Below are 85,659 nucleotides of genomic sequence, written 5' to 3' on the forward strand. Positions count from 1 at the left end.
CCGCGCCTGCACCAGCGCCGGGAACAGCTCCGCATCCTCTTCGGCGAAGCGCACTTCGCTGCTGCGCTGATCGGTGCGGATCAGGCCGCGCCGCTCGTGCAGCAGGTCGGTGTACTGCACCACGGTCTGCAGTTGCGGCCAATAGGCAGCGTGATCGAAGGTGGCCAAGTGCACATTGGTGACCTTGGCCTTGAGCGCCGGGGTCAGCGGGATCGCGTATCGACCGATGCAGCGCTCGGTGTCGGGCTTCATGGCCAGCGCCCAGTCCTTGCTGGAGTGGCAGTTGATGACCCGCCCCTTGAGCGGCGCCGACACTTCATCCCAAGGGCTGGAGGTGCAGATAGCGCCGCCCATCAACAGCAGGTTGTCCAGGGGCAGCTCGCGCGCGGTCTGCGGGTTGGCCAGTAGGCTCTTGACCAGAATCCGCGCGCCCAGGGAGTGGCCAATCAAGTTGATGCGCCGCACCTGCAGTGACTCACCGTGCAGGTAAGCGGCGAGTTCCGGCAGCAGGCTCCTGGCCACTTCGTCTACACGGGCCTCGACGCTTTTGTAGTGATCGAGGAAATACGCAATCGCCTTGCCCACCCCCACCGTCGCCGCGCCCAGGCTGCCGCCGCCGAGCATCGCGCCGATCACATCCTTGAAGGGCGCGAACAGGTTCTCCAGGAAGTGCCCCGCCGGCCAGAACAGCATCAGGTTGGTCGAGCCTTCGATACCCGCCAGCTGTGCCTTGAAGCTACCGAGTTGTTGGCGGTTGAAGAACGCCGAGTAACCGTGCACATAGAGATTGAGCACATCCCCCTGAGGCTCGCCACACAACAGGAACGTGGGCTTGCGGGTGCGGTGCATTTCATCCCACTGGTGCTGCATGGGCCGGTGACTCCTGGTAACGATGGACGGCGATAGTAACAAAGGACAACGCGCAACGCCGTACCGCTGGGTAAATGCGCCTGGCGAACTGTCGCGTCCTTCAGAACATCGACGTCGCCTTCGACTTGGCCAGGTAGCGCGCCGGTGAATCCCCCAGGTTGCGGCGAAACACCGAGGTGAAGGCGCTGGAACTGCTGAAGCCCAATGCGAACGCCACGTCGGTGATCGAGGCCCCCTGGCTGAGTCGCGCGGTGGCCTCCAACAGGCAGACCTGCTGGCGCCACGCCACAAACGTCATGCCGGTGCACTCACGGAAGTTACGCGTAAAGGTGCGCCGGCTCATACTCGACCAATCCGCCATCTCGCCGATGGAGATTTTCTGCGTGGGCGCGTCCATAAAGCGCTGACAGGCCCGCGCCAAACGCGACTCGCACGGCAGCGGCGCACTGAGCGGCAGCTCGGGCATGGCGCCGATTTCATCGATCAGCAGGGTCAGCACGCAGCGCTCGCGCTCACTGGGCGAAGCGGATGGCTCGATGGCCAGCGCGGCCTCCAGCAGGTGCCGCAGCAATGGCGATACGCCGAACACCTGGCAACGCTTGTGCAACCCCGCACGCCGCGCCGCGTCCTCGTTGAGGTAGGTATTGAGCATCACCACATCACCGCGCATCTGCATCTCGTGCGCCACCCCGCCCGGTACCCAGATCGCGCGTTGTGGCGGCACCACCCAATTGCCCAGGTCGGTGAACATTGTCAGCGCGCCGGTGGCGGCGTAGGCGAATTGCCCACGGCGGTGGGTGTGCCGGGCAAACACGGTGCCCGACGCGTACTCGCGCAGCGTCACCACCGCGTCAGCGCTGTTGGGTTGATAGGGCAAAAAGGCAGGGATCGGCGACATGGCCCGATTTTGTCAAAGTACGACCTGACATAGCAAGCGGGCCATCAGCGCGACCACTAGAATCGCTGCGCCCCCAGCGTGCTTTATGTCGATGGGGTATTCGCGACATCAAGGAAGGCTCCCATGCTGAAAAAACATGTATTACTCGCCGTGCTCGTCACCCTGGTGTGGGGCGTGAATTTCCCCATCACCAAACTGGGCCTGCGCGCAATCGACCCGTTCGTACTGACGGGCATCCGCTTCGCCCTCGCCGCCTTGCCGCTGGTGTTCTTCATCAAGCGCCCGGCCGTGAAATTGCGCTATGTAGCCGCCTACGGCTTTATCTTCGGATTGGGCATGTGGGGCGTGATCAACTACGGAATCCAGGTGGGCGTGAGCCCGGGCATCGCCTCATTGATCATCCAACTCAGCGTGTTTTTCACCATGGGCTGGGGCTTTGTGCTGTTCAAGGAAAAGATCCGTGGCGCGCAGAAGCTCGGTGCGCTGCTGGCCCTGATCGGCCTGGCAGGGATCATCTCCACCCAGGACGGCAACCATGCGGTGCTGGGGGTCATGCTGATCGTACTCAGCGCGGTGGCCTGGAGCGTGGGCAACGTGATCATCAAGAAATCCGCGGTCAAGGAGATCTTCGCCTTCATGGTGTGGGCCAGCCTGATCCCACCGATTCCGCTGTTTCTTACCGCTTGGCTGATGCACGGCAGCGCCGCGTTCGCAGGCCTGTACACAAGCCTCGATTGGACGGCGAGCCTGTCCATCCTGTTCCAGGTGTACCTGGCCACGCACTTTGCCTACTGGGGCTGGAACTCGCTGCTCAAGCTGTACCCGGTGTCGACCGTGGCGCCGCTGTCGCTGTTGATTCCGGTGTTCGGCATCAGCAGTTCGATGCTGATTATCGGCGAGCGTATTTCCACGCCGAACCTGATTTCGATCGGGATCATCATCGCCGGGCTGGCCGTGGGGCTGTATCGCAAGCCGGACGAAAGAACGCCCCTCAAAAACACAATTATCGAGGTGTAAAAAGCGCTCTAATACGCTCCTGTTGATTGCTTTATAGATCCTGGAGTTCGCAATGCCCCATGAAGGCAACCTGTTACAAGCAGCCGTGGTGTTCCTGCTCGCCGCCGTGCTGACCGTGCCCCTGGCCAAGCGCCTGCAGTTGGGCGCGGTGCTCGGCTATCTGTTCGCCGGTGTGATTATCGGCCCGTCGGTGTTGGGCCTGATCGGCAACCCGCAAAGCGTCGCGCAGTTTTCGGAGCTGGGCGTGGTGCTGTTGCTGTTTATCATCGGCCTGGAGCTGTCGCCCAAGCGTCTATGGGTGATGCGCAAGGCGGTGTTTGGTGTCGGCCTGGCGCAGGTGCTGCTTACCGGCCTGGTGATGGGCGTCGTGGCGTTGTGGCTATTTGGCCAACCCTGGAACAGCGCAATCGTGCTGGGCCTGGGGCTGGCGCTGTCGTCTACTGCGTTTGGCCTGCAAAGCCTGGCCGAACGCAAGGAGCTTAACCAGCCCCACGGGCGGCTGGCGTTTGCCATCCTGTTGTTCCAGGACATCGCCGCGATCCCGCTGATCGCCCTGGTGCCGCTGCTGGCCGGCAGCGATCACCCGACTACCGAGGCGCAAGGCCTGCAACACGTGCTGCAGATCCTCGGCAGCATCGCCGTGGTGATCATTGGCGGGCGCTACCTGTTGCGGCCGGTGTTTCGCATCGTCGCCAAGACCGGCCTGCGCGAAGTCTCCACCGCCACCGCGTTGCTGGTGGTGATTGGCACGGCCTGGTTGATGGAGTTGGTGGGTGTGTCCATGGCCCTCGGCGCTTTCCTCGCCGGCCTACTGCTGGCGGACTCGGAGTACCGCCACGAACTGGAATCGCAGATCGAACCCTTCAAGGGCCTGCTGCTGGGGTTGTTCTTCATCAGCGTGGGCATGGGCGCCAACCTCAGCCTGTTGGTCAGCTCGCCGTTGATCGTGATCGGCCTGACCTTGCTGTTGATCGGTTTGAAGCTGCCGCTGCTGTACGCCGTCGGCCGCAGGGTCGGGGACCTCAATCGCGAAAGCGCGCTGCGCCTCGGTGTAGTGCTGGCGGCTGGCGGTGAGTTCGCGTTTGTGGTGTTCAAAATCGGCCGCGATCAGGGCCTGTTCGAGCCGCACCTCTACGACATCCTGGTGCTGACCATCACCCTGTCCATGGCCGTGACGCCGCTGCTGCTGTTGGTGTGCCCCAAGCTGTTCAAGCCCAAGGTCAAACCGGTGGAAGTGCCCGAGGAATACCGCGCTATCGAAAGCGATGCGCCGCGCGTGGTGATTGCCGGCATGGGCCGTATGGGCCAGATCGTGGCGCGTATCCTGCGCGCGCAGAACATCTCGTTTATCGCCCTCGATACCTCGGTGGAAACCATCGAGCTGACCCGCAGTTTCGGCGGCATGCCGGTGTTCTACGGGGACCCGCAGCGCCCCGAAATCCTGCATGCCGCCAAGGTCGACCAGGCGGAGTTCTTCGTCATCGCCATGGACGACCCGGAGATCAACATCAAGACTGCCGAGTTGGTGCGCAGCCTCTACCCGCACATGAAGATCATCGCCCGCGCCCGTAACCGTCAGCATGTGCACCGCCTGGTGGACCTCGACGCATCGCCGGTTCGCGAAACGTTCTACTCCAGCCTGGAGATGAGCCGCCGCACCCTGGTGGGCCTCGGGTTGAGCCAGGCCCAGGCCGACGCGCGTATCACCCGCTTCAAAAATCACGACTTGCAGCTACTCGCCGCGCAACACGCGGTCTACGACGACGCCGCCAAGGTGATGCAAACCGCTCAGGAAGCCCGTGCGGAACTGGCACGGCTGTTCGAGATGGATCGACTCGAGGAAGAGTCCGACAAAGCGTGAGGCCATGGATGAACGATATTGCGATTTTTCTGACAGAATACGCCGCAATTTCGTTCATCCCTGGAGTGTTTCATGGCCACGTTCACCAAGACCGCTGCCCTGCTGGCCCTTGCGCTTACCGCCGGCAGCGTGTTCGCAGCCAGTAAGCCGGCCACGCAAACTATCTCCGCCCTGGGTGGCAAGTTCTCTTTCAGCCTGCCCAAGGCCTACGTCGCCGACACCCTGCCGGCCGGCAAGGCCGAAGACGGCACCACCGACACCCAAGGCACGATGTACGCCAACCAGACCACCAAAAGCGTGGTGATCGTCGCCCAAACCCTGCGCAACGACGGCGTCGTGATCAAGGATAACGACCCGCAGTTTCTCGACGGCGCCGTGGCCGGTTTCATCAAGGACCAGAGCGCCGCCCTGCCCGACTTCAAGAAACTCAACGAGAAAAAACTCACCTTCAAGGGGCTGGGCCTGCGCCAGGTGGACAGCACCGCCACCCAAGGCGGCGGCAAGACGTTGAACTCCACCTTCCTTGGCGGCTCCGGTAACCATTTGCTGGTGATCCAGGCGATTTCGCGGGCAGACGATGCCAAAGGCCACGCCGCGTTGGTGAAGCAGATTACCGGCGGCAAGTAACTCGACCTCCCGAGCAACACACATCAAATGTGGGAGGGGGCTTGCTCCCGATGAGGGTGTGTCAGTTACAGATCTATCAACTGACAAACTGCCATCGGGAGCAAGCCCCCTCCCACCTTTTTGAACCGTGTTTATTTGAGGCTTTTTTCCAGCCAGGCGCTCAGGTCCTGCACCTCTGCCTCGCTGATGGTATGCGGCATGCCCGGATAGCCATGAAACTCCGGTTTGAGCCCCAACCCCGTCAGCACCTCATTCGCGCGAGTCGCCGAGGTGTAAGGCAGCGCCTGGTCCAAGGTGCCATGGCCGATGAAGATCGCCAGTTGCCGCAATGACTGATCCGGCTTCAACTCAGCCTTGAGCACCGGCAACACGCTGCCACTCAACGCCGCAATCCCACGCACCAGCGTAGGCTCACGCAGACCCACCTCGTAGGACATGATCGCGCCCTGGCTGAAGCCCACCAGAAACACCCGATCCGGCTGGGTGTGGTACTTGGCGGTGGCTTGGCCCACAAAGTCTTCGATTAGCCTGGCGCTGCGTTGCAGGTCGGCTGTCTCGCCGTCGTACTCGCCGTCGCCGGGCGTCTTGGTAAACCAACGATAGCCATGGGGCTCCACCGGCATTGGTGCGCGGGCCGACAGGTAGGTCCAGGTCGATGGCAGCGAATCCTTGATGCCGAACAGGTCCTCCTCGTTGCTGCCGAACCCATGCAGGAAGATCACCAGCGGTTGGTTGCGCGCATCGCCCTGGGTCTGTTCCAGGTAGGCCAGCGGCAAGTCGGTGTGCAGCGGGGCATCGGCCTGCGCCGCGCCGGCCACCAGCGTCAGCGCCAGGGCAAACAGTTTGAGCATGGGACGTTACCTCAGGGTTTGCGCAGCAAATAAGTGTCCATGATCCAGCCATTTTCCAGGCGCGCCGCCTTGCGCACCTGTTGGATTTGCTCAGCCACTTCACTGACTTTACCGCTGATGAGGATCTCGTCCGGTGTGCCCAGGTAGGCGCCCCAGTAAATATCCAGGTCTTGATCGGCCAGGCTACGGTAGGAATCTTCGGCGTCGAGCATCACCACCAGGGTATCGGCATCACTCGCCTGCCCCGCCGCCAAACGGCGCCCGGTGGTGATTTCCACGGACTTTCCGATGCGGTTCAACGCCACCTTGTGCTGGGCGGCCAGGGCCTGCACGCTGGTGATACCGGGGATCACCTCGAACTCGAAAGTACAGCGGCCACTGGCCAGGATCGCCTGCAGGATACGGATCGTGCTGTCGTACAGCGCCGGGTCGCCCCAGGCCAGGAACGCGCCCACTTCGCCGTCGGCCATTTCCTCGGTGATCATGCGCTCGAACGTCTGCTGCTTGTCGCGGTTGAGGTCCCGCACCGCCGTGGTGTAGTCAATATCGCCGCGTACGCGCTCGGGGCATTCGGCCTCGACGAAACGGTAGCCCGGCTCGGTGATGTAGGTTTCGCAGATCTCGCGGCGCAGGTCGATCAGCTTGTCTTTGCTCTGGCCCTTGTCCATCAGGAAAAACACGTCGGTGCGGTTCAGCGCCTTCACGGCCTGCATCGTGATGTAGTCAGGGTTGCCGGCGCCAATGCCGATGATCAGGATGCGTTTCATGGGTTGCTCTCATTGCGGGGCGTGAATTTTGCCATGTTCAGGCGCTCAGGCGTGAGTTTCCAGGCGCAGGCGCCATACGCTGTTGAAGCGCAGCTCGGTGACGGACAGCGGCTCGACGTCGATCCGGTAGAACATCGAGAGCGGAAACTGCATCACGTGGAGCATTGCGGCGCGGATGACAAACGGGTGAGTGATGGCCACGACATGGCCAGGTTGGCTTTCGAGGGCATGCAGCCACTGCCCAACCCGCGCGCAGACCTGGTCCACCGACTCGCCGCCATGGGGCGCGCTGGCGCTGTCGGTCAACCCGGCCTTCAATTCGTCGGGGTCCACCTGGCCGACGTGCTGGCCTTTCCAACGGCCAAAATCGGCATCACGCAGAGCGTCGACGACCACCGCATCACGGCCGAACAAGCCTGCCGTCTGCCGCGCTCGCGCCTCGGGCCCACAGAGCAGTCGCCGACGCTTTGCGTAGCGCCCGGCCAGGGACAACGCCGCGTGCTGCCAATCCATCGCCACCGATTCGTCATCGGCAAACCGGCCATGTTTCTGCAGCGGTGTCACGGCGTGGCAAATCAAGCTCAAACGGGTGGTCTGCATGGCAATTTCGCTCGAATTCAAAGCGCCGTCAGGGAAGACCGGCAGCACTGTCCGGGCATGTTACAACGAACACGCCCGTGGCAGTCGGCCCGCAACGCGTGCGGGCCGGATTCGAGCGTGAGCGGCGCTCACCGCCATCGGCGGCCAGCCCCCCCCATGCAGAGTTTGCAGTGCGCGTTAAGCCGCGTGGCGTTCCTTCTTCAAACTCTCCATGTCGATCACAAACCGGTACTTCACATCGCCCTTGAGCATCCGCTCATAGGCCTCGTTGATGCTCTGGATGTCGATCATTTCCACGTCCGAGACAATCCCGTGCTTGGCGCAGAAATCGAGCATGTCCTGGGTTTCCTGGATGCCGCCGATCAGCGAACCGGCCAGGCTGCGGCGCTTGAAGATCAGGCCGAATACCGCCGGCGACGGGTGCGGGCTGTCAGGGGCGCCGACCAGCGTCATGGTGCCGTCGCGCTTGAGCAGGTTGAGGAACACGTCCAGGTCATGCGGCGCTGCGACCGTGTTGAGGATGAAGTCCAGGCTGTTGGCGACCTTGGCCATTTCCTCCGGGTTCTTCGACACCACCACCTGGTCAGCGCCCAGGCGCAGGCCGTCTTCGCGCTTGTTCGGCGAGGTGGTGAACAGCGTGACATGCGCGCCCATGGCGTGGGCGATCTTCACCGCCATATGCCCTAGACCACCCAGGCCGACCACGCCGACCTTCTTGCCGGGGCCGACTTTCCAGTGGTGCAGCGGCGAATAGGTGGTGATGCCAGCGCACAGCAACGGCGCCACGGCAGCCAGGTTGGAAGCGTCGTGGGAGATGCGCAGCACGAACTTTTCCTTGACCACGATGCTGTCCGAGTAGCCGCCAAAGGTGTTTTCGCCGCCAAATACCGGGCCGTTGTAGGTGCCGGTAAACCCGTTCTCGCAGTATTGCTCCTCGCCCTCGGCGCAGGAGGCGCAGTGCTGGCAGCTGTCGACCATGCAACCGACACCGGCCAGGTCGCCGACCTTGAAGTTCTTGACGTTGCCACCCACTGCCGTCACGCGGCCGACGATTTCGTGGCCAGGCACCGAGGGGTAAAGCGTGTTATTCCACTCGTTGCGCGCAGTGTGCAGGTCGGAGTGGCAGACGCCGCAATATAGGATGTCAATCTGTACGTCGTCGGCCCCTGGCGCACGGCGCTCGAAGGTAAAGGGCTTGAGCGTGTCCTTGGCGTTCTGGGCGGCGTAGCTGTAAGTCTTGGCCATTTCGTTCACCTGTGTGATCTGACGGTAGAGGTCAGTGGACCAGCATAGACGCTGAACCGTTCAACCGAGCACACCCGTACAAGCCCTTCGTCCGGTTTGCCGCGATAGTCAGCTAGAGTCTTTTTGCCCCCTCACCCAGGAGTTTTCCATGAGCACTTTTGTTGCCAAAGACGGTACCCAGATCTACTTCAAGGATTGGGGCAGCGGCAAGCCCGTGCTGTTCAGCCACGGCTGGCCGCTGGATGCCGATATGTGGGAATACCAGATGGAATACCTGAGCAGCCGTGGCTACCGCACTATCGCGTTCGACCGCCGTGGTTTTGGCCGCTCGGACCAGCCATGGACCGGCAATGACTACAACACCTTTGCCGACGACATCGCGCAGCTGATCGAGCACCTGGACCTCAAGGACGTAACCCTGGTGGGCTTCTCCATGGGCGGCGGCGACGTGGCCCGCTACATCGCCCGCCATGGCAGCGCCCGCGTTGCCGGCCTGGTGTTGCTGGGTGCGGTCACGCCGCTGTTCGGCCAGAAAGCCGATTACCCACAAGGCGTGCCGACCCCGGTGTTCGACGGCATCAAGGAAGGCCTGCTCAAGGACCGTGCGCAGTTCATCTCGGACTTCAACACCCCGTTCTTCGGCATCAACAAGGGCCAGACCGTCTCCCAAGGCGTGTTGACCCAGACCCTGCAGATCGCGCTGCTCGCCTCGCTCAAGTCGACCGTGGATTGCGTCACTGCGTTCTCCGAAACCGACTTCCGCCCGGACATGGCCAAGATCGACGTACCGACCCTGGTGATCCACGGTGATGGCGACCAGATCGTACCGTTCGAGACCACCGGCAAAGTCGCCGCTGAAATGATCAAGGGCGCCGAACTCAAGGTCTACAAGGATGCGCCCCACGGTTTTGCGGCCACCCACACCCAGCAGTTGAACGAAGACCTGCTGGCGTTCCTGAGCCGCTGAACCCACTGCAACCCTCTCTCCTTGTTTGGCCGGGCTTGCCCGGCCTTTTTTTGCTCAGGACAAACGCCGGCTCAGCACCAGGCGACCCGGCCCGGCGATCAGCACACTGGTGAAGATGATCAACAGCAGCCAGCCGAACTGCCCTTCCAACACGCTCCACTGCGGGTGCACCACCAGCATCGCGATCAACAGCACCGCGAGGATCGGCAGGCACGCCAGGCGCACCAGCACCCCGGTAATAATCAGCAGCGGGCACAGCACTTCGGCAAAAATCGCCAGCAGCAGCGTCACGTGGGGCCCCAGGTGAAACGGGTCCTCGATCAGTGCGAGCTGTTCGCTGTAGTTGAGCAGCTTGGGCAAGCCATGCACCCAGAGCAGAAACAGCGCCCCGCTGACCCGCAGAAACAACAGCCCCAGATCCGGTTTTTGTAGTTCGTTCATAAGCGACCTGCACAGGTGGAAACCGCCGGCGTGTGCACGGCGGTAATGAGGGAAAGGCTTAATCGATCAGCGGCACGTGCGCCGCGCGTTTGTAGGGGCCGTACTCCACCGGCACCCACTGGAAGTGCTTGCCCTCGGCGGTGATATGCCCGATGCCGGGGAACGGCAAGTGCGCCGCCGTCACCCAGATCTTGCTGGCCGCGGCGGCGCTGAATACCGCTTCGCGGCTCTTGATCGCCTGTTGGCCATTGACGTCAAAGCCGATGGACACCTCTGGGTGCAAGAACTGCACGGCAAGGTTGTGCACCAGGTCCCCCATGAACAGGATGCTCTGGCCCTGGGAGTTGAAACGGTAGGTGGTGCTGCCCGGCGTATGCCCTGGCGCCTGCGCTGTTTCGACGCCGTCGACCGGCAGCTTGCCCGGCTCGAACGTCTTGAAGCGCCCGGCGGCGATGTAGGGCGCCGTCGAGTCCTGAGCGATCTTGAAAAAGCCTTTGGCGGCCTCCGGGGCCTTGGCCAGTGCCTGGGGGTCCAGCCAGTAATCGGCCTCGGCCTTGGCGGCGTAGACCGTGGCATTCGCGAAGAGCGCCTGATGCTGGCCATCCACCAGGCCGCACACATGGTCCAGGTGCAGGTGCGTCAGCAGGATGGTGTCGACCTGGGACGGCTCGTAGCCGGCGGCCTTCATATTGGTCGAGAGCTGGCCAGCGGTGGCGCCGATGCACTGGCCGGCGCCGGTGTCCACCAGGATCAGTTGCTTGCCGGTGTTGACCAGAAACGCGTTGAAGGCGGTCTGCACGCCCGGGGTTTCAATCGAACGCCGCGCCAGCAAGGCGCGGATCTGGCTTTGGGTCATGCCCTTGAGCAGCTTGGGCGACAGGTCGTTATAGCCGTCGAACAGCGCGGTGACTTCATAGTCGCCAACCGCCAGGCGGAAGTAGCCCGGCGCCTGGGTACCGAGTTGCGCAGGCGCGGCGGCCAACGAATGCCCGGCGGCCAATGCTATCGCCAGCCCCAGCGTACACAGCCATTTTCTTGTCATAACGTCACCCCTGAACATGCGTAAAGAGGTGGAGTGTGTACCCGCCGCGCCGCAGGAAATTGCAAGCCTGTGCTGACTACTCCCCGGTGCCGGCAAACCCGGCGACGATTTCGTCGATCACCACGCGCACCCGTGCGGTATGGCGCAGGTCGGCGTGGGTCACCAGCCACACGTCGTAGGGCAACGGCCGGGTACGCTCCGGCCATAGGCGCACCAGCCCATCGCGCTCGCCGGTGTACACCGGGATCTCGCCGATGCCGATGCCGGCGGCAATCGAGCGGCGCACCAGCAGACTCGAACTCAAGCTCGCCACAATCCGCCCGCGCCCCAGCGGTTCACTGACCAGGGTCATGTCCTTCTGCGCTTCCAGATAGGGCTGGTAGACCACCAGGTCGTGGCCTTCGAACAGGCTGCCGGGTTGCGGTAGGCCATGGCGGTCGATATACGCCTGGGCGGCGAACAACCCCACCGGCCAGCGGGCAATGCGCCGGGCGATCAGGTCGGGGTTGTCCGGGCGGGTGTTGCGCACGGCGATGTCGGTTTCGCGCTTGGCCAGGCTGAGGAACTGGGTGGACGCGTCCAGTTGTACACGTACATCGGGGTGTTGCGCGTGCAGGCGGGCAATCGCCGGGATCATGAAGTCGATGGCCAGGGAGTCGGTGGTGCTGACCCGTACGATGCCGGTCAGGCGCTCGTCGAGGCCCTGGATGCGGCGTTGCAGGTCGAGGGCCGAGCGCTCCATTTTCTCCACCGAGACCAACGCGGCTTCACCCACCGCCGTCAGTGCATAGCCCTCGGAGGTACGCAGGAACAAGGTTGCGCCGAGGGATTTTTCCAGGGCATTGACGCGTCGGCCGACGGTGGCCTGGTCAACCCCCAACACTCGCGCCGCGCCCCGTAGGGTGGACTCGCGGCACACCGCGAGAAACACCCGTGCGTCATCCCAATTCATCCTGCCTCCTTGTGATGCATTTTTGCATCAGCATGCCGTGTAATCGCTGCATTATTGCACCACAAAAGCTGGCTATGCTGGGCGCCAGAGAAAAATACCCTGGACCGCCATCATGCTCGACACCCACACCCATACCCCACCCCGCGCCGCGATCTGGCTGCCGATTTTCGCCGGCCTTTGCGCCAGCCTGGTCAGTATCGGCCTGGCGCGCTTTGCCTACACGCCGCTGATCCCGAGCCTGATCCAGGCCCACTGGTTTTCCGCCAGCAACGTGGTGTACCTCGGCGCCGCCAACCTGGTGGGCTACCTGATCGGCGCGCTGATCGGTCGGCCCTTCGCCCAGCGCACCTCAAACCAGACCGCCCTGCGCTTCATGATGGTGGCGGTAACCCTGGCGTTTTTCGCCTGTGGTTTCCCGCTGTCGGTGACATGGTTCCTCGGCTGGCGCCTGCTGTCGGGCATCGCCGGTGGCGCGATCATGGTGCTGGTGGCCGCGACCGTACTGCCCCACGTGCCGGTTGAACGCCGGGGCCTGGCCAGCGGCGCGATCTTCCTCGGCATCGGCCTGGGCATCGCCGCGTCGGGCACGCTGGTTCCGCCCTTGTTGAGCCTTGGCCTGCAGCAGACCTGGTTCGGCCTGGGCCTGTTGGCGGTCATCCTCACTGCCGCCAGCTGGTTCGCCTGGCCCACCAGCGCTGTGCATGAGGCTGCGGCGCCCTCGGGCCCTGCGGCGCCGACACCGCCTGGCGTGTACCTGTTGTTTGCCCAATACGCCTTTATGGCAGCGGGCCTGGTGCCAGCCATGGTGTTCCTGGTGGACTATGTGGCGCGTGGCCTGGGTGACGGCGCGCATGTCGGCGCGATGATCTGGGTGATGTATGGCCTGGGGGCGATTGTCGGCCCGGTCACTTATGGATTTCTGGCCGACAAGCTTGGCGCACGCTGGAGCATTCGCCTGGTGCTGGTGGTGCAAGCGATTGCCGTCGCTATGCTGCCGGTTGCCGGCTCGTTTACCGCACTCGCCGTATTGGCCGTGATCCTCGGTTCGTTCCCGCCGGGCATCGTGCCGCTGGCACTGGCGCGGGTGCATGAGTTGCTGCCCAACCATCACCAGCAACAGCTGGCGTGGAGCCGCGCCACGGTGTCCTTCGCTACGTTCCAGGCGCTGTCGGGCTTTGCCTACTCGGCCCTGTTCAACAGCAGCGGCGGCCAGCATGCGCTGTTGTTCGTGATCGCGGCGCTGGCAATTGTCATCGCGCTGTTGCTGGAGCTGAGTATGATCCTGCTGAACCGCCGCCCGCTCGCCACGGTCCCAACCCATACGCTCATCGCTGCAGGTAACTTCAAATGACGCTTCCCAAGGAAATGACCCTGATCGAAATCACCACCCCAGGGGGTCCGCAAGTGCTGCAACCACGCCGCGCCGACGTGCCGTTGGCCGGGCCGGGCGAGATCCTGATTCGCGTGCACGCCGCCGGGGTCAACCGTCCCGACGCCTTGCAACGCGCCGGCAAGTACCCCATGAAACCGGGCATGAGCCCGTATCCGGGGCTGGAAGTGGCCGGTGAAGTGGTGGCCCTGGGCGAGGGTGTGTCGCACTTCGCTCTGGGCGACAAGGTCTGCGCCCTGACCAATGGCGGCGGCTACGCGCAGTTCTGCAGCGTGCCGGCCGGCCAGGCCTTGCCGATACCCGAGGGCATGGGGTGGATTCAAGCCGCCGCCGTGCCGGAAACCTTCTTCACCGTGTGGGCCAACCTGTTCGGCCTGGGTGACGCGCACACTGGCCAGCGCGTGTTGATCCACGGCGGCACCAGTGGCATCGGCACGACCGCATTGATGCTGTGCCGCGAGTTCGGCATCCAGGCATTCGCCACCGCCGGCAGCGCCGACAAATGCGCCGCCATCGCTGAGCTGGGCGCCGAGCCGATCAATTACCGCGAGCAGGACTTTGCCGACGTCATCGCCCAACAGACTGATGGCCAGGGTGTGGATGTGATCCTCGACATCATGGGTGGCTCGTACCTCAACAACAACCTCAAGGCGCTGGCCATGGACGGCCACCTGGTGATGCTGGGTTTCCTCGGCGGCGCCAAGGCCAATGACGTCGACCTGCTGACCATCCTCGGCAAACGCGCGGTGATCACCGGCTCGCTGCTGCGCGCGCGTACACAGGATGAAAAGGCCGCGATTGCCGAACAGCTACGCGAGTATATCTGGCCGGTGCTGGCCGCTGGGCGTTGCCTGCCGATCATCGACAAAGTGTACGAATACACCGACGCCGCCCAGGCGCATGCACGCATGGAAGGCGGGGATCATATCGGCAAGATTGTATTGCGCGTGGAGTAACCAGGCACCGCGCGCCCGCTTGTGTGACAAGCGGGCGCCTGTGGCGAACAGGCTTCTATGACAAGCAGGCTTCTGTGGCAAACAGGCTTCTATGATAAGCAAGCTTCTGTGACAAGCCCGCTCGCCACACAAGCCCGCTCGCCACAAGAACCCCGCTCGGCTTAAAACAGGCGGTCAGGCTTCAGTGATTATTCGCTATACACGGGATAGTCGGTGTACCCCTCCTCACCCACGCCATACATCCCCTGTACCCGCAGAGGGTTCAGCGGCCAGCGTAGATGATTCGCCCACTGAACGTGTTACGCATCGCGCGACGGAAGGTGTCCGGCCCTTGATCGCTTCTCGGCAAGATTGAATCGCGAGTGGAATAACCGGCCATGGCAAGCCCGCTTGTTATGGCAAGCCCGCTCGCCACAGAAGCCCGCTCGCCACAAGAACCCCGCGTGGCTTAAAACAGGCGGTCAGGCTTCAGTGATTATTCGCTATACACGGGATAGTCGGTGTACCCCTCCTCACCCCCGCCATACATCCCTTCTACCCGCAGCGGGTTCAGCGGCCAGCCGTTGAAGATCCGCTGTGGCAGGTCCGGGTTGGCAATGAACGGTCGCCCGAACGCAATCAGGTCCGCCAGCCCGGCGTCCACCCACTTGGCGCCGCGCTCGGCGGTGTAGCGGCCCGCGTAGATGATTCGCCCACTGAACGTGTCACGCACCGCGCGGCGGAAGGTTTCGGGCAGGTCGGGCGCGTTGTCCCAGTCGGCTTCGGCGATGGACACATAGGCGATGCCCGATTCCTCCAGCACCTTGATCGCCTCGATGTAGGTGTGGTGCGGGTCGTCTTCCACCAGGCCGATGTACACGCGGTCCTGATCGGTGCCACTGAACAATGGCGAAAACCGCACGCCCACCCGCTCCGGGCCCACCACTTTGCAGACGGCTTCGACAACCTCGCGTAGAAAACGCAGGCGATTGTGCAGCGAGCCACCGTACTCATCCTCACGCTGGTTGGCGTGGGCCGAGATGAATTGATTGACCAGGTAACCATTGGCTGAGTGGATTTCCACCCCGTCAAACCCGGCATCCAGTGCATTGCGCGCGGCCTGGGCGTACAGCCCGACCAACTCTTCGATCTCCAGCACACTCAGGGCGCGAGGCACCGGCGGTTGCACCAACTCGCCAGCACCCGGGCCGGTGGAGATAAACGCCTTGGCCTGCTCGGCCGCTATGGCCGACGGCGCCACCGGTGCGGCGCCCTCAGGCTGCAAGGCGTTATGAGACACACGCCCCACGTGCCACAACTGGGCAAAGATTACCCCGCCTTCGGCGTGCACGGCGTCGGTGACTGTGCGCCAGCCGTCGATCTGCGCCGGGCTGTAGATGCCCGGGGTCCAGGCATACCCCTGGCCACGGGGCTCGATCTGCGTGCCTTCGCTGACCATGAAGCCGGCACTTGCGCGCTGGCGGTAATACTCGGCCATCAAGTCGGTGGCGATATCACCCGGCTGGGCGCTGCGTTGACGGGTCAAGGGCGGCAGCACAATGCGGTTGTTCAGCGTGTGGTGACCCAGTTTTACCGGGGTACTCAATACACGGTCAGTCATGCGGGAAACTCCAAATTCAGGACGAGCAAAAGCATTGGCGACTCATGCGAGTCGCCAACGGGTAACGCGGTTGATCAGGTTAAGCGGTGAGTTTCAACAAGGCCTTGGCGACATCACTGGAGCTGCCAGGGTTCTGCCCGGTGACCAGCAGCCCATCGACAATCACAAACGATTGCCAGTCGGCGCCCTTCTCGTACGTGCCGCCCAATGTCTTGAATTCATCTTCAATCAGGAACGGCACCACCTCGGTCAACTCCACTGCGGCCTCTTCGGAGTTGGAGAAGCCGGTCACGCGGCGGCCCTTGATCAACGGGTCACCGTTGACCGCCTTGACATGGCGCAAGGCGCCCGGTGCATGGCAGACAAAGCCGATCGGCTTGCCGGCTCGCTCGAAGGCCTCGATCAGCGCGATGGACGTTGGCGATTCCGCCAGGTCCCACAGCGGGCCGTGGCCACCTGGATAGAACACGGTGTCGAAATCATCGGCGTTGACCGTGTCCAGCTTCACCGTGCTGGCCAGGGCCTGCTGCGCGGCAGGGTCGGCGGCAAAACGGTGGGTCTGTTCGGTCTGGAAGTCCGGCAGGTCGCTGACCGGGTCCAGCGGCGGCTGGCCGCCCGCCGGGGAGGCCAGCACCACGTCGGCGCCGGCGTCCTTGAAGGCGTAATAGGGTGCAGCAAATTCTTCGAGCCAGAAGCCGGTCTTGCGGCCGGTGTCGCCAAGCTGGTCGTGAGAGGTGAGTACCATTAATACTTTCATTTTCCAGTGCCTCGATCGGTGTGATTGTCAGGGTGTTCAGGGCAACCCAACAGCTGTCGGGTCAGTAGCAACGCCTCGTCGAAAGGCGCGGCTGTTCGGGTGATCTTGCTCATGACGCTGGTCCCCAGCCACAACGCGTACAGCTGATGGGCGAGGTCGTGCGGGCGGTGTTGCAACCACAACGAGCCCTCTTCAACACCGCGCTGCAGGGCCACGCCGAGCAGTTCGATGGTGCGCGAGGTGCCGCGCTGCAGCGCCAGGCGCATGGGTTCTGAAAGGTCAGACACCTCCGCACCGAGTTTGACGGCAAGGCATTTGCCCGCGTCGGTGCAGCCGGTCTGGTTGTCGATCCAGCCGTCCCAATAGCGCAGCAACTTGGCGCAGTGCGACAGACCAGGCTGGTTGAACAGCTGCTCCATGCCCTGCACATAGTTGTCGAAGTAGGTGTCGAGCAACACGACACCGAACGCATCCTTGGAGCTGAAGTAGTGATAGAACGAACCCTTGGGCACATCGGCGGCTTGAAGGATTTCGTTCAGGCCCACCGCAGAAAACCCTTTGGCGCCGACCAGAGGTCGCGCACTGTCAAGAATGGTCTGTCGTGCACTTTTGGTTTCACTGCTCATGCTTCACTCCGTCCGATTAGACCAGTCGTCTAGTTCGTTGGGTGAATGTTAGGAGCCAGGCCGGGCGCGCACAATGTCATATCCGCAAGGATTCCGGACACGGCGCAAAGTCAGTTGCCGTTTTCCCGGCAGCCGTCGACAATCCCCCCTCCTACGCCTCTGGAGAAATGCGATGCACAGCGTTGCGCTGATGGTTTACCCGAACTTCCAATCCCTGAGCCTCAGCCTGGGTTCGGTATTCGAGTGCGCCAACCTGCTGCGCGGTGAGCCGGCCTACGCGTTTCACCTGGTGTCGGAGAGTGGCGGCGCGGTGATGACCTCACAGGGCTTTTCGGTCAACACCACGCCGATCCGCGCCGAGGGCTATGACACCTTGATTGTCAGCGGCTACCTGGAATTTCGCCTGCCCGAGGCCAACCTGCTGGAAATGGTCAAGGCCGCGTCCACCCAATCACGTCGGATTGCCTCGCTGTGCATGGGCATTTTCGTGCTCGCCGAGGCCGGCCTGCTGGACGGCAAGCGCGCCACTACCCACTGGATTCACGCGCCGGCGTTCCATAAACGCTACCCGCATATCCGCCTGGAAGAAGACAAACTGTTTGTGGTGGATGGCCAGGTCTGGACGGGCGCCGGCATGAGTGCCGGGGTCGACCTGGCGCTGGCCATGGTCGAGAACGACCTGGGCAGCGACCTCGCCCGGCGCATTGCGCGCAAGCTGGTGATTGCGCAACGCCGTGGCAGCGAGCAATCGCAGCTGTCTGCCCTGCTGGAGCTGGACCCCAAGTCCGACCGCGTGCAATTGGCCCTGGCCTACGCCCGCGAGAACCTGACCCACGACCTGTCCGTGGACGCCCTGGCGGATGTCGCCCGGCTCAGCCCACGCCAGTTCAGCCGCGTGTTCCGCGAAGAAACCGGGCAAACCCCGGCCAAGGCCATCGAAGCATTGAGGGTGGAAGCCGCGCGGGCCATGATGGAAACCAGCCGCCACCCGGTGGAAGTGGTGGCCCGCGAGACCGGCTTCGGTGATCGCGAGCGCTTGCGCCAGGCATTTCTACGCGCGTTCGGGCAACCGCCCCAGGCGATGCAGCAGGCGTTTAATGCAGCGCCGCACGCGTGATCAGGTAACTCACCAACTGCGGCTCATCCGCCAGCTCGATCGCCTGCACCGGGCGCGGCAGGTAGTCCAGCACCGTGCGCCAGAACGCTTGGGAGACTTCGTCCTGGTCATAGAAACGCACCAGCCAATCGGCCTCGCCACTGCACAACACCTGGGTGGCGATGGCGCGGCCGATGCCTTTGCGGCGATAGCGCTTGAGGATAAACAGGTCGGCCAGCTCCAGGGCGTTGATGCCCGGTAACTCGCTGCTTTCGATCAGCAGGAAGCCGGCGATATAACCCTCTACCAGCAACAGGTTGGCGCTCCATTGCGGGTCTTGCCAGTAGCGGGCCAGGTGCTCGTCGTGGATGTAGAAACGGCCGTCCGCCTCGACATCTTCCTGTTCCCAGTCCGAGGACTCGTAAGCGTAGTACTGGTAGAGATTGCGGATCAGCTCGGCGTCTTGGGGGCCGGTCTGGATCAATTCGACGGTGGTTTCGGACATGGGGCTCTCGGTGAAATAACGCAGGGCGCCATTGTTCACAAAAGTGCCGGCCAAGCCAATGGAGGCGCGAACCTTTCTGTTGGCTGAAACGATTGACCCCACACCACGTGGCGGATCAGTGCTGACACGCCTGCCACACGTCGCGAATCAACGCCTGCATCGTTAACGCTTCGGCCCAGCGATCACTGATCTCGCGGCCATCGGCGCCGGTGATGGCATAGGGTGGCGGGCCCAGTTCGCACGTGAACGACAGGCTTTGCGTGGCGTCGGCGCGGCGCATCCAGTCCTCGATCCCGTAACGCCACCAGCCCATAAACCGCGCCAGCCAGGCCTGGTGCTGGGGAAATTGCAGGCTGACCTGCACCTGCTCGCTGGTGGCTACACGGCCATGAAAACCCCAGCTGTGGCGCAGGATCGTACGGATCTGTTCATCGTCCTGCGCAGCGCCAGGTTCAGGCAGCTCGCGCCCGACCACGTAGTGGGACAAGTCGGCGAGCAGTTTCAGATCGGGCAGCTGCGCCAGCAGATCGAGGGTGAACAACAGGTCGCTGGTGAGGCGATAGCGGTGGGTTTCCAGCAGGATCGGGAAGTCCACCTGCTCGGCCAGACGTTGCCAGCCTTCGACCAGCCTGACCGCCTCGGCCAGGGTGCGCGGGCGCACGTCGGCTTGCAGGGTCAGGTGGTGGCAGCCATGGCGGCTGATCACATCCAGCGCCGCCGCCAGATCGTCCACCGTCTGCGGGAACAACTGGCCCTCGATCTGCAGGCCACGGGCATGGGCGGCGGCGTGCAGGCGCGGCACATCCGCAGGTTTCCAGTAATGGTCGGTAACGCCGTCGAAGCCGGCGGCAGCGATGCGCTCAAGGTGCGCTTCAAGAGAGCCGGGTTCGGTTTGCATGGCCCATAGGGATTGGAACACCAGGAATTGGCGCATATCAGCCTCGCAGCAGGTGTTTGAGGGACAGGCTGGCGTCGGCCAGGCTGTCGACGGGGAGCACGGTCGCGGCACTGATCAGCCGTTCGCACAGCTTGATGTCCTTGGCCACGCTGTTGCCCGGCGCCCAGCCACAGGCGCCTTGCAGGCGGTGGTCGGCGTCAAGGTAAAACAACAGCAGGCCAGCGCCCGGCAATGGCCGGCTGACGGTCAGCGCAGTGATCACGCCGACGGTCTGCAAGCCCCAGTCGTATTGGTCGGACCAGAAGCCCGGCAGCGCGTCGAAGGGCAGCTCGCGCCCCAGCATATTCAGGGCCGCGTGACGACCCTGGGCTTCGGCGTTGCGCCAGGTTTCCTGGCGTTGATACACGCCGCCCAAGCGAAACTCACACACGTCCCCCGCCGCAAAGATGTCCGCCGCACTGGTACGCAGCTGCGCGTCAACACGAATGCCTTGCCCGGTGTCCAGCCCCGCCGCCACCGCCAGTTCGAGGTTGGGTTGCATGCCGATGCCGACCACCACCAGGTCGCAGGGCAAACGCTCGCCATCCATCAATTGCACGGCATCGGCGTGGATGCATTCCAGTGCCGCGTTCAAGCGCACGTCCACCCCTTGCTCGCGGTGCAGGGCCAGCAGCGCGTCACTGATGACCGCAGGCAATACCCGGCCCGCCAGGCGTGGCCCGGCTTCCAGCAGGGTCACTGCACAACCGAGGCTGCGCGCGGTGGCTGCCACTTCCAGGCCGATAAACCCGCCACCGACCACCACCAGGCGTGCGCCGGGGCGCAACGCGGCTTTGAGCGCCAGCGCCTCATCGTGAGTGCGCAGGTACAGCACGTTCGGCTGCGCCTGGGGCAAGCGCCGCGCCCTGCCCCCGGTGGCCAGCAGCAAACCGGCGTAGACCAGCCATTGCCCGTCGGCCAATTGCAGCCGATGCTGCGGCGGGTCCAGTTGGCTGACCGGGTTGCCGGCGATGTGTTCGATGCCCAGCTCGGCCAGTCGCGCGCTGTCGCACAGGCTGCAACCGGCCAGGTCCATGCTGCCTTGCAACAGGCCCTTGGACAGGGGCGGCCGCTCGTAGGGCAAGTGCGGCTCGTCGCCGATCAGGATCAGCCGCCCGGTATAGCCTTCTTCGCGCAGGGTCAGCGCGGCACGGCCACCGGCATGGCCGGCACCGACGATGATCAGCGCGTCGTTCTTCAAGGCGGTGCTCATCATCAGGCCGTGACGGCGAGCAAAACCCGCCCCGCTTCGACCCGCACCGGGTAGGTTTTGAGGTTGACGCACACCGGCGCGCCCAGGGCCTTGCCGGAGCGGTAATCAAAGCGCCCGTTGTGCTTGGGGCACTCGATGACGTGGTCCATCACCAGGCCGTCGGCGAGGTGGATTTTTTCATGGGTGCACAGGCCGGCGGTGGCGAAAAATTCATTCTCGGCCGAGCGATACACCGCGTAGGTGTGCGCCCCGTGGTCGAAGCGCAGCACATCTTCTTCGTCTATTTCGCCCACGGCGCAGACGTCGATCCATTGATCGTTCATGGCATATATCTCCAATAATCCTGTGGCGCGCCGGCTCGTATGGCGAGCGGGCCTGTGTGGCAAGCGGGCTTGTGTGGCGAGCGGGCTTGCCCGCGTTGGGCTGCGCAGCAGCCCCAAACCAGCAATCGAGGTCTATCTGAAAGAACGCGGCGGCCCTACTGGGGCTGCTCCGCACCCCAACGCGGGCAAGCCCGCTCGCCACTTTTTGCGTCGTCATCACTCGCCAGGGGGCGCTGCACGAAATACGTCGGGTCGCTGCGCTGCTTCCAGATGGTCGGCAGGATTTCCCTGTATGCCTCGAAAATATTGGCGTACGGCGGCGGGCAGTCGCCGCGGATTTCTTCGTGCAGTTGCGCCAGGGCGTGATACGGCACCATCGGGTACATGTGGTGTTCGAGGTGGTAGTTCATGTCCATGTAGATAAAGCGCAGCACCCGGTTCATGTAGATGGTGCGGCAGTTGCTGCGGTGGTCGAGTACGTCCTCAGCCAGGCCTACGTGCTGGGTAAGGCCGAACACATAGCCGAGCCATGCGCCATAAATACTCGGCAGGCCCACCAGCATCAGCGGCAACCAGCTGTGCAGGTACAACACCGTGCCGATAATCACGGCGTAGATGCCGACCCAGATCCGTGCGGCACGGAACACCTTGGGCCATTCGGATTCAGGGATGAAGTCTGCTTCCTGGGCACTCATCTTGCCGATCGCATGGCGTGCCACGCCGCTGAAGGTCTTCCAGGCCAGGGGCAAGTTGAACAGGCTCAGAAACATCATCAAAAAGCTTGGCGGGCGCGGTTCGACGATCTCCGGGTCACGGCCGACGACGATGGTGTCGGTGTGATGGCGGGCATGGCTCCAGCGCCACACATGGGGTTCGAAGATGCACATGAAGCTGGCCACCTGGTACAGCGCGTCGTTCATCCAGCGGGTCTTGAACGCGGTGCCGTGGCCGGTTTCGTGCCAGCGTGGGTTCGACGCAGTGCCGTAGAGCACGCCATAGGCGACGAAGAACGGCACGCAGGCCCATGAGCCCCAGAACCAGTAGCCGCCAAAGCCGGTGACCAGCAGCGCCAGCACCCAGATGGCCGTGTCGAGCAAGGCTGGGCCGTCGCGGCGCTGCATCAGTTCTTTCATGCGTTTACGCGAAATCGGCGATTGGTACCAACTGGCTGAGACCAGGCCTTTTTCGGCAGCGCGGGCGGCTTCGGGGCCGGTGAGGCTGTAGTCGCGCCGGGCGGTGTGAGCGGTGTGTTCAGGCATTTTTATTGTTCTCCGCAAGCGTGAGGTTTCAGATGCTTTGCGAAACCAACGATAGGGCGCGCCTAAATCCACCTCAAGGCCTTGAATCCATTCCCTATCAAGCTATCATCCAGGCCCAGCGGAGCTTGATAGTTTTCTATCAAGACGCTCAAGGGGCCTGTCATGAACAATAATAAACGCCCGACCATCGCCACCGTTGCCGCCCATGCGGGCCTCAGCGTGGCCACCGTCGACCGGGTTTTGAACGCCCGCGCACCGGTCAACCCGGACACCGCCGAGCAGGTGTTCCAGGCCGCCGAAGCCGTGGGCTATTTTGCCGCGCGGCTGATTGGCCAGCGTATTCGCGAGCGCCGCCCGACTTACCGGTTCGGCATCCTGCTGCTGGGCACCGCCCAGGCGTTCTATGCCAACCTGGCGCAATCGATCAGCGCGGCGGCGCAGCACCACGCCACGGCCAACCTGAGCTGCCAGTTCGACTACATCATCGACCGCACCCCCGGCGCTATCGTCGCGCAGATCGAGCAACTCGCCGTGCAGTGCGACGCCCTCGCCGTGGTCAGCTTCGCGCACCCGTTGATCAACGCCACCCTCGCGCAAATCCGCGAAGCCGGTGTGCCGGTGGTCGCCCTGCTCTCGGACATCCACGAGCAGGCCGCCGAACCCTACGTGGGCCAGGACAATCACGTGGTCGGGCGCACCATGGGCTGGTTGCTGGCGCGCACCGGTGGCGCGCGCAAAGGCAGCGTCGGGATTCTGCTCGGCGGCCACCGCTTCCTCGGCCACCAGGCACGGGTCGAAGGCCTGCACAGCTACCTCGCCGAACATGCGCCGGGGCTCAAACCCCTGGAGCCGCTGATCAACCTCGACAACTGCGACATCACCGAGGAAGCCACCCTCGACCTGCTCACCCGCCACACCGACCTGCGCGGCCTGTGCGTGGTCGGTGGCGGCGGTGACGGCATCATCAGCGCCCTGGCGCAGCTGCCCAAGCGCCCGGCGCTGTGCTGCATCCTGCAGGAGTCCACCGAGCTGTCGCGCCAGGCGCTGAGCCAGGGCTTGATCGATGTGGTGATGGACTCGCAGCCACGCCAGACGGCCACCGCGCTGGTGGAGCTGCTGGTGCAACTGCAGAGTGCCGAGGAGTTTGATCCCGTGCGGCATCGGGTGTTTATACCGCCGCAGATTGTGACGTCGGAGAACCTCAGTGGCTGACACCTGGATCGCGCCAGGCTTAAACGCGGTTAGACCTGTGGGAGTGGGCTTGCTCCCGATGGCAGCGTGTCAGCCACTGGTGTTTTGACTGACACACAGTCACCGGGAGCAAGCCCCCTCCCACCTGTTGACCGAGTTCACTTGAGCGCCTAAGCGCCACGAAAATCTGCGGCATTCAGGCCAAACCGACCCATCTTGTTGTACAGCCCGCCCCGCGACACGTTCAGTTGCCGGGCGGCGAGGCGGATGTTGCCGCCGGTGCTTTTTAGTGCCGCGACGATGGCGTGCATTTCGTGGCTGCTCAGGTCTTGCACGGGCTGTGGCTCGTAGGAACGCAGCGGGGTGCGCAGCTTGGTTTCCAGTGGCAGGTCGGCGGCCTGGATCAGTTCGCCCATGGCCAGGTTGGTCGCCCGTTCGATGCTGTTTTCCAGCTCGCGCACATTGCCCGGCCACGCGTAGGCCGCCAGCAATTCCAGCGCGTCCGGGGTGAAACCCTGCACCGGTTTGCGCAGCGAACGCGCGCAGCGCTTCAGGAAGTGCCGCGCCAGCAGCGGGATGTCTTCGCGGCGCATGCGCAGTGGCGGCACGGTCAGGTTCAAAACGTTGAGCCGGTAGTAAAGGTCTTCGCGAAATGCGCCTTCGGCCACCGCCTGGCTGAGGTTGCGGTGGGTGGCTGCGATGATGCGCACGTCCACCGGGCGTGAGTTTTTCGCGCCAACCCGGGTGATTTCGCCTTCCTGCAATACGCGCAGCAAACTGACTTGAGCGTCGAAGGACATGTCGCCGATTTCATCGAGAAAGATCGTGCCGCCATCGGCCAGTTCGAACTTGCCTGCCGAGCCGCCACGGGCCGAGCCGGTAAAGGCGCCCTCGACATGCCCGAACAGCTCGCTTTGCACCAGGTCCCGTGGGATCGCGCCGCAGTTGACCGCCACAAACGGGCCGTTGGAGCGGTCGCTGGCGTTATGGATAGCCTGGGCGAACAGCTCTTTGCCGGTGCCGCTTTCGCCGAGGATAAGAGTGGTGGATTCACTGCGACTGGCGATGCGCCCCAAGTGCAGCGCGTCCTGAATCGCCCGCGATGAACCTTGAATCGTCTCGAAGGTGTAGCGCGCCTGGGTGCTGATAATGCGCCGGGTGATCTCCCTTATCCGGCGGTTCTCCCGCAGCGACACAATCACCCCGCCCTGCTCCAGCGGGCACACCGATACCAGGCAGGCGAGCTGGCTGCGGTCATGCAGGTGGAAGGTGCAATCGAGGTCACGCACAGGCTCCCCCAGCACGTCGCTCAACTCACTGCGGCCCAAGTGCTGGAAGGGACGGCCGAGCAGTTCCAGCCCCACCCCGAACAGCTGCCGGGCGTAGCGGTTGAGCGCTTTGATGCAGCCGCGCTCGTCCAGCACCACCAGGCCTTCGTTGAGCACTTCGAGCACGGTTTGCTGTTCTTCCAGCAGCGCTTGCAGGGCCATCTGCCGCGACACTGCGTCGGCAGCCGCCTGCACCGTGCCGAGGGTATGGAAGTGAAACCAGCCGGGCTCAGCGGTGAGGGTCAGCATGGCCAACGTATCGCCCTGGGCATTTTTGATCGGCGCGGCGGCGCAGTGCATGCGGCGCTGGCGCAGGCCCTGGGCAAAGTTCTCTTCGGCCAGCACATACACCAAGCGGTCTTCGGCCAGCGCCAGGCCGGTGCAGTTGGTGCCCTGCACCGACTCAAGCAGGCGGCTGCCGATGGGGGTGATGTCCAGCCCGCAAAAATACAGGGTGGTGCCGTCGGCATCGGTGAGGTTGATGTGCCCACGCGGGTTGTAGGCGAGCAAGCCATGCATGACCTGCGCCGCAGCGGCGATCACCATGCGATGGCTGGCGAGGGTCGCCTCCAGGCGTTCAGGGCCGACTAAACGGTATTGGCTGTCGTTGGGATCGATCGCCGCATCGACACTGCGCCGCCACGACTCCCAGATCACCTGGCGTACCGCGGCCGGGCGCTCGACCTGCCCGGCCAGGCAAGCGCGCCAGGCCTGCTCCAACGCCGCCACAGGGCCCTCGTTGAGCGATGCCGGGCCAAGGGCCGTTAAGTAGTCGAGGTCTTGTACGCTGAACGCCAGGCTCATCATGCTTTCCATGTTCATGTTTTTGACATGTCATTATAGGCATGTCATCCAAATGAACATGTTTTGTTTATTTATTTTTATAAGTCGTTACTTATCAGTCAGTTAGGAATTGGCACAGCCCTTGCTCTGCTGCTCTTGCCCGTCAGGACTGTCCTGGGGCCAACAATAAGAAGGGGACATTGCATGAGCACACAGAACATCCGCCTGGGTTTGATCGGTGCTGGCCGCATGGGCAGCTTCCACGGCCTGACCGCCGCCCGGCATATTCCCGGTGCCTGCCTGGCCGCCATCGCCGACCCTACGCCCGGCCAAGCCGCGCGCCTGGCGGCGGAACTGGGGGTAGACAAGGTCTACACCGACCCACAGCAATTGCTCGATGACCCGGACATCGACGGCGTACTCATCGCCGCTCCCGCCCGCAGCCACGCCGAACTGGTGATCAGCGCCGCCCGCGCCGGCAAGGGGGTGTTCTGCGAAAAGCCCATGGCGATCACCCTCGATGAAGCCGACCGCGCGATAGCCGCCGCTGCCAACGCCCGGGTGCCGCTGCAAGTCGGCTTCAACCGGCGCTTCGCCAAGAGCTTCCGTACCGCCCACCTCGACGTGGTGGCCGGGCGTATCGGCACCCCGCAACTGCTGCGCTCGCTGACCCGCGACCCGGCCCTGAACAACCCGGCCAACTCACCGCAATGGGTGATCTTCCTGGAAACCCTGATCCACGACTTCGACACGTTGCGCTACCTCAACCCCGGCGCCGAGGCGGTACAGGTTTACGTGATGGCCGACGCGCTGATCGCGCCGGAATACAAGAGCAAAGGCTTTCTCGACACCGCCGTGGTGACGATCCGCTTCGACAACGGCGCGATTGCCACCGCCGAAGCCAACTTCCAGGCCGTGTATGGCTACGACGTGCGCGGCGAAGTGTTCGGCAGCGCCGGCATGCTGAGCATGGGCAGCCTCAATGATTCGGACCTGGTGCGCTACCTGGCCGAGGGTATCCAGGCCGACACCCAGCGCCTGGACACCGACCTGCTGCGCGACGCCTACATCGCTGAACTCAACCACTTTGCCGACTGCCTGCGCACCGGCGCCAAGCCCCTGGCCAGCGGCGAAGATGCCCGTGCGGCCCTGGCGATTGCCCGCGCGTGCATCACCTCGTTCGAAACCGGCAAGGCGGTGGCCGTATGAGCCCGTTCAAACTGGCGATCAGCGCCGAGATGGTGTTTCTCGAGCTGCCGTTTATCGAGCGCGTCAAACGCATTCACGCCCTGGGCTTCAGCGCCGAAATCTGGAATTGGACAGACAAGGACATCAGCGCCCTGGCCGCCACCGGTGCCGACTTCACCTCGATGACCGGCTACATCAGCGGCACCCTCACCGACCCCGACGGCATCCGCCAATTGCTCGACAGCGCCCGCGAGTCCCTGGGCGTTGCCGAGCACTTGAACTGCCCGAGCCTCAACCTGCACGGCACCGGCCTCGGCGAAGGCGGCCTGCCGGTGCAACCGGTCGGCCAGAGCACCGGGCGCATGTGGCTGAGCGCGTGCAAGACCCTGGAAAAAATTGCGCGCCTGGGGGAAGACGCCGGCCGCGTCTTCCTGCTGGAAAACCTCAATACCGAGGTCGACCACCCAGGCGTTCCGTTCGCCCGCGCCGACGACACCCTGGCGTTGATCGAAGCCGTGGGCAGCGCGCATTTGAAGATGAACCTGGACCTGTACCACGCGCAGATCGGCGAAGGCAATTTGATCGAATTGATCCAGCGCGCCGGCAGCGCCATTGGCGAGATCCAGGTGGCCGACGTGCCTGGGCGCAAGGAACCCGGCACCGGCGAAATCCACTACCCGGCCATTGCCAGGGCCTTGCACGCCATGGGCTACAACGGCGTGGTCGGCCTCGAAGGCTGGGCCAGCGGCGACAGCGAATTGGCCCTGGAGCGTTTTCGCCAAGCCTTCACCCTATAACAATAAAGGGAAACACCCTCATGCATCGCCACTCATTGATAGTCGCTGCTTTTTTACTGCTGTTCAGCCAATGGACCTTCGCTGCGTATCGCATCGGCGTGAGCATCGCGCGGGTCGACGATAACTTCATGACCTACGTGCGCACCGGCCTCGACGCCGCCGCCAAGCAACACGACGTGCAGATCCAGTTCGAAGACGCCCAGGGTGACGTGGTGCGCCAGCTCAACCAGGTCGAAGGGTTTCTCAACCAGAAGGTCGACGCGGTGATCGTATTGCCGGTGGACACCTCCGCCACCGCCAACATGACCCGCGCGGCCGTCGCCAGCAAAATCCCGCTGGTGTACGTCAACCGTCACCCGGACGAGCGCACCCTGCCCAAGGGCGTGGTCACTGTGGCGTCCAACGACATCGAGGCCGGGCAATTGCAGATGCGCTACCTCGCGGAAAAACTCGGCGGCAAAGGCAACGTGGCGATCATCATGGGCGACCTTGCGCAGAACGCCACCCATGACCGTACCGAGGGCGCCAAGCAGGTGCTCAAGGATTTTCCGGGGATCAAGATCGTCGAGCAGCAAAGTGCTGAATGGCAGCGCAGCAAGGGCATGGACCTGACCAGCAACTGGCTGCTGGCGGGCACCCAGTTTGATGCCATCGTGGCCAACAACGACGAAATGGCGATTGGCGCAGCCATGGCGCTGCAGCAATCGGGCAAGGCCAAGGGTGAGGTGGCGATTGTCGGCATCGACGGCTTGCCGGATGGCCTGGCGGCGATCAAGCGGGGGTTGCTCACCGCGTCAGTGTTTCAAGACCCCAAGGCCCAGGCTGCGCAGGCAGTGCAGGCGGCGGTCAAGATGATCAAGGGCGAGCCAATCGAATCGGAAGTGTGGGTGCCGTTTGAGTTGATCAAGCCGGAGCAAGTGGCAAGCTTCGAGCAACGCTATAAATAGAGTGGACGCGGATAAATGTGGGAGGGGGCTTGCTCCCGATGGCTGTGTGTCAGCCAATAGTGTTTTGACTGATACACCGCCATCGGGAGCAAGCCCCCTCCCACACTGTGACCGAGGTCAGTCCAAATCGGTGGAGCTGTGCCGCTCTGCCAGCTGCTCTTCAGCAGCGCCGGACACCCGGTTCACCCGCCGCCCCCGCTGCACCGCCGGCCGCGCTTCAATCGCCTCAGCCCAACGCAGCACATGCTTGTACTCGTGCACCGACAGAAACTGCGCCGAGTCACCGTACAAGCGACCTTTGACCAAGCCCCCGTACCAAGGCCAGATCGCGATATCGGCAATGGTGTATTCATCCCCGGCAATGTACTCGCTCACCGCCAGACGCTGATCCAGCACATCCAACTGGCGCTTGGTTTCCATGGCAAACCGGTTGATCGGGTACTCCATCTTGCTCGGTGCATAGGCGTAGAAGTGCCCGAAGCCACCGCCCAGGTAGGGCGCGCTGCCCATCTGCCAGAACAGCCACGACAGGCACTCGGCGCGGGCCGCAGGCTCTGTGGGGAAGAAGGCGCCGAACTTCTCGGCCAGGTACTGCAGGATCGCACCTGATTCGAAGATACGAATCGGCGTGGCGCCGCTGTGGTCCATCAACGCCGGAATTTTCGAGTTCGGGTTGACCGCGACGAAGCCGCTGCCGAACTGGTCGCCGTCGCCGATCTTGATCAGCCACGCATCGTATTCCGCACCGGTGTGCCCCAGGGCCAGCAGTTCTTCCAGCAGGATCGTGACCTTTTGCCCATTGGGCGTGGCCAGGGAATACAGCTGCAGCGGGTGCTTGCCCACCGGCAATGGCTTGTCGTGGGTCGCGCCGGCGATGGGCCGGTTGATGCTGGCGAAGGTGCCGCCACTTTCGGTGTCCCAGGTCCAGACTTTTGGGGGTACGTAGTCGGTCATGCTTACTGCTCCATAGGCGCTTGCGATCAACGAAGCGCTCCAGACTAAACCAAAGGTGTCTGCCGTGGCACCTGCACCCGCCATGCGATCAAGCAGGCGGCCAACAGCATCAACACCCCGCCGGCGACAAATACACCGCTGATCCCGCTGAGGCTGAACATCGCTCCGCCCCCCGCCGCACCCGCCGCAATCGCCGACTGCACCGAGGCTACCACCATGCCACCGGCGCTCTCGGCCTGATCCGGCACGGCACGGGCCACCCAGTTCGACCACGCCACGGGCACGCCGCCGAATGCCATGCCCCACAGCGCAAGCAGCGCCGCCTGCCCCGGCAGCGACGCCGGCAGCAGCACCAGGGCCAGCGCCGCAATGCCCACCACCACCGGCATCAACACCAGCGTTGCACGCGGGTGGCGCACCAGCAGCCCACCGGCCAGCAGCGTGCCGGCAAAATTCGCCGCGCCGAACCCCAGCAGCATCAGCGCCAGCCCTTGAGTGCCGATGCCTGTGGTGCTTTCCAGAAACGGTCGAATATAGGTAAACAGTGCGAAGTGCGCGGTGTGTACCAGCACACAGCCGAACATGCCCATGGCGATGCCCGGGCGCAACAGCACGTCCAGCACGGTGCGCAAGCGTGTGCTTGCGAGCGCAGGCAGGCGCGGCAGCGTGAGCAGTTGAAAGGCCAAGGTCACCACGCCCACGGCGGCGGCCGCAAAAAATGCGCTGCGCCAGCCGTACACGCCGCCAAGGTAGCTGCCCAGCGGCACCGCGACGACGGTCCCCACGGCAATCCCGCTGAAAATGATCGACAACGCCCGTGGCAGCAGCGCGGGCGGCACCAGGCGCATCGCCACGGCCGCCGCCATGCTCCAGAAACCGCCGAGGGCGATGCCCAACAGGATGCGCATCAACAGCAACACGGTCAGGCTGGCCGAGAACGCCACCAGCAGGTTGGAAGCAATCATCAGCGTGGAAAACCCCAGCAGCACCACGCGCCGATCAATCCCCCGCGTCAAGCCCGGCACCAGCAACCCGGCGAATAGCGCAACCACCGCCGTGACCGTCACCGCCTGCCCGGCCAACGCCTGCGAGACGCCAAGGTCCAGCGCCATCGGCGTCAACAGGCTGGCCGGCAGGTATTCGGCAGTCAACAGCCCGAACACCCCCATAGCCAGGGAGAACACCGCCATCCAGGCCGGGGTTGTGGGCGCCACCCTGGCGTCGGCAGGGGCTGCATAATCATTCATCACAAAACATCCTCAGGAAATGAGCGAGCCGCTAGTCTAGGTTCGCCCCTTGGGATGATCTATGATGCAAACCCTTGAGTTTTTGATCGAAACCCCGAACATGAGTGCATCTGACGCGTTTACCGTCTCCTCCGACCTCATCAATGAATTGCTGCAGGGCATGCGTCTGCGCGGTGTGCAGTACCGCCGCATCGAGGCCGGGCCGGTGTTTGGCGTCAGTTTTGAGGCCAGGCCCGGCCACGCCTACTTTCACTTCCTGGCTGCCGGTTGCGCCACGCTGCGACTCGACGACGGCAGCCTCTATGAGCTGTCGGCCGGCAATGCGGTGTTCATCTCCCACGGCGGCGCCCACGGATTGCTGTCGAGCCCGGACGTGACGCAACGCGATATCTGTAGCTTCGAGGCGACCACCCTGGGTGACGCGGTATGTGCAGTAAAAGCCAGCACCGAGGGCTCACCTGGCACCCTGCTCTTCAGCGCTTGCATGGAGTTTGAACTGGGCAGCATCCAGGGGCTCGGCCGCCTGATGCCGGCGATGATGCTGATTGACGCGCGGGGCCAGCGTTACCCAGGGTTGATGCCGATCCTGGCGACCATGGAGCGCGAAGTCAGCAGCGCGCGTATCGGCTACGCCGGTATCCTCGCGCGCCTGGCGGATGTGGTGGCGGCGATGATTGTGCGCGGCTGGGTCGAATGCGCCTGCGGCAATGCATCGGGGCTGGTGGCCGCGTTGCGCGACCCACGCCTGGCTGGCGCCCTCCTCGCCTTGCACCAGCAACCGGGGCGTGACTGGAGCGTGGCCGAGCTGGCGGCGCAAGGGCATACCTCACGCTCGGTGTTCGCCGACCGCTTCCAGGCCACCCTCGGCGTGCCGCCACTGCGTTACGCCACCGAACTGCGGATGCGCCTGGCCAGCCAGTGGCTGACCCTGGAGCGCTTGCCGATCGAAGAAGTCGCGCAACGCCTCGGCTACACCTCACAAGCCGCGTTCAGTCGCGCCTTCAAGCGCATCACCGGGCAACCGCCAGGGGCGAGCCGTGCCAGGAGCCCGGCATGAGCAAGCCTGGCGTTCAGCCTGGAGCAGTGGGTGGACGCGTATCGGCAATTGCGCTGGGCGACTGAGTGCCCTTAATCTCTTGGGCCCAACACCCTGAGAGCGATGGAGGCTTCATGAAACTGATCGGCATGCTGGACTCGCCCTACGTGCGCCGCGTGGCCATTTCCCTGGAGCTGTACGGGGTGGAATTTGTGCATGAACCGCTGTCGGTGTTCAGCACGTTCAACGAGTTTGCGCAGATCAACCCCGTGGTCAAGGCCCCTACCCTGGTGCTGGACGATGGCACGGTGCTGATGGATTCCAGCCTGATTCTGGATTACCTCGAAGCCCTGGCCCCAGTCGATAAAAAGCTGCTGGCGCAACACCCCACGGCCCGTGCCCGCGACCTGCATGTGCTGGGGCTGGCCTTGGCAGCCTGTGAGAAAAGTGTGCAAATCGTCTATGAGCACAACCTGCGGCCAGCCGAGAAACTGCACGCTCCGTGGCTCGAGCGCGTGACCGGCCAATTGCTGGCGGCCTATTCGCTGCTGGACAAGCAACTGCCTGACAGTGAGGCGCTGACCCAGGCGTCGATCACCGCAGCGGTGGCCTGGTCGTTCAGCCAGTTCACCGTGGCGTCGGTGGTGAAGGCCGATGCATTCCCCAACCTGAAACGGCATGCCGAGCGGCTGGAGCAGCATCCTGCCTTCCAGCGTTACCCAATCGAATAAGCAACACTTATGCAATGTGGGAGCGGGCTTGCTCGCGAAAGCGGCGTGTCAGTCGCCTCATTCGGGTCTGGCACACCGCATTCGCGAGCAAGCCCGCTCCCACATTCGGGCTGTGTAGTTTAGATAACTGCGTCCGACTCAGACCCAACCACCATCCACAATAAAGTTCTGCGCCGAGCACATCGCCGACGCGTCCGAGGCCAAAAACAGCGCCATATTGGCGATATGTTCCGGCAGCACGCTGCCCGGCAGGCACTGGCTGCGGGCGATCAGTTCCCTGGCCGCGTCATCCACCCACATCGCCAATTGTTTCTCGGTCATGACCCAGCCGGGGACCAGGGTGTTGACGCGGATGTGGCTTGGCCCCAGCTCGCGCGCCAGGCCACGAGTCATGCCATGGGCGGCGGCCTTGCTGGCGGCGTACACCGAATAGCCGCCCGAGGCCATCATCCAGCCGACCGAGCCGAGGTTGATGATCGACCCGCCACCGGCGCGTTTCATCATTGGCGCCACCGCCTTGGTGGCGAGGAAGGCGTGCTTGAGGTTGACCGAAATCAGCCTGTCGAACAGCTCCGAGTCAACCTCTTCCAGCGTATGGCGCACGTCGTTGGCGGCGTTGTTGACCAGCACCGTGATCGGCCCAAGCGAGTGCTCGAAGCGGCCGATCGCCGCGCGATAGGCGATCTCGTCCGTGATGTCGCAGTAGCCAAACTCGACGGTGTGCCCCTGGGAACTCAACACCGCCGCCAGGCGTTCGCCCTGGCTTTGGGCACGGTCAACAAAGCCGACCTTGGCCCCCTGTGCCGCGAAGGCCCGCACCATGAATTCGCCAATCCCCGAAGCGCCCCCGGAGATCAGCACGGTCTTGCCCTTGAGGTCGGGGTAAATGGCAGGTTGAGTACTCATATAACAGTCGCCTCGCTTAAATAGTCTTATTTTATTTTGCAAATACGCGGTAAAAGGCTATAAATCTGCTGTCTTATCGACAAAATATCGCACATTAGTAGAACTATTTCACTCAAAACAACAAAAGGAAGTTCGATCATGAAGCACCCTCGTTACCTGCTCTCGGGCCTTGCCTTGTCCATGCTGATCGCCAGTGGCGGCGCCCAGGCCGCAGGGCTTACCAGCGAGCACAAACCCTTCGGTAAAACCAACGACGGCACGGCCGTCGAACAGTACATCCTGCGCAACAGCCACGGCATGCAAGCCACGGTGATCACCTACGGCGGCGTGTTGCAGTCGCTGAAAGTGCCGGATAAAAACGGCAAGGTCGAAGACGTGGTGCTCGGCTTCGACACCGTGCAGGGCTACCAGGCCGGGACCGCATTTTTCGGCGCAACCATCGGGCGCTTCGGCAATCGCCTGGCGGGCGGTGCCTTTGAGCTCGACGGCAAACGCTTCCAGGTGCCGCTCAACGATGGCCCCAACTCACTGCATGGCGGCGCCCAGGGCTTCGACAAGCACGTGTGGAAAGCCGCGCAGGTCAAGGGCAAGGACTCGGTGGGCGTGACCCTCACCTACCTGTCCAAGGACGGCGAAATGGGCTTCCCCGGTAACCTCAAAACCCAAGTCACCTACAGCCTCAACGACCGCAACGAACTGCACATCGACTACACGGCCACCACCGACAAACCCACGGTGCTCAACCTCACCAACCACAGCTACTTCAACCTGGCCGGTGCGGGTAATGGCGACATCCTCAAGCAGGTCGCCACCCTGCACGCCAGCCACTACACGCCGGTGAATGCCACCTTGATCCCTACCGGCGAACTGGCCCCGGTCAAAGACACGCCAATGGACTTCCTGAAACCCACGCCCATCGGCCAGCACATCAAGGACGATCACCCGCAGCTCAAATTCGCCGAGCCGAAACAGGGTGGGTTTGATTTCAACTGGGCACTGGACACCAAAGGCGACATCAAGCAACTCGCCGCCGAGGTACACGACCCGGCATCAGGTCGCCGCTTGCAGCTCTACACCACGGAGCCGGGCGTGCAGTTCTATACCAGCAACTTCCTCGATGGAACGGTCAAGGGCAAGGGTGGCAAGACTTATCAGCACTGGAGCGGGTTTACCCTCGAAACCCAGCATTTCCCCGATGCGCCCAACCAGCCTGAGTTCGCCTCGACCCGCTTGAACCCTGGGCAGACCTATACCCAGAACACTATCTTCAAGTTCACCGCCGATTAAAACTGTGGGAGGGGGCTTGCCCCCGATGAGGGTGGGTCAGTCACACATCTGTCAGCTGACACACCCTCATCGGGGGCAAGCCCCCTCCCACATTTGCATCTTCACAAGGCGACAGTTCAGCGTTGTTTCATGCGGTCGATCACCACGGCCAGCAACAGGATCGAACCACGGATCACATACTGGTAAAAGGTGTCGATGTTCTTCAGGTTCATCGCATTTTCAATGATCGCCAAAATCAGCACCCCAGCGATCACATGGCGGATCATCCCCACCCCGCCGCTCAGCGACACACCGCCCAGCACGCACGCCGAAATCACCGTCAGCTCGAAGCCCTGGCCGATCATCGGCTGGCCCGAGGTCATGCGCGAGGCCAGGATCACCCCGGCCAGCGCGCCGATCACGCCGTGCACGGCGAAGATCAGGATCTTGGTGCGATCCACATTCACCCCCGCCAGCAACGCCGCTTCCGGGTTGCCGCCGATGGCCATGGTGTTGCGCCCGTAGGTGGTGTAGTTGAGCAGCCAGCCAAAAAAGATGAAGCACACAATGGTGATCAGGATCGGCACCGGCACGCCCAGCAACTGGCCGTTGCCGAACACGAAGAACTGCTCCTGGGACACGCCCACCGCCTTGCCATTCGCAAAGATGTAGGCCAGGCCGCGCACGATCTGCATGGTCGCCAAGGTCGTGATCAGCGCATTGACCCGCAGCTTGGCGATCACGATGCCGTTGATCAGCCCCACGATCAGCCCCATCAGCAGTGCCGCGCCGATGCCCAGCATCACGCTGTCGGTGTCGCGCATGACAATCGCAGCCACCACGCCGGCACAGGCGATCACCGACCCCACCGACAAGTCGAAATGCCCGGACGCCAGGCAGAACAGCATGGTGCACGCGGCGATGCCCACGGTGGAAATGGCCAGGCCGAGCCCGCGCATATTCAGCGGCGAAAGGAAGTTGTCGATCAGCAAGGCGCACAGCAGAAAGATGCTGATTGCCGCCAGCAACATTGCCCAGTTATCCAGGAGTGCCCGCACATCGAGGGGTTTGCGTGCCGTCGGCAACGCGTTGTTTTGGGTGGTCATGGTCGTCTCTCAGTTCGCCGGGCCGCGCGGCAAGGCCAGCTGCAGCAGGTTGGATTCAGTCGCGTGTTCGCGGGTTTGTTCGCCGCGCAAGGCGCCTTCGCAGAGCACCAGAATGCGGTCGGAAACCCCCATCACTTCCATCAGGTCGCTGGACACCACGATCACCGCAATGCCTTGGGACGCGAGGTTATGGATGATCTGGTAGATCTCGGCCTTGGCGCCGATATCGATGCCACGGGTCGGTTCGTCCAGTAGCAGCACCTTCATCGGCATCGACAGCCAACGGCCCAAAATCGCCTTCTGCTGGTTGCCGCCCGACAGGTACATGATTTTCTGTTCGGCATTCGGCGTTTTGACTTTCATCGCCTTGATCTGCTGGTCGGCGTTGCCCTTTTCCCAGCCATCACGCAGCAGCCAGCCAAACCCGGAATGCGCGCCACGTGCACTGATGTTGATGTTCTCGGCCACGCTGGACAGCGGGATGATGCCTTCTTTCTTGCGGTCTTCCGGGCACAGCAACACGCCGGCGGCGATAGCATCGCGGGGTGAATGCAGCTGCAGTTGTTGCCCACACAGCTCAAGGCTTCCAGCGGTGCTGCGGTTCAAACCACTGAGCAAACGAAACAGCTCAGTACGCCCGGCACCGACCAGGCCGAACAGCCCGAGAATCTCACCTTTACGCACGTGAAAACTGACCGGCTCGCGCAGCCCGGGGCCGAGCAAACCGTCGACCTTGAGGGCCACCTCGCCGTGCTCACGCGGGCGGTAGTCGTAGATGTCCTGGATATCGCGACCGACCATGCAGGTCACCAGTTGGTCGTGGGTCAGCGCGCGCATGTCGTCGAAGGTGCGCACGTAGCGGCCATCCTTGAACACGGTGACCGCGTCGCAGATGCGGAACACCTCTTCCATGCGGTGCGACACGTACAGCACCACTTTGCCTTCATCGCGCAGGCGCGTGATGATCGCCATCAGCCGGTCGATTTCGCGCGCCGACAGGCTGCTGGTCGGCTCATCGAAGGCAATCACATGGGCGCCACGCGACAGCGCCTTGGCGATTTCCACCAGTTGGCGCTGGCCGAGGGACAGGCGCCCGAGTTTTTCGTCCGGGTCGATTTCATCCGCCAGGCCTTTGAGGCAAGCCAGGGCCTGCTTGCGCAGCAGCCCCCGGTTGACCACGCCGAAGCGCGATGGCAGATGCCCGAGAAACAGGTTCTCGGCCACCGTCATCTCCGGCACCAAGTGCAACTCCTGGTGGATCACCGCGACACCGCTGGCGATGCTGTCGGCGGCGCATTTGAAGGCCATGGTCTGCGCGCCGATCTGCACGTTGCCACTGGACGGAATGTAGGCACCGCCAAGTATTTTCAGCAGCGTCGACTTGCCCGCGCCGTTCTCACCCATCAGGGCGTGCACCTGCCCGGGATGGGCGCTGAAGCTGATGCCGTCCAGCGCCTTGACCCCGGGGAACGTCTTGCCGATGCCGTCAAAACGCAGGGCGGCGGCGGTCATTGCCACAGACCGATTTTGGTCAGTTCTTCCTTGAAGTTGTCACGGGTGATCAGGGTCACTTCATCCATCGCGGTGTACTTAGGTGGTTCAGTGCCTTTGGTCACCCAATCGAACATCATCTTGGCGGTGTTGTAGCCCTCGATGTGCGGGCTAGGCAGCATCGAACCGAAGAAGCCGCTGTTGGGTTTCTTGAGTTCGCCGATAGCGTCGGTGCCATTGATGCCAATGCCGATCACGTTGGCGGCTTTGAAGCCGGCGCTTTCGGTGGCGCGTACGCCGCCCAGCACGGTGTTGTCGTTCATGCCGCCGATGATCAGGTTTTTCGCGCCGCCGGGCAGCTTGACCAGGGCCGAGTTGGTGGCGTCCATGCTGCCCGGTACATCAAGCGTCTTGGCTGCGGTGAACAGGATGTGATCCTTGGGGAAACCCGCTTCTTCCAGGGATTTGACCGAGCCGTCGGTGCGCTTCTTGCCGGTGTCGAGTTCGTTGAAGGTGTTGATCACCGCATAGGTGTCCTTCCAGTCCCAGCCGCGTTTTTTCGCCTCGGCGGCCATCGCCGCGCCCTGCTTCTGGCCCACTTCAAACGCGGCCATACCCAGGTACGGCACGTCTTCCATGAAATTGCCCTTGGCGTCGACAAAGCGATCATCCACGGCAATCACTTTCAAACCATTGGCCTTGGCCTTGGCGACGATGGCCGGGCCGAGGGACACGTCCGGCGGGCAGATCACAAAGCCCTTGGCGCCGTTGGCCGCCAGGCTGTCGATGGCCGAGAGGGTTTTCTCGCCATCCGGCACGGCGATCTTGATCACGGTAAAGCCATGGTCCTTGCCGGCTTTTTCGGCAAAGGCCCACTCGGTCTGGAACCACGGCTCTTCGGCCTGCTTGACCAGAAAACCGATCTTCACTTCTTCAGCGGCCAGCAACAGCCCGCTCAGGCTCATGGCCGAGACCGCCACAGCGGCGCAGGCCAGGGAACGGATACCACGACGACGATTCATACGGTGACTCCTTGTTGTTGTTTTTGGGGTTTATCCGGCGAAACGATTGCAGGGTTTTCCAGGTACATCGACTTCAATGGCCAATACCGCGCCGTCCAAAGGGTGATCCAAGGGGCTGGCAGCACTGGTGATATATAACGTGGTGAGGTTGGGGCCACCGAATACGCAACTGGTGGGGCGGCTGACGGGCAGTTCGATGATGCGGTCGACCTCGCCGTCCGGTGTCAGGCGCAGCAGGCAACTGCCGTCCCAGCGGGCGTTCCAGATGTAGCCTTGGCTGTCCATGGCCGAGCCATCCGGCCCGCCACGTGCGTGCGGGCCGAACCACACCCGCGCCGGTTCAAGCTGGCCGTCGGCCTGGATCGAATGCAGGTACAGCGTGCCGTCCAGGCTGTCGCCGAAATGCACGTGGCGGCCGTCGTCACTCCACAACAACGTGTTGGGAATGCCCAGGCCACTGAGCAATGGCGTGACCCGCGCATCGGCATCCACGCGGAACAAGCCGCCGGAGCGCCGTGTGATCGGCAGGTCCTCGCCGTGCTCGCCGATATTGTTCTGCATGGTGCCCAGCCACAGGCGGCCCTGGGCATCGCAGCGCGCTTCATTGCCACGGTTGCCCGGTTGCGGGTCGGCCACGCACAGCAGGGTCAACGCCTCGGTGGCAAGATCAAGACGATAGACCCCGCTGCTCAGCGTCACTAGCGCATCGCCGCTTTCACACGGGATGAATGCCGAGACATGCTCGGGCAGTTGCCAGACCTGCAACTGCCCGCCCATCAGGCGCAATGCCTGTTTGCCGGCGATATTCACCCAGTACAGCGCTTGGGTGGGCGCGTCCCAGAACGGACCTTCGCCCAATTGCGCCCGGTGCGGGGTAACGGCGATACACGACATGAAGCCTCCTGGATTTTTATTTTTCTCAGGTGCGCGTTACAGCGAGTCGCGGGATGGCGTGCCATCCACCAGCCGCTGGATACGCAACGGGTTGGCGTTTTTCAACGCGTCGGGCAGCAGGCTATCAGGGTAATTCTGGAAGCACACGGGGCGCAGGAAACGATCGATGGCCAAGGTGCCGACCGAGGTGCCACGGGCATCCGACGTGGCCGGGTATGGGCCGCCGTGCACCATCGAGTCGCAGACTTCCACGCCGGTCGGGTAGCCGTTGAGCAGGATGCGCCCGACCTTCTGTTCCAGCAGCGGCGTGAGTTCGGCGAACTGTTGGAAGTCATCGGGTTCGCCAATGATCGTCGCGGTCAATTGGCCGTGCAGGCCGTGCAGCGCCGCGCTGAGTTGGGCCTGGTCAGCCACTTCGACAAACACCGTGGTGGGGCCGAAGACTTCTTCCTGCAGCACTTCATCGCCGTCGATCAACAGACTCACATCGGCCTTGAACAACTGTGGCTGTGCCTGCTTGCCCGCCTGCGCGCTGCCGGCCAAATGTTGAATGCCGGGGTGCGCCAGCAGTTTTTCCAGGCCCTTGCCGTAGCTGCTCAAGGTGCCAGCGTTCAGCATGGTTTGTGCCGGTTGATCGCCGATCAGTCGTGCCACCTGCTGGGTAAATGCACTGAATTCAGGCGAGGCGATGCCAATCACCAAACCGGGGTTGGTGCAGAACTGGCCACAGCCTTGCACCACCGAGGCGGTGAGGTCGCGGGCGACGGTGTCTGCCCTCGCCTGCAACGCCTGGGGCAACACGATCACCGGGTTGATGCTCGACATTTCGGCAAATACCGGGATCGGCTGCGGGCGCGATGCCGCCATATCGCACAGAGCGCGGCCGCCCTTGAGCGAGCCGGTAAAACCGACTGCCTGGATGGCCGGGTGCTTGACCAGCGCCTCACCGACGCCGCCCCCAAAAATCATATTGAACACGCCGGCCGGCATCTCGGTGGCTTCGGCCGCACGGATGATCGCATTGGCGACCTGTTCCGCCGTGGCCATGTGGCCGCTGTGCGCCTTGAACACTACCGGGCAACCCGCCGCCAGCGCGGCCGCGGTGTCGCCGCCCGCGGTGGAAAACGCCAGGGGGAAATTGCTCGCGCCGAACACCGCGACCGGGCCCAGGCCGATGCGGTATTGGCGCAGGTCCGGACGTGGCAGCGGTTGGCGATCGGGCAGCGCCTTGTCGATGCGCGCGCCGTAGAAATCGCCGCGACGCAGCACGCTCGCGAAAAGGCGCATCTGGCCGCTGGTACGCCCACGCTCGCCCTTGATGCGCGCGGCCGGCAATGCGGTTTCGCGGCAGACCAACTCAATGAAGTTATCGCTCAGGGCATCCAGTTCGTCTGCGATCGCGTCCAGAAACTGCGCGCGACGCGCGGCGCTCAAGGCGCGGTAGGCAGGGTAGGCCTGCGCGGCTGCCTTGGCGGCGGCGTCGACTTCCTGCGCAGTGGCCTGGTAGAAATCCTGGGGCAAGGCTTCGCCGGTAGTGGCGTCGACGCTGTGCAGCTTGACGTCGCCGTTGGCGCTGCGCTGGCCGCCGATGTAGTTGTGGCCGAGGAACTGGCTCATGGTGATCTCCTTTAAAGGGTGATGACATTGCCGGGGTCGAATGCCGCATCGCTGCTGCCGACCTGGTTGACCAGCGGCGCACCGAACTCAGTCTGGCTGATCTCGAACACATCCCCCGGTTGGGTCTGTATACCGTCGGCAAATGACAATGTGGCAGTGCCGAAGAAATGAATATGCACATCGCCCGGCGTGAGGAATTGGCGGTATTTGAAGTGGTGGTACTCGAGGTTTTCCAGGCTGTGGCACATATTGGCCTCGCCACTGAGGAATTCGTTCCGCCAGATTTCCTCGCCGTTACGCAGGATACGGCTGGAGCCCGCCAGATGCTCGGGCAATGGGCCTACGCGCAACTCGGGGCCATAGCTGCAGCTGCGCAGTTTCGAGTGGGCCAGGTACAGGTAGTTCTTGCGCTCCATGATGTGGTCGGAGAACTCGTTGCCCAGCGCAAAACCGAGGCGATACGGCCGGCTGTCCGGGCCAATGACGTAGAGGCCACCGATCTCCGGCTCTTCACCGGCATCCTCGGCAAACGGCGGTACCGGGAAGGCTTCGCCCGGGCGCACGACGATGCTGCCGTCGCCCTTGTAGAACCACTCCGGTTGCACACCGGCCTGGCCGGCGGCGGGTTTACCGCCCTCCACGCCCCATTTGAAGATGCGCATGGTGTCGGTCAGGGCGGTGTCGTCGCCGGCCTGGTGCATCTTGTCGCGCGCCGAGGCGCTGCCCAGATGGGTCAGGCCGGTGCCGCTGATCAGCATATGGGCCGGGTCCGGGTGGTCCAGCGGCGGCAGAATCTTCAAGTCGGCCAGCAACGCGGCGTAGTCGTGGCTGGCGCCCAGGCCCAGGTGATTGACCTGTTGCGCCAGGCCGACGCCCGCTTCGATGGCGGCCAGCGCCACTTCGCGCACACTGCGGGCGGTGTTGACTTCGCGCAGGCTGGCGCCTTCGACCACGCCGACCCGGCGCTCGCCGTTGCTTGACTCGAACTGAACTAAACGCATGACACTTCTCCCAGATTAAGTACGTGTGGCGCCACGGGCGCTGGCGGCGAATTGGTCAGCCGGCAGCACGTGCTTGCGCTCGAGCAGGCGATACACCACGAAGGTCAGCACCAGCCCGAACACCATCACCCCGGACAGGAAATACAAACCCGAGGCCAAATTGCCGGTGTATTCCTTGAGTGCACCAATCACGAACGGGCCGATATAGCCGCCGAGGTTGCCCACGGAGTTGATCAAGGCGATGCCCGCCGCCGCACTGGCGCCGGCAAAAAAGCGCCCCGGCAGGGTCCAGAACACGGCGGTGCAGGAAAACATCGCGAATGCCGCCAGGCACAGCGCCGCCATCTGCAACACCGGCACACTCAGCCAGGCGCTGAAAAACAGGCCGATGGCACCCAGCACGTAGAGCACGGCCAGGTGACCGTAGCGGTCGTTCAAACGGTCGGAACTGCGCGGGATGATCAGCAAGCCGATGATGCCGAAGATGTACGGCACGGCGGAGATGAAGCCGGTGACCAGGTCGGTGCCGCCGAACTGCTTGATCAGCGTCGGCAGCCACAGGCCCAGGCCGTAGATGCTCAGGGTTACCGGCAGGTAGAACAGCGCCAGCAGCAGCACGCGCTTGTCTTTGAGGGCATGCAACGGGTTGCCGTGGCGGGTCTGGCCGTAGGCTTGCAGGTCCTTGGCCAGCTCGCCGGCGAGCCAGGCTTTTTCGTCCTCGCTCATCCATTTGACGTGCTTGGGGCCGTCCGGCAAGTAGCGCAGCACCGGCCAGGTCAGCAGGATCGCCGGGGTACCGATCACGATAAACAGCCACTGCCAGCCGTGCAGGCCGAAAATTCCGTCCATGCCCAGCAGGCCGCCGGACACCGGGCCGGTGATCATCATGGCAATCGGCTGGGAGAGGATAAACAGCCCGAGGATCTTGCCGCGATGGCGCACCGGGAACCACTGGGTGATGTAGTACAGCACGCCCGGGAAGAACCCCGCCTCCGCCGCGCCGAGCAAAAAGCGCATCACGTAGAAGCTGTGCGGCCCCTGCACGAACGCCATGCCGATGGTGATGGTGCCCCAGGTGATCATGATCCGCGCAAACCAGCGCCGCGCGCCAAAGCGGTCGAGCATCAGGTTGCTGGGGATCTCGAACAGGAAGTAGCCAATAAAGAACAACCCTGCACCCAGGCCGTAGGCGGCATCACCGATGCCGACGTCGGCGCCCATGTGCAACTTGGCAAAGCCCACGGCGGAGCGGTCCACGTAGGCAATGAGGTACAGCAGGATCAGGAAGGGAATCAGTTTCAGCGTGATGCGCCGAATCAGGCGCAGTTCCTCGCTCATGGGGTCGATCTCCGGATTGTTGTTCTTATATGAAGCTCGGGGGACGCCTCTCGCAGAAAACCGCCAGGGTCATACCTCAGTTAAGCCAGACTATATAGTAGGACTATTTGCAAAACAACACTTCCAAACCGAACATTTTGCGCTTATGTTTAGCTTCAGAGAGAACATATAGTCATACAATAAGAGAATCGATCATGTCTGATAAAAAGCCCGGCCTACGCTCCGCCCAGTGGTTTGGTACTGCCGACAAAAACGGCTTCATGTACCGCAGCTGGATGAAGAATCAGGGCATTGCCGACCATCAGTTCCATGGCAAACCGATCATCGGTATCTGCAATACCTGGTCGGAGCTGACCCCGTGCAACGCGCATTTCCGCCAGATCGCCGAGCACGTCAAACGCGGCGTGATCGAGGCCGGTGGCTTCCCGGTAGAATTCCCGGTGTTCTCCAATGGCGAATCCAACCTGCGCCCTACCGCCATGCTCACCCGCAACCTGGCGAGCATGGACGTGGAGGAGGCCATTCGCGGCAACCCCATCGACGGCGTGGTGCTGCTGACCGGCTGCGACAAGACCACCCCGGCCCTGCTGATGGGCGCCGCCAGTTGCGACGTGCCGGCCATCGTGGTCACGGGCGGGCCGATGCTCAACGGCAAGCACAAGGGCCAGGACATCGGCTCGGGCACTGTGGTGTGGCAGCTCAGCGAGCAGGTCAAGGCTGGCACGATTACCCTGGATGACTTCCTGGCGGCCGAGGGCGGCATGTCGCGGTCGGCGGGCACCTGCAACACCATGGGCACCGCGTCGACCATGGCCTGCATGGCTGAGGCACTCGGTACCTCTCTGCCCCACAACGCCGCGATCCCGGCGGTGGATGCGCGGCGTTATGTGCTGGCGCACATGTCCGGCATGCGCGCGGTAGAGATGGTGCGCGAAGACCTCAAGCTGTCGAAGATCCTGACCAAGGAGGCGTTTGAAAACGCGATCCGCGTGAACGCCGCCATCGGCGGTTCGACCAACGCGGTGATCCACCTCAAGGCCATCGCCGGGCGCATCGGCGTCGAACTCGACCTGGATGACTGGACCCGCATGGGCCGTGGCATGCCGACCATCGTCGACCTGCAGCCCTCGGGGCGTTTCCTGATGGAAGAGTTCTACTACGCCGGCGGGCTGCCCGCGGTGCTGCGTCGTCTCGGTGAAGCCAACCTTATCCCGCACCCGAACGCCTTGACAGTGAACGGCAAGTCCCTCGGCGAAAACACCAAGGACTCGCCGATCTACGGCCAGGACGAAGTGATCCGCACCCTCGACAACCCGATCCGCGCCGACGGCGGCATCTGCGTGCTGCGTGGCAACCTCGCGCCACTCGGCGCGGTGCTCAAGCCGTCAGCCGCCAGCGCCGAGCTGATGCAGCACCGGGGGCGTGCGGTGGTGTTCGAGAACTTCGACATGTACAAGGCGCGCATCAACGACCCGGAGCTGGACGTGGACGCCAACTCGATCCTGGTCATGAAAAACTGCGGGCCCAAGGGTTACCCAGGCATGGCAGAGGTCGGCAACATGGGCCTGCCGGCCAAGCTGCTGGCCCAGGGCGTGACGGACATGGTGCGCATTTCCGATGCGCGCATGAGCGGCACCGCCTACGGCACGGTGGTCTTGCATGTGGCGCCGGAAGCGGCTGCGGGCGGGCCGTTGGCCACGGTGCAGGAAGGTGACTGGATTGAACTCGACTGCGCCAATGGCCGGTTGCACCTGGACATCTCCGACGCAGAGCTGGCGGCGCGCATGGCCGACCTTGCGCCCCCGCAAAACCTGATCGTCGGCGGCTACCGCCAGTTGTACATTGACCACGTGCTACAGGCCGACCAAGGCTGCGACTTTGACTTCCTGGTCGGTTGCCGTGGGGCTGAAGTCCCCCGGCATTCCCACTAATTGGGATGCTATGATGCCGCGAATTTAAGCCAGAGCCTCCCTGTCGTTATGGATCACCAGCCGCCCAAGCCGCGCAAGAGCATGCATGCCCAGATCGTTCAGGACTTGGGCATGCACATCGTTTCCGGCCGCTTCAAGCCGGAAGAGAGACTGCCCATGGAAGCCACGCTCTGCGAGGAATACAAGGTCAGCCGCTCGGTGTTGCGCGAAGCAACGCGGGTGCTCAGCGCCAAGGGCCTGGTGTACTCCAAGCCACGGGTGGGTGCGGTGGTGCGGCCACGCTTGAAGTGGCACCTGCTCGACCCGGACGTGTTGTCCTGGTTGATGCAGTCCACGCCCCATAGCGAATTCTTCAACACCCTGGCTGGCGTGCGGCGCATTCTCGAACCGGAAATCGCCGCCATGGCCGCGACTACGGCCACGGACGACGACATCGCCACCATCGAAAAAGCCTACCTGGGCATGGAAACCGCGCAGACCCACGAACAGCTGTTACAGGCTGACCTGGACTTCCACCGCGCCATCGCTGACGCGACCCGCAACGACCTGCTGGCCTATATGTGCAACATGCTCTCGCTGCCGTTGCGCGAGTCGATCAACATCACCAACCGCCGCCCCGACATCCAGGGCTTGAGCCTGCCCCGGCACAAGGCGATCCTCACCGCGATCCAGAACCGCGACGCCCTCGGCGCCCGGCATGCCTCGCTGGTGCAACTGGATGACACACGGGTGGCGCTGGATACGGTGATGAATGTGCTGACCCCGCTCTAAAGCCGAGTGAAATCCAATGTGGGAGGGGACTTGCTCCCGATGGCGGTGGGTCAGCTGCAAATAAGCCAGCTGTTACACCGCCATCGGGAGCAAGCCCCCTCCCACATTGGTTTTGGGTATGCCGTTAGAGCGTGTAGGCAATGCCCACCTGCACCGTGCGCGGCGCGCCTGGGTAGGCGTAGATATTGCCGAACGCCCCTTCTTCATATTCACGGTTGAACAGGTTCTTCACATCCAGGTTCAGCCGCACCTTGTCGTTGACCTTATAGAAGCTGAGCAGGTCGACGACGGTGTAGGCATCCATCGAAAACGCCGTGTTGGCGGTCTGGCCGGCGCGCTGGTCGACGTACTTGCCGCCGGCGCCCAGGCCCAGGCCCTTGAGTGCACCGTCCTGGAACTCATACACGTTGAGCAGGCTGAAGCTGTTGCGCGGGATGTTCAGCAGGCGGGTGCCGGAGCGGATCGTGTTGTCCTTGGTCACTTCCGCATCCACGTAGGCGTAGCCGCCGATCACGCGCCATTCAGGGGTGAGGTTGCCCGCTACGTTCAGGTCAAAACCACGGCTGCGGACTTGGCCGGCGGCGACGGAGAAGGTGTTGATCACCGGGTCAGTGGTCAGCACGTTTTTCTTCTCGATCTGGTAGATCGCTGCGTCCACGCTCAACTGGCGATCCAGAGCTTCCCATTTCACGCCCATCTCGTAGGACTTGCCCTTTTCCGGCTCAAAGCCACCGCCTTCGCGCGCGGCGCCGGGGTTCGGTTTGAACGAGCGAGCGGCATCGGCATAGACCGCGACGGTCTCGGTGAGGTCGTAGATCACCCCCACGCGTGGGGTGACGGCGTTTTCGGCGGCCTGAAACGGGTTCACGCCGGGTACATAACTTTCGTAGTCATGCTCAAAACGCTCGAAACGCGCGCCCGCCAACACCTTCAAACGCTCAGTCAGCGCCACCTGGTCCTGCACGAAAGCGGCGTAGGTCTTGAGGTTTTCCTTGTCGTGGGTCGGTGTGCGCGTCAGCGGTGGGCGCGCCTGGCCGTAGACCGGGTCGAAGATGTCGATCGGGTAAGTACCCACGGCGGCACTGGAGCGTTGGATGATCGACTTGTAGTCGTAGTCCTCGTACTCGATACCGGTCAGCAAGGTGTGCTCGAAACCGCCGGTAGAGAAATGCCCGGTCAGGTTGAGCTGGTAGTCCTTGTCGGTCCACTCCAGCTTGCGGTAGTTGAAGTTGCGTTGAAGGGTGCGGCCGTCGGCGCCCAGGCTATTCGGGCCATTGGCCTCGATGGCATTGCCGGCCAGGCTGCCATCCAACCACTGGAACCCACCGCCCAATGTCCAGTTGTCGTTGAGCAGATGCTCGAAACGCACCTGCGCCATGTTGTTGTCGTTGTGCAGCTTGCCCACGTCCTTGTCACCCCAGAAGGTGTCGCGTGACGGCGTGCCACGCTGGTTGGGGAAACGCGTCAGGCCGCGGTCCAGCGGGTGATTGTTGCGCATGAAGTCGCCTTCGAAGGTCACCTTGGTGTCGTCCGTGGCTTGCCAGGTGATCACCGGGGCAACGCCGTAGCGTTCGGTTTCGACGTGATCACGGAAGGTGTCGCCGCCCTCGCCCACCACGTTGAGGCGATAGGCCAGGCGGCCTTGCTCGTCCAACGGGCCGGAGGCGTCGAGCGTGCCGCGCTTCATGCCCTGGTCATTCAGCTGGCTGCCGAGGGTCACCGTCGGCTCGGCCAGCGGTTGCTTGGACACCACGTTGAACGTACCGCCTGGGTCGCCACGGCCATACAGCATGGTCGCCGGGCCACGCAGTACTTCGAGGCGCTCGATGGTGTTGGCGTCCGGCATGTTCGGGTAGCCACGGTTGATCGGGAAACCGTTGCGGTAGAACTCGCCAGTGGTAAAACCGCGCACCGTGAAGGTGGTAAGCCCCTGCCCGCCGAAGTTGTTGGCCCGACCCACGCCGCCGGCGTAGTCCAGCGCGTCCTGCAAGCGCGTGGCGCCGATGTCTTCGACCACTGCCTTGGACACTACGCTGATCGATTGCGGCGTTTCATGGATGGAGGTATCGGTTCGCGTCGCACTCGCCGAACGTGTGGCGTGGTACCCCTGCACCGGCCCCTGGGCCGTTTCATAGTCTGCTGTGCCGGTGATGCTGGTGGCTTGCAGCTCGATACCGGTTTTTTCAACCGGTTCAACCTCAGCCCAACTGAAAGAGGAAAACGCCTGAAGCACACACATGGAAACCAGGGTACGACGCATACGGTATGAACCTAGTGAAAGAGCCAGATGGAGCGGCATATCTGCCAATTATTTTGCGGCGCATGTTATCCGAACCCATCAACGATTGATATGTATTCTCATTCACTATTTTTCGAGTATCCATTTGGTAACAATCCCCTCACGGGAAAAATTACAGGCGAAAAAAAGCCACTCGATTGAGTGGCTCATGGACGGTGTGGCTCGCCTTAGCGATACCGCTCCAACCAATGCGCATACGGCGCCGGCAGGGTCCAGGACGACTTCTCGACGCCCAGCTTCTTGGCCGCGAAGTACGCCCAATGAGGGTCGGCCAGGTGTGCACGGCCTACCGATACCAGGTCAAGCTGGCCAGCCTGCAAGGCGCCTTCGGCCAGTTGCGGCGTGCCAAAACCCCAAGCGGAAGTCACCGGGATGCCAGCTTCGCGGCGCACGCGCTCGGCGATCGGGCCCATGAAGGCCGGGCCCCATGGGATATTGGTGTCGGGGATGGTGAAACCGACGCTGACGCTCAGCAGGTCCAGGCCACCGGCCTTGAAGCGGCGGGCCAGTTCGATGGATTCGGTGAGGGTCTGCTCGTCACGGCCATCGTATTCGAGCACGCCGAAACGCGCGGTGAGCGGCAGGTTTTCCGGCCAGACTTCACGCACGGCAGCCAGGGTTTCCAACAGGAAACGGCTGCGGTTGTCGAAGCTGCCGCCGTAGGCATCGGTACGCTGGTTGGAATGCTCGGAAAAGAAGCTCTGCGCCAGGTAGCCGTGGGCGAAGTGCAGTTCGATCCACTCGAAGCCGGCGTCACGCGCGCGGCGGGCGGCGTCGACGAAGTTCTGTTTGACCCGGTTGATATCGTCCAGGGTCATGGCGCGCGGCACCTGAGGCAGGTTCGCGCCAAAGGCGATGGCCGACGGTGCAATGGTTTCCCAGCTGCGCGCATCGGACGCGGGCATATGGTCATCGCCTTCCCATGGGCGGTTGGCGCTGGCTTTACGGCCGGCGTGGGCAATCTGAATGCCTGGCACCGAGCCCGCTGCCTTGATGGCCTTGACCATGGGCACGAAGGCTTCGGCGTGGGCGTCGCTCCAGATACCGGCGCAGCCCGGGGTAATGCGGCCTTCGGGGGCGACTGCGGTGGCTTCGACCACCAGCAGGCCGGCCCCGCCACGGGCCATGCCGGCCAGGTGCACGTGGTGCCAGTCGTTGACCATGCCGTCATCGGCCATGTACTGACACATCGGCGGGATGGCAATGCGATTGCGCAGGGTAACGTCTTTCAATGTGAACGGTTCGAACAAGGCGGACATCGGGAACTCCAGGAGCCAGTGAGTGATTCGATAGTTCGATGGTAATCGAACTATGGTTTCAACGATACCCCCCTGTTATCATCCGCCCCATGCGAGCCTTCAAACACCCTACCCTTCAAGACCTCACACTCGAACGCCTGTTGTACGCCTTGAGTGACCCAGTGCGCCTGGAAATCGTACGCTGCCTGGCGGGTGTGCCCGAGGCCACCTGCGGCGAACTGGACGGCGGGCGGCCCAAGTCGAGCATGTCCCATCATTTTCGCGTGCTGCGCGATGCCGGCCTGGTGCAGACCCGCAGCGTGGGGACCACGCATATGAATTCGTTGCGTGGCGAGCTGTTGGAGAGCCGGTTTCCGGGGTTGCTCCAGAGCATTCTGGCCCAGCACTGAGAAACGATTCAGCCGCCGCAATTATTGACCGCGAACCTTTCACCCAAAACCACCGTCCGAGCTAAGGCACTGTTGCTTACCGCTCGCCGCGAGGTTGTCGTTTGAAAGCCGCCATCATCAAAAAGTACCGTCTGATCATCAAGACCATGGGCTACGTGGGCTGGGCCCTGTTCTGGCTGTTGCTGTGGGACGTTGCCGTCACCGTGGACTTCATGCTGTTTCTGACTGCCAAGATCAATTTACCGCTGATGCCGCTCACCCTGTTGGGTTCGGCGCTGGTGGTGCTGATCAGTTTCCGTAACAGCAGCGCCTACAACCGTTGGTGGGAAGCTCGCACGCTGTGGGGCGCGATGGTCAACAACTCACGCAGCTTTGCGCGCCAGGTGCTGACCCTGCTGGACGATCCCGACGGCGAAGTGAACCCGGTCAAGGCGACCTTGCTGCGCCGCCATGTGGCCTACGTGAATTGCCTGGCCGCTCACCTCAAGGGCGAGCCGTGCCCCGACGAGGTGCGAGCGTTCATCCCCGCCGAGGAATTTGCGCGCAGCGGCGCCACGAATAACTTCGCCAATGACATCCTCACCGGTTCGGCGGCGCTGTTGGCCAAGGAATACAAGGCGGGCCATCTGGACAGCATTCGCCTGGCACGGCTGGAGTCGACCCTGGTGGACTTGTCCAACGCCCAGGGCGGCATGGAGCGGATCGCCAACACACCGCTGCCCTACCCGTACGTGTATTTCCCACGGCTGTTTATTTCGCTGTTCTGCCTGATCGTGCCGGTGGGCCTGGTGGAATCCCTGGGCTGGTTCACGCCGCTGGCGTCGACGGTGGTGGGCTTCATGCTGCTGGCCATCGAACGCATCGGCACCGACCTGCAAAGCCCGTTCAACTCCAGCGAACACCAGATCCAGATGGAAGCCATCTGCGAAACCATCGAGAAAAACCTGCAATCGATGCAGCGTGATGCGCTGGGTGGCGAGCGCATCGGTTAAACCCTCCCTCGGGCCTCAAGTGCGTGCTCCCTCAGTCGATATACAGGGGGTACGCATGGGCCACAGCTCCCTCATAACAACACATGCGACGCTCGACGCTACTGTTTTCTCCTTGCCAAAATTATAAATACCCGCGGGTGAAGTCATGAATATCAAGCAAAAGCTGACCTGGGCATTTGCGGGCATCGCGTGCCTGCCGGTCATCCTCGTCGCCATCCTGGTCGTATTGAATGTGCGCGAGGGGGCCCTGGCCAATTTCCTCGACAGCAGTGGCCGCGAGATCCGCCAGATCGACAATGGCATGAAGCAGTTCTTCGATGGCATCAGCCAGAACGTCGACTACGTGGCCAAGGACCCGCGCGTAGTCGCGGCCAAGGACCTCAAGAACTACGCCGGCGCCGACGCCGCGCAACTCCCGCTGACCCCGACCAATACCGAGCTGCTGGCGATTTTCGACCAGTTCGCCAAGAGCCATCCGAGCACCGCCTACCTGTCCCTGGGCTTGAAGGACGGCGGCTACGCCAGTTGGCCGGACGACACCAAACTGAACAATTACGACCCGCGCGTGCGCCCCTGGTACCAGGCGGCCATCGCCGCGCCCGGTAAAACCGTGCGCACCGGGGCCTACTATTGGGCGCCGGACGATGTGACGCTGATCGGCACCGTGCACACCGTCGCCGACGCCTCCGGAAATATCCTCGGCGTGGTCGGCCTGGACGTGTCGCTCAAGCAGCTCACCGAACTGGTGCGCAACATCAAGCTGGGCGACAGCGGCTACCTGATGCTGGTGGAAGGCAACGGCAACGTGCTGGTCGACCCCAGCGATGCCAAGCACAACTTCAAGCCCCTGGCCGACCTGGGCGCCAACTACGCCGAACTGGCCAAGCGTGGCGACGGCGTCAGCCAGATCGACATCGATGGCGTGGCCTACATGGCCAACATGGTCAGCTCCAAAGACCTCGGCTGGCGCTTTATCGGCTTGATCAAACGTGACGAAGTAATGGCAGGCGCCACCAGCCTGACTTGGCTGATCGCCGCCATCGCCGCCGCACTGGCCGTGGTGTTCGCGATTGTCGGCGCCAGTTTCGCCAGCGTGATCGTGCGCCCGATTCGCGGCGTGGCCGACGGCCTGCAAGAGATTGCCGAAGGTGAAGGCGACCTCACGCGCCAACTCAAGGTGCAGGGCAAGGATGAAACCGCCAGTCTGGCAGGCTGGTTCAACCAGTTCCTGAGCATGATCGCGCAGTTGGTGCAGCGCATCGGCAACGCGTCGTCCGACCTGCAAACCGCCGCCGCCGACACCAGCGAAGTCGCCAACAACATGAACCAGGCCGCCGGCCGCCAGCGCGAAGCCGTGGAACTGGTGAGTACCGCGTTCAACGAAATGGTCGCCACCGCCAACGAAGTCGCGCGCTCCTGCAGCGCTGCCGCCACCAGTGCCGACGAAGGCTACCGCGACGTGCACGACGGCCAGCAGCACATCGGCGAAGCCACCGGCAGCGTGCTCAAGCTCAGCGAAGACCTGCAAAAGTCGACCCAGACCATGCAGCTGCTGGAGCAGGACAGCAAGAACATCAACACCATCCTCGACACCATCCGCTCAATTGCCGAGCAGACCAACCTGTTGGCGCTCAACGCGGCGATTGAAGCGGCGCGCGCCGGTGACCAGGGCCGTGGTTTCGCGGTGGTCGCTGACGAAGTCCGCGCGCTGGCCCGCCGTACCGCCGACTCCACCGGCGAAATCGACAGCCTGTTGGGCAACCTCGCCCGCCGTACCCAGGAAGTCACCCAGCAGATGCAGGGCAGCCTGCAGGTGAGCCACACCAGCGTGGAGCGCATCCAGCAGGCGCGTGACAGCTTCGACAAAATCCGTGGCTCGGTGGATTCGATCCGCGACCAGAACACCCAGATCGCCACCGCCGCCGAGGAACAGCACCAGGTCGCCGAGGAGATCAACCGCCACATCGCGCAGATCCATGCCGATGCGCAACTGGTGGAAGGTTTTGCGCATTCGGCGCAGACCGGCTCTGGGCGCCTGACGGATATTTCGGGTCAGCTCAAGGGGTTGGTGGGGCGGTTCAAGTTTTAATCGCCGCCGCTGCCATCACCACGCCAATCGATAGCCGATGTTCAACGCCCACGGGCGCTTTAGCGTCGAGCTGTCACTGGTCTCGACGTCTGCATAAACGTGCTGACCGCGCGCCAGCGCTCCCGTGACACCCGCCCCTGCATACCAGCCACCGCCGTTGCCGTCCGGGTGGCTGCTGATGTCGTTGGTCTTGACCTGGCTGCGCGCCGACAGGTCTTGAACCCAGCCCGCCTTGATATACGGCTGGACGGTAGCGCCGTTATCCAACGTCAGCGCCCGGCCCAACTGCGCACCACCGCGCAGTTGAGTGGCAATGCCGTCGTCGGCTTCGACGCGCAGGCCGTTACTCAGGCGGTAACGGTCACTGCCGCCGTACAGCGCCGACAATTGCACCTGTGGCTCGACGAACCACCCATGCTCCAGGCGCACACGCTTGCCGGTTTCAAATGACACGCCCGCGCCGCTGCTGCGGCTCTTGCCGTTGACGCGGTTGCCGTCGGTGGCGTGTACGTCGAAGCGGGTGGACCAGCGATTGAGGGTCAACAGGCTGTCAGCGTACCAACCCGAATCATCCAGGTAAGTGGCGTAGGTGCCAATGTAGTAGCTGTCGAGCTTGCCGCTGCCTTCGCCGTTGAAGTCACGATTGGCATGGCTGTAGCCCGCCATACCGCCGAGAATCAAAGCACCGTGGCTGCGAGCCAATCGGGTATCCAGGCCCAGTTGCATACCGTTGACGTGCTGGGAAAAATGCCGCGCGGCGCCGTTATCCACCTCTTGTTTCTGGCCGTAGGTGCGCATCCACACGCCCTGGCTGTGGCCGCCGTCGCGCACGTCGCCCAAGCGTTGGATCAGGCTGCCGCGCTCGGCGTCCCAGGTGTCGCGCAAGGTTGAGAGCGCGCTGCTGTTGATCGCTGCACTGGCGGCAGTAGAGAGATGCTCGTCGACATTGACCAGACTCCACCGCGACTCCCCTGCCGGGTCGTCGTCGCGCTGCAAGGTGTAGCGGTAGCTGCCGACGTCCACCTGCTGACCGCGATTGGCCAAACTGAAACCGCCCGCGCCGCCCTGGCTTTCGACCAGCGTCAGGCGTTGGCCGCCGCTGGAGGGTTCGGCACCGCTGTTGCGCACCATGATCTGGTTGTTGCCGGTGACCTGCCCGCCCACTTCCATGCGGTCGCCACGCAAGGAGCCAAGGTCAGTGTTTATGATGTACCGCCCATCGCCGTCTAGGTCGCCGCCGACTTTCAGGCGCATGAAGTCGCCCCTCGTCGGCTTGGCAAACTCGACGGTGCCTGTGTTGTTCAGTTGACCTATGCTGGAGTTTGCGAGCATCCGCCAATCGCTGCTGTCGTCCAGGCAGAGACGGGACGCCATGGGGGTATCGGTTATTGCGCCTTCCAGTCGGGACTGGTTGTGCAGGCTCAATTGCAGGGTGCCGTCATCGACTCGGATATCACCCTCAATCAATGAATGATCGCTGTCCAGTGCGACTTGGCCGGCGGCGAGGCCATTGCCGCCTGCGGTCATCCAGATAGCGTCGCGACCCGTCAGTCTGCTGTTGGTCAGGTCGGCGCGCAGGCTGCCGCCGGAGACGCGCAAGGCTGTACTGTTGTGCGCGAGCACAGTGGTGTCGGAGAGGTCTATCTGGTTGGCGACGTCTGTGCTCGCCTGACTGACCAGCCCATACGCATTGTCACCGAGAGTCTCAATATGAGTGCCTTGCGCCTTCGCGATGGCGCCGTTGCTGACGAACACCCCGTGGCTAAGGTCGCCGTGGGTCAGTACCTGGCTGTCAGTCATCGAAATCTGCGCACCTGGCAACCGGGCGAAGGCGCCCACCGAGCCTTCGCCAAACGTTTCGATCACCACCTTGCGCAGTTCAAACGTGGCGTTCGGGCCGCCCACCTGGCCACCGATGACGTCGGTCGAGGCATAGAGCCCATGGGATGAGTCACCATGAGTGACGACACGGCTGCCGTCCATGCGCAGGGCTCCGGCCCGGTTGTCGATGGCCGCCGCCTGGTTGCCCCAGGTTTCCAGCACGCTGTTGTGCACATCGGCCTGGGTATCGCCGCCGGGCATCCAGATCGCCGACCCGTTGTTGCCCTGGGCCGTGACATGTGAGTCGTTAAGTTCGAGGGATGCGCCTTTGGCATCAAGGTTAATGCCGTTGCCGGTTTGCGAGAGCACCTGCGAATGGCTGACCTCTGCCCGACCGCCGCCGAGGGGGGAGCTGGGGCGGATGAGGATCCCGTCCGCCTTGGCGTTGATGCTGCCGTTGCTGAATTGGAGCAGGCCTTCTTGCATGTCCACGCCTTGGGCCAGATCCGACTGCACCTTCACACCGTCAGCGGTAATGACCGTGTCGGCGCCGGTAATGTTGAACACGGCTGCGTATTGGCCGTGAGCGGTGGCGGTGCCATTGCGCAAATCGATATGGGCACCCTGTTGCGCCCTCACGGTAAACGCGGCATTGCCCGCCGATGAAAGGCTTGTATCCGTGACGCTGATGCTTGAGCCCGCTCCCATGGCCGACACCGCATCAGCCATAAAACCGGTCGTTGTCACGCTAGAGTCGATCAGCGCTGCACTCGCGCCCTGATCGACCATAACCCCACGGCCACGGCTGCCATCGGTGGTGATTTCGGTCTGCTCCAGGCGCACATGGGAGCCTTCGCCACTGGCGCTGGCACCGTCCCCAAAATAGCCGCTGGCGTTAAGTGTCGAGCCTTGCAGCGTGCCCTGCCCGCCGCTCACCACTTGCAGTCCGGTGACGGCATCGTTGGGCCCTCCGGTCGTGGCACGCACGTCCATGGCTGATCCCATGAACCCGTTCTGCTTGCCACTGACGCGAATGGCGGCGCCCTTGCCGGTATACGCCACCTGATCATTATCAAGTATCAGTAAATCGCCCTCCTCGGACGACACATCCACTTGGCCGATCGTGGCTGCCTGAGCCGGGTTTAACGTCACCAACAGTGCACAACCAATTGCATAACCGAGTGGGTTCTTTTTGATGCTCATTCATCAATTCCTTGAAGTGAGTTGTTATCCAATGCCCAAACGTTCAGCAACAGGTAACCCCACCACGCTCTTCAAAAGAGGCAGTTGTGCTGAAGTTTCGAGACCGCTGTTATTGATATTTCACGGTGACCGTTGCGGTACCTTTTACGAGCCCTGGGGAGACGCAGTGGCTGCCCCCGGCACTTTGGTAATAACGCACCCGATATGGCAGGCTGAAGCTGGTGGCGTTATTGACGACCGCCCCCACCACGCTGGTTGCGCCCAATAACGCGGGCACCCCGGTGTTGGCATCGAGCACTTGTAGCGCAACGCATGACGCGTAGTTGTCCCCGGCCTGGGGCTTGATCAAGCCCAGGCTGCCATCGGGCATGAACCTGTCTGCATCCATCGTCAGGGTGACGGCGCCATTGGCGCCGGAGCAGTTGAAGCCCACGGTGAAGGGCGTTTCGCCGGTGGTGGAGCCCAGGCCGTTAAAGCGTCCAAAGGGCACGGGAGCCAGGTCCACGTTGAGATCGCCAATCGAACAGGTGCCGGTTTCTGGCACGATTTCACCGCCGCCACCGGCAATGCGCGTGGTCATGAACACCCCGCTGTTGAACGGGTAGACCGGTTGCGCGATGTTGTTGGTATAGGTACCGCCCGCCAATGCACCGGAACCGACTGGCTCACTGAGCTTGATCAGTTCAACGATCACCGACCCCGTCACACTGACCACCGCGCTGTTCTGCTCGATGGAACCACTGACGTTGGGCATGCCTAACGTCCAGCTGGTGCTGTCACCGGCGTAAAACGGTGAAGTGGCCCTTGTCGGTACCCAACTGGTGCGCATGCCCACCCCGGCAATATTGGTGGTGTAGACATTAGCGATAGAAGTCGCGGTGCCTTGAACCACCCGCCATTGGGTGGTATCTCCCGGTTTGCAGGACACGATCGCGTAATAGCTGCCGGTAATCGGGAACTCCTGGGTGAAGAACACTTCGCCTATCGCCGTGCCTGAAGGCACGGTGACGCGACCGAAGTTCATATCCACCACGGCACCCTCCTGGTAGTTGGGCATCATGCCGCACACCGCGAAGGCGGACGTTGGAACCAGCAGCAACGCAAGCAGTTGCAACGTTATGGAAATCAATCGGGTCATGTTCATCGACTGCTCAGGCGAGTGCCTTCTCGAAGCAGGCACGGCGCCTGGGTCTGCGACAGGCCCTTGATACCGGCACTGGGTTTGGCGAAGCGGTAGGCGACGCTGCAACGGGCATCGCCCGGCAGGCTGACGGTCAGCGCGCCGTCGTTTGCGACGCCCTGCACAAACAGGTTGTTACCCTGGCCGACCACGCCGACCACATTGCCCGCATCATCGAGCACCTGCGCACCAAACGGCATGTTCAGGCTGGCGGCGTTGGTGATGTGAATGACCGCCGACTGCCCGACCTTGGTTTCAAAGTTGACGCGCACCACTGCACCGGCAAACGGCGCGACCTGTTGGGTGGTGTTTTGGAAGGTGACATCCATCGAGCTGCCTTTGGGGTCCAGGTTGACGTTGTTCATGCGGTAGGGCGACAGGTACGGCACCACGCCATAACCGTTTTTATCGATGACCAGGCCAGACAACCCACCAATGCTCGCGCCCTCGCCGCCCGGCGCAGACACGAGGGCAATGGTGTCGCCGGTGTTGGGTGACAGCGTCAGCCCACCGCTGTGCACCACCAGGCTGCCGTCACTGCCCAGGGAGGTGGACTTGTAATCGCCGCCCTGTTCGTAGGCGCCGCGCACCGTGCTGCGGTTGCCCCGGTATTGGGCATTGACGCTGCCGGAGCTGGACGTATTGGTGTCGGTGGCCTGGGTAATGCCGTAGCTCAGGCGCCCGGCATCGTCCGCTACACCGCTCAAATAGTTACGCAACGAGCTGCCCTGCCCGTGCCCACCGGTGTATTGGCTGCTAAGGGTTGGCGACTTGGCACCGCTGCCCAGTGGAATATTGAGGCTCACGAAGTACTGGGTCTGTGCCCCCAGGAATTCATCGTTATTGCGGCTGGCGGAAACGCTGTAGCTGATATCTCCCGCATTGCCGTTGAACCCCACTTCGAACTGGCGGCTGGAAGCCCCCGAACCGCCCCAGGTCTTGCGGGTGCTGCCAGTCATGAAAAACGAGCCCAGGGTGCCCACCGGCTGGTCGACACTGATGTCGAACCGGTCACGTTCGTTGCCCATCCACAGCCACTGCTCCTGATAGCCAGCAGTCTTGACGCGTTCACGCGCGTCGACTGCCTGGGACAGGGTCATGTACCTGGACGATGAATAGCGGTAGGCCGCGAGGGTGAAATTGGTACGGGACTCGCTCAGCAACTTGCTGTACGCGACCTTGACGCTACGCCCGGATGCCGAGCCGAGACGGCCACCCAACTGCGTGGTTTCTTGCGTCAGGTCAACCGACAAAGCCCCCAGTGGCGTGTTCATCCCGAGCCCCATCAGCCCTGCGCGGAACCCCTCACTGACCTGAAAGCCGCCATAGCCGGTCAGGTAATTATTCAATCCATAGAACAAAGTGCCTTGGGCCAGATGGGCATTGTCGGCCAGGTTCTGGTTGTACAGCCGCCCCGCCACCAGGTCGTATTTGGCACGTCCTGGCCGCACCAGGTTGGTGATCGACGAATACGGCACATCGAAACGGCGTTCGCTGCCATCGGCCTCGGTGACCCGCACATTAAGGTCGCCGCCGTAACCTGTGGGGTACAGGTCATCGATCACGAAATTTCCGGGAGTGACCGTGGTCTGGTAAATCTTTATATCGTTCTGCCACACCTCGACCCGTGCGTTGCTGCGGGCAAAACTGCGAATAGTGGGGGCAAAGCCAATCTGCGAGTCGGGGAACATGCGTTCCTCCGACGCCAGGCTCAGCCCACGCACGGCGATACTGTCAAACCCCACGCCCTTGGTATTGAGCTCGCCCAGGGTCGCCAGGCTTTTCAATTGCGCCACCGGCCGCTGCACGTAGGTAGACAGGCGGTTCCACTCGGTCTTGGCGCCGTTGGTCCAGCTGACGTTCGCATTGTGTCGAAACTGCCACAAGCCCAGGTTGAAACCGCTGCGCAGGCCCATATAGGCGGAGTCAGTGCTGCCGTAATGGTCATTCTGAGTGCTGAAGTAGTTCAGGTTGTAGTCCACCTTTGCCGCCGTGATACCGGCGTCCCAATACTCCGGCTCCACGTAGCCACGGGGGATACGCCGCAGGCTGGCCTGGGGTATTTGCAGGTAGAGCTTCTGCTCGCCCAAGTCGGCGTAAGCCACAGAATCGGGCATGAGCGCCTTGAGCGTGCGGCAACCGTTGAACGTCGGCAATTGCTGGGTATCAATGCCCAGGCGTTTGAGGGCCGCAGCGCTGAAACACGCCTCGGCGATATTGCGGTCTGAGCCGTCGACAAATTCAACTCGGGTTCGCGTCACTTGTTTGCCATTGATGTAAACGTTGAGGTCGTAACGCCCGGCCAACACCGGGTTGCCTTTCTGGTAACGCGAAACGTCCATGCGCTTGGCGTTGCCCACCAGGAACGACGGGGTGAATTCGGCGTCCTGAAAGTCCACTTGGGCAGCGGCTGCCGGTAGCGACAGCTCATCGGCCATCAGGTGCTCATCGGCGCCACTGAACATCAGGCACACCACTGCCCAGAATCGAACGATTGAGCATGACGGTCCCGCCAGAAACACTTTTCTGCGAAGTATCGATCGATCAAAACGGTTCATAGGCTTCTAACGATGGAGGTAATTAACTTAATCGACCGCCGAGCTGACTGTTTTCAATGCGCCATAGTCATTGATGTAATCAAACTGGACTTCGCCGTCTTTAACAGGCAATACCGGTGCGGTGTCGGCCTGTACGTCGAACGTCTGCTGGCCGCCAGGAGCAACCATATAAATACCGTCTTTATTGCTAAACACCTTGCCTGCTCGCGCGACATAGACACTGCCGAAAGAAATATAGAGACCCGAAGTATTACGGCTGTGCAATACCCACTTGCCACCCTTATTGAGTAACTTCCACTTCAAGTGTTTAGCTGCATCGTGCAACGGCATACTGAGTTTCGCGGGACGATAAAAAACCTTGATGCGACTCTGGATCGCTACCAGCAAGTTGTTCTTATCCTTGGACCCCGGCGTAACCGGCGGTATTTCAAGTACATTCAGCCAAAACAACGATTCGCGATCTTCCGGCAATGCCGTGCCGTTGTAGAGGATTCGCAACGTCTGGGACGCCTGACCCTCAATACGGGTAATCGGTGGCATGATCAAAAACGGTGCGGTGCTGTTCTCCGGCGTGGAGTCCGTAGCCCCATCGTCCATCCAGGACTGCACAAGTGCCGGCGTTGCGCCTTTATTCGACAGAGGCAGCGTCACTTCACGCTCGCCGCCAGGATAAATAAGCCGGGTGCCCCCCAGCACGATGTTGGCCCGGGCATCGATGCTCATCAGGTAAATGAGCAGGCCACCAATCAATAGACGAAATATCCGCATAGTCAGGGTAATACCCTCTGCGCAGCGGGCTGCGCAGAGGGTATTTCTCAGTTATAGCTCAGTTGGTATTTGACCTGGCTCTTGACCAGGCCTGCGGTGGCTACGCCGGTCGCGTAGTACTGCACGCCGTAAACCATCTCGGCTGCGCTGTTGGCGACGGTAAAGCTCTTGGCTGCACCGGCATCACCTGGCTTGATGACGCTGTTGTCTTCGCTGTTGTACAGCTGCAAGCCCACATTGGCGGCGGACGTCGCGCCGCTGAGCTGGTTCTTGAGCAGGCCCGTGCTCAAATCGACGAGGCTGGCGTCGTAGAGAAACTGCGCACGCACATTGGTCACCGTCGGCGAGCACTGGTTGACGGCAATGCGGAAATTGGACGGCATGGCGGTTGCGCCGGCCTGAGCCAGGTCACCGACTTTGGCGGTGGCCAGGTCCACGGTGAAGTCGCCTGCAGTGCCGGTGGTAACCTGGCATGTTTCGTCAGTCACTTTGCCGTTGAATGTAATGGTGCCCGCCTCAGCCGCACCGGCGTTATTGGACAACGTCAACAATCCAAAAAGACTCAAGACAGCCGCATTCATTGGCAGCACAAATTGTTTTTTCATACTTCATCTCTCAATAGTTAACGGGCACGCTGAAACATCAGCATCAGTAGGACATTCACGCATCACAGGGTCGCACTGAATAAGTGAGTGACTTATCAGAACTGCTTAGATAACGACTTAGTCATTTTTCGGGCACGCGTCGACCTCGGCACTTACGTGCGCACACCCTCAAATCAATAAGTTGCCTGATAAGGCGAGACGCGCTGGTACGTCTAGCATTAAGCACTACCAAACTAAGTAATACTGAGCGCTAACACCTAAGCGTTACTTGGCTGACGCTGTGGCCGCTATTATGCGTAAGCCGCCGATGACTGTCTTTAGGATCAAACTGAAAATACAGCCACGGCGACTAAAAACCGTGGCCGTCATTACATAAACAACTGGGCTTCAGCGCAAAAAGCCAATAGCGCTTGATCATTATCAACACCGAGCTTGTGCATGGCTGACACTTTTTGCGCGCTGATGGTCTTGGTGCTTCTATGCAGCAGTGCCGCAATCTCACGCCCACTCAAGCCAGAGATGAAATGGCGCAAAACCTCGTACTCACGCACCGTCAATCGGGCGATCCGAGCGTGGAGCTGGTTATCGACGGTCGGAAGCGCCCGCGCCGGGGCCTGGTACTTCCGGTCTCGGGACAAGGCCTGCAACGCCAGGTTGATTTCATTGAAGTCGCCGCTTTTCGGAATCACGCCCCATACGCCCAGGTCGTAGAGGCTACCGACGATCAGCGGGTTGGAAAGCATGGTGAATACTAGCACCCGGGTGTCGCTGAACCGTCGGCACAGGTACTCGATCATCTGCAACCCGTCGCCATAGGTTTCATCACCGGGCATGCTGTAGTCGGCAATGACCACGTTCGGCGCCAACTGTTGATGCAACTGGATCAATTGACTGGGGCCGCTGGCGACACCGACCACCTCGAACCGCGCATCGCGTTCGATGATGTCCTGTACGGCCATCGCGACAATCGGATGATCGTCGGCGATTAACACGGTGGTTTTTTTCATGGTGATTCATTCCAGTTTCAGTCAGTGAATAACGGATGGCCTGCGGTTTCAAAGGTCCGCCAGCAGGCCCTCGACAGCGACGACAAGGGCTGCGAACTCTGTGGACGTTCCGTGTCCTGCCAATAGGCGCTGCTCCAATGCCTGGCACAGCTGCCCGAGCTGTTTGGCCTGCACCGCCGCGAATGCACCCCGCAACCGATGCAATAGCTCCACGACGACGGGGGCCTGGCGCTGCTCCCGGGCTTGGTGCAGCGCGTGCATATCGGCGCGCAGGGTCTTCACGAACAGCTCGCGCATTCTGGGGGAGAGCGCGATGGGATCAGTGGCGGCTTTCAGTTCCAGTGGTTGCCCGCAGCGCGCGTAGCGCCGCAGCACCGCATACAAATCCCGTAGGCTCACCGGTTTAATCAACCAGTTCTCAATGCCGGCCGCGATGAACTGCTGGGTCTCCTCCTGCATGCCGCTCGCGGTGACTGCGATGACTGGGAGGCTGGCGCCGCGCCGACGCAGTTCATACACCAGTTCAAAGCCATCCATCTGCGGCATGTTGATATCGGTCAGCAGCGCATCGAACGCTGGCGTCCAGTGCGCCAGGGCTTCCCGGCCATCGCTTGCCAGGGTCACTCGGCAGCCGAGTTGCTCAAGCTGTTCCTTGAGCAATTGCTGGTTGATGGGGTTGTCTTCGGCCACCAACAGGTTCAAGCCCAACTTGCCTGGTCGCTGGGCCTGTGCGGCTGGCGGGGCGATCGGCGCATCGCCCTGTGCCAACGCAAGGCCGACGCTCAACGTGAAACAGCTGCCCACGCCGATGTCGCTGGCAACGGTCAACCGGCCACCCATCAGTTGGGCAAGTTGCGCGCAGATCGACAGGCCCAGGCCGGTGCCGGCAACGGTGTGGGCATGCCGATGCGCCTGGTAGAACGGTTCGAACAGATGGGCCTGCTGGTCGGCCGCGATGCCCATGCCGGTGTCTGTGACCTGCCAGTGAAGGGTCGCCAAGCCGTTGCAGACCTCAGCGGTCAAGTGCAACGTTACACTGCCCTGCTCGGTGAACTTGAGCGCGTTGCAGAGCAGGTTGGTGAGTATCTGCCGAATACGCCGCGCATCTCCCAGCACCACACCCGGCACGTCACCATCGACGTCCACCGCCAACTGCAACTGCTTGCCCTGGGCGGTACCGATGTACTCGGCGACCACGTCATCGGCCAGCGCCAGCGGGCAGAATTCGGCCGGCTCCAGCACCATCTCCCCGGCTTCGATCTTGGACACGTCCAGCACATCGCTGACCAACTGTAATAGCGTGGTGGAGGAACGCTCGATGATATGCAGGTAGTTACTTTGCTGGTCGGTCAGCTCGGTGAGCCCCAGCAACTCCAGAGTACCGAGGGCACCATACAGGGGCGTTCGGATCTCATGGCTGATTGTTGCCAGGAAGCGCGATTTGGCCGCACTGGCTTGCGCCAGTCGCTGCTCGACTTCCTTGTGCGCGCTGATGTCGTTGAACGCACAGAGCACCACCTCTTCACCGCGATAGCGCGCAGAAGCGAAACTTCCGTGCAGCGTGTTGCCATAGCGGCTTTGGAAGATCACGTCACCATCGGGCTGGGCCGGGTCGGGGTTGAGCCGCCAGTGTTCGCTCAACTGAGTAATGGCCTGGGTATCCCCCAGCAAGCGTTCGGCCAGCGGGTTTTGCATGATCAGGTGACGGTCGTCGCGCCTCAATACACACAGTGCCACAGGAGCGGTCTGGATCACCGTGCGACTGAAGGTATCGCTTTCGACGATCTCCAGATGTGCCTGGCGTGCCGGCGAAATAACTTTGCGCGAGTACCCGCGGATGGCTGCCCAACTGCCCAAAAGGCTGGCGAGCAGCAAGCCCGCGCCGCCGAGTAACTGCCACTTGGCGTAGCCGAAAAAGCCTTGATAGGTCAGTTCATATAACGCGACCCAACCGCCGGTGTCGGCGCCTCCCATCTTGAATACCAGCCCCTGGGCAGAGAAGTTCAGGCCTGACCGGTAGCCGTCCACCGAACCGACCGTGTCAATCAACGAGTCACCCCGGGGCGACAGCAATTGCAAGCGGTCATAGATCGGGCGCTCGAACAGTTGCTCAGGGTCGTTGATACGCTCCAGGTCCAACATCGTCACGGCGATGATCTGCCGTTTTGGCGTCCACCAGAGCGCGTCAGGCAGTTTGAACGCCAAGTACCCGAGCAGTGCTCGGGATTCATCGGCAATGTAGTGCTGCGCCGGCGCCCAACGCACACCGTCTTCTTGGCCAGCTGGTGCTTGGGTTTGCAACGCGACGTGAATCCTCTCGACCGTCGCCAGGTAGTTGTCCTGGGTCAGCAACCGGCGCCCCGCAAACCGGCCGACTGCCGGAACGGCCATGCTGGTTTTACCCAGTGCCCCGAGCACGAACACTTGGGGTGACGGGTAGATCGAGGTACTCCAGAAGTGGCTGTAGAAATCCGCCAGGATCACCCCCAGCACGAAATTGCCCGGGTGCGGGCCTGTGGTGCCCTGCCGTTGCGCCAGGGTGAAGGGCATCGACGACGCAAACTGAGCGCCCTCGAAAATGCGCACGCCCGGCTCATCGATCAGCACGTGATGTTGCGCGGTGATGCCCGACGCCGGTGGCTGCTGCGCGGCCTGGTTGCCGTGTCGCGCAACCCGCGTAATGAAGTCTTCGTGCTGACGGATGTCGCCAATCAGTCGGTTGAAATGAAGCCTCACCTTATTGCGCTCTTCACCTACCACTTTGCTCAACGCCCAATAGCAGGCGGCCAGCATCAGCAGGTTAAGGAAGATCGCACAGATCAACACCTTGTTCAGGCGCAGGGAGGTGTTGGCGAGATGGCGGATCAGGCTGTAGTTGTGTTCGGGCATAGGCTCATGGTCCGGTCTCGAAAGCCGGCACACGCCACATCAGGAAAAAGGGGGAGCGTTTTTACCAGAGCACCATGGTGACGATCTTGACCCAGGTCAAAAAGCCTTCGATTACCTGGGGTTGACCGACGTAATGTTGTTGCGCTCGTGCTTGGTGTTGCGAGATACCCCCCTAAAGCAAGCAACCCTCTAGCTATCTTTGGCCTTGGGAGCTTGATCGGTGCAGGCGCGAAAAAAATCCCCAAGGCAAAAAAGCCGTCTAGAGTTTTTATCAGACGCGTGCAGCAGTAGGGTGCGATGCCATCACACTCTGGGCGACATTTAGCAACACTCCATCATCGCAGCACCTGTAATAGTCTATTGCAGGACTCTAATGTACTAACCAGTTACTTATCTTGCTAAAATCGCGTCTTTGCCCTCTCTCACTCGAGTCTTTTCGATATGAAACGAGCATCGCGCGCCACTGGCGTCTCTAGATTCTTACTCCTGGGCCTGGGCGTTATCATCGCCCTGCTCGGCCTCGCGCTTGCCGTCGGTGGCGCCAAACTGATCAGCCTGGGCGGGTCGTGGTACTTCCTGATCGGCGGCGTGGCCATGCTGGTGTCCGGCCTGTTGATTGCGCGGCGCAACCCGGCGGGCGCGTGGCTGTTCGCGGCCTTCCTGGTCGGCACGGCCATCTGGGCGGTGGCGGACGTGGGCCTGGTGTTCTGGCCCTTGTTCTCCCGCGTGTTCATGTTCGCGGCCATCGGCATGGTGGTGGCACTGGTTTACCCATTGCTCGTCAACCGGCCTGCACGCGGCGCCTATGGCGTGGCGGCGGTATTGGCAGTGGGCGTGGCAGTGGCGGCAGGCAATATGTTCGTCGCGCACCCAAGCGTGGCACCGACCGGTGCCGGCCCTGGCATCACGCCGGTGGCTGCGGCCGATGCGCAGAAAGACTGGGCTCACTACGGCAACACCGAAGGTGGCAGCCGCTTCGCTGCGCTGGACCAGATCAACCGCGACAACATCGACAAACTCAAAGTGGCGTGGACCTACCATACCGGTGACGTGGCCATCAGCGACGGCAACGGCGCCGAAGACCAGCTGACTCCGCTGCAGATCGGCAACAAAGTGTTTATCTGCACGCCGCACAACAACCTGATCGCCCTGGACGCCGACACCGGCAAAGAGCTGTGGAAGAACGAGGTCAATGCCAAGTCGGCGGTCTGGCAGCGTTGCCGTGGCATGGCCTACTTCGACGCCACCGCGCCGATCGCCCAGCCAACCCAGCCGAACAGCTCGCCGATCATTGCAGCCAGCGTGCCTGCCGGCGCGCAGTGCCAGCGTCGCCTGTTGACCAATACGATTGATGCACGCCTGATCGCGGTGGACGCCGACACCGGCAAGTTCTGCGAAGACTTCGGCACCCATGGCCAGGTGGATTTGAAAGCCGGCCTGGGCAATGTGCCCGACAGCTACTACCAACTGTCCTCGGCGCCTTTGATGGCTGGCAGCACCGTCGTGGTCGGCGGCCGCGTGGCGGATAACGTGCAAACCGACATGCCGGGCGGCGTGATCCGTGGTTTCGACGTGATCACCGGCCAGATGCGCTGGGCCTTCGACCCGGGCAACCCCGAGGACAAACAAGCCCCAACCGGCGACAAGACCTACGTGCGCAGCACCCCGAACAGCTGGGCGCCGATGTCCTACGACCCGCTGATGAACACCGTCTTCCTGCCGATAGGCAGCTCATCCACCGACATCTACGGCGTGGAACGCACCGAGCTGAACCACAAATACGGCGCTTCGGTGCTGGCGCTGGACGCCTCCACCGGTGCTGAAAAGTGGGTGTACCAGACCGTCCACAACGACCTGTGGGACTTCGACCTGCCGATGCAGCCAAGCCTGATCGACTTCACCCCGCCGGGCAGCGACAAGGCCGTACCCGCCGTGGTGATCGGCACCAAGGCCGGGCAGATCTATGTGCTCGACCGCGCGACCGGCAAGCCGCTGACCGAGGTCAAGGACGTACCGGTCAAAGCCGCCAACATCCCTAACGAACCTTACTCGCCGACCCAGCCCAAATCGGTAGGCATGCCGCAGATCGGCGCGCAAACCCTGACCGAGTCGGACATGTGGGGCGCCACCCCGTACGACCAGCTGCTGTGCCGCATCGACTTCAAGGGCATGCGCTACGACGGCCTGTACACCGCGCCGGGCACCGACAAATCCCTGAGTTTCCCGGGTTCCCTGGGCGGCATGAACTGGGGCAGCATTTCCACCGACCCGGTGCACGGTTTTATCTTCGTCAACGACATGCGCCTGGGCCTGTGGATCCAGATGGTGCCCGCGCAGAAAAATGCCCAGGCTTCCTCCGGTGGTGAAGCGCTGAACACCGGCATGGGCGCCGTACCGCTCAAAGGCACGCCGTATGCGGTGAACAAAAACCGCTTCCTGTCGGTGGCCGGCATTCCGTGCCAGGCGCCGCCGTTCGGCACCCTGACCGCCATCGACATGAAAACCCAGAAAGTCGCCTGGCAAGTGCCGGTCGGCACGGTTGAAGACACCGGCCCGCTGGGCATCCGCATGCACCTGCCGATCAAGATCGGCCTGCCGACCCTCGGCGGTACCCTGTCGACCCAGGGCGGTCTGATCTTTATTGCCGGCACCCAGGACTTCTACCTGCGCGCCTTCAACAGCGCCAACGGTGATGAAATCTGGAAAGCCCGCCTGCCCGTCGGCAGCCAGGGTGGCCCGATGACCTACGTGTCGCCGAAAACCGGCAAGCAGTACGTCGTGATTACCGCCGGCGGTGCACGCCAGTCCACCGACCGTGGCGACTACGTGATCGCCTACGCATTGCCATAACCCCCCGTTAAGCGCGGTGCCCCCCCGGCACCGCGCCTTCTGCTTTGGAAAAACCCGCATGACCCCCTCTTCTCAACGTTCCCTTGGGCGCCTTTTGTTCGGCCTGGCCTTGGGCGCCGCCCTGCCCGTTCACGCCGACGACACCACAATGACCGGCGACTGGGGCGGCCTGCGCCGTGAACTCGACGCGCAAGGCATCCGCTTTACCGGCGACTACAGCGGCGAAACCGCTTACAACGCCCACGGCGGCCAGCACCGCTCGGCGCGCTACTCGCAAAACCTCAAGCTCGGCGTGCAGTTCGACCTGGGCAAGCTGTACGGCTGGAACAATGGCGACCGCGTCCAGTTGACCATCAACGACCGACGCGGCAACAGCGCCTCCGAGGACCTGGTGGGCAACCGCCTGCCGATCCAGGAAAACTACGGCGGCCTCTACACCCGTCTCACCGAGTTGAGTTACGAGCGCACGCTGTTCACCCCCGCGCTGAACCTCAAGCTCGGCTACATGGCCATGGGCAATGACCTCGGCGGCCTGGACAGCGGCATCCTGTGCAACTTCATGAACGCCGGTTTCTGCGGGCACCCGCTGAACATGTCCGGCGGCAGCGGCTGGACCAACTACCCGAATGCGCGCCTGGGCGCGCGGGTGAAATACGATTTTTCACCGTCGTGGCAACTGCGCGTCGCCGCCTTCAACGTGGACCCGGACAGCAACGGCGACTCCAGCCGCGCCTGGCATCTGGGGCCCAAGCACACCACCGGCACCGTAGTGCCCATCGAGCTGATCTACAAACACGCCGGCACGCTGCCGGGTGAATACAAGCTGGGTTATTACTACGACAGCTCCGATGTCAAACGCATCGGCAGCGATAAAAAGGTCAGCGGGCGCGGCGGCCACTACCTGCTGATCGACCAGGCAGTGTGGGCTTCCGATTCATCCGCCGGCCGCGTGCTGCACGCTTTCGGCCAATACTCCGCCGCCAGCGAAGCGGCTTCGCCGTTCAGCAAGTGGTATGGCGCTGGCGTGGTGCTGTACAAGCCGTTCGAAGGTCGACCACGCGACACCCTCGCCCTGGGCTATGGCCGCGCCGTGCCGAACCCGCGCAGCCGCGAGGTGCAGGAGCAGGCAGCCTTCAACGCCGGGAACGATTATCCCAACCTGAACAACGCCGAGCAGTTGCTCGAACTGAGCTACGGCTACCAGGCCACGCCGTGGCTGACCCTGCGCCCGGATGTGCAATACATCATCGAGCCGGGGGCGTTTTCCGGCGACAACATCGACAATGCGCTGGTGTTGGGGCTGCAAGTCAAGGCAGTGTTCTAATCCCCTGAACACAGTAGATAAAAATGTGGGAGGGGGCTTGCTCCCGATAGCGGTGGGTCAGCTAAATAATTGTTGGCTGACCCACCGCTATCGGGGGCAAGCCCCCTCCCACATTTGGGTCCCCACTGGTCTTGAGTTACAGCGATGCCAGGGTACCCTGCTGATACTCCCTCGGCGTACACCCAAACTCTCTGCGAAACACCGTATGCAGGTACTGCGCCGACTTGAAACCGCACTGCTGCGCAATATCGGCAATCGCCAGGCCCTGGCTTTCCAGGCCCTTGGCGGCGGCGGCCAGTTTGAAGCGCAGGATCTCATCATGCACGCTGCAGCCGCGCGCCTTGCGAAAGTGCGCTTCCAGGGATGAACGCGACACACCGACATAGGCCGCCACCTGCGCGGTCTTGATGCCCTGGCAGGCGTACTGGCGGATAAACAACAGTGCCTGCATCACATACGGGTTGCCCAAAGGTTGATGCAGGCTGGAGGCTTGCACATTGATCGCATCCGGCGGCACCAGAATCTGCGTGCCGGTGCAGGGTTTGCCGTGCAGCATCTGGTGCAACAAGGCCGCCGCCGTGCGCCCCATGGTTTCCGTGCCCTGAATCACTGAGCTCAGCGGCACCCGCGTAAGGGTCCGCGTCAGCGGGTCGTTGTCGATGCCGATCAACGCCACCTGCTCCGGTACGGCGATGCCGGCGGTGAGGCAGGCTTGCAGCAATTGCCGGGCGCGCGCGTCGGTCACGGCGATGATGCCGATGGGCTTGGGCAAGGCTTGCAGCCAGGCGATCTGCTGTTCCACCGCGCTGTCCCACAGCGGTGCGCTGGTGCCCAGGCCGCGATAGACCTCCACCGGCAAACCGTCGCGGTGCATCAACCGCCGAAAGGCCTGTTCGCGCTCCTGGGCCCAGCGGTTGGCCTGGGCGACGGGCAGGCTGAAGCAGGCAAAACGCGTCAGCCCAGCCTCGATCAGGTGTTCGTAGGCCAGTTTTATCAATGCATGGTTGTCGGTGGCCACATAAGGAATGCCCTTGGGGTAGGCGCGCGCATCCTGGTAGGAGCCGCCCACCGCCACCACCGGCAGCGTGCTATCGGCCAGCGCTTCACCGATCAGCGGGTCATCGAAGTCGGCAATGATCCCGTCACCCTGCCAGCGCTCGATGCCTCGCAGGCGGCACAGAAAATCTTCTTCCAGGAACAGGTCCCAGGACACGCGGGTGCTGCTCAGGTAGTTGCCGATGCCAGTGATGATGCCCCGGTCGTAGATCTTGCTGCCGTTGAACAACAGCGCGATGCGATGAACAGGCGGTAGGGTTTTCATTGTTTTTATCCTGAGGCCGGTCGCCACAGGGTAGACCCCGCCACTCAAAATCGCACTACACCTTGGTGATTTTCATAATCGGCAGGCCGGGTGCCGTTGCTAGTATCCAGACACCGCCAAGAACAATAAGGAAAACGCCATGCCGTACTTCCCCGGTGTCGAGAAGGTTCGCTTTGAAGGCCCCAGCAGCGATTCCCCCCTCGCCTTTCGCCATTACGACGCCAACAAACTGATCCTCGGCAAACCCATGCGCGAACACCTGCGAATGGCGGCCTGCTATTGGCACACCTTCGTCTGGCCCGGCGCAGACATGTTTGGCGTGGGCACGTTCAGGCGCCCCTGGCAGCGCAGCGGCGACCCGATGGAGTTGGCCATCGGCAAGGCGGACGCCGCCTTTGAGTTTTTCTCCAAGCTGGGCATCGACTACTACAGCTTTCACGACACCGACGTGGCCCCCGAAGGCAGCTCGCTCAAGGAGTACCGCAACCACTTTGCGCAGATGGTCGACCACCTGGAACGTCATCAAGAACAGACCGGTATCAAACTGCTGTGGGGCACCGCCAACTGCTTCAGCAACCCGCGCTTTGCCGCTGGCGCCGCCAGCAACCCCGACCCGCAGGTGTTTGCCTACGCCGCCGCGCAGGTGTTCAGCGCGATGAACGCGACCCTGCGCCTCAAGGGTTCCAACTATGTGCTGTGGGGCGGCCGCGAAGGCTATGAAACCCTGCTCAATACCGACCTCAAGCGCGAGCGCGAACAGCTCGGGCGCTTTATGCGCATGGTGGTGGAGCACAAGCACAAGATCGGCTTCAAGGGCGACCTGCTGATCGAGCCCAAGCCTCAGGAACCGACCAAGCACCAGTACGATTACGACAGCGCCACGGTGTTCGGCTTCCTGCATGAATACGGCCTGGAGCACGAGATCAAAGTGAATATCGAGGCCAACCACGCGACCCTGGCCGGGCACAGTTTTCACCATGAGATTGCCACCGCCGTGTCCCTCGGGATCTTCGGCAGCATCGACGCCAACCGCGGCGACCCGCAGAACGGCTGGGACACCGACCAGTTCCCCAACAGCGTCGAGGAAATGACCCTCGCCACCTATGAAATCCTCAAGGCGGGCGGCTTCAAGAACGGCGGCTACAACTTCGACTCCAAAGTGCGCCGCCAGAGCCTGGACGATATCGACCTGTTCCACGGCCACGTCGCCGCCATGGATACCCTCGCCCTGGCGCTGGAACGCGCGGCCGCCATGGTGCAGAACGACCGCCTGCAGCAGTTCAAGGACCAGCGCTATGCCGGTTGGCAACAGCCGCTGGGCCAGGCCGTGCTGGCCGGTGAGTTCAGCCTGGAGTCACTGGCCGAACACGCGTTTGCCAACGAGCTGAACCCGCAGGCCGTGAGTGGGCGGCAGGAGATGCTTGAAGGTATGGTCAACCGGTATATCTACGGCTGAGTGGTTGACCCGTGGCAAGTGGGTTTTGTGGCAAATGAGCTCTTTGTGGCGAGCGGGCTTGCCCGCGTTGGGGCGCGAAGCGGCCCCTGTAACCGGCAACGCGTTTTACCTGATAGACCGCGTCGCCTGGTTTTGGGGCTGCTTCGCAGCCCAACGCGGGCAAGCCCGCTCGCCACAACAAGCCCGCTCGCCACATAAGCCTGCTCGCCCGAGGAGACCCACTTGCTACAAAAACCTGTGACATTTGCACGACAAATCTATGCACCGCACGTCGAAACACGCTCTACAGTTCTACCCGCACCACGCTGTGTCTTTCCAACAACAATAAAAGGACGCACCACCATGAAAGCATTCACACGTACCCTGCTCGCCAGTGCCCTGGCCCTGCTCGCCCTGCCAGTGATGGCCGATTCCGCCCACCCGAAAATCGGTTTCTCCATCGACGACCTGCGTCTGGAGCGCTGGTCCCGCGACCGCGACTACTTCGTCGCAGCGGCAGAGAAACTCGATGCCAAGGTCTTTGTGCAGTCGGCCGATGCCAACGAGCAAAAGCAGATTTCGCAGATCGAAAACCTCATTTCCCGCGGCGTCGACGTGATCGTGATCGTGCCGTTCAACGCCACCGTGCTGACCAACGCCGTTGCCGAAGCGAAGAAGGCCGGGATCAAGGTGGTGTCCTACGACCGCCTGATTCTCAACGCGGACATCGACGCCTACATCTCCTTCGATAATGAAAAAGTCGGCGAAATGCAGGCCAGTGGCGTGCTGCAAGCGGCGCCCAAGGGCAACTACTTCCTGCTTGGCGGCGCGCCCACCGACAACAACGCCAAGGTGCTGCGCGAAGGCCAGATGAAAGTGCTGCAACCAGCCATCGACAAGGGCGATATCAAGATTGTCGGCCAGCAATGGGTCAAGGAATGGAACCCGACCGAAGCCCTGAGCATCGTCGAAAACGCCCTGACCCGGAACAACAACAAGATCGACGCGATCGTCGCCTCCAACGACGCCACCGCCGGCGGCGCGATCCAGGCCCTGGCCGCGCAGAAACTGGCGGGCAAGGTGCCTATCTCGGGGCAAGACGCCGACCTTGCCGCGATCAAGCGCGTGATCGACGGCACTCAGACCATGACCGTGTACAAGCCGCTCAAGCTGATCGCCTCGGAAGCGGCCAAGCTCTCGGTGCAACTGGCGCGTAACGAGAAGCCCACCTACAGCTCGCAATACGATAACGGCAGCAAAAAAGTCGACACCATCCTGCTCACCCCTACCCCGTTGACCAAGGCCAATATCGACCTGTTGGAGAAGGACGGCTTCTATACCAAAGAGCAGATTGCCGGGCAGTGACCGTCATGGCCGATTACCTGCTGCAAATGAACGGCATCGTCAAAAGCTTTGGCGGTGTCAACGCCCTCAACGGCATCGACATCAAGGTGCGGCCCGGTGAGTGCGTGGGCCTGTGCGGTGAAAATGGTGCCGGCAAATCCACCTTGATGAAGGTGCTGTCGGCGGTTTATCCGTACGGCACCTGGGAGGGCGAAATCCTCTGGGACGGCCAGCCACTGAAGGCCCAGTCCATCAGTGAAACCGAGGCGGCCGGCATCGTCATCATCCACCAGGAGTTGACGCTGGTGCCTGACCTGTCGGTGGCCGAAAACATTTTCATGGGCCACGAGCTGACGTTACCGGGCGGTCGCATGAACTACCCGGCGATGCTGCACCGTGCCGAAGCCTTGATGCGTGAACTCAAGGTGCCGGACATGAACGTGGCGCTGCCGGTGTCGCAGTACGGCGGCGGTTACCAGCAACTGGTGGAAATCGCCAAGGCGCTGAATAAAAAAGCGCGCCTGCTGATTCTCGACGAGCCCTCCTCGGCCCTGACCCGTTCGGAAATCGAGGTGCTGCTCGACATCATCCAGGGCCTCAAGTCCAAGGGCGTGGCCTGCGTGTACATCTCGCACAAGCTCGATGAGGTGGCGGCGGTGTGCGACACCATTGCGGTGATCCGCGATGGCAAACACATCGCAACCACGGCCATGGCCGATATGGACATCGCGCAGATCATCACGCAGATGGTCGGCCGCGAGATGAGCAACCTCTACCCCACCGAGCCGCATGCGGTCGGCGAGGTGATTTTCGAGGCGCGCAACGTCACCTGCTACGACGTCGACAACCCCAAGCGCAAGCGCGTGGACGATATTTCCTTTGTGCTCAAGCGCGGGGAAATCCTCGGCATCGCCGGCTTGGTGGGCGCCGGGCGCACGGAGCTGGTGTCGGCGCTGTTTGGCGCCTACCCCGGCCGCTACAGCTGCGAAGTGTGGCTGGACGGCCAGGTAATCGACACGCGCACGCCGCTCAAATCGATCCGCGCCGGGCTGTGCATGGTGCCAGAAGACCGCAAGCGCCAGGGCATCATTCCCGACCTGGGGGTGGGCCAGAACATCACCCTGGCGGTGCTCGACACCTACGCGCACATGACCCGCATCGACGCCGAAGCCGAGCTGGGCAGCATCGACCAGCAGATCGCGCGCATGCACCTGAAAACCGCCAGCCCGTTTTTGCCGATCACCAGCCTGTCCGGCGGCAATCAGCAAAAGGCCGTGCTGGCGAAAATGCTGATGGCCAAGCCCAAGGTGCTGATCCTCGATGAGCCCACGCGCGGTGTGGATGTGGGCGCCAAGTACGAGATCTACAAGTTGATGGGCGCGCTGGCCGCCGAGGGCGTGGCGATCATCATGGTCTCGTCGGAGCTGGCCGAGGTGCTTGGCGTATCCAACCGTGTGCTGGTGATTGGCGACGGCCAGCTGCGCGGTGATTTCATCAATCAAGGGCTCACCCAGGAACAGGTGCTCGCCGCCGCGCTCAGCCAAAACAATAACAATCGGAAGACCGCGTAGATGAATCAGGTCAAACACCTTTTTACCCGCTACAAAATGCTCGCCCTGGTGATCGCGGTGGCGGTGATCTGGCTGTTCTTCAGTTGGCAGACCGAGGGTGGGTTCCTGACGCCACGCAACCTGTCCAACCTGCTGCGGCAAATGTCGATCACCGGGATATTGGCCTGCGGCATGGTACTGGTGATCATCAGCGGCGAGATCGACCTGTCGGTGGGCTCGATGCTCGGCTTGCTGGGTGGGCTGGCGGCGATTCTGGATGTGGTTTATCACATTCCGCTGCTGGCCAACCTCAGCCTGGTAGCGCTGGCCGGGTTGATGATCGGCCTGGCCAACGGCTACATGACCGCCTACCTGCGCATCCCCTCGTTCATTGTCGGCCTGGGCGGCATGCTGGCGTTTCGCGGGATTCTGCTGGGGATTACCGGCGGCACCACCATCGCGCCGGTGTCGCCGTCGCTGGTGTATGTGGGCCAGGGGTATTTGCCGCATTCGGTGGGCATTGGCCTTGGGGTGTTGCTGTTTGCCCTGACCCTGTTCCTGACCTGGAAACAACGGCGCAACCGCGCCCTGCATGGCTTGGCCGCGCATTCGCTGGTGCGTGATGTGCTGCGCGTGGCGCTGATTGGCGCGGTGCTGGCCGGGTTCGTCACCACCCTCAACAGCTATGACGGCATCCCCGTGCCGGTGCTGCTGTTGCTGGTGTTGCTCGGGGTGTTCAGCTACGTCACCAGCCAGACCGTGTTCGGCCGTCGCGTGTACGCGGTGGGCAGCAATATGGAAGCCACACGCCTGTCGGGCATCAACGTGCAGGCGGTGAAACTGTGGATCTTTGGCATCATGGGCGTGATGTGCGCCCTCGCCGGCCTGGTCAACACCGCGCGCCTCGCGGCGGGTTCACCGTCGGCGGGCAATATGGGCGAACTGGATGCCATCGCCGCATGTTTTATCGGCGGTACCTCCATGCGCGGCGGCTCGGGCACGGTGTATGGCGCGTTGCTCGGGGCGTTGGTGATTACCAGTCTGGACAACGGCATGTCGATGCTGGATGTGGACAGCTACTGGCAGATGATCGTCAAGGGCAGCATTCTGGTGCTGGCGGTGTGGGTGGATGTGAGCACGCGGGCTGGGCGGCGCTGAAACCTGCCAACGCAAAAAGCCACGCGAATGAATAATGCCGACCAATCAAGCGTGAACACTGTACGTGTGGCGAGGGAGCTTGCTCCCGTTGGACTGCGCAGCAGCCCCCTGTTCAGGGCCGCTTCGCAACCCAGCGGGAGCAAGCGCCCTCGCCACAGGTCAGCGGTTGCCAGTTCTATCTCTTAACTGAGCGGCATTCGCCACTTCGCAACCTTTTTGCCGGGTTTACTGGCTCAGTACAACATCACGCATCGCCGGGATGTAACCGTAGTCGTAGGCCTCCTGCACAAACGAACGGTCGCCCTTCAATACAATCCTCACCGTGGGCGCCTCAGTGCCGCCGATACGGTAGTCATCACCGGTGGTCGGTACGCTGTCGATAAACGAGGTCACCAAGCCATTGGGCATCACGCAATGCGAATACGTCTGGAAGGGCTGCGAGGGTGGGTTGCCAAGCACCAGCCCCGAGGCATTCATGGGCGTGTAGGAACCAAACAGATGCTCGCCAACAAAACCGTAGACGCCATCCGGCCCCGTCACGCCGTCCGCGTAAGTGAACTTGTGGCTGATGGTGAACAGATAGTACTTGTTGTCCTGGAACACATAATGCGGGCGCTCGGTTTGGTCGTTCACGCCCACCGCCGTCACCAGCGGCGGCAGGATTTCCCATGCTTCGCCGCTCAGATCCTTGGCCACGGCGATGCCGATGCAACCCACCTGATAACGCGCGCCGCCAACCTCTTCATGCCCCGATGGCACCAGGCCGAGTTCATCCGGGCCTACTTCGTGAGTACCGCGTTCACCGGCGACATTGCCTTCAAACACCATGTACAGCTTGCCGTCCCTGGGGTCGATAAACGGGCTGGGGTCGCGGAAGTTCCAGGTCGAATTCTGCGCTTCGGTCTGGTAATACGTGCCATCGGCTTCAAACAGCGACTTGACCTCAGTGAACCCTTCCAGCGTAACGCCGGTGTCCGAGGTGACCACCCGGCCTTTGACTTTGGCAATCGTGGCGCCCGGCGTTACGCAGGTGTAATACAGATCGATATCGCCGCTGTTGTTGATGAGGATCGGCGTACCCGCCCATTCACGGGTGGTCGGCGAAACCCCCTCGGCCATCACGCGACCACCGAAGATCCAGTCTTTGCCAGTGCGCGAGTACCAGTAGCAAATGCGCGCATGGCCGTGACGGTCTTCCCAGTCACGCTTGATGTCGTAACGGCCATCGGCATTGATGAATTGTGGGTCGTGGGGGCGACGGTCGGCGGTCAGGGTGAAGATCACCGACCAGCCATTGACCGATACCACGGTGCCGTCCAGCTCACGCAAGGGCATGGTGTCCCAGATAAACACGGTGTCACTCATGACAGGAAAGTCGGGACTCACTAACGGCTGTGTCGTCGTCGGGTCATTTTCATTAACTTTCAGCGCATCGGCCCGAGTCCAACGAGTGGGTGTGTGATTCGCAGGTTTCATGATGATGTCCTTTTACTGACGCTTTAGTGACAAGCGAAGATTAAATAACACTCACAGCCAGCAACTTGATTGCGACTGAAAAGAGCGAGCCGTTGTTGGCTCTATAAGTGCGAAACAAGGTTTAACATGGAACCCTGCTCACCTCAACATGAAGAATTATTTAGATTACAAAGGCCATCACTGTACTTATATCCTTGATATAAAAATAATGGCATGCGCTATTAAGACCTATTTAATAGAAAGCTAGCTAAACAACTACCATCTTTCGTGCGCTCGTATCTTTATCCACGTGTGGGTAAGCAACGCCTCGATCAATCGAGGCGCTCCTGAGGAAGGTCAATCGTTAAAGAAGCGGTTGGATTCAGCCACCGAAGACCAGCGCCGCCGCCTGAGCGCCAGCATTTTTCTGGGTGAAATCCTTGGCCTGGGCCGCGGTTTTCAAGGTGTAGCTGTAGTTGGAGCTTGCCGTCCATTGCGCCTTCGGCGACTTTTGGTTAGTGATCGCGGGCACACTGTTGGTGTCGGTGAAGGTACCGGTGCCTTTATCGTCCAACATGCCTTTATTTTGGCTACCCTCGCCAAAGTAATTACTTTCAGAAAGAATGTTGGCATTCTGCGCCAAGGTAAAGCCAAGGTGGAAGTTGTTCACGTAGTTGTTATACACGTGAAAATAACCGTAACGCATCAAGCCCGGCGCGCGCACTTCCATATTATCGAAGCGGTTGTGGCAAATCGTCAGGCGTGGGTAGCCATTGAACTCCGCTTTGTTGTCATCCGCCGGGTGACCGAAGATCAAGCCATACTTGTGATTACCGAAGAAGCAGTTGCTGATAGTGGCGTAGTCGGCCTTCTCACCGATATACACCAGCTTGTCTTCACTGCCGTCCGTGGTAGACCAGGTGTGGCCGACAAAAGAGCAATGGTCAATCCAGTATTTACTGCCGTAGTTCAGGTAGACCTGAATATCGTCATTGGCCTTAATACTTGCCGAATGCTTGAAGATAATATTCTGCAGAATGATGTTCTGCGACTGCGCCGTGGCACGCAGGTGAATGTTCTCCAAGGTGCGGTTCTGGAAAGATCCGATCAGGGTCTTGTTGGCGCCCATGTTCACTTTGGTCAGGCTCGACGCCGAAATATTACTGTTGATCACCAGCACCCGAGGGGTGGTGTCGCCAATGTTGGCCTTGAGTTGATCGAGCGTGGTGATACTGACCACCGGGCCGGACCAGCCGCCAGTGACTTTTGCCGCAAGGGCGAAACCGGTCAAACCGGTGAGTTTGCTTTCTGGATACGACATGAGTTCCCTCTCTATCAATAAAATGGCTCGGGTTGACGAGCCTGTGCATCAAGTTAATCCGTTAACTTGCACACAGTGTTTGGCATGGCTGAGATTGCCGAGTGATGGTCGGTCAGCGCTTAAACACTGTGTTTATATACAGTATTTGGCAATCACCCAACCGTCAACCCTTACGCGGAAAAAAATGTGGGAGGGGCCTTGCTCCCGATTGCAGTGGGTCAGCCACCTATACAGTGACTGACACTCCGCTATAGGGAGCAAGCCCCCTCCCACATTTGCCCTGCTTTGTGCTTTCAATTCGGCTATTTGGACACTGGCATCGCAAACTCCGCACCCTGCTCGATGCTCTCCGACCAGCGCTGCATGATCGACTTCTGCTTGGTGTAGAAGCGTACGCCTTCGGTGCCGTAGGCATGCATGTCGCCGAACAGGCTCTTCTTCCAGCCACCAAAACCGTGCCAGGCCATCGGCACCGGGATCGGTACGTTGATGCCGACCATGCCCACCTGGATGCGCCGCGCAAATTCGCGGGCGATGTTGCCGTCGCGGGTAAAGCAGCTCACGCCATTGCCGAACTCGTGGTCGTTGACCAGCTTGATCGCCTCGCCGAAATCATTCACGCGCACGCAGGCCAGCACCGGGCCGAAGATTTCTTCGCGGTAGATGCTCATCTCTTGGGTCACGTGGTCGAACAGCGTCGCGCCGAGCCAGAAACCGTTTTCCAGGCCCGCTTCGGTCGGCACGTAGTCACGCCCGTCGAGCAGCAATTGCGCACCGGCTTGCACGCCTTGTTCGATGTAGCCGCTGATGCGCTCCAACGCGGCGCGGGACACGATCGGGCCCATCTCGGCCTTGAGGTCGCGACCATCGGTGATGCGCAGTTGCTTGGCGCGCTCGGTCAGGGCGGCGATGACTTTGTCACCGACATCACCCACCAACACCGCCACCGAGATCGCCATGCAGCGCTCGCCGGCACTGCCGTAGGCGGCGCCCATCAGCGCGTCGACGGTTTTTTCGATGTCGGCGTCGGGCATCACTACCATGTGGTTTTTCGCGCCGCCCAGGCCTTGTACACGCTTGCCATTGCGCGCGCCGGTCTCATAGATGTATTGCGCAATCGGCGTGGAGCCGACAAAGCTCACAGCCTTGACGTCCGGGTGTTCGATCAGCGCGTCCACCGACTCCTTGTCGCCCTGCACCACGTTGAACACGCCTTTGGGCAGGCCCGCTTCGCGCAGCAGTTCGGCCATGAACAGCGAGGCGCTCGGGTCGGTCGGGCTCGGCTTGAGGATGAAGGTGTTGCCCGCCGCAATGGCGATCGGGTACATCCACATCGGCACCATCACCGGGAAATTGAACGGCGTGACGCCAGCCACCACGCCCAAGGGCTGGCGCATCGTCCAGTTGTCCATGCCACGCGACACCTGATCGGAATGCTCGCCCTTGAGCAGGTTCGGGATGCCGCAGGCAAATTCGAGAATGTCGATGCCACGGTCGACTTCGCCCTGGGCGTCGGTGAAGACCTTGCCGTGTTCGGCAACGATGATGCGCGCCAGGTCGTCCTTGCGCTCACGCAACAGGTGCAGGTACTGGAACAACACGCGGGCGCGGCGGATCGGCGGGGTGTCGGCCCACTCGGCGAAGGCGGCTTGCGCGGCGGCAACGGCCTCGGAAACGGTTTGGCGGCTGGCCAGCGCGACACGCCCGGTGACTTCACCGGTGGCCGGGTTATAGACGTCCTGATAGCGATCATCGCGGCTGACGCGCTGGTCGTTGATGTAGTGCTCGATTGTAGTTGTCATGGCAGTCGATCCAGGTGGGTAGCGTTGGTACACACCTTAGGCTTTCGCTTTGTTCCAAACCAGAGCAGAATCCTGAACTTATTGTCCTCATGAGCGAACAATACTCCTATGGAAAAGGCCGAGATCGAAGGGCTGTGGACCCATATCCACTGGCTGTCGGTGCTGGAGGAACAAGGCACTTACACCGCCGCCGCCGCGCGCCTGGGGGTGAGCAAATCGGCCGTCAGCCAGCGTATTTCGGACCTGGAAAAGGCGACCGGCACGCGGCTGGTGACGCGAACAACGCGCAGTGTGCGATTGACCGATGCGGGGCTGTCGTTGACCCGTGAAGTGCGCAGTGCCTACGAACAGATCGCCCGCAGCTTCTCGTCGGTACGCGACTCGGTCGGCGAGATTCGCGGCCTGGTGCGCCTCACCGCCCCGGTGGCGTTCGCCCGGCAACAACTGGTGCCGCACCTGTCGGAGTTTTTGCAGCAGTACCCGCAGGTGCGCATTCAACTGGACGTGTCGGATGCCCTGAGTTCGCTGGCCGCCGAAGGCTACGACCTGGCCGTGCGCCATGGCTTCCAGGTGCCGGAAACCCATGTGGCCTGGAAGCTGTGCAACACCGGCTCGGTGCTGGTGGCCACCCGTGATTATCTGCAACAGCACGGCGAACCCCGCGAGCCTGGCGACCTGTCGGCGCACAACTGTCTGTTCTATCCACGCGGCACTGACCAGCCCGCCTGGACGTTCGAGCGCGGCACAAAAAACGTCGAGCGCCTGACCGTGCCCATCGCCGGCAGCTTCGCCACCAACAACAGCGAAGCCTTGCGCGACTCGGCCCTCAACCACTTGGGCATCGCCCTGCTCCCGGACTTCAGCGCCCACGCCGCGCTGGCCAGCGGCAAGCTGGTGCAGGTGCTCAAGGGCTGGACACTCAAGGGCGCGTTTGCCGATGAGATTTACTTGATACGGCCGTATTCGCCGCATGTGCCCAAGTCGGTGAGCGCGCTGGTGGGTTTTTTGAAGGAAAAATTGTCGGGAGGGTTCAGGTTTACGGGATGACTTAATACGGCATCGTCATAAAGTTCTGAGACTTGAAGCCATAAGGTTGCAAAACGGCTGAGATGTCCGAGATTTGTTGAGGTGTAAGCGCGGGTGTAGATGAGAGGACATTAAACACTTGAACATCCCCTTCAAAGCAGTGCCACTCGACTGTAGTGGTGCTGTCTGCCCACACGTAGCGTGTTGGCAGGACCGTACCGCCAAACCCGAACGGCGCAGCCCCAGGGCTTGCGTTAACAATACTGGCGAGTAAAACAGTGGCCACTGCGTTAGTTGGAATAGCGCGAACCTGATACCACCTACCTGCAGGAGGGAGAAGGCCATAGACGTCAACCGTCCCGTCAGCTAATCCAAGTAGCGCAACCAGTGACGGGAATCTCACCCTTGGCTTGAGTAATAACAGTTGAGCTGGGTCTGTCGCCGGCGTACCTGCGTGGACCTTCTGGTAAATCCATCGATAGTAAGCCGCATTACCAAGGGGCAGGTAGATCCTGAAACCTTGCGGCAACGCCATCAACGCATTGATCAAGGGCGCAGGGTATGTAATCGCAGGCGGCGCATTGCAGGGCCCATCACTGATATCCGGATCATTCCATGCAAGGGGTTGAGCCGATATGAGGGAACAAGCGGCAGCAAAGATGAGGCCTGCGAACAAGACTATGGGTTTCATGTGTTCTCTCCCTGAGTCGTGCTGAATTTATGCCGTCGTCCGGATGCCGTGACCTGTCAACGTTGACAGGTAGCTAGACCTTTTCGCGATGATCGCTGCGGCTGGGTGGCTATTTGCTAAAGGGATGTTGCCCAACAGAACAAAAAGTCCATAATGGACAAATAAGTTTAAAAACGGAGCCTCCCATGCCCAGCACACCCCACGTGATCCACCAAACCCAAGCCCGGCAATTACTCGCCCAGGTTGATGTGCCGCAGATCCTGCGCAAACTGTTCCGCGACCTGGCGGCCGGGCAGGCAGTGCAGCCAGCGCAACAGCTAGTCGAGTTCCCGCAGGGCGCCGGCGACTTCATCAACTACCTGGGCGTGCTGGCTGAAGATGGCGTGTACGGGGTGAAGACTTCGCCCTACATCGTGCGTGAGCAAGGGCCGCTGGTCACCGCCTGGACCCTGCTGATGTCGATGCACACCGGCCAGCCCGTGTTGCTGTGCGACGCCGCCGAGTTGACTACCGCGCGCACCGCCGCAACCACCGCATTGGCGGTGGATGCGTTGGCCCCTCAGAACGCCCGGCGCCTGGCGATTATCGGCAGCGGCAAGGTGGCCCAGGCCCATCTGCATTACGTGAAAAACCTGCGGGGCTGGCAGGCCATCAACCTGTTCTCGCCGAGCCTGGCCGGGGCCAGTTCCCAACTTGAAAACCTGGACCCGCGTTTAAACATCGCTGCAACCTGCGATGCCGCGTTGCATGACGCTGACGTGATCCTGCTGTGCACCTCGTCGGCCGGGCCGGTGATCGACCCGGCGCGCTTGAGCAAACCGGCGCTGATCACCTCCATCAGCACCAATGCCCCGCGCGCCCATGAAGTACCGCCCCAGAGCCTCAACGACATGCAGGTGTTCTGCGACTATCGCCCTACTACCCCAGGCGCGGCCGGCGAAATGCTGATCGCTGCCGAACAGCACGGCTGGAACCCGAGCGCCATACTCGGCGACCTGCCCGAACTGCTGAGCGACCAAGTGCCGCGTCCGTCCTACGACCGCCACGTGTTTTTCCGCTCCATCGGCCTGGGCCTGGAAGACATTGCACTGGCGAATGCCCTCTGGAGACAGCTATGAGCCACGCAGATTTCATCATCATTGGCGGCGGTATTGCCGGCGCCTCCACGGGTTTCTGGTTGTCGCAACACGCCAAGGTGCTGGTGCTGGAGCGTGAAAGCCACCCGGCCTATCACTCCACCGGGCGTTCGGCGGCGCTCTACACCGCCGCCTATGGCACCCCGCAGGTGCGTGCGTTGACCCTGGCCAGCCGTGAGTTTTTCGACAACCCGCCACCGGGTTTCTGCGAGCACCCGTTGCTGACGCCACGCGGCGAGATGACGGTGGACTTCAGCGGCGACCCGGCCGAGTTGAATGCGCAATACCTCAGCGCCAAGGCCACAGTGCCGCAGGTCGTACAGCTAAATGCGGATGAAGCCTGTGCGAAATTGCCGATCCTGCGCCGTGAAAAGGTACATGGTGCGATCTATGACCCGACCGCCAGCGACATCGACACCGACGCACTGCACCAGGGTTATCTGCGCGGTATCCGCCGCAACGGCGGCGAAGTGCGTACCGACAGCCACGTGCTGGGGCTGAGCCGTGACAGCGCCGGTGTGTGGCAGGTAACCACCACAGATGCGACCTTCACCGCGCCAACCCTCATCAACGCCGCCGGCGCCTGGGCCGACCAGATCGGTGCACTGGCGGGCGCCGCCTCCATCGGCCTGCAACCCAAGCGCCGTTCAGCATTTATCTTCGCCGGGCCGCAAGGCGTGGACAGCCATGCCTGGCCGATGCTGGTGGCTCTCGACGAAGCCTTTTACATGAAGCCCGATGCAGGCATGTTCCTCGGCTCGCCGGCCAACGCCGACCCGGTGGAGCCGCAGGATGTCCAGCCCGAAGAGCTGGATATCGCCATGGGGATCTACCAGATCGAAGAAGCCACCACCTTGACCATCCGCCGCCCGACGCGCACCTGGGCCGGGCTGCGCAGTTTTGTGCGCGATGGCGATTTGCTCAGCGGCTTCGATTCAAACGTGCCTGGGCTATTCTGGGTGGCAGCGCAAGGCGGTTATGGCATCCAGACGTCACCGGCCATGGGCCAGGCCAGCGCGGCGCTGGTACGCGGCGCAGCACTGCCGGAGCAACTGACGCGGTTCGGCCTCGACGCTGGTATGCTCTCCCCCGCCCGCCTGGAGCCCCATTGATGAACACCGCTGAACACGACAACGTCATGCACAATTTCCGCGCGATCAGCGATGCAATTGCCACGCTGTTCTTTCCCCACGCGGAGGTGGTGCTGCATGACCTGCGCACGCAAAAAGTCGATTACATCGCCAACAACCTGTCCAAACGCACGATTGGTGATGACTCGGCACTGGAGGACATGCTCAGCGATGACATCAGCGAAGTGAATATCGGCCCGTACGAAAAGCTCAATTGGGACGGTCAGAAAATTCGCAGCCTGAGCACTGTACTGCGCGACGCCAACGATCGCCCCCTGGCAGTGCTGTGCATCAACCTGAATATCTCATTGTTCGAAAACGCCAAGGCGGCGCTGGACCTGTTCCTGTCGCCGAGCAAGCTGATCGCGCAACCGGACTCACTGTTTCGCGATGACTGGCAGGAGCGCATCAATACCTTTTTGCATGCCTGGATGCGCGAGCGCCAGCTGAGCCTTAACCTGCTGACTCGCGACCACAAGCGCGAGCTGGTGCTGGCGCTGCATGCTGAAGGCGCGTTCAAGGGCAAGAGCGCCTCGAACTATGTGGCCAATGTGTTGGGCATGGGGCGCGCGACGGTTTACAAGCATCTGAAAGAACTCAAGAGCTGATGATCCAACGCTGTGGAAATCAAATGTGGCGAGCGGGCTTGCCCGCGTTGGGCTGCGCAGCAGCCCCAGTAAAGGCACTGAGGTTTCTCCTGAAAGCCCTAAGC

The 85,659-nt window shown here is 62.2% G+C and carries 70 protein-coding genes and 2 pseudogenes (1 of these 72 cut by a window edge); 30 read left to right on the top strand and 42 right to left on the bottom strand.

The features are described 5' to 3' along the window. Window positions 1-870, bottom strand: partial view of a DUF726 domain-containing protein gene (locus GIW02_RS00495; RefSeq protein ID WP_236411781.1) — the 5' portion only. Its footprint begins 687 nt before the window's first position; the window shows 870 of its 1,557 coding nt (coding positions 1-870); its start codon is at window positions 868-870; its stop codon lies beyond the left edge, outside the window. 100 nt (window positions 871-970) lie between these two features. Continuing rightward, window positions 971-1,768 carry an AraC family transcriptional regulator gene (locus GIW02_RS00500; protein ID WP_236411782.1) on the bottom strand — a complete coding sequence of 266 codons (798 nt, stop codon included), beginning with the start codon at window positions 1,766-1,768 and terminating at the stop codon, window positions 971-973. Window positions 1,769-1,891: 123 nt separating this feature from the next. On the opposite strand from GIW02_RS00500, the gene GIW02_RS00505 reads away from it, so the two are divergent. The 3 genes from GIW02_RS00505 to GIW02_RS00515 all read left to right on the top strand — a co-directional run bounded on the left by GIW02_RS00505 (window position 1,892) and on the right by GIW02_RS00515 (window position 5,273). Beyond that, window positions 1,892-2,785, top strand: coding sequence for an EamA family transporter (locus tag GIW02_RS00505; protein WP_236411783.1), 894 nt, complete (start codon window positions 1,892-1,894; stop codon window positions 2,783-2,785). Between the two features lie 52 nt (window positions 2,786-2,837). Next, window positions 2,838-4,646: a monovalent cation:proton antiporter-2 (CPA2) family protein gene (locus tag GIW02_RS00510; protein WP_236411784.1), complete on the top strand. Its 1,809-nt coding sequence runs from the start codon at window positions 2,838-2,840 to the stop codon at window positions 4,644-4,646. A 72-nt stretch (window positions 4,647-4,718) separates the two neighbouring features. Further along, complete coding sequence (locus GIW02_RS00515) at window positions 4,719-5,273, top strand: DcrB/PsbP domain-containing protein (protein WP_236411785.1); 555 nt, start codon at window positions 4,719-4,721, stop codon at window positions 5,271-5,273. Window positions 5,274-5,404: 131 nt separating this feature from the next. Here the strand turns inward: GIW02_RS00515 and GIW02_RS00520 are convergent, their stop codons facing one another. The 4 genes from GIW02_RS00520 to GIW02_RS00535 all read right to left on the bottom strand — a co-directional run bounded on the left by GIW02_RS00520 (window position 5,405) and on the right by GIW02_RS00535 (window position 8,736). Beyond that, entirely contained in the window at window positions 5,405-6,124 is a 720-nt protein-coding gene (locus GIW02_RS00520) for an alpha/beta fold hydrolase (protein WP_236411786.1), read from the bottom strand. Window positions 6,125-6,135: 11 nt separating this feature from the next. After that, entirely contained in the window at window positions 6,136-6,891 is a 756-nt protein-coding gene (gene cobF / locus GIW02_RS00525; protein WP_236411787.1) for a precorrin-6A synthase (deacetylating), read from the bottom strand. Between the two features lie 45 nt (window positions 6,892-6,936). Next, window positions 6,937-7,491, bottom strand: coding sequence for a histidine phosphatase family protein (locus GIW02_RS00530; RefSeq protein ID WP_236411788.1), 555 nt, complete (start codon window positions 7,489-7,491; stop codon window positions 6,937-6,939). Between the two features lie 177 nt (window positions 7,492-7,668). Beyond that, window positions 7,669-8,736: an NAD(P)-dependent alcohol dehydrogenase gene (locus GIW02_RS00535; RefSeq protein ID WP_236411789.1), complete on the bottom strand. Its 1,068-nt coding sequence runs from the start codon at window positions 8,734-8,736 to the stop codon at window positions 7,669-7,671. Between the two features lie 148 nt (window positions 8,737-8,884). Between GIW02_RS00535 and GIW02_RS00540 the strand changes: the two genes are divergently transcribed. Next, a complete protein-coding gene (locus GIW02_RS00540) occupies window positions 8,885-9,703 on the top strand; it encodes an alpha/beta fold hydrolase (RefSeq protein WP_236411790.1) in 819 nt (272 codons plus the stop codon). Window positions 9,704-9,757: 54 nt separating this feature from the next. Here GIW02_RS00540 and GIW02_RS00545 read toward each other — a convergent pair whose 3' ends face one another. From GIW02_RS00545 to GIW02_RS00555, 3 genes are all read right to left on the bottom strand, one after another. Further along, complete coding sequence (locus GIW02_RS00545) at window positions 9,758-10,144, bottom strand: DoxX family protein (protein WP_236411791.1); 387 nt, start codon at window positions 10,142-10,144, stop codon at window positions 9,758-9,760. A 58-nt stretch (window positions 10,145-10,202) separates the two neighbouring features. Next, entirely contained in the window at window positions 10,203-11,186 is a 984-nt protein-coding gene (locus tag GIW02_RS00550; RefSeq protein WP_236411792.1) for an MBL fold metallo-hydrolase, read from the bottom strand. Window positions 11,187-11,262: 76 nt separating this feature from the next. Next, window positions 11,263-12,138, bottom strand: a complete 876-nt coding sequence (locus tag GIW02_RS00555) for a LysR family transcriptional regulator (RefSeq protein ID WP_236411793.1) — start codon at window positions 12,136-12,138, stop codon at window positions 11,263-11,265. Between the two features lie 112 nt (window positions 12,139-12,250). On the opposite strand from GIW02_RS00555, the gene GIW02_RS00560 reads away from it, so the two are divergent. Further along, window positions 12,251-13,489 (top strand): YbfB/YjiJ family MFS transporter, encoded by a 1,239-nt coding sequence (locus tag GIW02_RS00560; protein ID WP_236421748.1) that lies wholly within the window; start codon window positions 12,251-12,253, stop codon window positions 13,487-13,489. Continuing rightward, on the top strand, window positions 13,486-14,484 hold the full coding sequence (locus GIW02_RS00565) for an NAD(P)H-quinone oxidoreductase (protein WP_236419915.1): 999 nt from the start codon (window positions 13,486-13,488) through the stop codon (window positions 14,482-14,484). The genes GIW02_RS00560 and GIW02_RS00565 overlap by 4 nt, the downstream gene beginning before the upstream one ends. A 475-nt stretch (window positions 14,485-14,959) precedes the next feature. Here the strand turns inward: GIW02_RS00565 and GIW02_RS00575 are convergent, their stop codons facing one another. From GIW02_RS00575 to GIW02_RS00585, 3 genes are all read right to left on the bottom strand, one after another. Then, window positions 14,960-16,084, bottom strand: a complete 1,125-nt coding sequence (locus GIW02_RS00575; protein WP_236411719.1) for an alkene reductase — start codon at window positions 16,082-16,084, stop codon at window positions 14,960-14,962. A gap of 79 nt (window positions 16,085-16,163) precedes the next feature. Continuing rightward, entirely contained in the window at window positions 16,164-16,841 is a 678-nt protein-coding gene (locus GIW02_RS00580; protein ID WP_236411718.1) for a type 1 glutamine amidotransferase domain-containing protein, read from the bottom strand. After that, the gene (locus tag GIW02_RS00585) at window positions 16,838-17,467 is read right to left on the bottom strand and encodes a TetR/AcrR family transcriptional regulator (RefSeq protein ID WP_236411717.1); all 630 of its coding nucleotides are present in this window, start codon (window positions 17,465-17,467) and stop codon (window positions 16,838-16,840) included. The genes GIW02_RS00580 and GIW02_RS00585 overlap by 4 nt, the downstream gene beginning before the upstream one ends. Window positions 17,468-17,639: 172 nt before the next feature. Here GIW02_RS00585 and GIW02_RS00590 point away from each other — a divergent pair, with 172 nt between their 5' ends. Further along, window positions 17,640-18,584, top strand: a complete 945-nt coding sequence (locus tag GIW02_RS00590) for a GlxA family transcriptional regulator (protein ID WP_236411716.1) — start codon at window positions 17,640-17,642, stop codon at window positions 18,582-18,584. Here the strand turns inward: GIW02_RS00590 and GIW02_RS00595 are convergent. The 5 genes from GIW02_RS00595 to GIW02_RS00615 all read right to left on the bottom strand — a co-directional run bounded on the left by GIW02_RS00595 (window position 18,562) and on the right by GIW02_RS00615 (window position 22,800). Further along, on the bottom strand, window positions 18,562-19,068 hold the full coding sequence (locus GIW02_RS00595; RefSeq protein WP_236411715.1) for a GNAT family N-acetyltransferase: 507 nt from the start codon (window positions 19,066-19,068) through the stop codon (window positions 18,562-18,564). The two genes, GIW02_RS00590 and GIW02_RS00595, sit on opposite strands and share 23 nt — an antisense overlap. 115 nt (window positions 19,069-19,183) lie before the next feature. Continuing rightward, window positions 19,184-20,002 (bottom strand): sugar phosphate isomerase/epimerase, encoded by an 819-nt coding sequence (locus tag GIW02_RS00600; RefSeq protein WP_236411714.1) that lies wholly within the window; start codon window positions 20,000-20,002, stop codon window positions 19,184-19,186. 1 nt (window position 20,003) lies between these two features. Then, entirely contained in the window at window positions 20,004-21,218 is a 1,215-nt protein-coding gene (locus GIW02_RS00605) for an FAD-dependent oxidoreductase (protein WP_236411713.1), read from the bottom strand. A 2-nt stretch (window positions 21,219-21,220) separates the two neighbouring features. Beyond that, a complete protein-coding gene (locus GIW02_RS00610) occupies window positions 21,221-21,541 on the bottom strand; it encodes a MocE family 2Fe-2S type ferredoxin (protein ID WP_099491859.1) in 321 nt (106 codons plus the stop codon). A 155-nt stretch (window positions 21,542-21,696) separates the two neighbouring features. Continuing rightward, entirely contained in the window at window positions 21,697-22,800 is a 1,104-nt protein-coding gene (locus tag GIW02_RS00615; RefSeq protein ID WP_236411712.1) for a fatty acid desaturase family protein, read from the bottom strand. A 162-nt stretch (window positions 22,801-22,962) separates the two neighbouring features. Between GIW02_RS00615 and GIW02_RS00620 the strand changes: the two genes are divergently transcribed. After that, window positions 22,963-24,012: a LacI family DNA-binding transcriptional regulator gene (locus GIW02_RS00620; RefSeq protein ID WP_236411711.1), complete on the top strand. Its 1,050-nt coding sequence runs from the start codon at window positions 22,963-22,965 to the stop codon at window positions 24,010-24,012. A gap of 149 nt (window positions 24,013-24,161) precedes the next feature. Here GIW02_RS00620 and GIW02_RS00625 read toward each other — a convergent pair whose 3' ends face one another. After that, window positions 24,162-26,123 (bottom strand): sigma 54-interacting transcriptional regulator, encoded by a 1,962-nt coding sequence (locus tag GIW02_RS00625; RefSeq protein WP_236411721.1) that lies wholly within the window; start codon window positions 26,121-26,123, stop codon window positions 24,162-24,164. 183 nt (window positions 26,124-26,306) lie between these two features. On the opposite strand from GIW02_RS00625, the gene GIW02_RS00630 reads away from it, so the two are divergent. From GIW02_RS00630 to GIW02_RS00640, 3 genes are read left to right on the top strand one after another with little or no spacing between them, the layout of a single operon-like run. Continuing rightward, entirely contained in the window at window positions 26,307-27,311 is a 1,005-nt protein-coding gene (locus GIW02_RS00630; RefSeq protein WP_236411710.1) for a Gfo/Idh/MocA family oxidoreductase, read from the top strand. Next, on the top strand, window positions 27,308-28,087 hold the full coding sequence (locus GIW02_RS00635) for a TIM barrel protein (protein ID WP_236411709.1): 780 nt from the start codon (window positions 27,308-27,310) through the stop codon (window positions 28,085-28,087). The genes GIW02_RS00630 and GIW02_RS00635 overlap by 4 nt, the downstream gene beginning before the upstream one ends. A 20-nt stretch (window positions 28,088-28,107) precedes the next feature. Beyond that, window positions 28,108-29,034 carry a sugar ABC transporter substrate-binding protein gene (locus GIW02_RS00640; RefSeq protein WP_236411708.1) on the top strand — a complete coding sequence of 309 codons (927 nt, stop codon included), beginning with the start codon at window positions 28,108-28,110 and terminating at the stop codon, window positions 29,032-29,034. 117 nt (window positions 29,035-29,151) lie between these two features. Here GIW02_RS00640 and yghU read toward each other — a convergent pair whose 3' ends face one another. Next, a complete protein-coding gene (gene yghU, locus GIW02_RS00645; RefSeq protein WP_236411707.1) occupies window positions 29,152-29,988 on the bottom strand; it encodes a glutathione-dependent disulfide-bond oxidoreductase in 837 nt (278 codons plus the stop codon). 44 nt (window positions 29,989-30,032) lie between these two features. Next, window positions 30,033-31,235: an MFS transporter gene (locus tag GIW02_RS00650; protein WP_236411706.1), complete on the bottom strand. Its 1,203-nt coding sequence runs from the start codon at window positions 31,233-31,235 to the stop codon at window positions 30,033-30,035. Between the two features lie 64 nt (window positions 31,236-31,299). Here GIW02_RS00650 and GIW02_RS00655 point away from each other — a divergent pair, with 64 nt between their 5' ends. Further along, the gene (locus tag GIW02_RS00655; protein WP_236411720.1) at window positions 31,300-32,292 is read left to right on the top strand and encodes an AraC family transcriptional regulator; all 993 of its coding nucleotides are present in this window, start codon (window positions 31,300-31,302) and stop codon (window positions 32,290-32,292) included. Window positions 32,293-32,405: 113 nt separating this feature from the next. After that, window positions 32,406-33,002, top strand: coding sequence for a glutathione S-transferase (locus tag GIW02_RS00660; RefSeq protein WP_236411705.1), 597 nt, complete (start codon window positions 32,406-32,408; stop codon window positions 33,000-33,002). A 138-nt stretch (window positions 33,003-33,140) separates the two neighbouring features. On the opposite strand, the gene GIW02_RS00665 is transcribed toward GIW02_RS00660, so the two are convergent. Next, complete coding sequence (locus GIW02_RS00665; RefSeq protein WP_236411704.1) at window positions 33,141-33,908, bottom strand: SDR family oxidoreductase; 768 nt, start codon at window positions 33,906-33,908, stop codon at window positions 33,141-33,143. Window positions 33,909-34,046: 138 nt separating this feature from the next. Here GIW02_RS00665 and GIW02_RS00670 point away from each other — a divergent pair, with 138 nt between their 5' ends. After that, complete coding sequence (locus GIW02_RS00670; protein WP_236411703.1) at window positions 34,047-35,195, top strand: aldose epimerase family protein; 1,149 nt, start codon at window positions 34,047-34,049, stop codon at window positions 35,193-35,195. 116 nt (window positions 35,196-35,311) lie between these two features. Here GIW02_RS00670 and araH read toward each other — a convergent pair whose 3' ends face one another. From araH to GIW02_RS00705, 7 genes are read right to left on the bottom strand one after another with little or no spacing between them, the layout of a single operon-like run. Further along, complete coding sequence (gene araH, locus GIW02_RS00675; RefSeq protein ID WP_236411702.1) at window positions 35,312-36,280, bottom strand: L-arabinose ABC transporter permease AraH; 969 nt, start codon at window positions 36,278-36,280, stop codon at window positions 35,312-35,314. 9 nt (window positions 36,281-36,289) lie between these two features. Beyond that, complete coding sequence (gene araG, locus GIW02_RS00680; RefSeq protein ID WP_236411701.1) at window positions 36,290-37,792, bottom strand: L-arabinose ABC transporter ATP-binding protein AraG; 1,503 nt, start codon at window positions 37,790-37,792, stop codon at window positions 36,290-36,292. Then, window positions 37,789-38,793 (bottom strand): substrate-binding domain-containing protein, encoded by a 1,005-nt coding sequence (locus GIW02_RS00685; protein WP_236411700.1) that lies wholly within the window; start codon window positions 38,791-38,793, stop codon window positions 37,789-37,791. Before GIW02_RS00685 ends, araG begins: the two co-directional genes overlap by 4 nt. Window positions 38,794-38,823: 30 nt before the next feature. Next, window positions 38,824-39,687 carry an SMP-30/gluconolactonase/LRE family protein gene (locus GIW02_RS00690; RefSeq protein ID WP_236411699.1) on the bottom strand — a complete coding sequence of 288 codons (864 nt, stop codon included), beginning with the start codon at window positions 39,685-39,687 and terminating at the stop codon, window positions 38,824-38,826. Window positions 39,688-39,723: 36 nt separating this feature from the next. Then, window positions 39,724-41,304 carry an aldehyde dehydrogenase (NADP(+)) gene (locus tag GIW02_RS00695; RefSeq protein ID WP_236411698.1) on the bottom strand — a complete coding sequence of 527 codons (1,581 nt, stop codon included), beginning with the start codon at window positions 41,302-41,304 and terminating at the stop codon, window positions 39,724-39,726. Between the two features lie 11 nt (window positions 41,305-41,315). Continuing rightward, on the bottom strand, window positions 41,316-42,305 hold the full coding sequence (araD1, locus tag GIW02_RS00700) for an AraD1 family protein (protein WP_236411697.1): 990 nt from the start codon (window positions 42,303-42,305) through the stop codon (window positions 41,316-41,318). A 15-nt stretch (window positions 42,306-42,320) separates the two neighbouring features. Continuing rightward, a complete protein-coding gene (locus tag GIW02_RS00705) occupies window positions 42,321-43,643 on the bottom strand; it encodes an MFS transporter (protein WP_236411696.1) in 1,323 nt (440 codons plus the stop codon). 194 nt (window positions 43,644-43,837) lie between these two features. Between GIW02_RS00705 and GIW02_RS00710 the strand changes: the two genes are divergently transcribed. Next, window positions 43,838-45,574: an IlvD/Edd family dehydratase gene (locus tag GIW02_RS00710; RefSeq protein ID WP_236411695.1), complete on the top strand. Its 1,737-nt coding sequence runs from the start codon at window positions 43,838-43,840 to the stop codon at window positions 45,572-45,574. Window positions 45,575-45,622: 48 nt separating this feature from the next. Continuing rightward, complete coding sequence (locus tag GIW02_RS00715) at window positions 45,623-46,345, top strand: FadR/GntR family transcriptional regulator (protein WP_236411694.1); 723 nt, start codon at window positions 45,623-45,625, stop codon at window positions 46,343-46,345. 124 nt (window positions 46,346-46,469) lie between these two features. On the opposite strand, the gene GIW02_RS00720 is transcribed toward GIW02_RS00715, so the two are convergent. Both GIW02_RS00720 and GIW02_RS00725 read right to left on the bottom strand, forming a co-directional pair. Next, window positions 46,470-48,605: a TonB-dependent receptor gene (locus tag GIW02_RS00720; RefSeq protein ID WP_236411693.1), complete on the bottom strand. Its 2,136-nt coding sequence runs from the start codon at window positions 48,603-48,605 to the stop codon at window positions 46,470-46,472. Window positions 48,606-48,811: 206 nt separating this feature from the next. Beyond that, complete coding sequence (locus GIW02_RS00725; protein ID WP_236411692.1) at window positions 48,812-49,903, bottom strand: NADH:flavin oxidoreductase/NADH oxidase; 1,092 nt, start codon at window positions 49,901-49,903, stop codon at window positions 48,812-48,814. Between the two features lie 89 nt (window positions 49,904-49,992). Between GIW02_RS00725 and GIW02_RS00730 the strand changes: the two genes are divergently transcribed. From GIW02_RS00730 to GIW02_RS27135, 4 genes and pseudogenes are all read left to right on the top strand, one after another. Further along, on the top strand, window positions 49,993-50,292 hold the full coding sequence (locus tag GIW02_RS00730) for a helix-turn-helix domain-containing protein (protein WP_236411691.1): 300 nt from the start codon (window positions 49,993-49,995) through the stop codon (window positions 50,290-50,292). A gap of 101 nt (window positions 50,293-50,393) precedes the next feature. Continuing rightward, window positions 50,394-51,284 carry a bestrophin family protein gene (locus GIW02_RS00735; protein WP_236411690.1) on the top strand — a complete coding sequence of 297 codons (891 nt, stop codon included), beginning with the start codon at window positions 50,394-50,396 and terminating at the stop codon, window positions 51,282-51,284. Window positions 51,285-51,429: 145 nt separating this feature from the next. Then, window positions 51,430-52,509: pseudogene (locus GIW02_RS27130) on the top strand (HAMP domain-containing protein); the annotation flags it as partial. A gap of 327 nt (window positions 52,510-52,836) precedes the next feature. Further along, window positions 52,837-53,373 (top strand): annotated as a pseudogene (locus GIW02_RS27135) (methyl-accepting chemotaxis protein); the annotation flags it as partial. A 15-nt stretch (window positions 53,374-53,388) separates the two neighbouring features. Here the strand turns inward: GIW02_RS27135 and GIW02_RS00745 are convergent. The 7 genes from GIW02_RS00745 to GIW02_RS00775 form a co-directional block, all read right to left on the bottom strand. Further along, window positions 53,389-56,397, bottom strand: a complete 3,009-nt coding sequence (locus GIW02_RS00745; RefSeq protein WP_236411688.1) for an autotransporter outer membrane beta-barrel domain-containing protein — start codon at window positions 56,395-56,397, stop codon at window positions 53,389-53,391. A 109-nt stretch (window positions 56,398-56,506) separates the two neighbouring features. After that, on the bottom strand, window positions 56,507-57,541 hold the full coding sequence (locus tag GIW02_RS00750; RefSeq protein WP_236411687.1) for a fimbrial protein: 1,035 nt from the start codon (window positions 57,539-57,541) through the stop codon (window positions 56,507-56,509). Continuing rightward, a complete protein-coding gene (locus tag GIW02_RS00755) occupies window positions 57,538-60,042 on the bottom strand; it encodes a fimbria/pilus outer membrane usher protein (RefSeq protein ID WP_236421749.1) in 2,505 nt (834 codons plus the stop codon). Before GIW02_RS00755 ends, GIW02_RS00750 begins: the two co-directional genes overlap by 4 nt. Before the next feature lie 120 nt (window positions 60,043-60,162). Further along, window positions 60,163-60,858: a fimbrial biogenesis chaperone gene (locus GIW02_RS00760; protein ID WP_236418523.1), complete on the bottom strand. Its 696-nt coding sequence runs from the start codon at window positions 60,856-60,858 to the stop codon at window positions 60,163-60,165. 92 nt (window positions 60,859-60,950) lie between these two features. Beyond that, window positions 60,951-61,508, bottom strand: coding sequence for a fimbrial protein (locus tag GIW02_RS00765; protein WP_236418521.1), 558 nt, complete (start codon window positions 61,506-61,508; stop codon window positions 60,951-60,953). 368 nt (window positions 61,509-61,876) lie between these two features. Continuing rightward, entirely contained in the window at window positions 61,877-62,515 is a 639-nt protein-coding gene (locus GIW02_RS00770) for a response regulator transcription factor (protein ID WP_236418520.1), read from the bottom strand. Between the two features lie 48 nt (window positions 62,516-62,563). Beyond that, complete coding sequence (locus GIW02_RS00775; RefSeq protein ID WP_236418519.1) at window positions 62,564-65,404, bottom strand: ATP-binding protein; 2,841 nt, start codon at window positions 65,402-65,404, stop codon at window positions 62,564-62,566. A 441-nt stretch (window positions 65,405-65,845) separates the two neighbouring features. Here GIW02_RS00775 and GIW02_RS00780 point away from each other — a divergent pair, with 441 nt between their 5' ends. Both GIW02_RS00780 and GIW02_RS00785 read left to right on the top strand, forming a co-directional pair. Then, window positions 65,846-68,254 (top strand): glucose/quinate/shikimate family membrane-bound PQQ-dependent dehydrogenase, encoded by a 2,409-nt coding sequence (locus tag GIW02_RS00780; protein ID WP_236418518.1) that lies wholly within the window; start codon window positions 65,846-65,848, stop codon window positions 68,252-68,254. Between the two features lie 58 nt (window positions 68,255-68,312). Beyond that, complete coding sequence (locus tag GIW02_RS00785) at window positions 68,313-69,578, top strand: carbohydrate porin (protein ID WP_236421750.1); 1,266 nt, start codon at window positions 68,313-68,315, stop codon at window positions 69,576-69,578. Window positions 69,579-69,714: 136 nt separating this feature from the next. On the opposite strand, the gene GIW02_RS00790 is transcribed toward GIW02_RS00785, so the two are convergent. Next, on the bottom strand, window positions 69,715-70,899 hold the full coding sequence (locus GIW02_RS00790) for a XylR family transcriptional regulator (protein WP_236414377.1): 1,185 nt from the start codon (window positions 70,897-70,899) through the stop codon (window positions 69,715-69,717). Window positions 70,900-71,038: 139 nt separating this feature from the next. On the opposite strand from GIW02_RS00790, the gene xylA reads away from it, so the two are divergent. From xylA to GIW02_RS00810, 4 genes are all read left to right on the top strand, one after another. After that, the gene (xylA, locus tag GIW02_RS00795) at window positions 71,039-72,355 is read left to right on the top strand and encodes a xylose isomerase (protein WP_236414378.1); all 1,317 of its coding nucleotides are present in this window, start codon (window positions 71,039-71,041) and stop codon (window positions 72,353-72,355) included. A gap of 342 nt (window positions 72,356-72,697) precedes the next feature. Then, on the top strand, window positions 72,698-73,699 hold the full coding sequence (xylF, locus tag GIW02_RS00800) for a D-xylose ABC transporter substrate-binding protein (protein ID WP_236414379.1): 1,002 nt from the start codon (window positions 72,698-72,700) through the stop codon (window positions 73,697-73,699). A gap of 5 nt (window positions 73,700-73,704) precedes the next feature. Next, window positions 73,705-75,249: a D-xylose ABC transporter ATP-binding protein gene (gene xylG, locus GIW02_RS00805; protein ID WP_236414381.1), complete on the top strand. Its 1,545-nt coding sequence runs from the start codon at window positions 73,705-73,707 to the stop codon at window positions 75,247-75,249. Next, window positions 75,250-76,386 (top strand): sugar ABC transporter permease, encoded by a 1,137-nt coding sequence (locus tag GIW02_RS00810; RefSeq protein ID WP_101268673.1) that lies wholly within the window; start codon window positions 75,250-75,252, stop codon window positions 76,384-76,386. A 225-nt stretch (window positions 76,387-76,611) separates the two neighbouring features. Here the strand turns inward: GIW02_RS00810 and GIW02_RS00815 are convergent, their stop codons facing one another. The 3 genes from GIW02_RS00815 to GIW02_RS00825 all read right to left on the bottom strand — a co-directional run bounded on the left by GIW02_RS00815 (window position 76,612) and on the right by GIW02_RS00825 (window position 80,964). Further along, entirely contained in the window at window positions 76,612-77,862 is a 1,251-nt protein-coding gene (locus GIW02_RS00815) for a glycoside hydrolase family 68 protein (RefSeq protein ID WP_236414383.1), read from the bottom strand. A 361-nt stretch (window positions 77,863-78,223) separates the two neighbouring features. Next, window positions 78,224-79,162 carry a pectate lyase family protein gene (locus GIW02_RS00820; RefSeq protein WP_236414385.1) on the bottom strand — a complete coding sequence of 313 codons (939 nt, stop codon included), beginning with the start codon at window positions 79,160-79,162 and terminating at the stop codon, window positions 78,224-78,226. Between the two features lie 302 nt (window positions 79,163-79,464). Beyond that, entirely contained in the window at window positions 79,465-80,964 is a 1,500-nt protein-coding gene (locus GIW02_RS00825) for a CoA-acylating methylmalonate-semialdehyde dehydrogenase (RefSeq protein ID WP_236414387.1), read from the bottom strand. Between the two features lie 108 nt (window positions 80,965-81,072). On the opposite strand from GIW02_RS00825, the gene GIW02_RS00830 reads away from it, so the two are divergent. Next, complete coding sequence (locus GIW02_RS00830) at window positions 81,073-82,011, top strand: LysR family transcriptional regulator (RefSeq protein ID WP_236414389.1); 939 nt, start codon at window positions 81,073-81,075, stop codon at window positions 82,009-82,011. 1 nt (window position 82,012) lies between these two features. Here the strand turns inward: GIW02_RS00830 and GIW02_RS00835 are convergent, their stop codons facing one another. After that, the gene (locus tag GIW02_RS00835; protein WP_236414390.1) at window positions 82,013-82,681 is read right to left on the bottom strand and encodes a hypothetical protein; all 669 of its coding nucleotides are present in this window, start codon (window positions 82,679-82,681) and stop codon (window positions 82,013-82,015) included. A gap of 185 nt (window positions 82,682-82,866) precedes the next feature. Here GIW02_RS00835 and GIW02_RS00840 point away from each other — a divergent pair, with 185 nt between their 5' ends. The 3 genes from GIW02_RS00840 to GIW02_RS00850 are packed head-to-tail and all read left to right on the top strand — an operon-like array spanning window position 82,867 to window position 85,555. Then, the gene (locus tag GIW02_RS00840; protein ID WP_236414393.1) at window positions 82,867-83,799 is read left to right on the top strand and encodes an ornithine cyclodeaminase family protein; all 933 of its coding nucleotides are present in this window, start codon (window positions 82,867-82,869) and stop codon (window positions 83,797-83,799) included. Beyond that, entirely contained in the window at window positions 83,796-84,929 is a 1,134-nt protein-coding gene (locus GIW02_RS00845) for an NAD(P)/FAD-dependent oxidoreductase (RefSeq protein WP_236414396.1), read from the top strand. Before GIW02_RS00840 ends, GIW02_RS00845 begins: the two co-directional genes overlap by 4 nt. Then, the gene (locus GIW02_RS00850) at window positions 84,929-85,555 is read left to right on the top strand and encodes a PAS domain-containing protein (protein WP_236414398.1); all 627 of its coding nucleotides are present in this window, start codon (window positions 84,929-84,931) and stop codon (window positions 85,553-85,555) included. The genes GIW02_RS00845 and GIW02_RS00850 overlap by 1 nt, the downstream gene beginning before the upstream one ends. Window positions 85,556-85,659: the final 104 nt, after the last annotated feature.

This window comes from Pseudomonas syringae, from assembly GCF_021606685.1.
Lineage (GTDB): Bacteria > Pseudomonadota > Gammaproteobacteria > Pseudomonadales > Pseudomonadaceae > Aquipseudomonas > Aquipseudomonas syringae_R.

Coding starts and splice junctions, on each gene's coding strand:
- GIW02_RS00520 (WP_236411786.1), bottom strand. CDS start 6,124: ATGCTCAAACTGTTTGCCCTGGCGCTGACGCTGGTGGCCGGCGCGGCG.
- GIW02_RS00625 (WP_236411721.1), bottom strand. CDS start 26,123: ATGAGCCTGGCGTTCAGCGTACAAGACCTCGACTACTTAACGGCCCTT.
- araG (WP_236411701.1), bottom strand. CDS start 37,792: ATGACCGCCGCCGCCCTGCGTTTTGACGGCATCGGCAAGACGTTCCCC.
- GIW02_RS00830 (WP_236414389.1), top strand. CDS start 81,073: ATGGAAAAGGCCGAGATCGAAGGGCTGTGGACCCATATCCACTGGCTG.
- GIW02_RS00585 (WP_236411717.1), bottom strand. CDS start 17,467: ATGAGCAGTGAAACCAAAAGTGCACGACAGACCATTCTTGACAGTGCG.
- GIW02_RS00545 (WP_236411791.1), bottom strand. CDS start 10,144: ATGAACGAACTACAAAAACCGGATCTGGGGCTGTTGTTTCTGCGGGTC.
- GIW02_RS00790 (WP_236414377.1), bottom strand. CDS start 70,899: ATGAAAACCCTACCGCCTGTTCATCGCATCGCGCTGTTGTTCAACGGC.
- GIW02_RS00510 (WP_236411784.1), top strand. CDS start 2,838: ATGCCCCATGAAGGCAACCTGTTACAAGCAGCCGTGGTGTTCCTGCTC.
- GIW02_RS00530 (WP_236411788.1), bottom strand. CDS start 7,491: ATGCAGACCACCCGTTTGAGCTTGATTTGCCACGCCGTGACACCGCTG.
- GIW02_RS00600 (WP_236411714.1), bottom strand. CDS start 20,002: ATGCGCCAATTCCTGGTGTTCCAATCCCTATGGGCCATGCAAACCGAA.
- GIW02_RS00630 (WP_236411710.1), top strand. CDS start 26,307: ATGAGCACACAGAACATCCGCCTGGGTTTGATCGGTGCTGGCCGCATG.
- GIW02_RS00590 (WP_236411716.1), top strand. CDS start 17,640: ATGCACAGCGTTGCGCTGATGGTTTACCCGAACTTCCAATCCCTGAGC.
- GIW02_RS00565 (WP_236419915.1), top strand. CDS start 13,486: ATGACGCTTCCCAAGGAAATGACCCTGATCGAAATCACCACCCCAGGG.
- GIW02_RS00595 (WP_236411715.1), bottom strand. CDS start 19,068: ATGTCCGAAACCACCGTCGAATTGATCCAGACCGGCCCCCAAGACGCC.
- GIW02_RS00550 (WP_236411792.1), bottom strand. CDS start 11,186: ATGACAAGAAAATGGCTGTGTACGCTGGGGCTGGCGATAGCATTGGCC.
- GIW02_RS00825 (WP_236414387.1), bottom strand. CDS start 80,964: ATGACAACTACAATCGAGCACTACATCAACGACCAGCGCGTCAGCCGC.
- GIW02_RS00660 (WP_236411705.1), top strand. CDS start 32,406: ATGAAACTGATCGGCATGCTGGACTCGCCCTACGTGCGCCGCGTGGCC.
- GIW02_RS00760 (WP_236418523.1), bottom strand. CDS start 60,858: ATGAGCATCGATGCCCGGGCCAACATCGTGCTGGGGGGCACCCGGCTT.
- xylG (WP_236414381.1), top strand. CDS start 73,705: ATGGCCGATTACCTGCTGCAAATGAACGGCATCGTCAAAAGCTTTGGC.
- yghU (WP_236411707.1), bottom strand. CDS start 29,988: ATGACCGACTACGTACCCCCAAAAGTCTGGACCTGGGACACCGAAAGT.
- GIW02_RS00670 (WP_236411703.1), top strand. CDS start 34,047: ATGAAGCACCCTCGTTACCTGCTCTCGGGCCTTGCCTTGTCCATGCTG.
- GIW02_RS00840 (WP_236414393.1), top strand. CDS start 82,867: ATGCCCAGCACACCCCACGTGATCCACCAAACCCAAGCCCGGCAATTA.
- GIW02_RS00580 (WP_236411718.1), bottom strand. CDS start 16,841: ATGAAAGTATTAATGGTACTCACCTCTCACGACCAGCTTGGCGACACC.
- GIW02_RS00705 (WP_236411696.1), bottom strand. CDS start 43,643: ATGAGCGAGGAACTGCGCCTGATTCGGCGCATCACGCTGAAACTGATT.
- GIW02_RS00605 (WP_236411713.1), bottom strand. CDS start 21,218: ATGAGCACCGCCTTGAAGAACGACGCGCTGATCATCGTCGGTGCCGGC.
- GIW02_RS00715 (WP_236411694.1), top strand. CDS start 45,623: ATGGATCACCAGCCGCCCAAGCCGCGCAAGAGCATGCATGCCCAGATC.
- GIW02_RS00725 (WP_236411692.1), bottom strand. CDS start 49,903: ATGTCCGCCTTGTTCGAACCGTTCACATTGAAAGACGTTACCCTGCGC.
- GIW02_RS00650 (WP_236411706.1), bottom strand. CDS start 31,235: ATGAATGATTATGCAGCCCCTGCCGACGCCAGGGTGGCGCCCACAACC.
- araH (WP_236411702.1), bottom strand. CDS start 36,280: ATGACCACCCAAAACAACGCGTTGCCGACGGCACGCAAACCCCTCGAT.
- GIW02_RS00500 (WP_236411782.1), bottom strand. CDS start 1,768: ATGTCGCCGATCCCTGCCTTTTTGCCCTATCAACCCAACAGCGCTGAC.
- GIW02_RS00845 (WP_236414396.1), top strand. CDS start 83,796: ATGAGCCACGCAGATTTCATCATCATTGGCGGCGGTATTGCCGGCGCC.
- cobF (WP_236411787.1), bottom strand. CDS start 6,891: ATGAAACGCATCCTGATCATCGGCATTGGCGCCGGCAACCCTGACTAC.
- GIW02_RS00640 (WP_236411708.1), top strand. CDS start 28,108: ATGCATCGCCACTCATTGATAGTCGCTGCTTTTTTACTGCTGTTCAGC.
- GIW02_RS00610 (WP_099491859.1), bottom strand. CDS start 21,541: ATGAACGATCAATGGATCGACGTCTGCGCCGTGGGCGAAATAGACGAA.
- GIW02_RS00780 (WP_236418518.1), top strand. CDS start 65,846: ATGAAACGAGCATCGCGCGCCACTGGCGTCTCTAGATTCTTACTCCTG.
- GIW02_RS00770 (WP_236418520.1), bottom strand. CDS start 62,515: ATGAAAAAAACCACCGTGTTAATCGCCGACGATCATCCGATTGTCGCG.
- GIW02_RS00560 (WP_236421748.1), top strand. CDS start 12,251: ATGCTCGACACCCACACCCATACCCCACCCCGCGCCGCGATCTGGCTG.
- GIW02_RS00785 (WP_236421750.1), top strand. CDS start 68,313: ATGACCCCCTCTTCTCAACGTTCCCTTGGGCGCCTTTTGTTCGGCCTG.
- GIW02_RS00750 (WP_236411687.1), bottom strand. CDS start 57,541: ATGAACATGACCCGATTGATTTCCATAACGTTGCAACTGCTTGCGTTG.
- GIW02_RS00810 (WP_101268673.1), top strand. CDS start 75,250: ATGAATCAGGTCAAACACCTTTTTACCCGCTACAAAATGCTCGCCCTG.
- GIW02_RS00755 (WP_236421749.1), bottom strand. CDS start 60,042: ATGTTCAGTGGCGCCGATGAGCACCTGATGGCCGATGAGCTGTCGCTA.
- GIW02_RS00695 (WP_236411698.1), bottom strand. CDS start 41,304: ATGAGCCAGTTCCTCGGCCACAACTACATCGGCGGCCAGCGCAGCGCC.
- GIW02_RS00555 (WP_236411793.1), bottom strand. CDS start 12,138: ATGAATTGGGATGACGCACGGGTGTTTCTCGCGGTGTGCCGCGAGTCC.
- GIW02_RS00690 (WP_236411699.1), bottom strand. CDS start 39,687: ATGTCGTGTATCGCCGTTACCCCGCACCGGGCGCAATTGGGCGAAGGT.
- GIW02_RS00820 (WP_236414385.1), bottom strand. CDS start 79,162: ATGTCGTATCCAGAAAGCAAACTCACCGGTTTGACCGGTTTCGCCCTT.
- GIW02_RS00665 (WP_236411704.1), bottom strand. CDS start 33,908: ATGAGTACTCAACCTGCCATTTACCCCGACCTCAAGGGCAAGACCGTG.
- GIW02_RS00815 (WP_236414383.1), bottom strand. CDS start 77,862: ATGAAACCTGCGAATCACACACCCACTCGTTGGACTCGGGCCGATGCG.
- GIW02_RS00535 (WP_236411789.1), bottom strand. CDS start 8,736: ATGGCCAAGACTTACAGCTACGCCGCCCAGAACGCCAAGGACACGCTC.
- GIW02_RS00655 (WP_236411720.1), top strand. CDS start 31,300: ATGCAAACCCTTGAGTTTTTGATCGAAACCCCGAACATGAGTGCATCT.
- GIW02_RS00720 (WP_236411693.1), bottom strand. CDS start 48,605: ATGCGTCGTACCCTGGTTTCCATGTGTGTGCTTCAGGCGTTTTCCTCT.
- GIW02_RS00575 (WP_236411719.1), bottom strand. CDS start 16,084: ATGACTGACCGTGTATTGAGTACCCCGGTAAAACTGGGTCACCACACG.
- GIW02_RS00765 (WP_236418521.1), bottom strand. CDS start 61,508: ATGAAAAAACAATTTGTGCTGCCAATGAATGCGGCTGTCTTGAGTCTT.
- GIW02_RS00620 (WP_236411711.1), top strand. CDS start 22,963: ATGAACAATAATAAACGCCCGACCATCGCCACCGTTGCCGCCCATGCG.
- GIW02_RS00710 (WP_236411695.1), top strand. CDS start 43,838: ATGTCTGATAAAAAGCCCGGCCTACGCTCCGCCCAGTGGTTTGGTACT.
- GIW02_RS00615 (WP_236411712.1), bottom strand. CDS start 22,800: ATGCCTGAACACACCGCTCACACCGCCCGGCGCGACTACAGCCTCACC.
- GIW02_RS00850 (WP_236414398.1), top strand. CDS start 84,929: ATGAACACCGCTGAACACGACAACGTCATGCACAATTTCCGCGCGATC.
- GIW02_RS00775 (WP_236418519.1), bottom strand. CDS start 65,404: ATGCCCGAACACAACTACAGCCTGATCCGCCATCTCGCCAACACCTCC.
- GIW02_RS00730 (WP_236411691.1), top strand. CDS start 49,993: ATGCGAGCCTTCAAACACCCTACCCTTCAAGACCTCACACTCGAACGC.
- GIW02_RS00685 (WP_236411700.1), bottom strand. CDS start 38,793: ATGAATCGTCGTCGTGGTATCCGTTCCCTGGCCTGCGCCGCTGTGGCG.
- araD1 (WP_236411697.1), bottom strand. CDS start 42,305: ATGCGTTTAGTTCAGTTCGAGTCAAGCAACGGCGAGCGCCGGGTCGGC.
- GIW02_RS00635 (WP_236411709.1), top strand. CDS start 27,308: ATGAGCCCGTTCAAACTGGCGATCAGCGCCGAGATGGTGTTTCTCGAG.
- GIW02_RS00540 (WP_236411790.1), top strand. CDS start 8,885: ATGAGCACTTTTGTTGCCAAAGACGGTACCCAGATCTACTTCAAGGAT.
- GIW02_RS00515 (WP_236411785.1), top strand. CDS start 4,719: ATGGCCACGTTCACCAAGACCGCTGCCCTGCTGGCCCTTGCGCTTACC.
- xylF (WP_236414379.1), top strand. CDS start 72,698: ATGAAAGCATTCACACGTACCCTGCTCGCCAGTGCCCTGGCCCTGCTC.
- GIW02_RS00505 (WP_236411783.1), top strand. CDS start 1,892: ATGCTGAAAAAACATGTATTACTCGCCGTGCTCGTCACCCTGGTGTGG.
- GIW02_RS00835 (WP_236414390.1), bottom strand. CDS start 82,681: ATGAAACCCATAGTCTTGTTCGCAGGCCTCATCTTTGCTGCCGCTTGT.
- xylA (WP_236414378.1), top strand. CDS start 71,039: ATGCCGTACTTCCCCGGTGTCGAGAAGGTTCGCTTTGAAGGCCCCAGC.
- GIW02_RS00745 (WP_236411688.1), bottom strand. CDS start 56,397: ATGAGCATCAAAAAGAACCCACTCGGTTATGCAATTGGTTGTGCACTG.